Source organism: Streptomyces sp. NPDC096079, from assembly GCF_040303145.1.
Taxonomy (GTDB): Bacteria; Actinomycetota; Actinomycetes; order Streptomycetales; family Streptomycetaceae; genus Streptomyces.
In genome coordinates, this window is record NZ_JBEOST010000001.1 from 282482 (window position 1) to 394293 (window position 111812).

General features: G+C 72.8%; 110 protein-coding genes (2 of these 110 running past the window's edge). 50 read left to right on the plus strand and 60 right to left on the minus strand.

The features are described 5' to 3' along the window. A protein-coding gene (locus tag ABTY59_RS01310) for a thioredoxin domain-containing protein (RefSeq protein ID WP_352016838.1) crosses the window boundary here: on the minus strand, positions 1-21 show its 5' portion. 2001 nt of this gene lie to the left of the window's left edge; only the first 21 of its 2022 coding nucleotides appear in the window; the start codon lies at positions 19-21; its stop codon lies beyond the left edge, outside the window. A gap of 110 nt (positions 22-131) precedes the next feature. Here ABTY59_RS01310 and ABTY59_RS01315 point away from each other — a divergent pair, with 110 nt between their 5' ends. Then, complete coding sequence (locus ABTY59_RS01315) at positions 132-3413, plus strand: ATP-binding protein (protein ID WP_352016839.1); 3282 nt, start codon at positions 132-134, stop codon at positions 3411-3413. Positions 3414-3650: 237 nt separating this feature from the next. Here the strand turns inward: ABTY59_RS01315 and ABTY59_RS01320 are convergent, their stop codons facing one another. Both ABTY59_RS01320 and mca read right to left on the minus strand, forming a co-directional pair. Further along, entirely contained in the window at positions 3651-3896 is a 246-nt protein-coding gene (locus ABTY59_RS01320; protein WP_403536388.1) for a hypothetical protein, read from the minus strand. Continuing rightward, complete coding sequence (gene mca / locus ABTY59_RS01325) at positions 3889-4770, minus strand: mycothiol conjugate amidase Mca (RefSeq protein WP_352016841.1); 882 nt, start codon at positions 4768-4770, stop codon at positions 3889-3891. Before mca ends, ABTY59_RS01320 begins: the two co-directional genes overlap by 8 nt. A 98-nt stretch (positions 4771-4868) precedes the next feature. On the opposite strand from mca, the gene ABTY59_RS01330 reads away from it, so the two are divergent. From ABTY59_RS01330 to ABTY59_RS01345, 4 genes are all read left to right on the plus strand, one after another. After that, a complete protein-coding gene (locus ABTY59_RS01330; protein ID WP_352016842.1) occupies positions 4869-5270 on the plus strand; it encodes a DUF4307 domain-containing protein in 402 nt (133 codons plus the stop codon). Positions 5271-5460: 190 nt separating this feature from the next. Next, positions 5461-5958, plus strand: coding sequence for a transcription elongation factor GreA (gene greA / locus ABTY59_RS01335; RefSeq protein ID WP_352016843.1), 498 nt, complete (start codon positions 5461-5463; stop codon positions 5956-5958). A 108-nt stretch (positions 5959-6066) separates the two neighbouring features. Then, entirely contained in the window at positions 6067-8616 is a 2550-nt protein-coding gene (locus ABTY59_RS01340) for a serine/threonine-protein kinase (RefSeq protein WP_352016844.1), read from the plus strand. A 3-nt stretch (positions 8617-8619) separates the two neighbouring features. After that, positions 8620-10911: a serine/threonine-protein kinase gene (locus tag ABTY59_RS01345; protein ID WP_352016845.1), complete on the plus strand. Its 2292-nt coding sequence runs from the start codon at positions 8620-8622 to the stop codon at positions 10909-10911. A 12-nt stretch (positions 10912-10923) separates the two neighbouring features. Here ABTY59_RS01345 and ABTY59_RS01350 read toward each other — a convergent pair whose 3' ends face one another. Both ABTY59_RS01350 and ABTY59_RS01355 read right to left on the minus strand, forming a co-directional pair. Then, the gene (locus ABTY59_RS01350) at positions 10924-11778 is read right to left on the minus strand and encodes an ABC transporter permease (protein WP_352016846.1); all 855 of its coding nucleotides are present in this window, start codon (positions 11776-11778) and stop codon (positions 10924-10926) included. Further along, complete coding sequence (locus ABTY59_RS01355; protein WP_352016847.1) at positions 11775-12794, minus strand: ATP-binding cassette domain-containing protein; 1020 nt, start codon at positions 12792-12794, stop codon at positions 11775-11777. The genes ABTY59_RS01350 and ABTY59_RS01355 overlap by 4 nt, the downstream gene beginning before the upstream one ends. A gap of 318 nt (positions 12795-13112) precedes the next feature. On the opposite strand from ABTY59_RS01355, the gene ABTY59_RS01360 reads away from it, so the two are divergent. Further along, entirely contained in the window at positions 13113-13643 is a 531-nt protein-coding gene (locus ABTY59_RS01360; protein ID WP_352016848.1) for a helix-turn-helix domain-containing protein, read from the plus strand. Between the two features lie 94 nt (positions 13644-13737). On the opposite strand, the gene ilvA is transcribed toward ABTY59_RS01360, so the two are convergent. Then, positions 13738-14967 (minus strand): threonine ammonia-lyase, encoded by a 1230-nt coding sequence (gene ilvA, locus ABTY59_RS01365; protein ID WP_352016849.1) that lies wholly within the window; start codon positions 14965-14967, stop codon positions 13738-13740. Between the two features lie 149 nt (positions 14968-15116). Between ilvA and ABTY59_RS01370 the strand changes: the two genes are divergently transcribed. The 3 genes from ABTY59_RS01370 to ABTY59_RS01380 all read left to right on the plus strand — a co-directional run bounded on the left by ABTY59_RS01370 (position 15117) and on the right by ABTY59_RS01380 (position 16480). Then, complete coding sequence (locus ABTY59_RS01370) at positions 15117-15644, plus strand: MarR family winged helix-turn-helix transcriptional regulator (RefSeq protein ID WP_352016850.1); 528 nt, start codon at positions 15117-15119, stop codon at positions 15642-15644. Between the two features lie 31 nt (positions 15645-15675). Then, the gene (locus ABTY59_RS01375) at positions 15676-16146 is read left to right on the plus strand and encodes a sigma factor-like helix-turn-helix DNA-binding protein (RefSeq protein WP_352016851.1); all 471 of its coding nucleotides are present in this window, start codon (positions 15676-15678) and stop codon (positions 16144-16146) included. A gap of 82 nt (positions 16147-16228) precedes the next feature. Continuing rightward, the gene (locus ABTY59_RS01380; protein ID WP_352016852.1) at positions 16229-16480 is read left to right on the plus strand and encodes a hypothetical protein; all 252 of its coding nucleotides are present in this window, start codon (positions 16229-16231) and stop codon (positions 16478-16480) included. Between the two features lie 34 nt (positions 16481-16514). Here ABTY59_RS01380 and ABTY59_RS01385 read toward each other — a convergent pair whose 3' ends face one another. Further along, the gene (locus ABTY59_RS01385) at positions 16515-17669 is read right to left on the minus strand and encodes a cystathionine gamma-synthase (RefSeq protein ID WP_352016853.1); all 1155 of its coding nucleotides are present in this window, start codon (positions 17667-17669) and stop codon (positions 16515-16517) included. A gap of 72 nt (positions 17670-17741) precedes the next feature. On the opposite strand from ABTY59_RS01385, the gene ABTY59_RS01390 reads away from it, so the two are divergent. Both ABTY59_RS01390 and msrA read left to right on the plus strand, forming a co-directional pair. Further along, positions 17742-18851, plus strand: coding sequence for a hypothetical protein (locus tag ABTY59_RS01390; RefSeq protein WP_352016854.1), 1110 nt, complete (start codon positions 17742-17744; stop codon positions 18849-18851). 83 nt (positions 18852-18934) lie between these two features. Next, a complete protein-coding gene (gene msrA / locus ABTY59_RS01395) occupies positions 18935-19597 on the plus strand; it encodes a peptide-methionine (S)-S-oxide reductase MsrA (RefSeq protein WP_352016855.1) in 663 nt (220 codons plus the stop codon). A 4-nt stretch (positions 19598-19601) separates the two neighbouring features. Here the strand turns inward: msrA and ABTY59_RS01400 are convergent, their stop codons facing one another. Continuing rightward, positions 19602-19949, minus strand: coding sequence for a DUF1330 domain-containing protein (locus ABTY59_RS01400; RefSeq protein ID WP_352016856.1), 348 nt, complete (start codon positions 19947-19949; stop codon positions 19602-19604). A 71-nt stretch (positions 19950-20020) separates the two neighbouring features. Beyond that, positions 20021-21073, minus strand: a complete 1053-nt coding sequence (locus tag ABTY59_RS01405; protein ID WP_352016857.1) for an NAD(P)-dependent alcohol dehydrogenase — start codon at positions 21071-21073, stop codon at positions 20021-20023. A gap of 128 nt (positions 21074-21201) precedes the next feature. Here ABTY59_RS01405 and ABTY59_RS01410 point away from each other — a divergent pair, with 128 nt between their 5' ends. Beyond that, the gene (locus ABTY59_RS01410) at positions 21202-22068 is read left to right on the plus strand and encodes a helix-turn-helix domain-containing protein (RefSeq protein ID WP_352016858.1); all 867 of its coding nucleotides are present in this window, start codon (positions 21202-21204) and stop codon (positions 22066-22068) included. A 52-nt stretch (positions 22069-22120) separates the two neighbouring features. Here ABTY59_RS01410 and ABTY59_RS01415 read toward each other — a convergent pair whose 3' ends face one another. Both ABTY59_RS01415 and ABTY59_RS01420 read right to left on the minus strand, forming a co-directional pair. Then, positions 22121-23389, minus strand: coding sequence for a L,D-transpeptidase (locus ABTY59_RS01415; protein WP_352016859.1), 1269 nt, complete (start codon positions 23387-23389; stop codon positions 22121-22123). Positions 23390-23571: 182 nt separating this feature from the next. Further along, positions 23572-23910, minus strand: a complete 339-nt coding sequence (locus ABTY59_RS01420) for a hypothetical protein (RefSeq protein WP_352016860.1) — start codon at positions 23908-23910, stop codon at positions 23572-23574. Between the two features lie 111 nt (positions 23911-24021). On the opposite strand from ABTY59_RS01420, the gene ABTY59_RS01425 reads away from it, so the two are divergent. Next, positions 24022-24291 (plus strand): LPXTG cell wall anchor domain-containing protein, encoded by a 270-nt coding sequence (locus ABTY59_RS01425; protein WP_352016861.1) that lies wholly within the window; start codon positions 24022-24024, stop codon positions 24289-24291. A gap of 71 nt (positions 24292-24362) precedes the next feature. Here the strand turns inward: ABTY59_RS01425 and hutH are convergent, their stop codons facing one another. The 5 genes from hutH to ABTY59_RS01450 form a co-directional block, all read right to left on the minus strand. After that, on the minus strand, positions 24363-25904 hold the full coding sequence (gene hutH / locus ABTY59_RS01430; RefSeq protein ID WP_352017297.1) for a histidine ammonia-lyase: 1542 nt from the start codon (positions 25902-25904) through the stop codon (positions 24363-24365). A 144-nt stretch (positions 25905-26048) separates the two neighbouring features. Next, positions 26049-27326 carry a GGDEF domain-containing protein gene (locus ABTY59_RS01435; protein ID WP_352016862.1) on the minus strand — a complete coding sequence of 426 codons (1278 nt, stop codon included), beginning with the start codon at positions 27324-27326 and terminating at the stop codon, positions 26049-26051. Between the two features lie 87 nt (positions 27327-27413). Continuing rightward, entirely contained in the window at positions 27414-28202 is a 789-nt protein-coding gene (locus ABTY59_RS01440; protein WP_041130938.1) for an enoyl-CoA hydratase/isomerase family protein, read from the minus strand. 62 nt (positions 28203-28264) lie between these two features. Continuing rightward, positions 28265-29413: an adenylate/guanylate cyclase domain-containing protein gene (locus ABTY59_RS01445; protein WP_352016863.1), complete on the minus strand. Its 1149-nt coding sequence runs from the start codon at positions 29411-29413 to the stop codon at positions 28265-28267. Positions 29414-29574: 161 nt separating this feature from the next. Next, complete coding sequence (locus tag ABTY59_RS01450; RefSeq protein WP_352016864.1) at positions 29575-30420, minus strand: biotin--[acetyl-CoA-carboxylase] ligase; 846 nt, start codon at positions 30418-30420, stop codon at positions 29575-29577. 134 nt (positions 30421-30554) lie between these two features. Between ABTY59_RS01450 and ABTY59_RS01455 the strand changes: the two genes are divergently transcribed. Both ABTY59_RS01455 and ABTY59_RS01460 read left to right on the plus strand, forming a co-directional pair. Further along, positions 30555-32147: an acyl-CoA carboxylase subunit beta gene (locus ABTY59_RS01455; RefSeq protein ID WP_352016865.1), complete on the plus strand. Its 1593-nt coding sequence runs from the start codon at positions 30555-30557 to the stop codon at positions 32145-32147. A 26-nt stretch (positions 32148-32173) separates the two neighbouring features. Then, complete coding sequence (locus tag ABTY59_RS01460) at positions 32174-32386, plus strand: acyl-CoA carboxylase epsilon subunit (RefSeq protein ID WP_352016866.1); 213 nt, start codon at positions 32174-32176, stop codon at positions 32384-32386. A 146-nt stretch (positions 32387-32532) separates the two neighbouring features. Here ABTY59_RS01460 and ABTY59_RS01465 read toward each other — a convergent pair whose 3' ends face one another. Further along, positions 32533-33927 carry an MFS transporter gene (locus ABTY59_RS01465; protein ID WP_352016867.1) on the minus strand — a complete coding sequence of 465 codons (1395 nt, stop codon included), beginning with the start codon at positions 33925-33927 and terminating at the stop codon, positions 32533-32535. Between the two features lie 37 nt (positions 33928-33964). On the opposite strand from ABTY59_RS01465, the gene ABTY59_RS01470 reads away from it, so the two are divergent. From ABTY59_RS01470 to ABTY59_RS01480, 3 genes are all read left to right on the plus strand, one after another. Next, positions 33965-34633 (plus strand): TetR/AcrR family transcriptional regulator, encoded by a 669-nt coding sequence (locus tag ABTY59_RS01470; protein WP_403536419.1) that lies wholly within the window; start codon positions 33965-33967, stop codon positions 34631-34633. Positions 34634-34758: 125 nt separating this feature from the next. Continuing rightward, positions 34759-34887 (plus strand): morphogenic membrane protein MmpB, encoded by a 129-nt coding sequence (gene mmpB, locus ABTY59_RS01475; RefSeq protein ID WP_086822151.1) that lies wholly within the window; start codon positions 34759-34761, stop codon positions 34885-34887. 39 nt (positions 34888-34926) lie between these two features. Further along, a complete protein-coding gene (locus ABTY59_RS01480) occupies positions 34927-35532 on the plus strand; it encodes a nucleoside triphosphate pyrophosphatase (protein ID WP_190155095.1) in 606 nt (201 codons plus the stop codon). Between the two features lie 2 nt (positions 35533-35534). On the opposite strand, the gene ABTY59_RS01485 is transcribed toward ABTY59_RS01480, so the two are convergent. Then, on the minus strand, positions 35535-35957 hold the full coding sequence (locus ABTY59_RS01485; protein WP_352016869.1) for a hypothetical protein: 423 nt from the start codon (positions 35955-35957) through the stop codon (positions 35535-35537). A 373-nt stretch (positions 35958-36330) separates the two neighbouring features. Between ABTY59_RS01485 and ABTY59_RS01490 the strand changes: the two genes are divergently transcribed. Further along, positions 36331-38085 carry an acetyl/propionyl/methylcrotonyl-CoA carboxylase subunit alpha gene (locus tag ABTY59_RS01490; RefSeq protein ID WP_352016870.1) on the plus strand — a complete coding sequence of 585 codons (1755 nt, stop codon included), beginning with the start codon at positions 36331-36333 and terminating at the stop codon, positions 38083-38085. 75 nt (positions 38086-38160) lie between these two features. After that, a complete protein-coding gene (locus tag ABTY59_RS01495) occupies positions 38161-38706 on the plus strand; it encodes a TetR/AcrR family transcriptional regulator (RefSeq protein WP_352016871.1) in 546 nt (181 codons plus the stop codon). A 69-nt stretch (positions 38707-38775) separates the two neighbouring features. Here the strand turns inward: ABTY59_RS01495 and ABTY59_RS01500 are convergent, their stop codons facing one another. Together ABTY59_RS01500 and ABTY59_RS01505 are read right to left on the minus strand one after the other, a co-directional pair. Beyond that, positions 38776-39702 carry a DeoR/GlpR family DNA-binding transcription regulator gene (locus ABTY59_RS01500; protein ID WP_403536428.1) on the minus strand — a complete coding sequence of 309 codons (927 nt, stop codon included), beginning with the start codon at positions 39700-39702 and terminating at the stop codon, positions 38776-38778. A 406-nt stretch (positions 39703-40108) separates the two neighbouring features. Further along, positions 40109-41548 (minus strand): NAD(P)H-quinone dehydrogenase, encoded by a 1440-nt coding sequence (locus tag ABTY59_RS01505; protein ID WP_351190132.1) that lies wholly within the window; start codon positions 41546-41548, stop codon positions 40109-40111. Positions 41549-41754: 206 nt separating this feature from the next. Here ABTY59_RS01505 and ABTY59_RS01510 point away from each other — a divergent pair, with 206 nt between their 5' ends. The 3 genes from ABTY59_RS01510 to ABTY59_RS01520 all read left to right on the plus strand — a co-directional run bounded on the left by ABTY59_RS01510 (position 41755) and on the right by ABTY59_RS01520 (position 45174). Continuing rightward, the gene (locus ABTY59_RS01510) at positions 41755-42192 is read left to right on the plus strand and encodes a gamma-glutamylcyclotransferase family protein (RefSeq protein ID WP_352016873.1); all 438 of its coding nucleotides are present in this window, start codon (positions 41755-41757) and stop codon (positions 42190-42192) included. A gap of 200 nt (positions 42193-42392) precedes the next feature. Beyond that, positions 42393-43196 carry a purine-nucleoside phosphorylase gene (locus ABTY59_RS01515; protein ID WP_123455042.1) on the plus strand — a complete coding sequence of 268 codons (804 nt, stop codon included), beginning with the start codon at positions 42393-42395 and terminating at the stop codon, positions 43194-43196. Between the two features lie 325 nt (positions 43197-43521). Next, positions 43522-45174: a phospho-sugar mutase gene (locus ABTY59_RS01520; protein ID WP_352016874.1), complete on the plus strand. Its 1653-nt coding sequence runs from the start codon at positions 43522-43524 to the stop codon at positions 45172-45174. Positions 45175-45249: 75 nt separating this feature from the next. Here ABTY59_RS01520 and ABTY59_RS01525 read toward each other — a convergent pair whose 3' ends face one another. The 12 genes from ABTY59_RS01525 to ABTY59_RS01580 form a co-directional block, all read right to left on the minus strand. Continuing rightward, on the minus strand, positions 45250-46053 hold the full coding sequence (locus ABTY59_RS01525) for a phosphate ABC transporter ATP-binding protein (RefSeq protein ID WP_352017298.1): 804 nt from the start codon (positions 46051-46053) through the stop codon (positions 45250-45252). Between the two features lie 87 nt (positions 46054-46140). Then, a complete protein-coding gene (locus ABTY59_RS01530) occupies positions 46141-47016 on the minus strand; it encodes a class E sortase (RefSeq protein ID WP_352016875.1) in 876 nt (291 codons plus the stop codon). After that, a complete protein-coding gene (locus ABTY59_RS01535) occupies positions 47013-48224 on the minus strand; it encodes a hypothetical protein (RefSeq protein ID WP_352016876.1) in 1212 nt (403 codons plus the stop codon). Before ABTY59_RS01535 ends, ABTY59_RS01530 begins: the two co-directional genes overlap by 4 nt. Before the next feature lie 114 nt (positions 48225-48338). After that, positions 48339-49313 (minus strand): substrate-binding domain-containing protein, encoded by a 975-nt coding sequence (locus ABTY59_RS01540; RefSeq protein WP_352016877.1) that lies wholly within the window; start codon positions 49311-49313, stop codon positions 48339-48341. Between the two features lie 131 nt (positions 49314-49444). Next, positions 49445-52039, minus strand: coding sequence for a hypothetical protein (locus tag ABTY59_RS01545; protein ID WP_352016878.1), 2595 nt, complete (start codon positions 52037-52039; stop codon positions 49445-49447). Next, complete coding sequence (gene pstS / locus ABTY59_RS01550) at positions 52036-53823, minus strand: phosphate ABC transporter substrate-binding protein PstS (RefSeq protein ID WP_352016879.1); 1788 nt, start codon at positions 53821-53823, stop codon at positions 52036-52038. The genes ABTY59_RS01545 and pstS overlap by 4 nt, the downstream gene beginning before the upstream one ends. Next, positions 53820-55007, minus strand: coding sequence for a phosphate ABC transporter permease PstA (gene pstA, locus ABTY59_RS01555; RefSeq protein WP_352016880.1), 1188 nt, complete (start codon positions 55005-55007; stop codon positions 53820-53822). Before pstA ends, pstS begins: the two co-directional genes overlap by 4 nt. Before the next feature lie 13 nt (positions 55008-55020). Next, positions 55021-56061: a phosphate ABC transporter permease subunit PstC gene (gene pstC / locus ABTY59_RS01560; protein ID WP_352016881.1), complete on the minus strand. Its 1041-nt coding sequence runs from the start codon at positions 56059-56061 to the stop codon at positions 55021-55023. A 78-nt stretch (positions 56062-56139) separates the two neighbouring features. Continuing rightward, entirely contained in the window at positions 56140-56511 is a 372-nt protein-coding gene (locus ABTY59_RS01565; RefSeq protein WP_352016882.1) for a YegP family protein, read from the minus strand. Between the two features lie 136 nt (positions 56512-56647). Next, the gene (locus ABTY59_RS01570; RefSeq protein WP_352016883.1) at positions 56648-57340 is read right to left on the minus strand and encodes a PH domain-containing protein; all 693 of its coding nucleotides are present in this window, start codon (positions 57338-57340) and stop codon (positions 56648-56650) included. 35 nt (positions 57341-57375) lie between these two features. Further along, complete coding sequence (locus ABTY59_RS01575; RefSeq protein ID WP_352016884.1) at positions 57376-57993, minus strand: class F sortase; 618 nt, start codon at positions 57991-57993, stop codon at positions 57376-57378. A 137-nt stretch (positions 57994-58130) separates the two neighbouring features. After that, positions 58131-59435 carry a hypothetical protein gene (locus ABTY59_RS01580; RefSeq protein WP_352016885.1) on the minus strand — a complete coding sequence of 435 codons (1305 nt, stop codon included), beginning with the start codon at positions 59433-59435 and terminating at the stop codon, positions 58131-58133. Between the two features lie 251 nt (positions 59436-59686). Here ABTY59_RS01580 and deoC point away from each other — a divergent pair, with 251 nt between their 5' ends. Genes deoC through ABTY59_RS01595 form a run of 3 tightly spaced genes read left to right on the plus strand, consistent with a single transcriptional unit; the run spans position 59687 to position 62971 of the window. Continuing rightward, positions 59687-60646, plus strand: coding sequence for a deoxyribose-phosphate aldolase (gene deoC, locus ABTY59_RS01585; RefSeq protein ID WP_352016886.1), 960 nt, complete (start codon positions 59687-59689; stop codon positions 60644-60646). Positions 60647-60651: 5 nt separating this feature from the next. Next, positions 60652-62088 (plus strand): aldehyde dehydrogenase family protein, encoded by a 1437-nt coding sequence (locus tag ABTY59_RS01590; protein ID WP_352016887.1) that lies wholly within the window; start codon positions 60652-60654, stop codon positions 62086-62088. Further along, positions 62081-62971: an aldehyde dehydrogenase family protein gene (locus tag ABTY59_RS01595; protein WP_352016888.1), complete on the plus strand. Its 891-nt coding sequence runs from the start codon at positions 62081-62083 to the stop codon at positions 62969-62971. The genes ABTY59_RS01590 and ABTY59_RS01595 overlap by 8 nt, the downstream gene beginning before the upstream one ends. 46 nt (positions 62972-63017) lie before the next feature. Here ABTY59_RS01595 and ABTY59_RS01600 read toward each other — a convergent pair whose 3' ends face one another. Then, positions 63018-63752 (minus strand): TetR/AcrR family transcriptional regulator, encoded by a 735-nt coding sequence (locus tag ABTY59_RS01600; RefSeq protein ID WP_352016889.1) that lies wholly within the window; start codon positions 63750-63752, stop codon positions 63018-63020. Positions 63753-63865: 113 nt separating this feature from the next. On the opposite strand from ABTY59_RS01600, the gene ABTY59_RS01605 reads away from it, so the two are divergent. After that, positions 63866-64003 (plus strand): hypothetical protein, encoded by a 138-nt coding sequence (locus ABTY59_RS01605; protein WP_352016890.1) that lies wholly within the window; start codon positions 63866-63868, stop codon positions 64001-64003. Positions 64004-64005: 2 nt separating this feature from the next. After that, entirely contained in the window at positions 64006-65514 is a 1509-nt protein-coding gene (locus ABTY59_RS01610) for an MDR family MFS transporter (RefSeq protein ID WP_352016891.1), read from the plus strand. Here the strand turns inward: ABTY59_RS01610 and ABTY59_RS01615 are convergent. Next, entirely contained in the window at positions 65447-65845 is a 399-nt protein-coding gene (locus ABTY59_RS01615; RefSeq protein WP_352016892.1) for a hypothetical protein, read from the minus strand. The genes ABTY59_RS01610 and ABTY59_RS01615 overlap by 68 nt on opposite strands. Before the next feature lie 52 nt (positions 65846-65897). Here ABTY59_RS01615 and ABTY59_RS01620 point away from each other — a divergent pair, with 52 nt between their 5' ends. Continuing rightward, positions 65898-66593: a uridine kinase family protein gene (locus tag ABTY59_RS01620; protein WP_352016893.1), complete on the plus strand. Its 696-nt coding sequence runs from the start codon at positions 65898-65900 to the stop codon at positions 66591-66593. A gap of 159 nt (positions 66594-66752) precedes the next feature. Here the strand turns inward: ABTY59_RS01620 and ABTY59_RS01625 are convergent, their stop codons facing one another. Further along, positions 66753-67472, minus strand: a complete 720-nt coding sequence (locus tag ABTY59_RS01625; protein ID WP_352016894.1) for a SigE family RNA polymerase sigma factor — start codon at positions 67470-67472, stop codon at positions 66753-66755. A 180-nt stretch (positions 67473-67652) separates the two neighbouring features. Here ABTY59_RS01625 and afsQ1 point away from each other — a divergent pair, with 180 nt between their 5' ends. The 5 genes from afsQ1 (at position 67653) to ABTY59_RS01650 (ending at position 71399) form a co-directional block, all read left to right on the plus strand. Then, positions 67653-68330 (plus strand): two-component system response regulator AfsQ1, encoded by a 678-nt coding sequence (gene afsQ1 / locus ABTY59_RS01630; RefSeq protein WP_017239746.1) that lies wholly within the window; start codon positions 67653-67655, stop codon positions 68328-68330. Beyond that, entirely contained in the window at positions 68327-69859 is a 1533-nt protein-coding gene (locus tag ABTY59_RS01635) for an ATP-binding protein (protein ID WP_352016895.1), read from the plus strand. The genes afsQ1 and ABTY59_RS01635 overlap by 4 nt, the downstream gene beginning before the upstream one ends. After that, positions 69856-70464, plus strand: coding sequence for a hypothetical protein (locus ABTY59_RS01640; RefSeq protein ID WP_352016896.1), 609 nt, complete (start codon positions 69856-69858; stop codon positions 70462-70464). The genes ABTY59_RS01635 and ABTY59_RS01640 overlap by 4 nt, the downstream gene beginning before the upstream one ends. Before the next feature lie 82 nt (positions 70465-70546). Beyond that, positions 70547-71107, plus strand: coding sequence for a VanZ family protein (locus ABTY59_RS01645; RefSeq protein WP_352016897.1), 561 nt, complete (start codon positions 70547-70549; stop codon positions 71105-71107). 91 nt (positions 71108-71198) lie between these two features. After that, positions 71199-71399, plus strand: a complete 201-nt coding sequence (locus ABTY59_RS01650) for a PspC domain-containing protein (RefSeq protein WP_352016898.1) — start codon at positions 71199-71201, stop codon at positions 71397-71399. 74 nt (positions 71400-71473) lie between these two features. Here the strand turns inward: ABTY59_RS01650 and ABTY59_RS01655 are convergent, their stop codons facing one another. Both ABTY59_RS01655 and ABTY59_RS01660 read right to left on the minus strand, forming a co-directional pair. Continuing rightward, entirely contained in the window at positions 71474-71839 is a 366-nt protein-coding gene (locus tag ABTY59_RS01655; protein ID WP_352016899.1) for a hypothetical protein, read from the minus strand. Positions 71840-72012: 173 nt separating this feature from the next. Continuing rightward, positions 72013-73167, minus strand: a complete 1155-nt coding sequence (locus tag ABTY59_RS01660) for an adenosine deaminase (protein ID WP_352016900.1) — start codon at positions 73165-73167, stop codon at positions 72013-72015. A gap of 262 nt (positions 73168-73429) precedes the next feature. Here ABTY59_RS01660 and ABTY59_RS01665 point away from each other — a divergent pair, with 262 nt between their 5' ends. Continuing rightward, positions 73430-73801, plus strand: coding sequence for a hypothetical protein (locus tag ABTY59_RS01665; RefSeq protein ID WP_352016901.1), 372 nt, complete (start codon positions 73430-73432; stop codon positions 73799-73801). A gap of 224 nt (positions 73802-74025) precedes the next feature. Then, positions 74026-74814 (plus strand): alpha/beta fold hydrolase, encoded by a 789-nt coding sequence (locus tag ABTY59_RS01670; RefSeq protein ID WP_352016902.1) that lies wholly within the window; start codon positions 74026-74028, stop codon positions 74812-74814. Here ABTY59_RS01670 and ABTY59_RS01675 read toward each other — a convergent pair. After that, positions 74800-75771: a LysR family transcriptional regulator gene (locus ABTY59_RS01675; RefSeq protein WP_352016903.1), complete on the minus strand. Its 972-nt coding sequence runs from the start codon at positions 75769-75771 to the stop codon at positions 74800-74802. The two genes, ABTY59_RS01670 and ABTY59_RS01675, sit on opposite strands and share 15 nt — an antisense overlap. Before the next feature lie 62 nt (positions 75772-75833). On the opposite strand from ABTY59_RS01675, the gene ABTY59_RS01680 reads away from it, so the two are divergent. The 3 genes from ABTY59_RS01680 (at position 75834) to ABTY59_RS01690 (ending at position 78955) form a co-directional block, all read left to right on the plus strand. Further along, a complete protein-coding gene (locus ABTY59_RS01680; RefSeq protein WP_352016904.1) occupies positions 75834-77093 on the plus strand; it encodes an MFS transporter in 1260 nt (419 codons plus the stop codon). 98 nt (positions 77094-77191) lie between these two features. Next, positions 77192-77899 carry a L,D-transpeptidase family protein gene (locus ABTY59_RS01685; protein ID WP_352016905.1) on the plus strand — a complete coding sequence of 236 codons (708 nt, stop codon included), beginning with the start codon at positions 77192-77194 and terminating at the stop codon, positions 77897-77899. 84 nt (positions 77900-77983) lie between these two features. Then, positions 77984-78955, plus strand: a complete 972-nt coding sequence (locus tag ABTY59_RS01690) for a sigma-70 family RNA polymerase sigma factor (protein ID WP_352016906.1) — start codon at positions 77984-77986, stop codon at positions 78953-78955. Here ABTY59_RS01690 and ABTY59_RS01695 read toward each other — a convergent pair. Continuing rightward, the gene (locus ABTY59_RS01695; protein ID WP_352016907.1) at positions 78944-79219 is read right to left on the minus strand and encodes an STAS domain-containing protein; all 276 of its coding nucleotides are present in this window, start codon (positions 79217-79219) and stop codon (positions 78944-78946) included. The genes ABTY59_RS01690 and ABTY59_RS01695 overlap by 12 nt on opposite strands. 61 nt (positions 79220-79280) lie before the next feature. Between ABTY59_RS01695 and ABTY59_RS01700 the strand changes: the two genes are divergently transcribed. Continuing rightward, on the plus strand, positions 79281-79931 hold the full coding sequence (locus ABTY59_RS01700; protein ID WP_352016908.1) for an HAD family hydrolase: 651 nt from the start codon (positions 79281-79283) through the stop codon (positions 79929-79931). Here ABTY59_RS01700 and ABTY59_RS01705 read toward each other — a convergent pair. The 12 genes from ABTY59_RS01705 to ABTY59_RS01760 all read right to left on the minus strand — a co-directional run bounded on the left by ABTY59_RS01705 (position 79924) and on the right by ABTY59_RS01760 (position 93891). Then, positions 79924-80502 (minus strand): Uma2 family endonuclease, encoded by a 579-nt coding sequence (locus ABTY59_RS01705; RefSeq protein WP_352016909.1) that lies wholly within the window; start codon positions 80500-80502, stop codon positions 79924-79926. The two genes, ABTY59_RS01700 and ABTY59_RS01705, sit on opposite strands and share 8 nt — an antisense overlap. Positions 80503-80605: 103 nt before the next feature. After that, positions 80606-81883 carry a thymidine phosphorylase gene (locus ABTY59_RS01710; protein WP_352016910.1) on the minus strand — a complete coding sequence of 426 codons (1278 nt, stop codon included), beginning with the start codon at positions 81881-81883 and terminating at the stop codon, positions 80606-80608. Positions 81884-81965: 82 nt separating this feature from the next. Further along, positions 81966-82370 (minus strand): cytidine deaminase, encoded by a 405-nt coding sequence (locus ABTY59_RS01715; protein WP_352016911.1) that lies wholly within the window; start codon positions 82368-82370, stop codon positions 81966-81968. Next, on the minus strand, positions 82367-83629 hold the full coding sequence (locus tag ABTY59_RS01720; protein ID WP_352016912.1) for an ABC transporter permease: 1263 nt from the start codon (positions 83627-83629) through the stop codon (positions 82367-82369). Before ABTY59_RS01720 ends, ABTY59_RS01715 begins: the two co-directional genes overlap by 4 nt. Further along, positions 83626-84741: an ABC transporter permease gene (locus tag ABTY59_RS01725; protein WP_352016913.1), complete on the minus strand. Its 1116-nt coding sequence runs from the start codon at positions 84739-84741 to the stop codon at positions 83626-83628. The genes ABTY59_RS01720 and ABTY59_RS01725 overlap by 4 nt, the downstream gene beginning before the upstream one ends. Beyond that, a complete protein-coding gene (locus ABTY59_RS01730; protein ID WP_352016914.1) occupies positions 84738-86447 on the minus strand; it encodes an ABC transporter ATP-binding protein in 1710 nt (569 codons plus the stop codon). The genes ABTY59_RS01725 and ABTY59_RS01730 overlap by 4 nt, the downstream gene beginning before the upstream one ends. Positions 86448-86563: 116 nt before the next feature. Next, positions 86564-87628: a BMP family lipoprotein gene (locus tag ABTY59_RS01735; protein WP_352016915.1), complete on the minus strand. Its 1065-nt coding sequence runs from the start codon at positions 87626-87628 to the stop codon at positions 86564-86566. Positions 87629-87984: 356 nt separating this feature from the next. Beyond that, entirely contained in the window at positions 87985-89205 is a 1221-nt protein-coding gene (locus ABTY59_RS01740) for an amidohydrolase (RefSeq protein ID WP_352016916.1), read from the minus strand. A 116-nt stretch (positions 89206-89321) separates the two neighbouring features. Next, the gene (locus ABTY59_RS01745) at positions 89322-90503 is read right to left on the minus strand and encodes a hypothetical protein (protein ID WP_352016917.1); all 1182 of its coding nucleotides are present in this window, start codon (positions 90501-90503) and stop codon (positions 89322-89324) included. Beyond that, a complete protein-coding gene (locus tag ABTY59_RS01750; RefSeq protein ID WP_352016918.1) occupies positions 90500-91393 on the minus strand; it encodes an N-acetylneuraminate synthase family protein in 894 nt (297 codons plus the stop codon). Before ABTY59_RS01750 ends, ABTY59_RS01745 begins: the two co-directional genes overlap by 4 nt. Positions 91394-91402: 9 nt before the next feature. After that, a complete protein-coding gene (locus ABTY59_RS01755) occupies positions 91403-92602 on the minus strand; it encodes a cytidylyltransferase domain-containing protein (protein WP_352016919.1) in 1200 nt (399 codons plus the stop codon). Next, positions 92602-93891 carry a DUF6716 putative glycosyltransferase gene (locus ABTY59_RS01760; RefSeq protein ID WP_352016920.1) on the minus strand — a complete coding sequence of 430 codons (1290 nt, stop codon included), beginning with the start codon at positions 93889-93891 and terminating at the stop codon, positions 92602-92604. Before ABTY59_RS01760 ends, ABTY59_RS01755 begins: the two co-directional genes overlap by 1 nt. A 219-nt stretch (positions 93892-94110) precedes the next feature. Here ABTY59_RS01760 and ABTY59_RS01765 point away from each other — a divergent pair, with 219 nt between their 5' ends. Continuing rightward, entirely contained in the window at positions 94111-95136 is a 1026-nt protein-coding gene (locus ABTY59_RS01765) for a glycosyltransferase family 2 protein (protein WP_352016921.1), read from the plus strand. Further along, entirely contained in the window at positions 95133-96449 is a 1317-nt protein-coding gene (locus ABTY59_RS01770; RefSeq protein WP_352016922.1) for a polysialyltransferase family glycosyltransferase, read from the plus strand. The genes ABTY59_RS01765 and ABTY59_RS01770 overlap by 4 nt, the downstream gene beginning before the upstream one ends. Before the next feature lie 56 nt (positions 96450-96505). Here the strand turns inward: ABTY59_RS01770 and ABTY59_RS01775 are convergent, their stop codons facing one another. The 3 genes from ABTY59_RS01775 to ABTY59_RS01785 are packed head-to-tail and all read right to left on the minus strand — an operon-like array spanning position 96506 to position 99659. Next, positions 96506-97327: a MerR family transcriptional regulator gene (locus tag ABTY59_RS01775; RefSeq protein ID WP_352016924.1), complete on the minus strand. Its 822-nt coding sequence runs from the start codon at positions 97325-97327 to the stop codon at positions 96506-96508. Between the two features lie 37 nt (positions 97328-97364). After that, positions 97365-98018, minus strand: coding sequence for a leucine efflux protein LeuE (leuE, locus tag ABTY59_RS01780; RefSeq protein ID WP_352016925.1), 654 nt, complete (start codon positions 98016-98018; stop codon positions 97365-97367). A gap of 60 nt (positions 98019-98078) precedes the next feature. Further along, entirely contained in the window at positions 98079-99659 is a 1581-nt protein-coding gene (locus tag ABTY59_RS01785; protein ID WP_352016926.1) for an acyl-CoA mutase large subunit family protein, read from the minus strand. Positions 99660-99777: 118 nt separating this feature from the next. On the opposite strand from ABTY59_RS01785, the gene ABTY59_RS01790 reads away from it, so the two are divergent. Next, on the plus strand, positions 99778-100641 hold the full coding sequence (locus ABTY59_RS01790) for a L,D-transpeptidase family protein (protein WP_352016927.1): 864 nt from the start codon (positions 99778-99780) through the stop codon (positions 100639-100641). A 169-nt stretch (positions 100642-100810) separates the two neighbouring features. On the opposite strand, the gene ABTY59_RS01795 is transcribed toward ABTY59_RS01790, so the two are convergent. Together ABTY59_RS01795 and ABTY59_RS01800 are read right to left on the minus strand one after the other, a co-directional pair. Further along, positions 100811-101920, minus strand: a complete 1110-nt coding sequence (locus ABTY59_RS01795; protein ID WP_352016928.1) for a hypothetical protein — start codon at positions 101918-101920, stop codon at positions 100811-100813. Beyond that, a complete protein-coding gene (locus tag ABTY59_RS01800) occupies positions 101920-102609 on the minus strand; it encodes an RNA polymerase sigma factor (RefSeq protein WP_352016929.1) in 690 nt (229 codons plus the stop codon). The genes ABTY59_RS01795 and ABTY59_RS01800 overlap by 1 nt, the downstream gene beginning before the upstream one ends. Before the next feature lie 399 nt (positions 102610-103008). Here ABTY59_RS01800 and ABTY59_RS01805 point away from each other — a divergent pair, with 399 nt between their 5' ends. Beyond that, positions 103009-103749: a Clp protease N-terminal domain-containing protein gene (locus ABTY59_RS01805; protein WP_352016930.1), complete on the plus strand. Its 741-nt coding sequence runs from the start codon at positions 103009-103011 to the stop codon at positions 103747-103749. A 66-nt stretch (positions 103750-103815) separates the two neighbouring features. Here ABTY59_RS01805 and ABTY59_RS01810 read toward each other — a convergent pair whose 3' ends face one another. The 3 genes from ABTY59_RS01810 to ABTY59_RS01820 all read right to left on the minus strand — a co-directional run bounded on the left by ABTY59_RS01810 (position 103816) and on the right by ABTY59_RS01820 (position 106786). After that, complete coding sequence (locus tag ABTY59_RS01810) at positions 103816-104376, minus strand: hypothetical protein (RefSeq protein ID WP_352016931.1); 561 nt, start codon at positions 104374-104376, stop codon at positions 103816-103818. 66 nt (positions 104377-104442) lie between these two features. After that, positions 104443-105087: a DUF4328 domain-containing protein gene (locus ABTY59_RS01815; protein WP_352016932.1), complete on the minus strand. Its 645-nt coding sequence runs from the start codon at positions 105085-105087 to the stop codon at positions 104443-104445. A gap of 79 nt (positions 105088-105166) precedes the next feature. Continuing rightward, positions 105167-106786 (minus strand): beta-N-acetylhexosaminidase, encoded by a 1620-nt coding sequence (locus ABTY59_RS01820; RefSeq protein WP_352016933.1) that lies wholly within the window; start codon positions 106784-106786, stop codon positions 105167-105169. Between the two features lie 152 nt (positions 106787-106938). Between ABTY59_RS01820 and ABTY59_RS01825 the strand changes: the two genes are divergently transcribed. The 6 genes from ABTY59_RS01825 (at position 106939) to ABTY59_RS01850 (ending at position 111755) form a co-directional block, all read left to right on the plus strand. After that, positions 106939-107532: a 2-oxo-4-hydroxy-4-carboxy-5-ureidoimidazoline decarboxylase gene (locus tag ABTY59_RS01825; RefSeq protein ID WP_352016934.1), complete on the plus strand. Its 594-nt coding sequence runs from the start codon at positions 106939-106941 to the stop codon at positions 107530-107532. 192 nt (positions 107533-107724) lie between these two features. Then, the gene (gene sdhC, locus ABTY59_RS01830) at positions 107725-108105 is read left to right on the plus strand and encodes a succinate dehydrogenase, cytochrome b556 subunit (protein ID WP_015035721.1); all 381 of its coding nucleotides are present in this window, start codon (positions 107725-107727) and stop codon (positions 108103-108105) included. Between the two features lie 8 nt (positions 108106-108113). Beyond that, positions 108114-108593, plus strand: coding sequence for a succinate dehydrogenase hydrophobic membrane anchor subunit (locus ABTY59_RS01835; protein ID WP_329854277.1), 480 nt, complete (start codon positions 108114-108116; stop codon positions 108591-108593). A gap of 24 nt (positions 108594-108617) precedes the next feature. After that, positions 108618-110372, plus strand: a complete 1755-nt coding sequence (gene sdhA / locus ABTY59_RS01840) for a succinate dehydrogenase flavoprotein subunit (protein ID WP_352016935.1) — start codon at positions 108618-108620, stop codon at positions 110370-110372. Then, positions 110372-111130, plus strand: a complete 759-nt coding sequence (locus tag ABTY59_RS01845) for a succinate dehydrogenase iron-sulfur subunit (RefSeq protein WP_041130880.1) — start codon at positions 110372-110374, stop codon at positions 111128-111130. Before sdhA ends, ABTY59_RS01845 begins: the two co-directional genes overlap by 1 nt. An 82-nt stretch (positions 111131-111212) precedes the next feature. Then, positions 111213-111755 carry a hypothetical protein gene (locus ABTY59_RS01850; RefSeq protein WP_352016936.1) on the plus strand — a complete coding sequence of 181 codons (543 nt, stop codon included), beginning with the start codon at positions 111213-111215 and terminating at the stop codon, positions 111753-111755. Positions 111756-111770: 15 nt separating this feature from the next. Here the strand turns inward: ABTY59_RS01850 and ABTY59_RS01855 are convergent, their stop codons facing one another. Then, positions 111771-111812: the final stretch of a MarR family winged helix-turn-helix transcriptional regulator gene (locus ABTY59_RS01855; protein WP_352016937.1), read on the minus strand. The gene runs 495 nt beyond the window's last position; only the last 42 of its 537 coding nucleotides appear in the window; the start codon falls outside the window, past its right edge; its stop codon occupies positions 111771-111773.

Genomic DNA, 111812 nt, shown 5'->3' on the forward strand with positions numbered 1-111812 from the left:
ATGGGCCAGTCGGTTCGGCATGGCCCCATCCTGCCGCAGCGGTCTGCTCCTTTCTCCGCTCTCTCGCGCCGACGCGCACGACGCAGGACACTGGGCCGGATTCGTCGGGCACGCGCGGAGGGGGAACGCACATGCGGGAGAGTCACCGGGCCGAGGCCGAGCGGCTGTTGGAGCGGGCCGTGGCGGAGGAGGTACGGGCCTCCGGCGGCGGTCCCGCCGAGGCGGAGGCGCTGCTCGCGCGGGGCCGTGCCGGTCTCGCCGCGATGGCGGCGGGGGCGGGTGCGGAGTACGCGGCGTATCTGCGGGCGGTGGAGGGGGCCGGGGGCCCGCCCGTGGCGGACCGTTTCGGCGGGCCGGGGCTCGGGGGCCACGCCCTGGTCACGGGGGTGGCCGCGGTCGCCGCCTTCGGTGCGGACCTGGCACTCGGCACGGCGGCGGGAACGGCGCTCGGCGCGGGCGCGGCGGTCGCCGTGGCCGGGGCGGCGGCGACGGTGCTCCGCGCGACGACGGGGCAGCGGGCCGGTGGGTCCACGGGGTCTGGTGGGGCCACGGGGGCTGGTGGGGTTGCCGAGGCCGGTGGGGCTGTGGGGGCCGGTGGGGCTTTCGAGGTCGAGCGGCTGCGGACGGTGTGGCTCACGGCCTTCGACGTACGAGGGGTCCGGCCGTTCCTGGAACGGGAGCGGGGTGAGACCGAGGGCCCGGGCGAGGGGCTCGCCGGGGGCGATGGCCCGGCAGGCGTCGGGGGCCCGGGCGAGGGGCCGGGTGGCGGGATCGGGCTGCGGGGGGCCGACCGGAGTGCGGCCGCTCGGACGCGGGTCGTGCTCGCGCGGTCCTTCGGGCATCTGCCCGACCCCGGAGGGGTGTTCGCCGGGCGGCGCGAGGAGCTCGCCGCCATCGGACGCTGGGCGCGGGCCGGCGCCCGGCCGACCGTGGTGATGCTGCACGGCGCGCCCGGCTCGGGCCGGACCGCCCTCGCCGTGCGGGCCGCCCACGCGCTGCGCGACCGGTTCCGCGGGGCCTGCGTCGTGGACCTGCGGGGCGCCGCGACCGGCGAGCGGCCCGTGACGACCCGGGAGGCGCTGCTGCACCTGCTGAACCGGCTCGGCGCCCCGCGCGACCGGCTGCTGTTCCGCGAGGGCGCCTCGGCGGAGGAACAGGTCCGGCGGCTCTCCGAGTTGTACCGGCGCCAGCTGGCCGGGGTGCCCGTGGTGCTCGTCCTCGACGACGCCGCCGACGCCGCCCAGGTCCGGGCCCTGCTGCCGGAACGCTCCGGCAGCCTCGTCCTCGTGACCTGCCGGGAGCCGCTGGAGCTCGGCGGGGACGTACCGGCCGAGGTGCACGCGCTGCCGGTGGCCTCGCTCGACGCGGCGGGCGCCGAGGAGCTGCTGCGCGCGACGGCCGGGGCGCCCGACCCCGGGCCGTACGACGCCGAGGCCTTCGAGCGGATACGGGACCTGTGCGGCGGCCTGCCGCTGGCACTGCGGGTGGTGGGCTCCCTGCTCGGGCGGCGCTCCATGGACGAGGTGAGCCATGTCCTCGCCCGCCCGGGATGGGGCACCGATCCCGTCGAACGCGCCCTGTCCGTACGCTACTTCCTCGACTTCGACGAGGACGCCCGGCAGCTGCTGCGGCGGCTCGCGCTGGCCGGCCGGGCCTCGCTCGGCGCGGCGGCGGCCGCCGCGCTGCTCGGCGGGGGCGGGCCGGAGGCGGCCGCACGGCTGCGGGAGCTGTCCGGCGCGGGGCTGCTCGACCATGTGCGCGGGGAGCGCTACCGGCTGCACGACGCGGTGCGCGGCTTCGCGGCGGCCCGCCTCCTGGACGAGGAGGACGCGACGGAGATCGCGGCGGCGCAGGAGCGGCTCGTGCGGAACCACGCCGAGCTGGCCGACGCGGTGATCCGGATGATCGACGGGAAGATGTCGACGCGGGCCGACCGGTTCGACGGGCACGGCTTCGGCTCCCTGGAGGCGGCGCTCGGCTGGCTCGACGAGGAGTCCAGCTTCCTCACGGCGGCCCTGCGGCACGCGGAGGGCGTCGACCAGGAGACCGTCCTCGGGCTGCTCAGCGCGCTCTGCGACTACTGCCTGCTGCGCGGCGACCTCTACCGGCTCGGTGAGATCAACGAGCTGGCCGAGTCCGTCGGGCAGGGGCTGCTCACCCGCTCGGTGCGGTGGCGGACCGGCATCGCGGCCCGGCAGCTCGGCGAGCTCGACAAGGCGCGCGAGACGCTGACCTCGGTCGTCTCCCAGTACCAGGAGGCCCACCAGGACGCCGGCGCCGCGCTCGCACTCTGCTCGCTCGGGATCACCCTGCACCACCAGGGGCGGCCGGCGGAGGCCGCGGCGCGGCTGCGGGAGGCGCTCGCGCTCCAGGAGCCCGATTCGCTGGCCGCCGACCGGGGCTGGACGCTGCACGCGCTGGCCGCCGTGGAGCGGGACCGGGGCGATCTGGCCGAGGCGACGGCGCTGCTCGACCGGTCGCTGGCGCTGCACCGGGAGCACGAGTCGCTGCACGGCGAGGCGTGGGCGCACTTCCAGCTCGGTCAGGTGCTGCTGCTCCGGGGCGACGTGCCGGGCGCCGAGGGCGAGCTGCGGCACGCCCTGGAGACGTACGGGCGCGTCCACGACGGGCGCGGCGAGGCCTGGGCGCTGACCCAGCTGGCCCGGGCGCGGCTGGCCGGCGGGGAGGCGGAGCCGGCGGTGGAGGAGTTGCGCGGGGCGCTCGCCCGGCACCGGGAGCAGGAGGACGCGCGCGGCGAGGCGTGGACGCTGTACCACCTGGGGCAGGCCCTGGAGGAGCGGGGCGACCGGGACGAGGCTGTGCGGGAGCTGGGGCGGGCGCGGTCGATGTTCTCCCGGATGCGGGACCTGTACGGGCTCGCGTGCGCCCGGCACCAGCTGGGGCGGGTCACCCGGGACCAGCAGGGGGCGCGGGCGGGGAACCTGCGCAATTCGGGGTTCGCCCGGCAGCTGCTCGTGGACGCGCGGGCGGACTTCCGCCGGATCGGGGTCGCGCACGGGGAGGCCTGGGCCTGTCTGGAGCTGGCGGTCGTCGACGCCGGCAACGGGCGGGTCCCGCAGGCGCTGGCGCTGTGCGAGGAGGCGCGCGGGCTCTTCGACGGCTACGGCGACCGGCGGGGCGCGGACTGGGCCCGGCTGCTGCGGTGCGGGCTGCTGCCGCACGCGGCTCCGGGCGCCCCTGAGCCTGGGACGGCGTCGGCTCGGGAGGAGCTGGCGGCGCTGGTCGCGGACCGGCACCCGGCGCGCGACCCGAGGGTCGACGACTGCGCCGAGGCCCTGGGCGCGCTCCTGGGCCGGGGCATCGCCGCCACGGCCCCGTGGCAGGCCTGGGACCTGGGCCTCGTCCCGTCGCGGCGCGCCCGCGAGGTGCTGGGGGTGCCGGGGGCACGGTGACGCCGGGGGGTGCGGGGTTCCCGCGAGGAGCCGGGCCTGGTGACGCCGGGGGGTGCGGGGTTCCCGCGAGGAGCCGGGCACGGTGGGGCCCGGGGCCCCGGTGTCCCGCGAGCGCTTCGCCCAGGGGGCCGGAGGCGCTCCCGCGTGCCCGGGGGTGGTCCGTCCGACGTGGCCCTGGGGCGACGTGAGCCGCCCCCCGACCCGTACCTCTGGGGTGGGGGTCAGGGGGCGGTCGGGTCACTTGCCCGGGGTGGCGGCCTGCTTCGCCGGGGTGTCCGGGGTCGCCGACGGGTCGGGGGCCTCCTCGAAGGAGACCTTGCCCATGTGGCGGTTCATCGACTTCATCAGCAGCCAGACCGCGAGGGCCAGGGCCGCGAAGACGACGAAGCCGAGGAGGCCCGGGGTCACCTTGTTCTTGTCCAGCTCTTCGGCGGCGAAGGGGACAAGCTGGGTCAGTGCCAGGTGTGCGCTCATGTCAGGCATTGTCGCGGATGCCCGCGAAGAGATCTTCCTCGGGGAGGGAGGTCGGCACCAGCGCCTTGCTGAGCTCGTACTCCTCCGTCGGCCAGACCTCCTTCTGGATCTCCATGGGGACCCGGAACCAGCCGCCGTCGGGGTCGATCTGGGTGCGGTGGGCGATCAGCGCCTTGTCGCGGGTCTCGAAGAACTCGGCGCACGGCACGAACGTGGTCAGCGTCCGCTCCTTGCGCTCGAACTCCTTCCAGCGCTCCAGCCACTCCCCGTACGGCGACTCCAGGCCGCGGGCGAGCAGCGCCTCGTGCAGCGCGACGGTGCGGGGGCGGTTGAAGCCCTGGTTGTAGTAGAGCTTCAGCGGCTGCCAGACCGGGCCGAACTCGTCCTCCGGGTACTTCTCGGTGTCGGTCGCGCCGTCGAAGGCCACCATCGTGATCTTGTGGGTCATGATGTGGTCGGGGTGCGGGTACCCGCCGTTCTCGTCGTAGGTCGTGACGACCTGCGGACGGAAGGAGCGGATCTTGCGGACCAGCTCGCCGGCCGCCGTGTCCACGTCCTCCAGGGCGAAGCAGCCCTCGGGCAGCGGCGGCAGCGGGTCGCCCTCGGGCAGGCCCGAATCGACGAATCCCAGCCATTCCTGGGAGACGCCGAGGATCTCGCGGGCCTCGTCCATCTCCTTGCGGCGCACCTCGTGGATGTTCGCCTCGATGTAGGGGTCGCCCTGGAGCCTGGGGTTCAGGACCGAGCCGCGCTCGCCGCCCGTGCACGTCACCACCAGGACGTCCACCCCCTCGGACACGTACTTGGCCATCGTGGCCGCACCCTTGCTCGACTCGTCGTCGGGGTGGGCGTGAACGGCCATCAATCGCAGCTGCTCAGTCAAGACTCGATCCTCAGTGATTCGACGCGGAGGGTGGTCTCTATAGTGACGGAATCGGGGGAGTGAAAATTCCGCCACCCCCGGCTTCGAGAGGATCTCCCATGAGCGCGGTGCGAGAGCAGCTGCCCGAGGGGCGCTACGGGCGTTCCGCGGACGAGCGGGCCGACCGCAAGCTGCGGGTCGCCGGAGCCGTGCTCGGGGTCCTCTTCCTCGGTCTCATGGGCTGGTTCGGCTGGTACTACGTCGTCGACAACAAGATCAGCGCCGAGCTGATCAAGTTCGACGTGGTGAGCGCCGACGAGGTCCAGGTGCACCTGGAGGTCCGCAAGGACGAGGACGTGAAGGGCGTCTGCACGCTGCGCTCGCGCGCCGAGGACGGGGCCGAGGTGGCCCGCAAGGACGTCCGGATCGACGACGCAGCGACCCGGGTCGACCGCGTCTTCAGCGTCCGTACGACCGCCCGCGCGACGAGCGCCGAGCTGATCGGGTGTACGGCGCGGTAGCGGTGGGTAGGGACGGGGTGTCGAGTCCCGGCGAGTCACCACCGTGACCTGGGGAGACGCCATCCTGATGGTTTATGTCCTCCCGCTTTTCGCCACTCATTGTTAGGCTCGTGGTTTCGCCCGCCCGGGACAGCACCGCTTTCCCGTGTAGGGCGATGCTTTGTATTCCCAGTACCTACGAGGAGCACCCGTGACCCAGACCAGCGACAACGTCACCTGGCTCACCCAGGAGGCGTACGACAAGCTCAAGGAAGAGCTTGAGTACCTGTCTGGTCCCGCGCGTACCGAGATCGCCGCCAAGATCGCGGCGGCGCGCGAAGAGGGGGACCTGCGCGAGAACGGCGGGTACCACGCGGCCAAGGAGGAGCAGGGCAAGCAGGAGCTCCGGGTCCGCCAGCTCACCCAGCTGCTCCAGCACGCCAAGGTCGGCGAGTCGCCGGCGGACGACGGCGTCGTCGAGCCGGGCATGGTCGTCACGATCGCCTTCGACGGCGACGAGGACGACACCGTCACCTTCCTGCTCGCCTCCCGCGAGTACGCGAGCAGCGACATCGAGACGTACTCGCCGCAGTCGCCGCTCGGTGTCGGCGTCAACGGCAAGAAGGTCGGCGACGACGCCCAGTACGAGCTGCCGAACGGCAAGAAGGCCTCGGTGAAGATCCTCGAGGCCAAGCCGTACAACGGCTGAGCCGTATTCCTCGGACCGAAGGGCCGGCCCCCGTGGGGGCCGGCCCTTCGTGCTGCATGCACATGCAATGATGCGCGTCTGACGTCGCGTCACCAGGGGGAGGCCGAGGTGCTGGGACCGCTGCGCGAGGACGCACCGCGCCGGATAGGACCGTACGAGGTGCTGGCCCGGCTGGGGGCCGGCGGCATGGGCGAGGTGTTCCTCGCGCGGGACGCCGGGGACGGGCGCGGGGCCCCGGGCGGGCGCGGCGCGGGTGACGCCCCGAGTGGTGACGGCTCCTCCTCGGGCGGGCTCGGCCGCGGGGGCGGTGCCGGGGTCTTCGTCGCCGTGAAGACCGTGCGGCGGGACGTCGCCGGTGACCCCGCCTTCCGGGACCGCTTCCGGCGCGAGATCAGGGTCGCCGCGCTCGTCGACAGCGCCCACGCCGCCGCGCCCGTCGGTGGCGACGCCGACGCCGAGGTGCCCTGGCTGGCCACCGCGTACGTCCCCGGGCCCAGCCTCGCGCAGGCCGTGCGGCGCGCCGGCCCGCTGCCCGTCCCGGCCGTGCGGGCGCTCGGCGCGGACGTCGCGCGGGCCCTCGCCGACCTGCACGGGGCGGGGGTCCTGCACCGGGACCTCAAGCCCGGCAACGTGATGCTCGCCGTCGACGGGCCCCGGCTCATCGACTTCGGCATCGCGCGCAGCAGCACCGCGACCACCATGACCGCGACCGGCCTGATGGTCGGCACGCCCTCCTTCATGTCGCCCGAACACGTGGCGGGCGCCCGCCGGGTCACGGCCGCCTCGGACGTCTTCTGCCTCGGCTCGCTCCTCTGCTACGCGGCGACCGGCGAGGACCCCTTCGGCGACGGGCCCCTCGCGGCCGTCCTCTACCGGGTCTCGCAGGCCGAGGCCGACCTGACCCGGGTGCCGGAGGAACTGCGCGGGACCGTCGCCGCCTGCCTGGCCGTGGATCCGGCGGACCGGCCCACGCCCGAGGCGCTCGTCGGGCTGCTCGGGACCGGGGCCGCGAAGGTCTTCCCGTGGCCGGAGACGGTACGGGACCACATCGGCGAGTACGGCAGGGAGCTCGCCCAGCTCGTCGCGGCCGGCGGCCCGCTCCTGGAGGCGCCGCCCGCGCCCGGGGCGGCCGGGCCCGTGGTCACCCCGGCCGTGCCCGGCCTCCACTCCGTGCCCACGCTCGCACCGGTGTCCGCTCCCACCGTGCCCGCTTCCGCGGCGCCCGGGAAGCGGCGGCGGACGCTCGCCGCCGTCCTCGCGCTCGCGCTCGTGGCCGGCGGCGTCGGCACGTACCTCCTGTGGCCCGATCCGGCGCCGCCGCGGTCCCCCGCGAAGGCCGCCCCGCCCGCCGGGCCCCGGGTCCCGGGTGTGGACGACCGGGGCCCGGCCGACGCCTCGGGCTTCGTCGCGCAGAACGCCGCCCAGCGCCCCGCCGGCTGGAAGCCGTGGCGGGCGAAGCTGACCGCCCCCGCGTTCGGCTGCTCGGCCGGCGAGAAGGCGCTGGTCTGCCGGACGACGGACGGGCGGTACGAGGCGCTGGACCCGGCGAACGGGAAGCCGCTGTGGAGCGCGGACCTGGTGGCGGACCCCCGTGACGACATGAGCTTCATCGGTCCCACCGGCGGGATCTTCATCGCGGGCAGCACGAACGTCCCCGCCGTCCACGACTCCACGGTCGTGCTGCTCTCGGGTCAGCGCCTCCAGGCCCGTGACGCCCGCAGCGGCGCGGTGCGCTGGGAGAAGAGGAGCACGGCCGGCGCCGGGCTGCGGACCCAGCCGGTCGTCGGGGACGGCACGGTCTTCGTCCCGACCGGTGACGACAGCAGCGGCCGGATGACGGCCTTCGCGCTGGCGGACGGCCGGGAGCTGTGGACCAAGGCGCTCACCAACGCGGACCTCGCCCGGGGCGCGTTCCGCGACTTCGAGCCGGTCGCCTACGCGAACGGGCTCGTGTACGCGCTCAGCGACGGCGGCTTCGTCGCGCTCGACGCGAGGACCGGCCAGCAGCGCGGCCAGGTGCCCCCGGCGGCCAAGGGGTGCGACAGCCTCCTCGTCCAGGGCCGGTACGCCTACTGCGCGGGGCTCGACGCGACGAACGAGGACCCGCTCGTGCTCCACCGCCTGGACGCGACGACGCTCGCGGCGGTCGGCGGCCGCCCGCTTGCGGTCCCGGCGGAGGTGGCGAAGTCGGGCGCCTGGCCGACCGCCGTGTCCGCCCGGGCCGCCGTCGTCCTCGACCGGGGGGCCATGAGCTGGGCCGACTGGGGCACCACGGAGGCGCCCGCGGGCGCGTTCGTCCTCGACCCGGGCACCGGCGCGCTCCTCGGCCGCTACCCGCTTCCGTCGACCGGGACGGCCGGCGGGAAGCGGCAGCTCGTCTCCGACCCGCTGATCGCCGGGACGTCCCTGCTGTGGGCGGACTTCTCGTCGCTGCACCTGGTGCCGCTGGGCGCCGGCGGCAAGCCCGGCAAGGAGCGCGTGGTGCCGGTGCCGGGCGCTCCCGGGCCGCGCGCCGAGGACCCGTACGACCGTGTGGACAGCACCTATCTGGACCGGGAGATCCGGCCGCCGGTGGTGCTGCCGCTCGGCGGTGTCGCCCACGTCGTGTACGACACGGGCGTCGTCGCCTCCGTCGCGCTCCCCGGCGAGAAGGAGTAGGCCGTGCTGGAAGCCCTGCCTCCGGGACCTCCGCGGCTCCTCGGCCCCTACCGGCTGCTCGCCCGCCTCGGCGCGGGCGGCATGGGCGAGGTGCACCTCGCCTGCCGGGCGGACGCGCCGACGGCCGATCCGTACCGGATGGTCGCGGTGAAGACCGTACGGGAGGACCTGGAGGTCGACGGGGACTTCAGGACGCGGTTCCGGCGCGAGATCGCGGCGGCGCGGACCGTGGACGGGCCGGGCGTCGCGCGGCTGGTGGACGCGGACGCCGACGCGCCGGCGCCGTGGCTGGCGACCGAGTACGTCCCGGGGCCCTCGCTCGCGGAGGCGGTCGTGCGGTCCGGGGCGCTGCCCGTCGCCGCCGTCCGGGCCCTCGGGGTGGCCCTGGCGCGGGCGCTCGCGGACGTGCACGCGGTGAAGGTGCTGCACCGGGACCTCAAGCCGGCGAACGTGCTGCTCGCCGCCACCGGGCCGAAGCTGATCGACTTCGGCATCGCGCAGGCCTTCGAGGCGACCGCGCTGACCTCGACCGGTCTGGTGGTGGGGTCCCCCGGCTTCATGTCACCGGAGCACCTGGTGGGCAGCCGGGCCGTGGTGCCCGCCTCGGACGTGTTCTGTCTGGGCGCCGTGCTGGCGTTCGCGGCGAGCGGCCGGGGGCCGTTCCACGACGACGAGATGGCGGCCGTGATCTACCGGATCAGCCGCGCCGAGGCCGACCTCCACGGGGTCCCGGAGGAGCTGCGGCCGGTCGTGGAGCACTGCCTGCGGCTCGATCCGGCCGGGCGGCCGTCGGCGGTCGAGCTGTCCGGGCTGCTCGGCGGCGGGGACGCGCCCGAGGTGTTCCCGTGGCCCGGGCCGGTGCTGTCGCTGCTCGCGGAGTACGGGGCGGCGGCCCGGAGCGCCGGGGAGGCGGCGGGCTCCGGTGCGGGCGTGGCCGATCTGCCGACGCTCGGGCCGGCCGTGCCGTACTCCCCCACGGCGGTGGCGGACCGGCCGGTGCCTGCCGCGCCGCCGGTGGAGCGGCGCCGACGGCCGTGGGGGGCGGTGGTCGCGGGCGCGGTCGCGGTGGCCCTGGTGGCGACCGGCGGCGTGGTGCTCGCGAACCGGGACGACGGGCAGGGCGGTGCGGCGACGGGCGGGGTCGGGGGTCCGTCGGCGACCGGCCCCGGGGCGGGGACCGGCACGCCGCCGGTGGTCGCGCTGAGCCGGGTGGTCCAGCCGTACGGCGCGGCCGGGCGGTCCCATGACTTCGGCACGGCGGCGACGGACCCGGCCTACCGCCCGGCGGGCTGGTCGCCGTGGACGGCGAGGACCGACTGGCCGATCGGTGCCTGCGCGCTCTCGCCGAAGGTCCTCGTGTGCACGGGCTCGGGCGGTTCGGCGGTCGGGCTGAGCGCTTCGGACGGCCGGAAGCTGTGGACGGTGCCGGGCAGGCGCGAGACCTCGCCGGTCGGCCCGCAGTATCCGGCGGTGGCCGGCGACACGGTGTACCTGTCGGACGCCGACGGGGTCACCGCGCACGGACTCGCCGACGGGGCGGCGCGGGGCGTGATCCCCGTGCCGGACGGCGGCTGGGCGGTGAAGAGCACGGACCTGCTGGACGGGGTCCTGTACACCTCGTACTTCGGGCTGCGGGAGGACGGCACGGGACTCGTCACGGCCGTGCGGCTCAAGGACCGCGAACTGCTGTGGCGCACGCCGGTCCAGGGCGTCCCCGAGCAGGTGGTGGCGGTGGCCGGCCGGGTGCTCGTCCCGCTCGGCCTCGACCGGCCGCCGGTCGCGCTGGACGCGGCCACGGGAAGGGAGACGGCGCGGGCCACGGAGCCGTGCGGCTCCTTCACCGCGCACGAGGGGAGCGGGAGCGTGCTGTGCTGGGGCCGCGCCGACGGCTCGGTCGCCGTCCTCGACGCCCGGACCCTGAAGCCGCTGCACACGCTGGGCGCGCGGACGACCGACGCGCCCGCGGTGCGCGCGGACGGGCTCGTGGCCGTCCTCGACACCGCGGGGGCGCTGATCGTGTACGACGTGGCCGACGGCCGGGAGCGGTGGCGGTCCGGTTCCCTGTCCGCGGAGCGCGTGTACTTCGCGGGCGACCGGGTGCTGACGGTGAGCGACGGGCGCGTGCGGTCGTATCCGGCCGACGGTCCGGCGGACGAGCGGGACTACGAGGACTACGCGCCGAACATCCCGGACGGCGTCGAGTCCCCGGAGTCCCCGGCGGAGGGGATCGCCTCCGGAGGGGCGGCGTTCCTCGCCTTCCCCGAGGGCCTGGTGGTCTCCGCGTACCTGCCCTGAGGGCGCGTCCCCTCAGGCCGTCGCCGAGCGGTACTTGCGGACCGAGAGCGTCCGGAAGACCACGATGATCAGGATCGACCAGAGGAGCGAGGCCCACACCGGGTGCTGCATCGGCCAGGCGTCGGAGGTGGAGACGCCGGGGTTGCCGAACAGGACGCGGCAGGCCTGGACGGTCGCGCTGAAGGGGTTCCACTCGGCGATGGGCTGCAGCCAGGAGGGCAGGTTGCTGGAGTCCACGAACGCGTTAGAGATGAACGTGACGGGGAAGAGCCAGATCAGCCCGCCCGAGGTCGCCGCCTCGGGGGTGCGGACGGAGAGGCCGATCAGCGCGCCGATCCAGGAGAAGGCGTAGCCGAGGAGGAGCAGGAGGGCGAAGGCGCCGAGCGCCTTCGGGACGCCCTCGTGGATGCGCCAGCCGACGAGCAGGGCGACGATCGCCAGGACGACGAGGGTGAGTGTCGTCTGGACCAGGTCGGCGAGCGTCCGGCCGGTGAGGACCGCGCCGCGGGCCATGGGCAGGGAGCGGAAGCGGTCGATCAGCCCCTTGTGCATGTCGTCGGCGATGCCCGCGCCCGCTCCGGCGGTGGCGAAGGTGACGGTCTGGGCGAAGATGCCGGCCATCAGGAACTCGCGGTAGACCGTCGGCGAGGTGGAGTCGCCGATCTCCATCGAGCCGCCGAAGACATAGCTGAACAGCACCACGAACATGATCGGCTGGATCAGCCCGAAGATGATCATCTCCGGGATCCGCGACATCCTGATCAGGTTGCGGCGGGCGATCACGAGCGAGTCGCCGACGGACTGGGCGATCCCCCCGCGTGGACGCGGGACGTTCAGCCGGTCGCCGGCTTCCAGGGTGGTGGTCACTTCGCGGCCTCCTTCCGGCCCTTGCGGCCCTCGGCCGCCCGCGCGGACTCCTCCTCGTCCCGCTCGGCCGCGTGGCCGGTGAGGGAGATGAAGACGTCGTCGAGGGTCGGGCGGCGCAGGCCGATGTCGTCGATCTCCACGCCGACGGAGTCCAGGTCGCGGATGACCTCGGCGAGCAGCTTGGCGCCGCCCGCGACGGGGACGGTGAGCTTGCGGGTGTGCTGCTCGACGGACACCTCGCCGTTGCCGATCCCGGCGACGCCGTAGCGGGCGAGCACCCCACGGGCCTCGGTGATCATCTCCGGCTCGTGCACCACGACCTCGACGCGCTCGCCGCCGGTCTGGGCCTTCAGCTGGTCCGAGGTGCCGCGGGCGATGACCCTGCCGTGGTCGACGACGCAGATGTCATGGGCGAGGTGATCGGCCTCCTCCAGGTACTGCGTGGTCAGGAGCAGGGTCGTACCGCCGGCGACGAGTTCCTTGATGACCTCCCAGAGCTCCTGCCGGTTGCGCGGGTCGAGGCCCGTGGTCGGCTCGTCCATGAACATCACCGGCGGGGAGACGACCAGGGCCGCCGCGAGGTCGAGGCGGCGGCGCATGCCGCCGGAGTACGTCTTGGCGGGCCGGTCGGCGGCGTCGGCGAGGTGGAAGCGGTCGAGCAGCTCACCCGCGCGCGCCTTCGCGGCCTTCGCCCTCATCTGGTAGAGCTGGCCGACCATCTGGAGGTTCTCGCGGCCCGTGAGGTACTCGTCGACGGCCGCGAACTGGCCGGAGAGACCGATCGAGCGGCGGACCTCGTTGGGGTGCCTGAGGACGTCGATCCCGGCGACGACGGCCCGTCCGCTGTCGGGCTTGATGAGGGTCGTCAGGACGCGCACGGTGGTCGTCTTCCCCGCGCCGTTCGGGCCGAGCAGCCCCAGGACGGTGCCCTCCGGCACGTCGAGGTCGACCCCGTCCAGAGCTCGTACGTCGCCGAAGGTCTTCACCAGACCCTCGGCGTATATCGCGCCTGGCATGTTGGATTCTCCCAAGGAGATTCGGGCGTTTCCTACCGATCCTAGGAGTGCGGAGCGCCTCGCGCCCGGTGAATCCGTGACCTGGGTCACGGATTCACACGGGGACGTCCGCCGTCCCGTACGGCCCTTCGGCGACGCGAGGCGCCGGCGCAACTCCCCGGTCCGGCCGTCGCATGGTGGGCGCGGCGGGGAGCCGGAGCCGTCCCGGGTGTCCCGGGGGTGTCCCGGGACGGCCGTTGGCGGGCTGTTGGCGGGCTGTTGGTCCCGGGGCCGAAGCTGGGTCCCGGCAGGGAGCACGACGATGACGGGGAGCACGAGATGGCTGTCGGCGCACACGGCACGGACAAGGTCGGCGGGACGGGCGGGAGGGGGAAGGCCGAAGGGGCGCCGTGCTCCGGCTGCGCCGGGTGCCGGCCGACGACGCCCTGGGCCGAGCTGGCCGCCGAGATGCGCCGTATCAAGGGCGCCACCGAGCTGAGCTACGGCACGCTCGCACAGCGCACCCACTACAGCCGGTCCTCGTGGGAACGGTTCCTGAACCAGAAGCAGTTGCCGACCCGGGTCGCGGTCGAGGAGTTCGCCGCCGCCGCCGGGGCGGACCCGGCCCCCCTGCTGCTCCGCCTGGAGCGTTCGCTCGCCCACGAGACGGCCACCCGCGCGGCCGCCGCGGCCCACGACCGGGCGCGGGACGGGGCACCGCCGGCCGCGCCCGCGGCTCCCGCCCCCCGGCGGGAGTCCCGCCTGCCGGGCCTCGGCCGGCCCCTGGGCCTGCTCGCGGCGGGGGCCCTGGTCGGCGGCGGCGTGGTGACCGCGCTGAACCGGGCGGCCCGGATCCGCAAGGGCGCCTGAAGCGCCGGGGGCCGCGAGCAGGGGGGCAGGGAGAGCAGGCCGCGCGGACCCGTACCGGACCCGCCGCGGCCGGCCATCGCCGTACGCGCGGTCCTCAGCCCAGCACCGTGTACCCGGCCTCCCGCAGCGCGTCCGCCACCTCACGGCAGTGCTCGGGACCCTTCGTCTCCAGGTGCAGCTCGACCTCCGCCTCCGTCAGACCGAGACGCGGATCGGTCCGCACGTGGCTCACGTCCAGGACGTTCGCGTCGACCACCGTCAGGACCGCCAGCAGCGTCGCGAGCGCCCCCGGCCGGTCCGTGACGCGCAGCCGCAGGCTGAGATAGCGGCCCCCCGCGGCCATGCCGTGCCGCAGGATCCGCTGGAGCAGCAGCGGATCGACGTTCCCGCCGGACAGGACCGCCACCACCGGCCCCCGGTAGGACGCGGGGTCGGTGAGGAGGGCGGCCACCGGGCTCGCGCCCGCCGGTTCCACCACCAGCTTCGCCCGCTCCAGACAGAGCAGCAGCGCCGAGGAGAGGGCGTCCTCGGAGACCGTACGGACCTCGTCCACGTACTCCTGGATCAGGGCGAACGGCACGTCCCCGGGACGCCCGACCTTGATCCCGTCCGCCATCGTCACCGGCGAGTCGATCACCACCGGGTGCCCGGCGGCCAGCGAGGGCGGGTACGCGGCCGCACCCTCCGCCTGGACGCCGATGACCTTCACGTCCGGGCGCAGCGACTTCACCGCGAGCCCGATGCCGGCCGCGAGCCCGCCGCCGCCGATGCCGACGAGGACCGTGCGGACCTCGGGGCACTGCTCCAGGATCTCCAGGCCGACCGTGCCCTGCCCGGCGATGATGTCGGGGTGGTCGAAGGGGTGGATGAAGACCGCGCCGGTCTCGCGGGCGTACTCCTCCGCCGCCGCGAGCGTCTCGTCGACGACGTGGCCGTGCATCCGGACGTCCGCGCCGTAGTCGCGGGTCGCCGCGACCTTCGGCAGCGGGGCGCCGACCGGCATGAAGACGGTCGCGTGCACCCCGAGCAGTTTCGAGGCGAGCGCGACGCCCTGCGCGTGGTTCCCGGCGGAGGCCGCGACCACACCGGCCGCCTTCTCCTCGGGCCGCAGCCCGGAGATGCGGACGTACGCCCCGCGGAGCTTGAAGGAACCGGTCCGCTGGAGGTTCTCGCACTTGAGGTGGACCGGGGCTCCCACCAGCGAGGACAGATGACGGCTGCCCTCCATCGCCGTCGTCCTGGCCACCCCGGCCAGCATCTTCTGCGCCCCGCGCACATCGTCGAGCATCAGCCGGTGCAAGGGGTGTGGCGTACGGAAGCTCATGACAGCAAGTCTCGCAGCTCACGGCCCCCGTGGCCGCCCGGCGGGCAGGTGGCCGGGCGGGTTTGCGCAGCGCCGGTACGGACCGCCGCAGGTCCGCGTACTCTGTCCCCCACCGACCGACCACCCCCGCACGAGAGAGACCCACAGCCATGCCCAATTCTCAGGACATGACGACTGCGCTCGACCCCGGTCTCCTCGATGCCCTCCAGCACCAGGTGGCCGTCTTCGCCCGGCGCGCCGAGCAGACGCGCCTGGGCGGCACGGGCCAGCTGCGCAACTCCATGGACCGCGCGGCCTACCTGCTCCTCAACCGCCTGGACCAGGAAGGCCCGATGGGCGTGAAGGCGCTCGCCGCCGGCATGGGGATCGACTCCTCCACCGTGACCCGCCAGGTCGCCCCGCTCGTCGACACCGGCCTGGTGAAGCGGACCTCGCACCCCGAGGACGGGCGGGCCGTCGTCCTCCAGCTGTCGCCGCGCGGTCTCGCGCGTCTGGAGGAGGTCCGCTCCTCACGCCGTCAGCTGATGGCCGAGGTCACGGACGGCTGGACGCCGGACGAGCGGGAGTCCTTCTGCACCCTGCTCACCCGCTTCAACACCGCCCTGTCCGCCCGGCAGTCGGCGCACGCGGGCCATGCGCCGACCGGGACCGGGCCGGAGTCCGCGCAGACCTCTTGACCCCGCACCCGCGCTGTCCTCAGATGAGGAGGTGCGAGAGCAGCAGCGCGGACGGAGCGCCGAACGGGCCCACCGCACCCGGGAGTTCCAGGCGTTCGTGGCCGGGGCGGCCGGGCGGCTGCTGCACGCCGCGACGCTACTCACCGCCGAGACCCGCGCCCGCAACCCGTACGCGCAGGCCCTGCTGACCGCCGCCCTCGCGCACACGTACGCGGTGTGGGAGCGGCTGCGCGACGAGGACCCGTACGACCTCGCGCGGCGCGACCTCGCCGCCCGCTTCGCCCGTACGGCCTGGCGGCACCACGCGGGCCAGGGAGGGGTGCTCGCCGTCCTCACCCCGCAGGAACGGCTCGTCGTCGTCCTGCGGCTGTACGAGGGGGTGGCGGAGGAGCAGGTCGCGGCGCTGCTCGGCCTGTCGGAGGCGCGGGTGCGCGCCGTGTGCGCCCGCTCGGTCGCCACCCTGAGGGCCGCCGCCCGCGGCACCACCGGGGCCGCCGCGTGAGCCGGGGCGTACGACGGACCGCGACGGGACGGGGCGTACGACGGACCGCGACGGGCCGGGGCGTCAGACCGGGGGCCGCCGCGTGAGCCGGTACGAGGACAAGGAGGCGGCGGTGCGGCGGCTGCTCGACACCCCGCACCCGCCCGTTCCCGGCGACCTGGCGCTGCGGGCGGCCGAGCGCGGGACCCGGCTGCTCCGGCACGCCCGCCGGGTGCGGCGGGTGCTGTGGGCCCTGGGCGCGGTCGCCGTGCTCGCCTTCGTGGTGTGGGCGTCGGTGGCGCGTCCGTGGGAGGTCCCGCCGGCGGAGACGACCCCGCCGTTCGACGGCTGGTGACGGCCGGAGGACCCGGCCGCCACCAGGGGACCGTCTAGCCCAGCGCCTGACGGAGGTCGGCGAGCAGGTCGTCGACGTTCTCGATGCCCACCGAGATGCGGACCAGGTCGGCGGGGACCTCCAGGGCGGAGCCCGCGACCGAGGCGTGGGTCATCCGGCCCGGGTGCTCGATGAGGGACTCGACGCCGCCCAGGGACTCGCCGAGGGTGAAGAGCTGCGCACGGTTGCAGACCTCGACGGCCGCGTCCTCGCCGCCCTGCACGCGGAAGGAGATCATGCCGCCGAAGGAGCGCATCTGCTTGGCCGCGATCTCGTGCCCCGGGTGCTCCGGAAGACCCGGGTAGAGGACCTGGGTGACCTTCGGGTGCTGGGTGAGCATCTCGGCGATCTTCGTCGCGTTCTCGCTGTGGCGGTCCATGCGCACGGCGAGGGTCTTGATGCCGCGCAGCACGATCCACGAGTCGAAGGGACCGGCGACCGCGCCCATCGCGTTCTGGTGGTAGGCGAGTTCCTCGCCGAGCGCCTCGTCCGCGGTCACCAGGGCGCCGCCGACGACGTCCGAGTGGCCGCCCATGTACTTGGTGAGCGAGTGCACGACGACGTCCGCGCCGAGCGCCAGCGGCTGCTGGAGGTAGGGCGAGGCGAAGGTGTTGTCGACGACGAGCTTCACGCCGGCCTGGCGGGCGACGCCGGCGACGGCCTCGATGTCGGTGATGCCGAGGAGCGGGTTCGAGGGGGTCTCGACCCAGATCAGCTTCGTACGGTCGTTGACCGCGCCGCGCACCGACTCGATGTCGGAGGTGTTCGCGACGGAGAAGTCCACGCCCCAGCGCTGCACCACCTTGGCGAAGAGCCGGAAGGTGCCGCCGTAGGCGTCGTTCGGGATGACCACGTGGTCGCCGGGCACGAGGAGCGTGCGCAGCAGGCAGTCCTCGGCGGCGAGGCCCGAGGCGAAGGCGAGTCCGCGACGGCCGCCCTCCAGCGCCGCGAGGTTCTCCTCAAGGGCGGTACGGGTCGGGTTGGCGCTGCGGCTGTACTCGTAACCGCCGCGCAGCCCGCCCACGCCGTCCTGCTTGTAGGTGGACACCTGGTAGATGGGCGGGACGACCGCGCCGGTCAGCGGGTCGGCGGTGTTGCCCGCGTGGATCGCGCGGGTCTCGAAGCTCTGGTGGGAGTGCTGGTCGCTCATGGGTCAGGAGCGTAGTGCCGCGCGCCGCCCGCCGCTGAGTTCGTCTCACCGGGTGTCCTGGACAATGGACACATGGAGATTCTCTGGTTCCTGATCGCGCTCGGCCTGCTGTTCGGCGTCCTCGGTCCCTATGTGCTGCGCCGCCGGGGCGGCGGCGGGATCCGGCTGGCCGCGCCGGGGGCGCCGGACGCGGCGGACCCGGAGGCGTACGGCTTCGTACGGCAGGAGGACCAGGACGTCCGGCTGCCGGGCGCGGACGAGGAGCTCCTGCACGTCCTCGACGTCGTGCAGGCCACCCAGGACTGGAAGCCGGCCTCGCGGCTGCTCGCCGCGACCGGGGCGGACGGCGAGGTGCGCTGGCAGCGCGTCCAGGCCTTCGCCGGCGCGGCCTCCCTGGAGCTCCAGGAGCGTCCCGGGGTCGGCGGGGCGTGGCTGCGGACCTGGCGGGCGGAGGCGCCGAAGGACGCGGGCGGCGCGGCCGTGCACGCCGAGTTCCTGGTGCAGCAGGCCTGGCGGTCCTCGGCGACGGGCACGGACGACTTCCGGATCATCCTGGAGGAGGCGCTGAAGGTCACCGAGGAGGCGGCGCTGCTCGCCCCCGGCGACCCGGTCCCGTACATCACGCGGCTCGCCGTGGCGCGCGGACTCGGCTACGGCCACGAGGAGTTCGACCAGGTGTGGGCGAAGGTGATCGACCGCGCTCCGGAGCACATGGGGGCGCATCTGGCGGCGCTGCACTACTGGTGCGAGAAGTGGCACGGTTCCCGCGAGGAGGCCGACCACTTCGCGACGACGGCGGCGGCCCGCGCCCCGCGGGGTTCGCTGCTCGCCGCGCTGCCGCTGTTCGCGGTCTTCGAGCACGTGCCGGACGTGGTCCTGGTGCAGGACTTCTGGCGTACGGCGGTGGTGTCGAAGGCGGTGGACGGCGCTCTGTACGCGGTCCACTCGGCCCGTGCCGACGACCCGATGCTCGCGCACGTGCGCCATCTGCTCGTCTGGTTCCTGGTCCGCTCCGAGCGCTGGGCGGAGGCCATGCACCAGCTGGTCCGGGTCGACGGCCACGTGGGCGCGGTCCCGTGGACGCTGAGCGGCGACCCGGCGGCGGAGTACACGGTCTTCCGGAACCTGGCGGTCGCGGGCTACGAGGCGAACGGCGGCAACCCGGCGACCCTGCCGCGCTGACCACGACGGGGGTGGCGGGGCCGGGAATCCCTCCCGGCCCCGCCGCGTTGTGCCTGTCGCCGACCGTCGAGGAGAGATGCAGCATGTTCCTGTCCCGCACCCCCGTCCTCCCCACTCCCGAGCAGGCCCTTCCCGGCCGTTCCGAGCCGGAGTTCTCCGTGCCCGAGCGCCACACCGTCCTCGGCAACCCGCTCCTCGGCCCCTACCCGGAGGGCCTGGAGGTCGCCGACTTCGCACTGGGCTGTTTCTGGGGGGCCGAGCGCAAGTTCTGGCAGACCGAGGGCGTCTGGACGACCCTGGTGGGCTACCAGGGCGGCCACACCCCGAACCCGGCGTACGAGGAGGTCTGCTCCGGCCTGACCGGGCACACCGAGGTCGTCCGCGTCGTCTTCGACCCGGCGAAGGTCTCGTACGAGTCGCTCCTGAAGCTGTTCTGGGAGTCCCACGACCCGACGCAGGGCTTCCGCCAGGGCAATGACGTGGGCACCCAGTACCGCTCGGCGGTCTACACCCACTCCCCCGCCCAGGCCACGGCGGCCGAGGCGTCCCGCGAGGCCTATCAGAAGGTCCTGGCGGGCTCCGGCTACGGCGAGATCACCACCCACGTCCTGCCGGCCGACGGGACCCGCCCGTTCTACCCGGCGGAGCCGTACCACCAGCAGTACCTCGACAAGAACCCCGCGGGCTACTGCGGCATCGGCGGCACGGGCGTCTCCTGCCCGATCGGCGTGGCCGGCGCCGAGTAGGGCCTCAGCCCCGCGCGGCGCGCAGCGACGCCGCCGTCGCGCGGGGGTCGTAGCCCTCGGGGGTGCCCTCGACCAGGAGGACGTCGCCGGCCATGTGCCGGGTGCGGAGGGGGATCAGCGCCTGGTAGGGCTCGGAGTCGTACCAGGCGCGGGCCTTCTCGTACGACGGGAAGCCGATGATCACCACGGCGCCGGGCCAGGTGCCCTCACGGACCTCGCGGGCCGGGGCGCCGTGGACGAGGAAGCGCCCCCCGAAGGGGTCCAGGGTGTCCTGGATGCGCTCCATGTACGAGAAGACCTCCTCGTCGAGGACGGGCTTCGGGTGCAGGTTTCCGATGGCGTAAGCGGTCATGGGTCAAGCGTGCCGGGGCATGCCGTACGGGGTCGATTACCCCGGACGTCATGCCCCGGTCGCCGTGACGGTCAGATCGTCGACGTGTCGATGACGAAGCGGTAGCGGACGTCGCTCTTCACGACCCGCTCGTACGCCTCGTTGATCTGGTCCGCGCGGATCAGCTCGATCTCGGCGCCCAGGCCGTGCGCGGCGCAGAAGTCGAGCATCTCCTGGGTCTCGGCGATGCCGCCGATCATCGAGCCGGCCAGGGTCTTGCGGCCGCCGATGAGGGAGAAGAGGCCGACCTTGACGGGCTCCTCGGGGGCGCCGACGTTCACCAGGGCGCCGTCCGTCTTGACCAGGCTCAGATAGGCGTCGAAGTCGAGCGGCGCCGAGACGGTGGAGATCACCAGGTCGAAGGAGCCGGCGAGCGTGCTGAAGGTCTCCGGGTCGGAGGTCGCGTGGAAGTGGTCGGCGCCGAGCTTCAGGCCGTCCTCCCGCTTGCGCAGCGACTGGCTGAGGACCGTCACCTCGGCGCCCAGGGCGTGGGCGATCTTGACGCCCATGTGGCCGAGGCCGCCGAGGCCGACGATCGCGACCTTCTTGCCGGGGCCCGCCTGCCAGTGGGCGAGCGGAGAGTAGAGGGTGATGCCGGCGCAGAGCAGCGGGGCGGCCTCGTCGAGGCCGATGCCCTCGGGGATGCGCAGGGTGTAGTTCTCGTCGACGACGATGTGGGTGGAGTAGCCGCCGTAGGTCGGCTCGCCGTTCTTGTCGCGCGCGTTGTACGTGCCGGTCATGCCGTTCACGCAGTACTGCTCCAGGCCGCGCCGGCAGTACTCGCAGGTGCGGCAGGAGTCGACGAAGCAGCCGACGCCGACCCGGTCGCCGACCCGGAACCTCGTGACACCGGGACCGGTCTCGGCGACGATTCCGGCGATCTCGTGGCCGGGGACCATCGGGAAGATGCCCTCGCCCCAGCCGTCGGTGGCCTGGTGGATGTCGGAGTGGCAGATTCCGGCGTACTTGATCTCGATGAGGACGTCGTGCTCGCCGACGGCCCGGCGCGGCACGGTGGTGCGCTCCAGCGGGGCGTGGGCGGCGGGGGCGGCGTACGCGGGGACGGTGGTCGCGTTCGTGGTCATGCCACCAGGCTGCCGGAGTGCGGCGGAGCCACCCAGCCACCTGCTCTGCCTACGACCGGCGTGCCTACCACTGGCAGGGTCAGGAACGTCCGTCCGTCCGCGCGGCCCGGCGGCGATAATGGGGCGGTATGGACCTCAGTGCCGAACTCAGTGAATTCCTGCGCTCCCGGAGGGCCCGGCTGAAGCCCCAGGACGTGGGCCTGCCGGAGTTCGGGCGGCACCGGCGGGTGCCGGGGCTGCGCCGCGAGGAGCTGGCGCAGCTGGCCGGGGTGTCCGTGGCGTACTACACCCGGCTCGAACAGGGCAACGGGCGCAACGTGTCCATGGAGGTCCTCGACTCGATCGCGCGGGCGCTGCGGCTCAGCGAGGCGGAGCGGGCCCATCTGACGCATCTGGCGAAGCCGACGGTGAAGAAGCGGCAGCGGGCGGCGATCGCGCGTCCGCAGCGGGTGCGGCCGGGCCTCCAGCACCTCCTGGACGCGATGGACGGGACGCCTGCCTTCCTGCTGGGCCGCCGGGGCGACATCCTGGGCTGGAACCGGATGGCGAGGGCGCTGATGGGCGACTTCGCCGCCTGGGAGCCGGGCGACCGGAACATGGCCCGGATGATCTTCCTCGATGCGAACGCGCGCGATCTCTACGTCGACTGGGAGTGCAAGGCGACCGAGGTCGTGAGCGTGCTGCGGCTGTACGCGGGCTGCTACCCGGACGATCAGCAGCTGCTCGCGCTCGTGGGCGAGCTGTCGGTGCGCAGCGAGGAGTTCCGCTCCCTGTGGGCGGCGCACACGGTGACCGACAAGGGGCACGGGCAGAAGCGGCTGCGGCATCCGCTGGTGGGCGAGATGACCCTGTCGTACGAGTCCCTGAAGGTGGCCGGGGACGATCCCGATCTGATGCTCGTGACGTACCACGCGGAGCCGGGGACGCCCTCGGCGGACGCGCTGCGGCTGCTCGCCCAGTGGGGCGTGGACGAGTCCGTGGACGTACGGAAGTGACACGAGGGGCCCCTCCCGGCGCGGGAGGGGCCCCTCGGTGCACGTCCGTGGATCAGACGGCCGAGCCGGCCTTCCACTCCGACCAGCTCATGTTCCAGCCGTTGAGGCCGTTGTCCGGCTTGATCGTCTTGTCGTTGGAGTTCTTGACGATCACGACGTCGCCGATGAGCGAGTGGTCGAAGAGCCAGGCCGCCGTCTGGTTCGGGTCGCCGGCGCCCTTGACGTCGGCGAGGCCGACGCAGCCGTGGCTGGTGTTCACGCTGCCGAAGATCGACCGCGCGCCCCAGTAGTTGCCGTGGATGAAGGTGCCGGAGGTGGACAGGCGCATGGCGTGCGGCACGTCCTTGATGTCGTACTCGCCCTTGCCGTCGTCGTCGGTGAAGCCGACGGTGGCGCCGTTCATCCGGGTCTCCTTGAACTTCTCGGAGATCACCATCTGACCGTTGTAGGTGGTGTTGTCCGGGGAGCCGGCGGAGATCGGGATGGTCTTGATCGTCTTGCCGTCCTGCTGGACCGTCATGGTCTTGGTGGCGACGTCGACGGTGGAGACCTGGTTGCGGCCGATCGTGAACTTGACGGTCTTCTGCTGCACGCCGAAGACGCCGTCGGCGCCCTCGACGCCGTCGAGGTCCAGCTTCAGGGTGACGGTCGAGCCCTCGGTCCAGTACGCGTCGGGGCGGAAGTCGAGGCGGGTCGAGTTGAACCAGTGCCCGACGACCTCCTGGCCCGAGCTGGAGGTGACCGTGACGCCGCCCTGGACGGCCTTCCGGTCGGTGATCTCCTTGTTGAAGTTGATCGAGACCGGCATGCCGACGCCGACGGTCGAGCCGTCCTCCGGCGTGAAGTTGCCGATGAAGCTGTTGGCCTTCGAGACGGTGGTGAACGAGGCGTTCTCGTGGGCCTCCAGGCCCTCCGCGTCGGTGGCCGTGGCGGCGATCTTGTAGACCGTGGCGCGCTCGAGCTGCTCGCTGGGCTTCCAGCTCAGCCCGTCGGCCGCTATCTCGCCCTTGACCGCAGCGCCCTCGGCCGAGGTCATGGTGACCTGGGTGAGCTTGCCCTCGGCCACGGTGACCTTGGCGTCGTTGTTGATGGAGGCGTTCTGCGCGCCGTTCTTCGGCGAGATGGTGATCTGCGCCTTGGAGGTCTTCTGCGCGGCCGCCTCGTCGACCTGGGCCTGTGACTGCGGCGTCGCGGAACCGGAGGCGCTGCCGCCCTTGTCCCCGTCGTTGCACGCCGAGAGCACGAGTACGCCACCGAGCACCGCGGCCGCGGCCGCCAGGCTCCTGCGGCGCTTGCCGACCGTCATCACACGCTTCTCCATCGTCGCCGGTTCCCTGCCAACATCTTCTATGAACGCCCATGACACCCCGTCCGGTTCCGTGACCGGAGGGTTTGTGGGGAACACCACTGATCCACACGCGTGTGCGGGGCATCCGGTTCCCGGAGCCGCGTACGGGCCCCGGGACGGCGTCCCGGGGCCCGTACGACCGTGCGGGGCCCGCCTTACGGCTGGTCGTCGTCTTCCTCGGCACCATCTTCCTCGCCGAGGTCCCACTCCAGCGCATCGGGGTCGTAATCGATCTCCTCGCTGCTCCAGGAGGCCTGGACCATCTCGATCCCGGGGACGTCCCGGATCAGGTCGAAGGGCTCGACGAGGTAGGCGAGCGCCTCGGCGCTGTCCTCGCGCGCGGCCTCGCGCGCGTGCACCCGCTCCTCCTCGGGCATGAACTCGTCTCCGTCGATCCGGGCCTCGGCGGCCTCGGTCAGTTCGGCGGGTCCGTCGATCTCCAGGACGACATCGACGCGAAGGCGGACGTAACGGGTGCTCTCAGATGTGCTCATGGGTCGGAGCGTAGGGGGCCGGGGGCCCTCGGCTTTCCCGCGACCCGCTGTGTTCCGTAGCATCGGCGCACCGACCAATTCGCGGTTTCCGCAAGGGGGATCGAAATTTCCGTGTCCGCCGCCCGACGCCCACTGCTGACCGCCGCCGCCGCCGGGACGCTGCTGTGCGCCCTGTGGTTCGTGCCGTCCGCGAACGCCATCGACCAGGACGGCGGGACGAGGATCGGGGTGACCCGGGACGGGCCCCTGACGGACGACGGCCGCCTGCCCGGGACCGGGGGCCGGGACACCACGGCGTACCTCCTCAGCGGGACGGGTTTCCTCGGTGTCGGGGCGGGTTTCGTGGCGCTGGCGATGCGCCGCCGGGGCCGCGCCTTCTGACCTCCGTACGGACGCGGGAAGGGCCGCCCCGGATGCCGGGGCAGCCCTTTCCGTGCGCGTACGGCGCGTCGTTACGCCAGCGGACCGGTGACCGGCTCCACCGCCGCGACCAGCGCGCCCGCGCGCACGAACGCGTCGGCGGCGGCCAGGTCGGGGGCGAGGAAGCGGTCCGGGCCCGGGCCCTCGACGCCGGCCGCGCGCAGGGCCTCGATGGCGGCCTGCGAGGCGGGCGCCGGGGTCAGGCCCGCGCGGAGCTCGATGCCGCGGGTGGCGGCGTACAGCTCGACCGCGATGATCCGGTTGAGGTTGCCGACCGCGGTGCGCAGCTTGCGTGCGGCGGACCAGCCCATGGAGACGTGGTCCTCCTGCATCGCGGAGGACGGGATGGAGTCGGCGGAGGCCGGGACGGCGAGCCGCTTCATCTCGCTGACCAGGGCGGCCTGGGTGTACTGGGCGATCATCAGGCCCGAGTCGACGCCGGCGTCGTCCGCGAGGAACGGCGGGAGGCCGTGCGAGCGGTTCTTGTCGAGGAGCCGGTCGGTGCGGCGCTCGGCGATGGAGCCGAGGTCGGCGGCGGCGATCGCGAGGAAGTCGAGGACGTACGCGACGGGGGCGCCGTGGAAGTTGCCGTTGGAGGCGACGCGGCCGTCGGGCAGCACGACCGGGTTGTCGACGGCGGCGGCCAGTTCGCGCTCGGCGACCAGCCGGGCGTGGGCCAGGGTGTCGCGGCCCGCGCCGGCGACCTGCGGGGCGCAGCGCACCGAGTAGGCGTCCTGGACGCGGGGGGCCTCGCCGGCCTGGGCGTGGCCGGTGAGGCCGGAGCCCTTGAGCACGGCCAGCATGTTGGCGGCGGAGGCGGCCTGGCCGGGGTGCGGGCGGATGGCGTGCAGCTCGGGTTCGAGGACCTTCTCGGTGCCGAGGAGGGCTTCGAGGGAGAGCGCGGCGGTGATGTCGGCCGACTTGTAGAGGGTGTCGAGGTCGGCGAGGGCCATGACCAGCATGCCGAGCATGCCGTCGGTGCCGTTGAGGAGGGCGAGGCCCTCCTTCTCCTTGAGCTCGACGGGCGCGATGCCGGCGGCGGCGAGCAGCTCGCCGGCGGGCCTGACCTCGCCGTCGGGGCCTTCGGCGTCACCCTCGCCCATGAGCGCGAGGGCGCAGTGGGAGAGCGGGGCGAGGTCGCCGGAGCAGCCGAGGGAACCGTACTCGTGGACGACCGGGGTGATGCCGGCGTTGAGGACGTCGGCCATGGTCTGGGCGACCTCGGGGCGGACGCCGGTGTGCCCGGAGGCGACGGTCTTCAGCCGGAGGAACATCAGGGCGCGCACGACCTCGCGCTCGACGCGCGGGCCCATGCCGGCGGCGTGCGAGCGGACGATGTTGCGCTGGAGCTGGGCGCGGAGCTCGTGGCCGATGTGCCGGGTGGCGAGCGCGCCGAAGCCGGTGGAGACCCCGTAGACGGGCTCGGGCTTGGCGGCGAGCGCGTCGACGATGTTCCGGGCGGCGGCGAGGGCGTGCACGGCCTCGGTCGACAGCTCGACGCGGGCGCCGTGGCGGGCGACGTCGATGACGTCCTGCGGGGTCGTGCCGGACGTGCCGAGGACGACTGTCTGCATATCCATATTCAGCACCCTACGGACTGAAGACCTACATGTCACTAGTCGACTTCGTCACCGCCCCTCCAGGGGACGGACCCTTACGGGGCCAACCCTCGTCGACGACCCCCCGTCTGCGCCCGCCACCCACCCCGACGGCACCGCCTACCGGGAATCGTCCACCGGAGGGTCCCCCGGCGGAGGGCCCGTCGGGAAGGGGTGCGCCGACGGGGGACCCACAGGCGGCGCGCTCGCGTCCGGCGCGGGGCCCGGAGGTGGGGGGTTCGCCTCCGCGGGGGCCGGTGGCGCGGGGTCCCGGGTCAGCGGGCCCGTCGGCGGTGCGTCGCGGAAGCGGCGGCGGTCGCGGGCGCCCGGAGGGGCGTCGGCGAGGCGGATGACCGTGCCGTCGCGGCCCGCGACGACGGGCTTCGACGAGCGGTCGGCCTTGGCCTGGTACTGGGCGGCGTCGGCGAGCCGGAAGAGGCGCCGGGCCGACCTGAGCGGGCCGATGGGGTCGCCGGTGGACGCCACCCCGCAGGCCACGCCCTCGCCGAGCTCCAGCTCCGCCGCCCGCACGCACAGCTCCTCGGCCACCGCGACGACCTCGTCCGCCGTCGGGCCGACGGTGAGCAGGCAGAACTCGTCGCCGCCCAGGCGGGCCGCCAGCGCCCCGGGGAGCATGGCGCCGCAGCGGGAGAGCACCGAGCCGAAGCGTTCGAGGAGACGGTCGCCGACGGCGTGGCCGTGGGTGTCGTTGACGCGCTTGAGGCCGTTCAGGTCGCAGACCAGGAGGCTCACCACGGAGCCGTCCACCCGGTAGCGCTCGATGGCCTCGTCGAGGCGGGTGTCGACGGCCCGGCGGTTGGCCAGGCCGGTCAGGGGGTCGGTGAAGGCCAGCTTGCGGACCTCCTCAAGCCGCTCGGCCTGGGCGATGCCGGCGGCGACGACGGCCGCCAGAACGGTCGCGAAGTCGGCGTCCGCACGGGTGAAAGGTTTCTCCCCTGGTGGCCGGGCCACGTACAGCTCACCCCACGCGCGCCCGTGCAGCACGATCGGGGCGACCACGCAGCAGCCGCGCCCCCGCCGCCGCAGGCCGGCCACCCGGCCGGTCGGGACGGGGTCGTCGACCGTCTCGACCCAGGCATCCGGCTTCCCGCCGCCCGCCCACTGCTCGTGCAGGAACTCGGTGATCTCGGGGAACTGGTGCACCGGATACGTCTCCGAGTCCGGGAACTCCTCCTCGCCGACGGCCCGGTCCCCGGCGTTCACCAGGACCTTGAGCCGGCCGTGGTCCCGCTGCCAGACCGACAGGGCGGCGAAGCTCCCGTCGAGCCCCTCGCAGGCGCCGAGCGCCGCCGCCCGCCAGAACTCACGCGGAGTGTGCGCCGCCGCGATCCCCTGTGCCAGCGCCACCACGGCCCGCAGCCGCACATCCTCACCCATTCCTCCAGCTTAGGGAGGTTTGATCCGTTTTCCCCTCGGAGACGTCACCGTAAGTCACATATCGTGCAAATCGGGAGTAATCGGAGATCACTCTCCGGGCCAGTTCGGCTTCCGCTTCTCGTTGAAGGCCGCGACGCCCTCCGCCCGGTCGCCCGAGAAGGCCACCGAACGCCAGGCCGCGTCCTCGACCTCCAGGCCGGCGCGCAGGTCCAGGCCCTGACCGAGCCGCATCGCCTTCTTCGCGGCGCGCAGGCCCACCGGCGAGTTCGCCGCGATCCGGCCGGCGAGCTCCAGGGCCGCCGTGCGCGCGTCCTCCTCCAGGAGGTCGACGAGCCCGAGCTCACGGGCCTCGGCGGCCTCCACCCGGCGGGCCGTGAAGACCAGCTCGGCGGCGCGCGCCGCGCCCACCCGGCGCGGCAGCAGCTGCGTACCGCCGCCGCCGGGGATGACGCCCACGGAGACCTCGGGGAGGCCGACGACGGCGGTCGCGTCGGCCACGATGACGTCGCAGGCGAGCGCGAGCTCGAAGCCGCCGCCGAGGGCGAAGCCGTGCACGGCGGCGACGGTCGGCATGGGCAGCTCCAGGACGCCCGTGTAGCAGGCGCGGGCGGTCGGGCGCTGGCGGACGAGCTCGGCGTCGGTGAAGGAGTTGCGCTCCTTCAGGTCGGCGCCGACGCAGAAGGCGCGGTCGTTCGAGGAGGTCAGGACGGTGACGCGGACCTCGGGGTCGGCGGCGAGGGCGTCGCAGGCGGCCCCGATGGAGCGGGCCATCTCGGAGGAGACGGCGTTCATGGCCTTGGGCCGGTCGAGGACCAGCTCCGCGACGTGACCGTCCTTCCGGACCACCACGAACTCACCAAAGCGCTGCTCGGACATGACCGCACACCCTCCCGGTTCAGGCCTGTTAACGGCTGTTAACAGGCGTTCACCGGGAGATCCTAGGACGGGCGGCGGCTCAGGAGCCAGGGTTCGACGACTCCGAGCCCGCGGACCGGGCGCTGCCACATCGGCTGGAGCGCGAAGCGGTACGTGTCGGCCGCGCGGCCCTCCTTCTCCGCACGGGCCGCCTCCTCGGCCGCCGCCGCCTCCGAGGCGGGCGCCTCCCGCGTCCTGGTCAGCTCCTCCGCGAGCGCGCCGTCGACGAGGACGGCGTCCTTCGGGGCTATCGAGGTCAGCCGGCTGGCGAGGTTCACGGTGGTGCCGAAGACATCGCCCATCCGGGTCGTGACGGTGCCGAAGGCGATGCCGACGCGCAGCGCGGGCATCGTCTCGTCGTGGCTCAGGGTCTCGATGAGCCGGAGCGCGATCTCGGCGGCCGTGCCGGCGTCGTCGGCGCAGTACAGGACCTCGTCGCCGAGGGTCTTGATGAGCCGGCCGCCGTGCGCGGCGACCAGGTCGGCGCAGGTGGTCTCGAAGGCCTCGACGAGCTCGCCGAGCTCCTCCTCCTCCAGGCGGCGGGTCAGCCGGGTGAAGCCGACGAGGTCCGCGAAGCCCACGGCGAGCCGCCGGTCGACCATCTCCTCGTCGTCGGCGGCCTGGACGACCCGGCCGGTGGCGGCGGCGAGCTGCCGGCGCCACACGTAGATCAGGAACTCCTCCAGCTCGGGCAGGAGCAGCTCGACCAGCGGGTACGTGACCTCGGTGCGGGTCATGCCGGGCTCGGGCGGCTCGGTGAGGCCCTCCAGGAAGGAGTCGATCTGCCACTCGGCGAGGCGCGCGGTGGTCTGTCCGGTGGACCGGGCGACCTGCACGGCCATGGGCTCGCTGAGCAGCCCGGCCTCGACGAGGCCGGCGAGCCGCCGCAGGGCGAGGACGTCGGCCTCGGTGAGCGCCTTGGCCTGGCCGATGTCGGCGAAGCCCATGGCGCGCCAGAAGCGGGAGGCGAGCTCCATGGAGACGCCGGCGGTGCGCGCGGCCTGGAAGGGGGTGTAGCGGCGGTCGGCCCCGAGGATGAGCTGTTCGAGGCGGATGGCGAGGGGGTCGTGGCTGGGTTCGGCCGTGTGGTCGACCTCGTGGTGGGGGGTGGGGTACGTCGGCGGTCCGGCCGGCTCGGCGCCGTCGCCCGCGTTCGCGTCGTCGACGGTCACCGGCCGCCTCCTGCCCGTTCCCTGCCGCTGCCCACTTGTCCTGCCGATCTGTCGCCGTGGATCGCGCTCCACGATACGACAGGTGTGTGCTGGCTCACGCGCGATCGGCGGCCGCCCGTGCGGGCCCTCCGGGTGAACGGCCCGGAGGGCGCGGCACCGGGTCAGGTCCTGAGGTGGACGATGTCGCCCGCTCCGACCGCTTCCGTTCCGCCGCCCTCCGTGGCGACGACCAGGCGGCCGTCGCCGTCGAGGGCCACGGCCTCTCCTTCCAGCATGCGCTCACCGGGCAGCTCGGCGCGGACGCGGCGGCCGAGGGTGGCGCAGCCGGCCGCGTAGGCCGCCTGGAGGCCGGAGGCGGCCGGGTCGCCGTCGGCACGCGTCCAGTCGCCGTACCACTGGGCGAGGGAGCGCAGGACGGCCCGCAGGAGGGTGTCGCGGTCGGTGGAGACGGCACCGGCGAGGAGCAGGGAGCCGGCCGCCGGGACGGGCAGCTCGTCCTCGCGGAGGGTGACGTTGATGCCGAGGCCGACGACGATGCCGTCCTCTCCGGCCCGCTCGGCGAGGATGCCGCCGGTCTTGCGTTCCTCGCCCGCGACGGAAACCAGTACGTCGTTGGGCCACTTGAGGGAGGTGTCGACGCCGGCGGCCTTCGCGAGGCCGGTGGCGGCGGCGACACCGGTGAGCAGCGGCAGCCAGCCCCAGCGGTGGACGGGCACGTCCGGCTTGAGGAGCACGGAGAGGAAGAGGCCGGAGCGCGCGGGCGCGGTCCAGGTGCGGTCGAGCCGCCCGCGGCCCGTGGTCTGCTCCTCGGCGACGAGCACGGCGCCTTCGGGCAGTTCGTCGGCCCGGGCGGCGAGGTCGCTGTTGGTGGAGCCGGTGGTGGTGACCACGTCGAGCGAGGTCCAGAGTCCGTCGGGGAGGACGAGCGCACGGCGCAGCGCGGCGGCGTTCAGCGGAGGCCGGTCGAGGTCGGACCAGGGTCCGCCGGAGCCTTGAGAGGACGTCATGCAAGCCAGACTAGGTGTGGCAAAGACCGCAGTGCCGAACCGTATCGGCGTCGATACGCTACGGGTCAGTAGGCCAGCAGTAGCCCATTCGTAGTCAACGAACCCCCCGTGACCAGGCAGGGAGCCGCATCCCGATGTCCGAGCCGGCAGAGCAGTACGAGATCGACATTCACACGACCGCGGGCAAGATCGCGGACCTCAGGCGCCGTATCGACGAGGCCACGCACGCCGGCTCGGAGCGGGCCGTGGAGAAGCAGCACGCGAAGGGCAAGCTGACCGCGCGGGAGCGGATCGCCCTGCTCCTGGACGAGGGCTCGTTCGTGGAGCTGGACGAGCTGGCGCGCCACCGCTCGACGAACTTCGGGCTGGAGAAGAACCGGCCGTACGGCGACGGTGTCGTCACCGGCTACGGCACGGTGGACGGGCGTCCGGTCGCCGTGTTCTCGCAGGACTTCACCGTCTTCGGCGGCGCGCTGGGCGAGACGTACGGCCAGAAGATCATCAAGGTGATGGACTTCGCGCTGAAGACGGGCTGCCCCGTCATCGGCATCAACGACTCCGGCGGCGCCCGCATCCAGGAGGGGGTGAGCGCGCTCGGCATGTACGGCGAGATCTTCCGGCGGAACACGCACGCGTCGGGCGTCATCCCCCAGATCTCGCTGGTCGTGGGTCCCTGCGCGGGCGGTGCGGTGTACTCGCCCGCGATCACCGACTTCACGGTGATGGTGGACCAGACCTCGCACATGTTCATCACCGGTCCCGACGTCATCAAGACCGTCACCGGCGAGGACGTGGGCTTCGAGGAGCTGGGCGGCGCCCGCACGCACAACGCGACCTCGGGCGTGGCGCACCACATGGCGGGCGACGAGAAGGACGCGATCGAGTACGTCAAGTCCCTGCTCTCGTACCTTCCTTCGAACAATCTCTCGGAGCCGCCGGCCTTCCCGGAGGTCGCGGACACCGAGGTGACGGACGAGGACCGCGAGCTGGACGCGCTGATCCCGGACTCGGCGAACCAGCCGTACGACATGCACAAGGTCATCGAGCACGTCCTGGACGACGGCGAGTTCCTGGAGACGCAGGCGCTGTTCGCGCCGAACATCCTGACCGGCTTCGGCCGGGTCGAGGGCTTCCCCGTGGGTGTCGTCGCGAACCAGCCGATGCAGTTCGCGGGCTGCCTGGACATCGACGCGTCGGAGAAGGCCGCGCGGTTCGTGCGCACCTGTGACGCCTTCAACATCCCGGTGCTCACCTTCGTGGACGTGCCGGGCTTCCTGCCCGGCGTCGACCAGGAGTACGGCGGCATCATCCGGCGCGGCGCGAAGCTGATCTACGCGTACGCGGAGGCGACGGTCCCGCTGATCACCGTCATCACGCGGAAGGCGTTCGGCGGCGCGTACGACGTCATGGGCTCCAAGCACCTGGGCGCCGACCTGAACCTGGCGTGGCCGACGGCGCAGATCGCGGTCATGGGCGCGCAGGGCGCGGTGAACATCCTGCACCGGCGGACGATCGCCGAGGCGGAGGACCAGGAGACGGAGCGGGCGCGGCTCATGCAGGAGTACGAGGACGCGCTGCTCAACCCGTACATCGCGGCCGAGCGCGGTTACATCGACGGTGTGGTCCTGCCGTCGGACACGCGCCCGCAGATCGTGAAGGGCCTGCGTCAGCTGCGGACGAAGCGGGAATCCCTGCCTCCGAAGAAGCACGGCAACATCCCGCTCTAGCCCGTCCCGACCCTCAAGGAGCCGACATGATCAAGGTCGTACGAGGCAACCCGACTCCGGAGGAGTTGGCCGCCGCACTGGCGGTGGTCCAAGCCCGGGCCGCGGCCACGGCGGCGGCGTCCGCCGGTGCGGGCGGCCCGGTGGTGCCGGAGGGGTGGTCGGACCCGTCCCGCATCGCGCGCTCGGTGCGGCACCGGCCGGGCCCGCGGTCCTGGGCGCGGTCGTACTGGCCCGTGTAGTCGTCGCGGCGTGAGAGAGGCCGGACCCCGTGTGCGGGGGGTCCGGCCTTTCGCGTGCCCGGGCGCCGGTCGCGTACGGCGGGGAGGGCACCGGTCGCGTACGGCGGAGGAAGGCACCGGTCGCGTACGGCGGAGGAAGGCACCGGTCACGTGCGGCGGAGGAACACGCCCGCCAGTACGGCTCCGGCGGCGACGATCGCGGCGTTGACGAGGACCGCGAGGCCGATGCCGTCGAGGAGGACGGGCGCGGTGACGACGACGGCGCTCATGATCGGGGTGCCCATGGTGATGCCGACCTGCTGGGTCATGGTGGCGAGTCCGGTCGCCATGCCCTGCTCCGTGTCGGGGAGGCCCGAGGTGGCGGTGACCATGAAGCCGACGATGGCGAGCATGTTGCCGACGCCGCCGGCGAAGGTCGCGGCGAGCAGCAGCGCGAGGCCGGAGCGGTCGTCGCCGAGCCCGTACAGGGCGAGGGTGGCGAGGGCCTGGAGGAGGCCGCCGGCGACGAGGGCGGCGCGGGCGCCGAAGCGGCCGATGAAGCGGGAGGCGGTCACGCCGCCGAGGACCGTGCCGGCGCCGAGGACGCCGAAGGAGAGTCCGGCGGCGAGCGGGGAGAAGCCGAGGACGTCCTGGAGGTAGAGGGTCATCAGGAAGACCAGGGAGGTCTCGGTGACGAAGGCGACGAGCCCGGCGAGGTTGCCCCAGACGACGGTGCGGCGCTTGAGGACGTGGATCGGGACGAGCGGGGAGGCGGCCCGGCGTTCGACGAGGACGAAGGCGGCGAGGAGCGCCGCTCCGACGGCGAGGGCGGTGAGTGCGGTGGGATCGGTCCAGCCGTGCTCGCCGGTGACGGTGAGGCCGTAGACGAGGGCGAGGAGTCCGCCGGTGACGGTGATCGCGCCGGGCACGTCGAGGCGGGGCCGGACGGCCGGGCGGCTCTCCTTGAGGACGGCGGGGGCGACGAGGAGCACGGCGAGGGCGACGGGCACGTTGACGAAGAAGGCCCAGCGCCAGGAGAGCAGGTCGGTGAGGACGCCGCCGAGGATCGCGCCGGTGGTGAAGCCCGCGGACATGAGGGCGCCGTTCAGGCCGAGCGCCCTGGCCCGCAGGGGGCCCTCGGGGAAGGACGAGGTGAGCAGGGCGAGTCCCGCGGGGGTGACGGCGGCGGTGGCGAGGCCCTGGGCGACCCGGGCGGCCATGAGCGTCTCGGGGCCGGTGGCGAGGCCTCCGGCGAGCGAGGAGGCGCCGAGGAGGGCCATGCCGCCGAGGAAGAGGCGGCGGCGGCCGACGAGGTCGGCGACGCGCCCGAGGAGCAGGGTGAATCCCGCGGCGGCGAGGGCGAAGGCGGTGGCGATCCACTGGAGCCCGCCGAGGCCGAAGCCGAGTCCTTGGCCGATGACGGGCAGGGCGACGTTCAGGATCGAGAAGTCGACGGCCAGCATGAACTGGGCGAGGAGGAGGACGACGAGGACGAGCCGCATCCGGCCGGTCATCCGGGCTTCGGCGGGGGCGGTGGGGGCGGGGAGATCCAGGGCAACCATGCGAACGACCCCTTAATGGGAGAATGGTTCCGTTAAGATGTCCCGTACCGTAGCAGAGTGGCAGGCGTTAATGGAACAGGAGACCCGTTTGACTGAGAGCCGGCCGGCCTCGCCCGGCACCATGCGCCCCGGCGGCCGCACCGCCAAGGTCCGCAGGGCGGTCCTCGACGCCACCCTGGACGCCCTCGCCGACACCGGCTTCCACGCCCTGAACATGGACCGGATCGCCGCGAGCGCGGGCGTCGGCAAGACCACCGTGTACCGCCGCTGGGGCTCCCCCGTCGGCCTGGTCACCGACCTCCTGCACGACATGGCGGAGCAGTCGCTGCCCGCCTCCGACACCGGCAGCCTCGCGGGCGACCTGCGGGCCAACGCCGAACTCGTCCGGGCCACCCTCGTGGACCCGCGGATGGGCGCGGTCTTCCGCGCGGTCATCGCCGCGGCGGCCTGCGACGAGGAGTGCGCCCTCGCCCTCGCCGGCTTCTACCGGACCCGGCTCGCCGAATGGGCCCCGGTCGTCGTCCGCGGCGCGGAGCGCGGCGAGATCCCGGCGGGCACGGACCCCGTCGAGCTCCTGCGCGCCGTCTCCGCGCCGCTCTACTACCGCTTCGCGGTCACCCGCGAGGAGCTCGACGGCGCCGTCGCGGAACGCGCGGTGACGGCGGCTCTGGTGGCGGCGCGGGACGGGGTGTTCGTACGGGAGTGAGGCCGCGGTCCGCCCGGACCTGAGCCTCCCGGGACGTGCCCCCTCCGCGAATGGTCCTTCCGCACAGGTGCGCCTGAGTATCCGTACTCAGGCGCACCGGCCGCCCCGGCAGCAGGATCGGGACCATGCTGTGGTCGGACCCGGAGAACAAGCCGCCGAAGTTCCTCCGCGAGATGCAGGCGCTGATCAGTCGTACGGGTGTGCTGCTCGCCGTGGCCGCGGTCCTGGCCGTACTCCTGACCGGCACGCGCTGAAGGGCACCGGCGGCGGACCGACCCGATTACGCTGCCCCCATGACTGCTGATCCGCGCCGTGTCGTGCTCGCCTCCGCCTCCCCCGCCCGGCTCGGTCTGCTCCGGCAGGCCGGACTCGCCCCCGAGGTGATCGTGAGCGGCGTCGACGAGGACAAGGTCCACGCCCCGACCCCGGCCGAGCTGGCGCTCGCCCTCGCGGAGGCGAAGGCCGCCCATGTCGCCGCCCGGCCCGAGGCGTTCGGCGCGCTCGTGATCGGCTGCGACTCGGTCCTGGAGCTCGACAAGCAGGCCCTGGGGAAGCCGGCCGACGCCGAGGAGGCCACCGCCCGCTGGAAGGCCATGCGGGGCAGGGTCGGCATCCTGCAGACCGGCCACTGCGTGTACGACACGGCCGCCAAGCGCTTCGAGTCGGCGACGGCCTCCACGGTGGTCCGCTTCGGCGAGCCGACGGACGAGGAGATCGCCGCCTACGTGGCGAGCGGCGAACCGCTCCACGTGGCGGGCGCGTTCACCCTGGACGGCCGCTCGGCGCCGTTCATCGACGGCATCGACGGCGACCCGGGCAATGTGATCGGCCTGTCCCTGCCGCTGCTGCGCCGGCTCCTGCGCAAGCTGGACGTCGAGATCACCGACCTCTGGGCCTGAGGTCAGGCGGCGGCCGGCCCCTCGGCCGCCGCGTCCTCCTTGCCGTAGACCACCAGGGTGAGGACGACGAGTCCGAGGACGGCCACCAGGAAGGCGAAGGCGGTCCAGCCGAGCAGGGCGACGGCGACGGCGCCGAGGACGCCGTGGACGATCGCGCAGCCGATGAGGAGGGCCCGGCCGAAGCGGCCCGGACGGCGGTCGCGGAGCCCCGCGACGAGGGCGACCAGGGCGCACACCAGGAGGGCGATGCCGGAGGCGATGCCGAGTCCCCAGGTGCCGGCGACCATCGCGTCGGGGTCCATGCCGTCGAGGGACATCGACTGGGCTTCCAGGAATCCCGCCATCACGGCGTTGATCGCGACGATGCCGGGCGCTTCGAGGAAGAGCACCGCGGCCGTCACGAGCGCTATCGGTCTGCGGGCCACCTCGGCCACCCCCTGGAATCGCCGGTTACCGCCAGTACGTTCGACAGCGCGAAGGCTACTGGCCGGTAAACCCCCGGACAAGAGTTCACGCACGGCGGGACACGACGGACACGGAGGCAAAGAATCGACGAGCCATTCGTAGGGACTCCACAAAGAAACCCGAATGGCCCCTGGTCCCACGAACAGAGACCTGCGCCACACCTCGGAGCTACTGTGCCGTAAAGGAACCCTGCGTACCGTGGTGCGACAAGGGAATTCACGACCCGAGCGGGCCCGGGGTCACGCTCCGTGTGGGCAAGCTCACCACTGGGGACGGGTCGAAAGGCCGTGTCGGCAGTCCCTAAACTCAGCTTGTTTCAAGGAGGGAGCCATCGTGCGCAAGGTGCTCATCGCCAACCGTGGCGAAATCGCTGTCCGTGTGGCCCGGGCGTGCCGGGACGCCGGCATCGGCAGCGTGGCCGTGTACGCCGATCCGGATCGGGATGCCCTGCATGTCCGGGCGGCTGACGAGGCGTTCGCTCTGGGCGGTGACACCCCGGCCACCAGTTACCTGGACATGGCCAAGGTGCTGCAGGCCGCGAAGGACTCGGGCGCGGACGCCGTCCACCCCGGCTACGGATTCCTTTCCGAGAACGCGGAGTTCGCCCAGGCCGTCCTGGACGCGGGCCTGACGTGGATCGGCCCGCCGCCGCAGGCCATCCGGGACCTCGGCGACAAGGTCGCCGCCCGGCACATCGCGCAGCGCGCCGGCGCCCCGCTGGTCGCCGGCACGCCGGACCCGGTCTCGGGCGCCGAAGAGGTCGTGGCCTTCGCCCAGGAGCACGGCCTGCCGATCGCGATCAAGGCCGCCTTCGGCGGTGGCGGTCGCGGCCTGAAGGTCGCCCGCACCCTCGAAGAGGTCCCCGAGCTGTACGACTCCGCCGTCCGTGAGGCCGTCGCGGCCTTCGGCCGGGGCGAGTGCTTCGTCGAGCGCTACCTCGACAAGCCCCGCCACGTCGAGACCCAGTGCCTCGCCGACACCCACGGCAACGTGGTCGTCGTCTCGACCCGTGACTGCTCGCTCCAGCGCCGCCACCAGAAGCTCGTCGAGGAGGCCCCGGCGCCGTTCCTGACGGACGCGCAGAACGCCGAGCTGTACGCGGCGTCGAAGGCGATCCTGAAGGAGGCCGGCTACGTCGGCGCCGGCACGGTCGAGTTCCTCGTCGGCACGGACGGCACGATCTCCTTCCTGGAGGTCAACACCCGACTCCAGGTCGAGCACCCGGTGACCGAGGAGGTCGCGGGCATCGACCTGGTCCGTGAGATGTTCCGGATCGCCGACGGCGAGGAGCTCGGCTACGACGACCCGGCCATAAGGGGTCACTCCTTCGAGTTCCGCATCAACGGCGAGGACCCGGGCCGCAACTTCCTCCCGGCCCCCGGCACGGTCACCCTGTTCCAGGCGCCGACCGGCCCCGGTGTCCGCCTCGACGCGGGCGTCGAGTCCGGCTCGGTGATCGGCCCGGCCTGGGACTCGCTCCTGGCCAAGCTGATCGTCACCGGTGCCACCCGCGAGCAGGCCCTGCAGCGCGCGGCCCGCGCGCTCGCCGAGTTCAAGGTCGAGGGCATGGCCACGGCCATCCCGTTCCACCAGGCCGTCGTCGTCGACCCCGACTTCACCGCCGACCCGTTCCGGGTCCACACGCGGTGGATCGAGACGGAGTTCGTCAACGAGATCAAGCCCTTCGCCCCCGCCGGCGCGGACACGGACGAGGACGAGGCGGGCCGCGAGACGATCGTCGTCGAGGTCGGCGGCAAGCGCCTTGAGGTCTCCCTGCCGTCCTCCCTCGGCATGACGCTGGCGCGCACGGGCCTGGCGGCCGGTGCGAAGCCCAAGCGTCGCGCGGCGAAGAAGTCCGGTCCGACCGCCTCGGGCGACACCCTCGCGTCCCCGATGCAGGGCACGATCGTGAAGGTCGCGGTCGAGGAGGGCCAGGAAGTCAAGGAGGGCGACCTGATCGTCGTCCTGGAGGCCATGAAGATGGAGCAGCCGCTGAACGCCCACCGTTCCGGCACCGTCAAGGGCCTGTCCGCCGAGGTCGGCGCCTCCGTCACCTCCGGTGCCACCATCTGCGACATCAAGGACTGACGCCGCAAGCAGTACGGTACGAAGGGCCCGCAGGCAGCCGCCTGCGGGCCCTTCGTCGAGGGGACCGTTCCGCCCATGCGTGCCGACGCCCGCCGCAACCACGAGCGACTGCTCATCGAAGCCCGCGCCGCCTTCGCGGCCCAGGGCGCGGACGCGCCCCTCGAAGAGGTCGCGCGGCGCGCGGGCGTGGGGATCGGCACGCTCTACCGCCACTTCCCCACCCGCGCCGACCTGTTGAACGCGGTCTTCCAGGAGGCGCTGGCCGAACTGCTCGACCGCTCGCGGGAGCTGGCCGAGGCGGACGATCCCTGCCGGGCGCTCGTGGAGTGGCTGCGGGCCCTGATCGCGCACGCCGGCGAGTACCGGGGGCTCGCGCACGCGCTGATGTCGGCCTCGTACGACCGGAGTTCGGCCCTGGCGCGGTGCAGCGTCCCGCTGCGCGCGGCGGGCGAGCGGCTGCTCGAATCGGCCCGGAAGGCGGGGCAGGTGCGCGCCGACGTGTCGATCGGCGACCTGATGCAGCTGACCAACGCGATCGCGCTGGCGGCCGAGCAGTGCCCGGAGGACGCGGAGCTGGCGGACCGGCTGCTCGCGCTGACGGTGCGGGGACTGAAGGACTGAGGTCGTACGGGAAGCGGCGTGGGACCCCTGGGGGAGGGTCCCTCGGGTACTGCGGCCGTCGGGGCGGCGTCAGCGGCGGCGCATGTCCGCGACCCGGGCCGTGCGCTCCAGCGTCTCGGCGGCCATGCCGCCGCCCGGTCCCCGGAACTGACCGGCCGCCATCCGCCCGCGCTGGACGGGGAGCGGCACGTCACGGCGGGGGCGGGCGCCCGGGGGGAGCTGCTCACCGCCGGCGGGGCCGGTGGCCGTGCCCGTGCCGGCGACGGCGATCTGCACGCCCTGGTCGGCGAGGGCCTGGAGCTCGGTGGCGGCGCGCTCGTCGTGGGCCGGGGGCTCGTCGGTCACCAGCCGGGTGATGACGTCCGTCGGCACCGTCTGGAACATGGTGTCGGAGCCCAGCTTGGTGTGGTCGGCGAGGACCACGACCTCGGCCGCCGCCTGGACGAGCGCCCGGTCCACGCTCGCGGAGAGCATGTTGGACGTGGACAGGCCGCGCTCGGCGGTCAGGCCGCTCCCGGAGAGGAAGGCCCGGGAGACCCGGAGCCCCTGGAGCGACTGCTCGGCCCCGCTGCCCACGAGCGCGTAGTTGGAGCCGCGCAGGGTGCCGCCGGTCATGACGACCTCGACCCGGTTGGCGTGGGCGAGGGCCTGGGCGACAAGCAGGGAGTTGGTGACGACGGTGAGTCCGGGCACGCGGGCGAGCCGGCGGGCCAGCTCCTGCGTGGTCGTCCCGGCGCCGACGACGATGGCCTCGCCCTCTTCGACGAGGCTCGCGGCGACGTCGGCGATGGCCGTCTTCTCCGCTGTGGCGAGATGGGATTTCTGCGGGAAGCCGGATTCTCGCGTGAATCCACCCGGCAGCACCGCACCGCCGTGACGGCGGTCGAGGAGTCCTTCTGCCTCCAGGGCCCGTACGTCTCTCCGTACGGTCACTTCAGAGGTCTGGACGACGCGGGCGAGCTCGCGGAGCGACACGGCCCCATTGGCTCGCACCATTTCGAGGATCAACTGGCGACGTTCTGCAGCGAACACGAAACTGACAGTAACGTGACCGGCCGATAGTTTTCAGCAGTATGCGCCGAATTGCAGAAGATGCGCACAGACGGGGCCTCCAAGTGGTATGGGAGACCTCTTCGTTGATCGTTCTATGCCCCGCCTTGCCGGGGGTTGTCCGAGTCGGCGAACCGTTCCCGCAGGCGGGACCCCGCCCGCACCCGGACGCCACACCCTGCCCGCCGCCTTTCGGGTGTGCCACTGCCGTGCGCGTCCGCGACCGAGCGCGACCGGACGAGGTAAGCGGTGAAAGCATTTGCGACGCCTTTGCCCTTCCGGCCCGGGAAGGACGGCGGGGCCGGGGGTGAGGGACCGTGCAGTCCCTCGCCCCCGGCCCCGGCGCGTCGGCTCAGGCCTCGCCCGTCGCCTTCCGGGTGTGCAGCTGGCGCGCCACTTCCGCGATCGAGCCCGACAGGGAGGGGTACACGGTGAACGCGTTGGCGATCTGCTCGACCGTCAGGTTGTTGTCGACCGCGATCGAGATCGGGTGGATCAGTTCGCTGGCCTTCGGGGCGACGACGCAGCCGCCGACCACGATGCCGGTGCCCGGACGGCAGAAGATCTTCACGAAGCCGTCCCGGATGCCCTGCATCTTCGCGCGGGGGTTGCGCAGCAGCGGCAGCTTGACGACCTTGGCGTCGATCTTGCCCGCGTCCACGTCGGCCTGGGTGTAGCCGACGGTGGCGATCTCCGGGTCGGTGAAGACGTTCGAGGAGACGGTCTTCAGGTTGAGCGGGGCCACCGCGTCGCCGAGGAAGTGGTACATCGCGATCCGGCCCTGCATGGCGGCGACCGAGGCGAGCGCGAAGACGCCCGTGACGTCGCCGGCCGCGTACACGCCGGGGGCGCTCGTGCGGGAGACCTTGTCGGTCCAGATGTGACCGGAGTCCTTCAGCCGGACACCCGCCTCCTCCAGACCCATTCCGGCCGAGTTCGGGATCGCGCCGACGGCCATCAGGCAGTGCGTGCCGGAGATGACCCGGCCGTCCGCGAGGGTGACCTCGACGCGGTCGCCGACCCGCTTGGCCGACTCGGCGCGGGAGCGGGCCATGACGTTCATGCCGCGGCGCCGGAAGACGTCCTCCAGGACGGCGGCGGCGTCCGGGTCCTCGCCCGGGAGGACGCGGTCGCGGGAGGAGACGAGGGTGACCCGGGAGCCGAGCGCCTGGTAGGCGCCGGCGAACTCGGCGCCGGTGACGCCGGAGCCGACCACGATGAGCTCCTCGGGAAGCTCCTTGAGGTCGTAGACCTGGGTCCAGTTCAGGATGCGCTCGCCGTCCGGCTTGGCGTCGGGCACCTCGCGCGGGTGGGCGCCGGTCGCGATCAGCACCGCGTCGGCGGTCAGCGTCTCCTCGGTGCCGTCGGCGGCGGTGACGACCACCTGGCGGGAGCCGTCCACGGCCTGCCGGCCGGAGAGCCGGCCGCGGCCGCGCAGGACACGGGCGCCGGCCCGGGTCACGGAGGCGGTGATGTCGTGGGACTGGGCGAGCGCGAGGCGCTTCACCCGTCGGTTCACCTTGCCGAGGTCCACGCCGACGACACGGGCGGCCTGCTCGATGTGCGGGGTGTCGTCCGCGACGATGATGCCCAGCTCCTCGTAGGAGGAGTCGAAGGTGGTCATCACCTCGGCGGTGGCGATCAGGGTCTTCGAGGGAACGCAGTCGGTCAGGACGGACGCGCCGCCGAGGCCGTCGCAGTCGACGACGGTCACCTCCGCGCCGAGTTGGGCGCCCACCAGGGCCGCCTCGTATCCGCCGGGTCCGCCGCCGATGATCACGATCCGGGTCACTGGGATCTACGCCTCGCGCTCTCGTTCTGCCGGGGGGTCCCCCCGCTGGGATGCAGTGCGTACGCCATTGTCCCGCACGCTTCAAGTGCGTACCCCATTCTCCCGCACGCCCGGCACTGCCTCGCGCCGGGGGCTCCGATGCCGCCCGGACGGCCCCCACCCCGTCCTTCGCCGGACACCCCGCCCCCTCCCGTACCCTCGGTCCCATGTCGCTCTACGCCGCTTTCGCCGGCAACCTCGACGCGCGGCTGATGAGCCGCCGCGCACCGCACTCCCCGCTGCGCGGCACCGGCTGGCTGAACGGCTGGCGTCTGACCTTCGGCGGAGAGCAGATGGGCTGGGAGGGAGCGCTGGCCACCATCGTGGAGGCCCCCCGGTCGCAGGTCTTCGTGGCGCTGTACGACATCGCGCCGATGGACGAGGACTCCATGGACCGCTGGGAGGGCGTCGGGCTCGACATCTACCGGCGGATGCGGGTGCGGGTGCACACCCTGGACGGCGAGGAGGCGGCCTGGGTGTACGTCCTCAACGCGTACGAGGGCGGGCTGCCGTCCGCGCGGTACCTGGGCGAGGTCGCCGACGCGGCCGAGTCGGCGGGCGCGCCGCACGACTACGTGATGGAGTTGCGGAAGCGCCCCTGCTGACCGGGCGGCCACGGTCGGCCCCGCCGGGTTGATCCGACCGGGTGGCCGGAACCCCCCGTTCGTCGGAAACGACAAGACAACGATCGCATGTCCGTCAGCATCGTCATCTACGCGCGTAGGCAATCTCCGGCTACGCTGCTTCGCGTAACAAATCCGTCCGGGGCTCCCCTCGGACCCCCCTCCCCGAGGCGAGAGAGTCAGTGAACGCAACTGCCACCCCGTACGAGGCCGCCGAGGCCGCTGCCGCACGTCTTCGCGAGCTGACCGGCGTCGAGAACCACGACGTCGCCCTGGTCATGGGCTCCGGCTGGGCCCCGGCCGTCGACGCCCTCGGCGCCCCCGAGGCCGAGTTCCCGGTGACCGAGCTCCCCGGCTTCCCGCCGCCGGCCGTCGAGGGCCACGGCGGCAAGGTCCGCTCGTACAAGATCGGTGAGAAGCGCGCGCTGGTCTTCCTCGGCCGCACCCACTTCTACGAGGGCCGGGGCGTCGCCTCCGTCGCCCACGGCGTCCGCACCGCCGTCGCCGCCGGCTGCAAGACCGTCGTCCTGACCAACGGCTGCGGCGGCCTCCGCGAGGGCATGCGCCCCGGCCAGCCGGTCCTGATCAGCGACCACATCAACCTGACGGCGGCCTCCCCGATCGTCGGCGCGAACTTCGTCGACCTCACCGACCTGTACTCGCCGCGTCTGCGCGCGCTGTGCAAGGAGGTCGACGAGACGCTGGAGGAGGGCGTGTACGTCCAGTTCCCCGGCCCGCACTACGAGACCCCGGCCGAGATCAACATGGTCCGCGTCCTGGGCGGCGACCTGGTCGGCATGTCCACCGTCCTGGAGGCCATCGCGGCCCGCGAGGCCGGCGCCGAGGTCCTCGGCATCTCGCTCGTCACCAACCTGGCGGCGGGGCTCTCGGGCGAGCCGCTGAACCACGAGGAGGTGCTCCAGGCGGGGCGCGACTCGGCGGCGCGGATGGGTGAGCTGCTGACGCGGGTCCTGGACCGGATCTGACCTCTCCCCCACCCCGCCCCTTCCCGTAACCGGGGCGCTGCCCCGGACCCCGGTCCGCGGGGGCCGGACGGCTGAAGCATCCGGGGCTCCGCCCCGGACCCCGTGCCCTCAAACGCCGGCGGGGCTGGATCTTCCGCCCGCTGGGCGGAAACTCAGCCCGCCCGGCGTTTGAGGGCACGGCCGTCAGGCCGTACGGGGGCCTGGGGGCTTGCCCCCAGTTCGGGAAGGGGCGGGGTGGGGAAAGGCTCCGCGCAGCGGTCCACCCCCACCGGCCCGCCCCGCCCGCCCCGCCGCCCACCCGGCCCGTACCACCGAAAGGCACACCGTGACGCAGGACGACCTCCTCACCCGAGCCCGGACCTGGCTCGCCGAGGACCCCGACCCGGAGACCCGCGAGGAGCTCTCGCGGCTGATCGAGGCCGGTGCCACCGACGAGCTCGCCGCCCGTTTCGGCGGCACGCTCCAGTTCGGCACCGCCGGTCTCCGCGGCGAGATCGGCGCCGGGCCGATGCGGATGAACCGCTCGGTCGTCATCCGCGCCGCCGCGGGCCTGGCCGCGTACCTCAAGGCGAAGGGCCAGGACGGCGGTCTCGTCGTCATCGGCTACGACGCCCGCTACAAGTCCGAGGACTTCGCCCGCGACACCGCCGCCGTGATGACCGGCGCCGGGCTGCGCGCCGCGCTGCTCCCCCGCCCGCTGCCGACGCCCGTCCTCGCGTACGCCATAAGGCATCTGGGCGCCGTCGCCGGCGTCGAGGTGACCGCGAGCCACAACCCGCCGCGGGACAACGGCTACAAGGTCTATCTGGGCGACGGCTCGCAGATCGTGCCCCCGGCCGACGCGGAGATCGCCGCCGAGATCGACGCCATCCGGTCGCTGCACGACGTGCCCCGGCCCGAGAGCGGCTGGGAGACCCTCGGGGACGAGGTCCTGGCGGCCTACCTGGAGCGTACGGACGCCGTCCTGACCCCCGGCTCCCCCCGGACCGCGCGGACCGTCTACACGGCCATGCACGGCGTCGGCAAGGACGTCCTGACGGCCGCGTTCGCCCGGGCCGGCTTCCCGCCGCCCGCGCTCGTCGCCGAGCAGGCCGACCCGGACCCGGCCTTCCCGACGGTCGCCTTCCCGAACCCGGAGGAGCCGGGCGCCATGGACCTGGCCTTCGAGGCCGCCCGCGCCGTGGACCCCGACCTCGTCATCGCGAACGACCCGGACGCGGACCGCTGCGCCGTCGCCGTTCCGGACGCGGACGTCGAGGGCGGCTGGCGGATGCTCCGCGGCGACGAGGTGGGCGCGCTGCTCGCCGCGCACCTGGTGCACAAGGGCGCCACCGGCGTGTTCGCCGAGTCGATCGTGTCCTCCTCGCTGCTCGGCCGGATCGCCGAGGCGGCGGGCGTCGGCTACGAGGAGACCCTGACCGGCTTCAAGTGGATCGCCCGCGTCGACGGCCTGCGGTACGGATACGAGGAGGCGCTCGGCTACTGCGTCGACCCGGAGGGCGTCCGCGACAAGGACGGCATCACGGCGGCGCTGCTCGTCACCGAGCTGGCCTCGGTGCTCAAGGAGCAGGGCCGGACGCTCTCCGACCTGCTCGACGACCTCGCCGTGGCGCACGGTCTGCACGCCACGGACCAGCTGTCGGTGCGGGTGGAGGACCTCGGGATCATCGCGAACGCGATGGCGGCGCTGCGCGAGCGCCCGCCGGTCTCCCTCGCCGGTCTGACGGTCGTCTCGGCCGAGGACCTGACGAAGGGCACCGAGTCGCTGCCGCCGACGGACGGGCTGCGCTACCACCTGGAGGGCGCGTACAAGGCCCGGGTGATCGTCCGCCCCTCCGGCACCGAGCCCAAGCTCAAGTGCTACCTGGAGGTCGTGGTCCCGGTCGGCGACGGGAGCGAGCTGGTGACGGCCCGCGCGACCGGCGCGGAGCTGCTCGCCGCGATCAAGCGCGACCTGGCCGAGGCGGCCGGGCTCTGACACACCGCGCCCGAGGGCCCGTACGGAGGGGATTCCGTGCGGGCCCTCGCCCGTACGCGTGAACTCCGGGCCCGTTCAGCCGAAGCGGCCGTTGACGTAGTCGGCGGTGCGCGGGTCGGCCGGCGAGCCGAACATCCGCTCGGTCGGCCCGTGTTCGACGATCACGCCGGGGGTGCCCTGCTCGGCGAGGAAGAAGGCGCACGAGTCGGAGACGCGGGCCGCCTGCTGCATGTTGTGGGTGACGATCACGACGGTGACCTCCGCCTTCAGTTCGGCGATGGTCTCCTCGACGCGCCGCGTGGAGGTGGGGTCGAGCGCCGAGCAGGGCTCGTCCATGAGCAGGACGCGGGGGCGGACGGCGAGCGAGCGGGCGATGCACAGGCGCTGCTGCTGGCCGCCGGAGAGGGCGCCGCCGGGCTGTCGCAGCCGGTCCTTGACCTCGCGCCAGAGCCCCGCCTTGGTGAGGCACTCCTCGACCAGGTCGTCCTTGGCCTCGCGGCCGGCCCTGATGCCGCCGAGCTTGAGGCCGGCGAGGACGTTCTCGTACAGGGACATGGCGGGGAACGGGTTGGGCTTCTGGAAGACCATGCCGATCTCGCGGCGGGCGTGGGTGATCCGGCGGCCCCGGTCGTAGATGTCGGAGCCGTCGAGGAGGACCCGGCCGGCCAGGGAGGCGGTGCCGGTGAGTTCGTGCATCCGGTTGAGGATGCGCAGGAACGTCGACTTGCCGCAGCCCGAGGGGCCGATGAGGGCGGTGACCTCGCGGGCGGGCATCGCGAGCGAGACCCGGTCGAGGACCTTGCGGTCGCCGAACCAGGCGGAGACGGCCTCGGCTTCGAGCGCGGCGGCCCGGGAGGGCGGCGGCGCCTGGGGAGGCACGGGCGGCAGGGTGACGGTGTCGGCGAGATCGGTCACGGGGTGACTTCCTTGCGGTCGGCGGCCTTCGGGAGGGTGACTCCCGTGCGGTCAGAGCAGGTTCGGGAGGAGCCGGGTCAGCTGGCCCGACACCAGGACGCCCAGGGCGACCAGGACCGGCACCGCCGTGACCCAGGTCTGGCGGGTGCCCCAGCGGCGCCGGCCGGCGACGGTGAGCAGGGCGGCGGCGAGCAGCCCCTGGACGCCGAGGAGGATCCCGGGCCAGACGTCGGTCTCCCCGGCGAGCGGCTCCTCGGCGGCGGTGATCCAGCCGGCCTTCAGCGGACGCGGCGGGCTGGGTCGGGCGGTGCCGAGCAGGGTGGCGTCGACCCGGACGACGTCCTGGGGGGTGTACGCGCCGCCGCTCGCGGTCAGCAGGGTGAGCCGGCCCTCGCCGGGGGCGAGGCCGGCGGGCAGGGGGTCGCCGGGGCGGCGGACGGCCGTCACCTCGTACACGGCCTCGCCCTGGCCGGTGGTGATCTCGACGCGGGCGCCGGCCGGGAGCCGGTGCACGTCGAGGAACGGGCTGCCGTAGCCCCACTGGCGGCCCATGATCACGCTGGCCCCGGGCTGGCCGGGCAGCGCCGTGTCCCGGCGGTGTCCCGGGCCCGACATGAGGACCCCGGAGGTGGTGCCCTCGGCGACGACCTCGCGCAGTCCGAGCGCGGGGATGCGGAGCAGGGCGACGGGGGCGCCGAGGGCGACGGGCTTCCCGTCGTAGGTGGTCTGGCCCACGGGGGCGGTGCCGAGGGCGAGTTGCTCGCGCAGGTCGTCGTAGGCGGTGGACTGGTCGCGGGCGTGCTGGAGGTGGCCGACGACCGTGAGGTTGGCGGCGAAGCCGATGAGGAGGGCGGCGAGGACGGACAGGGCCGCCCCGGCCAGGGCGAGCCCGGCTCGGGGGGCGGCGGGGGCCGGTGCGGTGGTCACGGACGGCGGGCCTTGCGGCGGCGGGTCTGGAGGACGGCCGCCGCGCCGAGGAGGCAGAGGGCGAGGGAGCCGAGTGCGGCGGAGGCTGCGGTGGAGCCGGTGGCGGCGAGGCTGCCGGAGCCGCCGTTCGTGGTGGTGCCGGTGGAGCCGCCGGACGTACCGCCGGTGCCGGAGTCGCCGCCGGTGCCGGAGTCGCCGCCGGTGGAGGCGGTCGGGCTGGGCGTCGCCGAGTCGTCGGGCCCGTCGGTCGGCTCGTCGGTCGGTCCGTCCGTGGGGTCGTCGGTCGGTTCGCCGGTGGGCTCGTCGGTCGGGCTGCCGGTGGGGGTCGGGGTGCCGCTGGGAGTGCCGGTCGGGGTCGGCGTCGGGGTGCCGGTCGGCGTGGGGGTGACGGCGGGGCCCGCGTAGAAGGCGGCTAGCTGCGAGGAGGCCGTGTAGGCGGCCGGGTCGGCGGGGGTGTACTGCGCGAGGACGGGGAACTCGGCGTTGAGGGTGTCGTGCATGGTGGCGCCGATGTCCGCCTTGCCGTTCACCAGTTCCTTGGTGCCGAGCTCGACGATCTCCTCCTCGACGAGCGTCATGAAGGTGACGGTGCCGGTGGCGGTGGCCGGCTGGACCTCGGCGGTGATCGTGAAGGGGCGGCCGACGGGCGGGCTCGCGCTGTCGGCGGTGACGTTCAGGTTGGTCGCCTGCTGGGCGATGGCGGCCCAATGGTCGCCGGTGACCTCGATCATCTGGGAGAAGTACGCGGCGCGTGCCTCGCTGTCGGCGGTCTCGCAGGAGAGCCGCAGTTCGTACCGGCCGTCGAGGGGACCGGCGGGCACGAGTTCGCGCAGCCGGTCCTGGAGGGTGGCGTAGCCGGTGCCGGAGCCGGCGAGCGGACCGGAGATCGGGGTGGTGCCGAGCGGCCCGCCGGGGACGACCTCGGCGATGGGCGCGCCGAGCGTCGGGTCGCCGGGGTTGACGAGGACGAGGACGCCCTTGACGTACGGCGTGTCGGGCGCTGCGGGCGCGGGGCAGGCCGCCGAGGCGGTGACGGCCGTCGGGCCGGCGGCGACGGTGCCGGAGGCGGGGGTGAGGGTGAGGGTGCCGTGCCGGGTGGCGGCGCCGGCGGGCGTGGACAGGGCGAGGACGATCGCCAGGGTGCCGCAGAGGAGGGCGAGCGCCGTGAGCAGCGCCACGGGTGATCTGAGCGGGGTGACGGGGTTCATGGGACGGGTTCCTCCGGGGCGGATGGCGGGTCGGTGAGGGGCTGGGCGGGGTACGCCGGGGGGCCGGGCACCACGGGGGTGCCCGGCCGGTGTGCGGTCAGGAGGGGCGGGTGGTCAGCGCTCGCCCTTGACGGTCGTGGCGCCGCAGGCGGTGCCGAGGGTGCCGAAGCCGTAGTTGGCGATGGTGGTACCGGCGGCGCAGACCTTGGAGGAGGAGCCGACGAAGGTCGACGAGATCGTCGCGTTGGTCAGCTTGGCCGTCGGGACGACGTTGTAGACGTCACGGGTGAAGGGGAAGGACAGGTTGAGCGTCTTGTCGGCGTTGCGGGGCGCGACGGCACCGACGGAGCCGAGGACGGCGGCACCGCGGCGGTCGGTGACGACGGCCTTCTCCTGCGCCGTGTACTGGGCGACGGAGTACGGGGCGATGTCGCCGGCGCTGTCGAGGACGGTGCCGTCGTTCTCCTGGACGCCCTGCTGGACGCAGGCGCCCGGGGCGGTGACGCCGATGGAGGCCAGGAAGAACTGGCGGGTGCCGGAGTTGCTCTGCGGCAGGATCGGGGTGAGCGCCACGCCGTTGAGGGAGGTCGTGGTGCACTCGTAGATCGCCTTGAGCTGCGCGGTCGTGAGGTCGGACGGCAGGGCGCTGTCGGAGCGCTTCACCCAGGACACCGCGTCCTTGGCGAAGGGGATCCAGGTCAGGTCCGTGGTGCTGGAGTCGACCGGGCCGCGCGAGGAGCGGGCGAAGTCGAGGCAGCCGGAGTTGGTGTCCACGGCGTTGCGCAGGGCGTCGATGCCGGCCGAGGAGCCGTTCGGGCGGTTGATGACACAGCCGGTCGCCTTGGTCTTGATCGTGGCGGTGCCGGTGGCGTCCCAGGAGGCGATGATCTTCTGGCCGAGGGCGTTGACGACGACGTTGCCGAGGCCGTTCACGACGTCCTGGGTCGTGTCGGAGCCGACACCGGCGAGCGTGCGGTACTGGGTGACCGGGTTGGGGTCGGCCTGCGCGGCGGGGGCGAGGGCGACACCGAGACCGAGGGCGGCCACACCGAGGGCGGCACCGATACGAGCGCGGGACTTGACGTTCACTTCTGATCTCCTCCGCGAAAACGGATGTCATGGAATGGACGCACAAGCAGAATCCGGATTCTTTATCCGGCCGGTCCGTCGACCGGCCGGGAACAACAATTCCGTACGGGCCGCGGGGGCGACCACCACGTTCAGCCGCTCTTCAGGTTACGAATTCCTGTCCTAGGTGAATCCGAGGGAATTCGGCGGCGGCCGGCGATTCCGAGGGCGGTGGGTCCCGCGAGGGCCGCGAGGCCGCCGGCGACCAGGACGGCGAGCAGCACCCAGCGGATGGCGCCGAGGACCTGGGAGGGGGTGGTGCCGGTGCCGGCCGGCTGCCCGGCGAGCGGACCGCCGTTCCCGCCGCCCGCGCCGGAGGCCGAGGCCGGGCCGGCGGGCGGCGGGGAGGCGTCCGCACCGGCGCCCGCGCCCCCGCCCGTACCGCCGCTCGCGGCTCCGCCGGATCCGGCGTCCGCTCCGCCGGTGCCCGCACCGCCGGAGCCCGTGGCGGCTCCGGAGCCGGAGTCCGTCCCCGCTCCCGCCGTCCCCGCTCCGCCGTCGGATCCGCCCGTGCCGGGCCCGGCCGGCCCCCCGCGCTCCAGGCGGTCGGCCGCGGCGGCGGCCTGGGCCTTCAGCTTCGGGGGCAGCGGCGCGTAGCCGTAGGGCAGCTCACCGGGGGCGGTGCCCTGGCGCTGGCCGGGCCCGGCCGCGTACCGCAGCACGCGCGCGTAGTCCTTGCGGGCGTCCGCGGGGAGCGTGGTGGATGCGGCGGCGTAGGTGACCGTCGTGAGCGGGTAGGCGCCGTCCCTGGCGCGGGCCGGGTCGGCGGCGAGGACCCCGGGGACGGCGGAGTCCCGGAACTGTTCGACCGCCTTGAGCAGGGACGAGGTGCCCGGCCGCACGTAGGCGCCGTCGGCGTTCCGCAGGGCCGCGATCTGGAGCTGGTAGCGGGACGCGGACGCGGTGTCGGTGATGCCGTAGGCGTGCCGCTGGCCGATCAGGACGTCCCGGCCGACGAGCTTCGGCCCGTTGGTGACGTTGTCGTGCTGGGCCTGGTCCTTCGCGTTGTTCGTGCCCCGCCGGACCCAGCGGGCGGCGTCGTGCATGTCGAGCGCGTAGGGCGAGCGGTCGGTCAGGCCGTACTTGATGGTCCTGTCGTTCGAGACGAGTTCCGTCTCCGTGGGGTCCGCCTTCATGAATTCGTCGGCGCCCTGCGAGGCGAGCCGGAGGTCCCTGAAGTACGGATTGACGTGCATCCCCCAGGGGTCGTTCTTTCCGTCCAGGAACTCCCGGGCCTCACGGTCGGCGCGAAGGTAGTTCCAGACGATCCGCGCACTGTCGGAGCGGTCTGCGGCGAGCAGAATTCCGCCGGGATAGACCTGGGGCGCCTGCGGCGCACGCCGGAATTCCGGATTCAGCTCCAGGAATTCCGGGTCGCGGACGATGGATTCCGGATTTCCTTTCAGGTGGTCCGGTACGGGGGCGGTGTCGGTGAGGTACCGGACGTCGTAGGGGTACGAGGCGGTGAGCAGCTTCGCGAGGAGGCGGGGGCTCAGTTTCAGGTCCTCGACGAGTCCGATGCCGCCGGCCTCCCAGAAGAAGCCCACGGTGAGGCCGTTGACGGCGACGGGCGCGTGGACGATGCCGGCCTGCTCGCCGCCCTCGACGGGCGCGACGGTGAAGGCGAGGCCGGGCGAGGTGGAGGTCGGGTTGAGCAGCCCGCCGCGGGCCAGGTCCTCGCCGCGCTGGGTGAAGGTGAAGCGGGTGGTGCCGTCGGCGCAGAGCGCCGACTGCCAGGACGTGACGGCGTCGGTGACGAGTTCCGAGCCGGTCATGCGGCGTTCGGCCTTGTCCGTGGGGCAGGGCTCCCGGACCGGCAGGAAGTCCAGCGGGAAGACGATCCTCTGGTTCCAGTTGGTGGTGGAGAACGGCGAGGTGTTGGGCCGGTGGTTGTTGCCGGTGGAGCCGTCGGGTTCGTGGGAGCCGCGGGGCACCACGACGAGCCAGCAGCCGCGGCCCTTCGCCCGGGCGCCGCTGCCGAGGGGGTCGCCGCAGCCGAGGTGCGGGGCCTCCCGGGTGGTCTGGAGGTTGAAGGCGGCCTCGCCGGTGCCGTCGGGCTGGGTGGCGACGAAGAACTCCTCGTTCGTGTCGCCGGAGCTGAAGTAGGTCCAGTCGGTGACCTTCTTCGTCGGCGGCCCCGACACGGGCGTGAAGGGGACGAAGGGGCTGGTCAGCTGCCCGGGGACGTCCGGGTCGGGGATCAGCTCGTCGTACTCCCGCTCCAGCGGGTCGGTGCCGACGACGAGTTCCCGCCGGGCGATGTGGGTGCCGAAGTTGCCGCCGCTGGTGATCCCGGCGCCGAACTGGCACTGCTCCCGCTTCGGTCCGGCCGGGTCGTCGCCCCAGCACTGCATGATCTGGAGGTAGTCGGTGTTGTAGCTCTCGGTCGGCTTCCCGCCCTTCCAGGTGACCCGCAGTCCCTGCGCGCGCAGGTTCCTCGTCTGGTGGACGGTCACTTCGAGGCCGGAGAAGTCGTCGTACGGTCCTTTGGTGCCGCGCTTGGTGACGGCCGAGCTCCCGCTGTCGGCGGCCACCGCCTCGGGGCCCCGGGCGGGCGGGAGCAGCGCGAGCAGGACGGCGGCGAGCAGGGCGCCGACCCCGGCCGCCCGGCGCGGCGGGGCGGTCCGGGTGCGCCGCGCGGCCTTCCTGCCGGGGACCGGGCCGGTCCGTGGGGTCGTCGGGTTCATCGGGTGCCTCCGGTGCGCTCGGCGCGGGCGGCGAGGGCGCGGCCGACGAGCGGGGGCCCGACGACGGTCGCGAGGAGCAGGAGGGCCGAGAGAGCCATGAGGAGGCCGCGCAGTCCGCCTCCCGTGTCGGCGGCGAGGGTGACGGGGGTGCCGACGACCCCGGGGGCGCCGGAGTCCTGGCCGCCGCCCTGGCCACCGGCGGCACCGGCGCCGCCGGACGCGTCGCCGGCGAGCACCTCTCCGGTGTCGGGGTCGACGGCCCCGCCGCCGGTCGCGGTGCCGGAGGACGCCGTGCCGCCGCCTGCGGCGGCGCCGGACGCGGAGGCGGAGCCCTGGCCGGCCGCGGCGGAGCCCGTACCGCCGTTCGCGGTGGATCCGCCGGAGGCGCCGGAACCGGTCGCGGAGCCGTTCGCCGCACCGCCCCCGTTCGCCGGTCCGCCGGTGGAGCCGGAGGCCGAACCGCCCTGGTTCACCTGGGTGCTGGTGCCGCGCGCGCCGCCCGTGCCGTCGGCGCACTGGGTCGCTCCGCGCCGGTCGCAGTCCTTGGGCATGGGGGCGTTCCTGGCGAGGGTGTTGGTGCCGTCGGCCGAGAAGGTGGGGTTGCGGCAGTCCGAGAGGTCGACGGCGCCGGTGGGCGCCCCGGGTATCCGGCGGACCTGGTCGAAGCCTGCCTGGACGAGGTTCCTCGGCAGGGGCGAGTAGCCGAGTTCCTCGGCCTGCTGCTGGCCCTCGCAGAGGAAGTAGCGGGCGAAGGTGCCGAGCGAGCGGCCCTTGTCCTCGGTGTGCGGGGCGCTCGTGCTGGTGGGGACGACCATGTAGCTGTAGCTGGAGAGCGGGTAGCTGCGCCGGTCGGTGGAGCGGTAGACGCCGTCGAGGATCTGCGTGAGGTAGTCGGTGGAGTTCCGGTCCTCGTTGATCCGGGCCCGCAGCAGGGCGACGGCGACGCTGGAGGCGGTCGGTTCGACGTAGTAGCCGGCGGAGTTGAGGATCTTGGCGACGGGGAAGTGGGCGTTGATCGCGTACGAGTACTCGACGTAGGTGATGGCGCCCTCGCCCTGCGGCTGCCGGACGTGCGCGGAGACGCCGAGCGAGCCCGACTTGGCGACGGTGGTGGTGCCGGGCACGACGGGGAAGTACGAGGTCATCCCGCAGGGTGTCTGGCGGCCCGCGCGGCGGCAGTAGTCGTTCCAGACGGCGCCGTGCTCCTTGGCGAGCCAGGTGGTGAACTGGGCGGTGGTGCCCGAGCCGTCCGAGCGCACGACGGGGACGATGCGCCGGGCGGGGAGCGTCAGGCCGGGGTTGTCGGCCTTGATCTCGGGCGCGTTCCACATGGTCAGCTGCCCGGTGAAGACCTTCGCGAGGACGGGCCCGGAGAGCCGCAGGTTGGTGACCTGGCGGCCGCCGATGCGCAGGTTGTACATGAAGGAGGTGCCGCCCGCGACGATCGGCATGTACGCGTAGCCGCGGCTCGGCGGGACGTCGGTGGCGTTGCCGTCCCTGAGTCCGTACGGGATCTCGGTGACGGCGAAGTCGACGGTGCCGTTCTTGAACTGCTCGCGGCCCTGCGAGGAGCCGTTGGCGTTGAAGTTGACCGTGAGGCCGACGTTGGCGCCGATGTTGCGGCGCCACTGCTCGACGGCGTTGGAGCTCCAGGTGGAGCCGGAGCCGGTGATCTTGGTGTATCCGGCGGCCTGCGCGGCGGGCGGACCGGCGAGGAGGGCGAGCAGCGCGCACAGGACGGCGGCGAGCCCCAGGAGGGTGCGGGTGACGGACACGGGTCTCACGGCGTACTCCCGGAAGGTGCGGACTGGCGGGCGGCATCGCGCCGGGACGCCTCGGCCCTGCGACGCTCCTGGCGCTTCGTCAGCTGCCCGGGTCCGCGCCCGCCCACGATCCGGGCGAGGACGAAGAGGAGCAGGACGAGCACCATCAGGACGGCGGCGGTGCCGAAACCGCGGGCGATCATGTTCGGTTCGGGGGATTTGACGAGCTCGAAGGTGGCGAGCGGCAGGGAGACCTGGGCGCCGGAGGTCGGCAGGGCGTTCAGCTCGGCGGTGAAGCCCGCGGTCAGCAGCACCGGCGAGGTCTCCCCCACGCCGCGCGCGGTGCCGAGGATGACGGCCGTGGTCAGCCCGGAGCGCGCGGTCGGCAGGACGACGTGCCAGACCGTGCGCCAGCGCGAGGAGCCCATGGCGTACGAGGCCTCCCGCAGCGTGCCGGGGACGAGCCGGATGACGACGTCGGCGGCGCGGATGATGATCGGCAGCATCATCACGGAGAGCGCGAGCGAGGCGGCGAGGCCGGAGCGCTCCATGCCCAGGCCCAGGATGACCGTCGCGTAGACGAACAGGCCCGCGACGATCGAGGGCAGCGCGGTCATCGCCTCGACGACGGTGCGGACCAGGCGCGCGAAGGGCCCCGGCACCTCGGTGAGGAAGACCGCGCAGACGATCCCGGCGGGCACGGTCAGCGCGAGCGCGATGCCGACCTGTTCGAGGGTGCCGACGACGGCGTGCAGGATGCCGCCGACGTCGAGGGGTTCGAGGGGGCCCGCGAGGCTCATGTCCTCGGTGAAGAAGTTGAGGTGGACGAGCGCCTCGCGGCCCTCCCAGAGGGTGAAGGCGACGACGAAGACGAGGACGGCGAGGAGCACGAGCCCCAGGGTGCGGACGACGACGCCGGCGATCCGGTCGCGGACGGCGGGCCCGTCCTCGTCGAAGGAGACGAGCAGCGCGTAGAGCCCGAGGAAGAGGACGTACGCGACGAGGACGAAGCCGACGGCGCCGCTGAAGGGCAGCAGCCGGGCGAAGAGCAGCCAGGTGAGGGCGAGGGAGGCGGCCGCGGCGCCCAGCACCGCGTACAGGTCGGAGGCGCTCAGGGTGCCGGTGGCGCGCCGCCGTTCCGGGCCGGGCGGTGGGGCCTGCTCGGCGGGCGGTCGCAGCGCCGGCCGCTCCGGGGCGATGGTCATGTGGTTTCCCCTGTTACGCGTCGCTGGCGGCGCCGGAGCGGCTGCGGGCGACGATGGACGAGGCGGCGAAGTTGACGATCAGGGTCATGACGAAGAGGGCGAAGCCGGCCGCCATGAGCGCGGACATGCCGAAGGGGGTGGCCTCGCCGTAGCGCAGGGCGATGAGGGAGGACACCGAGCTGGTGCCGGTCTGCAGGACGTGCCACTGGACGGTGAAGACCTGCGAGATGACCATGTAGACGGCGATGGTCTCGCCGAGCGCGCGGCCGAGGCCGAGCATGGTGCCGCCGATCATGCCGCCCTTGCCGAAGGGCAGGACGACGCTGCGGATCATGCCCCAGCGGGTCGCGCCCAGCGCGTAGGCGCCCTCGCGTTCACCGGCCGGCGCCTGGGAGAAGACCTCGCGCATGATCGAGCAGATGATCGGCGCGACCATCATGGCGACGACGAGCCCGGCGACGAAGGTCGACGAGGTGTAGACGGTGGGCGGCGCGAGCGGGTCGTCCGGGTCGGCGCCGTCGACGCGGAGGAACGGGATCCAGCCGAGGTACGTGGCGATCCAGCGGGCGATCGGGAGGATCGACTCCTCCAGCCAGAAGACGCCCCAGAGGCCGTAGACGACGGAGGGCACGGCGGCCATGAGGTCGACGGTGGAGATCAGGGTGCGGCGCAGCCGGGGCGGGGCGTACTCGGAGATGTAGAGCGCGGCGCCGGTGGCGAGCGGGACGGCCACCGTGATCGCGACGAGGGCGATGAGGACGGTGCCGAGGAGGACGGCGGCGATGCCGAAGCGGCCGGCGTCGGGCTCCCAGGTCTCGGTGCTGAGGAAGGAGGGTCCGGCGCGGTCGAGTGCCTGCCAGGCGCGGTGGAGCAGGAAGCCGCCGACGAGGAGCATGACCGCGAGGACGAGGCCGCCGCCGGCGCGGGCGACGGTGCGGAAGACCCGGTCGGGCAGGCCGCGGTCGGCGTGGAGCCGCCTCGGCGCGTCGGCGGGCCGCTGGTCCACCGGTCTGCCCGGCGGCGGGTCGAGGGTCTCGGTCGTCTCGGTCGTCACGGGAAGGACACAAGTCCGGCCCGGTTGACTCGTCCGCGACGCGACGTGAACGAGGGGCGTGCGCGGGGCAACTTCCGTTCACCGTAAGACAGTCGAAGCCCATCTGGGACCTTCGACGGCGATCAGGGCCCGGAAGCGGTCATAGGCGGTGCGGCAGGTGGAGTGGCGCTCGTAGGACCGCCCGGACAGGGCGGCGGTGCGCCCTTCGGCGTCGCGCAGGAGCCACACCCAGCCGTTGCCGCCGGCGGTGTGCTGGACCCCGCCGGTCATGGCCGCGTGCCCCGCGCACAGCGCGGCGAAGGCCGCGCGGCAGTCGGCGTGGTCGTCGTGGCAGCCCCCCGACCGCGCGACGACCCTTCCGTTCTGGGCGACGAGTCGCCATCCGTACCGTCCGTCGGCCCCCACGTCGACCAGACAACGCGTCCCGGACACACCGGTTCCCTTGGTCATCGCCCCCACCCCCACAGTCTCGGCAGGGGCAATCTAAGGAGACGGACGTGACAGTTGGGCGTTAAACGATGTGCGGGGTCGCACGCTTCACCGGGCCGTTGCCCCTAGGACATCCGGCCCGGAAGCGGGCGGCGGCTCAGCCCGTCGCGAGCAGGATCACGAGCAGCAGCAGCCCGGCCACCGCGGGGCCGACGATCTCGTACGCCCACCGCACCCGCGGCTCGCCCTGCGCGCCCGGGTCCCCGGCGTGCAGCTCGGCGAGGTCGCGCAGGTCGGCGACGGTCTTGTCGCTGGGCGCGATGCGGGAGGCGGTGTCCCGTACGTCGGCGGTGACGGAGGTACGGCCGTGCGGATCGTCCTGGGAGGCGCGGGCGGCCTGGCGGGCGGCCTTCTTCCGCTGGCGCAGCGAGACGGGGATCGCCCACAGCTGGTACTTGGCGCCGTCCTGGGTGAAGACCTCGCTGGAGTAGCCGGCGCGGACGTCGGCGACCGCGGCCCAGGGCAGCGTGATCGACCGGAACGGGTTGCGGATGCGGAGCCGCTCCCCGTTGGCGTACACGGCCGGCCGGATCGTGAAGGCGACGATCAGCGGGACGGCGAGGACGAGGCCCGCGAGCGCGAGCCAGGGGGTGCGGCCCTCGCCCCTGATCATCGCGTCCCCGGCGAACAGGGCCGCGAGGAGCAGCAGGAAGACCCCGCCCGCGACGCCGAGGGGCGACCGGTAGACCTTGTCGGCGGTGGCGGGCGCGGCGGGCGGCTGCTCGGGTGCGGGGGTCGACTCGTGGCTCGGCTCGTGGCTGGGCTCGGGGGTCGGCTCGGGGGTCGTCATGCCGCCGATTGTGCCTCAGCGGCCGGGTGCGGGCCTCAGGCGGCCCGCGCGGCCACGAGATCCGCGTACACGATGATGTTGTCGGGCCGGTGGCCGTCGGTCAGCTCCCCGCCGCAGGTGACGAGGCGCAGCTCCGGGCGGGTGGTGTTCCCGTACACCTTGACCGTCGGGAAGGCGTCCTTGTCGACCTGTTCCAGCTCCCTGACCCGGAAGACGGCGGTGGTGCCGTCGGCGCGGGTCACGGTGATCTCGTCGCCGACCCGGACCCGGGAGACGTTCTTGAGGACGGCGGGCCCCCGGACGGTGTCGAAGTGGCCGATGAGGACGGCGGGGCCGGTCTCGCCGGGCGTGACGCCCTTGTCGTACCAGCCGATGCGGTCGGCGTCCCCGACCGAGGGCACCTCGACGGTGCCGTCGGCGTTGAGGCCCAGGTCCAGGACCGGGCCGGCGTCGACCCCGGCGGCGGGCACCCGGACCCGCACCGGCAGGGACCGCGCGAGCGGCTTCACGGGCGCGGCAGCCGTCTTCGGGGCGGGGGCGGCGTCCCGCGCGATGTGGGCGGGCGGGGTGGGGGACGGGGTCTCGCCTCCGGCGGAGCACCCGGTGAGCGCGAGGAGCGCGGCGGCGAGGAGGAGGGCGGGGCGACGGCTCACGGGACGGCTCCGGACGGGACGGGGTGGGGCCGGCCGCCGCGTGGAGGCGGCGACCGGCCCGGGGTGGGGTGATTCCTGCTCGGGTCGGAGCGGGAGGAGGGGTGGTACGGGATCAGAGGCGGAGCTGCCGTACCGGATCAGGCGCGGGAGCCGGCCCGGCGGCGCAGGACGACGAAGCCGAGGCCCGCGGCGGCGAGCGAGGCCGCCCCGGCACCGGCGGCGATCAGCGCGGTCGAGTCGCCCTCGGCGCCGAACTCGGCGCCGGCCGCGACACCGCCCTGCGGGACGACGGAGGTCTGGCCGCCGTTGTGCACGGTGACGCCGGTGGCCGGGGTGGTGACGGACGGCGCCGGGGTGGGCTCGGCACCCTTCTCGCAACCCTTGGGGAGGCGCGGGAAGGCGGTCCACTGGTACGGCGTGTCGCCGCCCTGGGTGCGCTGGCCGACCTGCGGGGTGGTGGTGTTCGCTCCCTTGATCATGAGGCCGGCGCCGGTGTCGCCGGGGTGCGCGCGGTCGACGGTGACGATCGGCTTGCCGGCCTCGTCCTTGAGGACGGCCTTCGGGCCCTTCTCCAGGTCGTTGGTGAGGGTGACGGTGAGGAGCGCGAAGACCGAGGGGATGTCCTGCTGGACGGTGCACTTGCCGACGGTGACGACGGGGCCGGGGGTGGGCTTGGTGCCGCCGGGGACGAGCTCCGGGGCAGCCTGCTTCGACGAGCCCGGGATGTAGGCGGCGAATCCGCCGCCCTGCTCCAGGACGACGACGGCCTTGCCGTACGTCCACACGGAGCGGAAGCCGGTCACGTAGGTGTAGCCGCGGCCCTTGCCGTTCTCGATCAGCTGGAGTCCGAAGCGGCCGTCCTTCTCGGCGAGCTGGAGGACGGTGCCGTCGGCGAGGCGGTAGACGCCCGGCGTGGCGCCGGGGACGTAGTTGCGCTGCCAGTTGTAGGTGGTGCCGTCCGGGTTGAGGACGAAGAACTCGCCGTTGTCGTTGCCGGCGACGGAGCGGGTGATCGCCTCCAGGACGCCGACCGGGTTGCCCTGGTGGAAGAGCTCGGCGCGGTGGTTCTGGTCCTTGACCTTGTAGATCTTGGCGATCGTGCCGCCGATCAGGGTCTCGGTCCGGACGAGGGTGCCCTTCGCCGCGTCCGCCGCCGTGTCGGAGGGCTTGTCGGCTGCCTTTCCGGTCGGCTCGACGACGGGCTTGACCGTGGTGGCCGGCTCGGCCGCTCCGGCGGTGCCGGCGGCCGGCGTGACCGTGACGACGGGCTTGACCGAGTCGGACTCGCCGCCGGGCTTGACCACCGTTCCGGTGGTACCGGCCGGCTTCACCGCCGCCGGGCCGTCGGCGGCGAACGCGGCACCGACGGCGAGGGCCGGGGTGGTGAGCGCGACACCCGCGACGAGGGCGGTGGCGACGGCGGTGCGAAGGGCGGTGCGCATAACGACTCCTGTGATTCAGGTAGGTGGCTGGGGTGAGTCGCATGCCGCTTTTTCTCGGTCCGACTGATCCGGTGAGGTCTGGCTGGCTGCTGAGAAAGAATCTAATGATCTTGTATGTGGGAGCCGTCCGCTCCATGTCACGGGCGTGTGACAGGAGTCACCACGCCGTCGGACCCCCTGTGACCTCGGGCTCCATGAAGGGGCACCCCTGTACAGGTCGCTACGCGCGTAGATATGCTCGACTGGTGACCATGCCCACCACTGCATCCGCAGCATCCGCATTCGCCGACGTGACCACGTCCGACAGTGCGCTGCGCCGCTTCCTCCACGGGCTGCCCGGCGTCGACGCCGTCGGCCTGGAGGCGCGCGCCGCGTCCCTCGGCACCCGCTCGATCAAGACCACGGCCAAGGCCTACGCCATCGACCTGGCCATCTCGATGATCGACCTGACGACGCTCGAAGGCGCGGACACCCCGGGCAAGGTCCGGGCGCTCGCCGCCAAGGCCGTCAACCCCGATCCGACCGACCGCACGACCCCGAAGACCGCCGCCGTCTGCGTCTACCCCGACATGGTGGCCACCGCCAAGGCCGCCGTCGCGGGCTCGGGCGTCAAGGTCGCCTCGGTCGCCACCGCCTTCCCGGCCGGGCGCGCCGCGCTCCCCGTGAAGCTGGCCGACACCGCCGACGCCATCGCCGCCGGCGCCGACGAGATCGACATGGTCATCGACCGTGGCGCCTTCCTCGCGGGCCGGTACCTGGAGGTCTTCGAGCAGATCGCCGCGATCAAGGCGGAGTGCGGCGACCGCGCCCGCCTCAAGGTGATCTTCGAGACCGGCGAGCTGTCCACGTACGACAACATCCGCCGCGCCTCCTGGCTCGGCATGATGGCCGGCGCGGACTTCATCAAGACCTCGACCGGCAAGGTCGCGGTCAACGCCACCCCGGCGAACACCCTCCTCATGCTGGAGGCCGTGCGCGACTTCCGCGCGCAGACCGGTGTGCAGATCGGCGTGAAGCCGGCCGGTGGCATCCGCAACACCAAGGAAGCGATCAAGTTCCTGGTTCTCGTGAACGAGACCGTGGGCGAGGACTGGCTGGACAACCACTGGTTCCGCTTCGGCGCTTCCAGCCTGCTCAACGACCTGCTGATGCAGCGCCAGAAGCTGGCGACCGGCCGTTACTCCGGCCCCGATTACGTGACGGTGGACTGATCAACATGGCATCTGCATTCGAGTACGCACCGGCACCGGAGTCGCGCTCGGTCGTCGACATCGCGCCGAACTACGGCCTGTTCATCGACGGCGAGTTCACCGACGCCGCCGACGGCAAGGTCTTCAAGACCGTCTCCCCCTCCACCGAGGAGGTCCTGTCCGAGATCGCCCAGGCGGGCGTCGAGGACGTCGACCGCGCGGTGAAGGCGGCGCGCAAGGCCTTCGAGAAGTGGTCCGCGCTGCCCGGCTCCGAGCGCGCCAAGTACCTCTTCCGCATCGCCCGGATCATCCAGGAGCGCAGCCGCGAGCTGGCCGTCCTGGAGACCCTGGACAACGGCAAGCCGATCAAGGAGACCCGCGACGCGGACCTCCCCCTGGTCGCCGCGCACTTCTTCTACTACGCGGGCTGGGCCGACAAGCTCGACCACGCGGGCTACGGCGCGAACCCGCGCCCGCTGGGCGTGGCCGGCCAGGTCATCCCGTGGAACTTCCCGCTGCTCATGCTGGCGTGGAAGATCGCCCCGGCGCTCGCGACCGGCAACACGGTCGTCCTGAAGCCGGCCGAGACGACCCCGCTGACCGCCCTGTTCTTCGCGGACATCTGCCGCCAGGCCGGGCTGCCGAAGGGCGTCGTCAACATCCTTCCCGGATACGGGGAGACGGGCGCCGCGCTGGTCGCGCACCCGGACGTGAACAAGGTCGCCTTCACCGGCTCGACCGCCGTCGGCAAGGCCATCGCGCGCTCGATCGCCGGCACCGACAAGAAGGTGACCCTGGAGCTGGGCGGCAAGGGCGCCAACATCGTCTTCGACGACGCGCCCATCGACCAGGCCGTCGAGGGCATCGTCAACGGCATCTTCTTCAACCAGGGCCAGGTCTGCTGCGCGGGCTCGCGCCTCCTGGTCCAGGAGTCGATCCAGGACGAGCTGCTCGACGCCCTGAAGCGCCGTCTGAGCACCCTGCGCCTGGGCGACCCGCTCGACAAGAACACCGACATCGGCGCCATCAACTCCTCGGAGCAGCTGGCCCGCATCAGCTCGCTGGTCGAGCAGGGCGAGGCGGAGGGCGCCGAGCGCTGGACCGCCGCGTGCGAGATCCCGTCGGCCGGCTACTGGTTCGCCCCGACGCTCTTCACGGGCGTGACGCAGGCGCACCGCATCGCCCGCGACGAGATCTTCGGCCCGGTCCTGTCGGTGCTGTCCTTCCGTACGCCCGACGAGGCGGTCGCGAAGGCCAACAACAGCCAGTACGGCCTGTCGGCGGGCATCTGGACGGAGAAGGGCTCCCGCATCCTCGCGGTCGCCAACAAGCTCCGGGCCGGTGTCGTCTGGGCCAACACGTTCAACAAGTTCGACCCGACCTCGCCGTTCGGCGGCTACAAGGAGTCGGGCTTCGGCCGCGAGGGCGGCCGCCACGGTCTGGAGGCCTACCTCGATGTCTGATGTGACGCGCCTCAGTGTCTTCAAGACCTACAAGCTGTACGTCGGGGGCAAGTTCCCCCGCTCCGAGAGCGGCCGGGTGTACGAGGTGACGGACTCCAAGGGCAAGTGGCTGGCCAACGCCCCGCTCTCCTCCCGCAAGGACGCCCGTGACGCGGTCGTCGCCGCCCGCAAGGCCTTCGGCGGCTGGGCGGGCGCGACCGCGTACAACCGCGGCCAGATCCTCTACCGCGTCGCCGAGATGCTGGAGGGCCGCCGGGACCAGTTCGTCCGCGAGGTCGCGGACGCGGAGGGCCTGTCGAAGTCGAAGGCGGCCGTGGTCGTCGACGCCGCGATCGACCGCTGGGTCTGGTACGCGGGCTGGACCGACAAGATCGCCCAGGTCGTGGGCGGGGCGAACCCGGTCGCGGGCCCGTACTTCAACCTGTCGACCCCGGAGCCGACGGGCGTCGTGACGGTCGTGGCGCCGCAGGACTCGTCCTTCCTGGGCCTGGTCTCGGTGATCGCCCCGGTGATCGCGACGGGCAACACGGCCGTCGTGATCGCCTCGGAGAAGGCGCCGCTCCCCGCCCTCTCCCTGGGCGAGGTCCTGGCGACCTCCGACCTCCCGGGCGGTGTCGTCAACATCCTCTCCGGCAAGGCCTCCGAGATGGGCCCGCACCTCGCGGCCCACCAGGACGTCAACGCGATCGACCTCACGGGCGCGGCGGGCGATCTCGCCCGCGACCTGGAGATCGCGGCCGCGGACAACCTCAAGCGCGTCCTGCGCCCCCGTACCGAGGACTTCGCCGAGTCCCCGGGCACGGACCGCATGACGGCGTTCCTGGAGACGAAGACGGTCTGGCACCCGACGGGTTCGCTGGGCGCGAGCGGCTCCTCGTACTAGAAGTCCCCCTGACGAACGGCCCCCGGGTGTGCCCGGGGGCCGTTCGTCACGCGCCGCCGCGTTCGATCAGGCCCGCGACCCCGTCGAGGACGCAGTCGAGCCCCGTCCGGAACATCCACGCCGCGTCGTCCTTGCGGGCCGCGCCCAGCGCGTACGTCCGGTAGGTCGGGTAGCGGCCGGTGCCGAGCAGGTACGACATCTGCGGGGCGAGTCCCCGGCGTGTCTCGTCGGCGTTCTCCCAGCCCTGCTCCCTCATGTACTGGGCGATGGCGACCTCCGACTGCACGGCTCCGTGCACATAGGAGGCGACGGCCCGGAACGCGGCCATCATCGTGTCGACGTCGAGGCCCAGGCCGTCGAGTGCGGCCAGCTGGCGCTCGGCGGCGGCCATCCGGTTCGGGGTGAGGGCGAAGAGCGGCGTCGGCAGTTGGGCGAGCCAGGGGTGGCGCAGCATCCCGTCGCGGGTGCGGTGCGCGTAGGTCCGCAGGGTCTCCCGCCAGCCCTCGGCGGCCTCCGGGGGTTCCAGCTCGGCGGACACCCGGTCGACCATGAGGGCCCACAGCTCGTCCTTGCCGTCGACGTGCCGGTAGGCGGCCATGGGCGCGACACCCAGCTCGGCGGCGACCTTCCGCATGGTGACGGCGGCGAATCCCTCGCGGTCCGCGATCCCGATCGCGGCCTCGGCGATCCGGCCCGGGGTGAGGGAGGCCCTGGGCGTCGCCGCGGGCCGATCGAGCCGTTCCCACAGCGAGACGCCGTCCGTCCCGTCCTTCTTCGCCACTCCGGCCTCCTTGTGTCGCGTACAGCGTATGCCCCGTGGACGCCGTACACATCGACGTGTACGTTGTACACCGTTCGGCGTACGCCGTACACATCACCGTTCCAGGGGGAACCATGAGCACTCCGCTCCGCCTCGCCGCCATTGCCCTCCTGCGGGCCGCGCCCCCGCGCCCGGCCGCCGCCGACGTCTTCGCCGTCGTGACGCCCGAGTACAACCACAGCGCCCGCACCAACAAGCCGTGCACGGACTGATCATGACGCTCCCTCAGACGACCCGCGTCCCCTACGCGGGCATCACCGGACTCATGCTCGGCATCGTCCTCGGCACCCTCGACGGCACGATCGTCGGCACCGCGCTCCCCACCGTCGCCGGCGAACTCGGCGGTCTCGACCGGCTGTCATGGGTGGTCATCGCCTACCTCCTCACCGCCGCCGTCACCACGCCCCTCTGGGGCAAGGCCGGCGACCTGTACGGACGCAAGGGCGCCTACCTCTCCGCCGTCGCCGTCTTCCTCGCCGGCTCCGTCCTCTCCGGCCTCGCCCAGGGCATGGACCAGCTCATCGCCTTCCGCGCCCTCCAGGGCGTCGGCGCCGGAGGCCTGATGGTCGGCGCCTTCGCCCTGATCGGCACCGTCGTCTCCCCCCGGGACAGCCCGCGGGTCCAGGCGATCACCGGCGCGATGCTCCCGGCCGCCTTCGCCGGCGGCCCGCTGCTCGGCGGACTGCTCACCGACCACCTGAACTGGCGCTGGGCCTTCTACGTCAACGTGCCCGTCGGCATCGCCGCGCTGCTGCTCGTCTCCCTCGGGCTGCGCGTGCGGACCCCGCGCGTCCGCGCCCGCGTGGACGTGGCCGGAGCCCTGCTCCTCACCCTCGGCATCCTCGCCCTGACCCTGCTCGCGACCTGGGGCGGAACACGGTACGCGTGGACCTCGCCGGGGATCCTCGCCCTGGCCGCGACCGCCGCGGCCGCGCTCGCCCTCTTCGTCAGGACCGAGCGGCGCGCCGAGGAGCCGGTGATCCCGCCCCGGCTGTTCCGCAGCCGGAACTTCACCCTGGCGCAGATCCTCAGCCTGCTGGTGGGCGCGGGCATGCTCGCCGCGATGAACTACCTGCCGCAGTACTTCCAGTTCGTCCACGGCCGGTCGTCGACGGCGAGCGGCCTGCTCCTGCTGCCGCTGATGCTCGGCATGGTCGCCGTCCAGCTCGCCACGGGCCGCCTGATCGCCCGCGACGGCCGCTACCGGATCTACCCGGTCCTGGGCGGCGGCCTCATGACCGCGGGCGCCCTCGCCCTGCTCCTGCTCGACGGGGACACCCCGACGGCCACCGCGTCCGCACTCGGGGTGGTCCTGGGCGCCGGCATGGGCTTCCTCATGCAGTCGACGCTGCTCATCACGATGTACAGCGCCCCGCCCCGGGACATGGGCGCGGCGAGCGGCACCGTCACGCTCGTCCGCACCCTCGGCGGCTCCCTGGGCGTCGCGACCCTCGGCGCCGTCTTCACCGCGCGCCTCGCGGGGACCGACCCGAACCTGACCCCGCCCCAGGCCGCGCGCCTGCCGGAGCCGGTACGGGAGGGCCTGCGGGCGGCGGTGACGAGCGGGGTGCACGGGGTGCTGCTCGGCACGGCCGCGCTCGGCGCCCTGACGTTCGCCGTGGCCTGGCTCGTACGGGAGGTCCCGCTGGGGGCCGCTACGGAAGCAGCCCCCGCGTCAGCGGACCGGCCACCGGCAGATCGGCCACTGCCCCGCCCTTCGTGACGTGGTCGGTGACCAGGTTCGTGCCGACCGGCTTGAAGTCGGCGACCTGGGTCCCGAGGCCGTTGTCGAGCGGGTCGACGCCGGTGTTGGCCAGCGGGTCGAGCTGGAGCCGGGTCAGCGGGCCCACCCCCTGGGTGACACCGGACAGCGCGCCCGCCCCGGCCGCGCCGGCGTCCGTCCTGCTCAACGAGTCGACGGGCAGCGGCAGCGGGGCGGCCGCCTGCGCCCCGGCACCCGCCCCGAACACCGCGGCGCCCGCCGCCGTGACGGTGAGACCGGCCTTGAGCAGGGCACTGCGGCGGGGGGTCCGGGGCTCTGCGTGACGCGCCATGGAGATCCTTCCAGGGGGTGAGCGGACGGGCACCGACAGTAGTCGAGGTGTGATGCTCGATACCAACGGCCTTCCTCGGTGGTCCCCTGGACGGGGGAATGCCTCACACTGGTGTTCCGTGAGTTCCCTACCGATCCCGACCCGGGTCGTCCTGCTCGCGGGCCCCTCCGGCTCCGGCAAGTCGTCCCTCGCCGCCGTCACCGGCCTCCCGGTCCTCCGCCTCGACGACTTCTACAAGGAGGCCGACGACCCGTCCCTCCCGTTCGTCGACGGCTCCGCGGACATCGACTGGGACTCCCCACGGTCCTGGGACGCGGACGGCGCCGTCGCCGCGATCGTCGACCTCTGCCGTACGGGACGGACCGACGTCCCCGTGTACGACATCGCCACCAGCTCCGTCGTGGGCCGTGAGCCGCTCGACATCGCCCGGACCCCGCTCTTCGTGGCGGAGGGCATCTTCGCGGCCGAGATCGTGACCCGCTGCCGCGAGCTGGACGTCCTCGCGGACGCGCTGTGCCTGCGCGGACGGCCTTCCACGACCTTCCGCCGGCGGCTCCTGCGCGACCTGCGCGAGGGCCGCAAGTCCGTGCCCATGCTGCTGCGCCGCGGCTGGCGCCTGATGCGCAGCGAACGCGCGATCGTCGCCCGGCAGACCGCCCTGGGCGCCCACCCCTGCGCGAAGCCCGAGGCGCTGGGCCGCCTGGCGGCAGCGGCGGCGGGCCGCCACCGCACGCCGGCGGCGGGCTAGGACCTCCGCCCGGACAGCACGAAGCGGGCCGTACGAGACCCCCCGGACTCGTACGACCCGCTTCGCTCTTCCCGTACCCCCGTACGGTCCCCCGTGTTTCCCCCGTACCCCCGCGGCCCCGTTTCCCCCGTGGCCCCGGGAGGTGCGTCCCCCCGGCCTTCAGGCCACCAGCTCGCCGAAGGACTCCTCCTCGTCACGGCCGAAGCTCAGCACCTCGTCCTCGCGCAGTCGCCGCAGCGAGCGCCAGATGCTCGACTTCACCGTGCCGACACTGATGTCCAGGATCTCCGCGATCTCCGGATCGGTACGGCCCTCGTAGTAGCGCAGCACCAGCATCGTGCGCTGGAGCTCGGGCAGCCGGGCCAGGGCCTGCCACAGGACCGCGCGCAGCTCGGTGCCCCGCATCGCGTCCGTCTCGCCGACCGTCTCCGGCAGCTCCTCGGTCGGGTACTCGTTGAGCTTGCGGCGCCGCCAGGCGCTGATGTGCAGGTTGGTCATGGTGCGACGCAGGTAGCCGCCCACGGCCGCCTTGTCGCTGATCCGGTCCCAGGCGCGGTACGTGGAGAACAGCGCGCTCTGGAGCAGGTCCTCGGCCTCGAAACGGTCACCGGTGAGGTGGTAGGCGGTGGCGTACAGGGAGGCACGACGCTCCTGCACGTAAGCCGTGAACTCGGCTTCCGAGCAGGTGCGCTCCCCCGTGACCTCCCCGTACGCCGCTCCCCCGTCAGCAATGGCCACCATGTACGGCGCCTTGCGCTGACGCCCGACGCTGCGAACGCACCCCCGCCCGTTCACACCGCCGGACTTCTCCGTGCTCCGCACGACGTCGTGGAGACGCGTGACAACTGCGCTTGAGGTGGTGCTGTGCAGTGCGTTCATCTCGCGCCCCCCGTCGGTTGGAGTGTGTTTCGGTCCGTGTGCCAAGAAGCTTGCCCGCCGGACTTCATGGCGTTGTCCGCCGACTGTCACAGCCGTGTCACAGGGAACGGAACGGAAGCGAGTCCATAGCGAGTCCGCCGACGGTCGAACTCCGACGGCCTCATGGGCCAGAATGACCGGGTGCCTTTTCTGCTGCTGATCGAGGACGACGACGCCATCCGCACGGCCCTCGAACTCTCCCTGTCCCGGCAGGGCCACCGGGTGGCCACCGCCGCGACGGGTGAGGACGGACTCCAGCTGCTGCGTGAGCAGCGGCCGGACCTGGTCGTGCTCGACGTCATGCTGCCCGGCATCGACGGTTTCGAGGTCTGCCGGCGGATCCGGCGGACCGACCAGCTGCCGATCATCCTGCTGACCGCGCGCAGCGACGACATCGACGTCGTCGTCGGCCTTGAGTCCGGCGCCGACGACTACGTGGTCAAGCCCGTCCAGGGGCGGGTCCTGGACGCCCGCATCCGGGCCGTGCTGCGGCGCGGGGAGCGCGAGTCCACGGACTCGGCGACGTACGGCTCGCTGGTCATCGACCGTTCCGCGATGACGGTCACCAAGAACGGCGAGGACCTCCAGCTCACCCCGACCGAGCTGCGGCTGCTCCTGGAGCTGAGCCGGCGGCCCGGACAGGCGCTGTCCCGGCAGCAGTTGCTGCGGCTCGTGTGGGAGCACGACTACCTGGGCGACTCGCGGCTCGTGGACGCCTGTGTGCAGCGGCTGCGCGCCAAGGTGGAGGACGTGCCGTCCTCGCCGACGCTGATCCGCACCGTCCGCGGGGTCGGCTACCGGCTGGACGTCCCTGCGTGAGCAAGGGGATCTACGCACGGCTGCGGCTCTCGAGCCTGCGGCTCCGGCTCGTCGTCGTCTTCGCCCTGGTCGCGCTCACCGCGGCCGTCGCCGCCTCCGGCATCGCGTACTGGCTGAACCGCGAGGCGGTGCTGACCCGTACCCAGGACGGGGCGCTCAACGACTTCCGGCAGGAGATGCAGAACCGGGCGGCCACGCTGCCGCTCCGGCCCACCCAGGACGACCTGCGGCGGACCGCCGAGCAGATGGCGAGCGGCAGCGCCGCCCAGTACCAGGTGCTGCTGCTCGGCGAGCGGGCCGCGGGCAAGCCGATCGTGGGCGCCTCGGACCCGGACGACTTCACGCTGGCCGACGTGCCGCGCCCGCTCCAGGAAGCCGTGGACACGAAGCGGGCGGTGACGGAGGGCAATCCGTACGCGTACCACCTGTTCTGGCAGCGCACGGAGCGGAACGGGACGCCGTACCTGGTCGGCGGGACGCGCATCGACGGCGGGGGCCCCGCCGGGTACATGTTCAAGTCGCTGGCCGCGGAGAAGGCCGATCTGAACTCGCTCGCCTGGTCGTTGGGGATCGCCACCGCGCTCGCGGTGGCCGGCTCGGTGCTGCTCGCGCAGGTCGCGGCGACGACCGTGCTGCGCCCGGTGCACCGGCTCGGCGAGGCGGCCCGGCAGCTCGGCGAGGGCAAGCTCGACACCCGGCTGCGGGTCACCGGCGCCGACGAACTGGCCGACCTCACGCGTACGTTCAACAGCGCGGCCGAGTCGCTGCAGAAGAAGGTCGCGGACATGAGCGCGCGGGAGGAGTCCTCCCGGCGGTTCGTTGCCGACATGTCGCACGAGCTGCGCACCCCGCTGACCGCCCTGACGGCCGTCACCGAGGTCCTGGAGGACGAGCAGGACTCCCTGGACCCGATGATCGCCCCGGCGGTGGCGCTCGTGGTGAGCGAGACCCGGCGCCTCAACGACCTGGTGGAGAACCTGATGGAGGTGACCCGCTTCGACGCGGGCACCGCACGGCTCGTCCTGGACGAGGTGGACATCGCGGACCAGATCACCGCGTGCATCGACGCCCGGGCCTGGCTGGACGCGGTCGACCTCGACGCGGAGCGCGGGATCGTGGCGCCGCTCGACCCGCGCCGCCTCGACGTGATCCTGGCGAACCTGATCGGGAACGCGCTGAAGCACGGCGGCTCTCCGGTGCGGGTCTCGGTCCGTACGGACGAGGAGGAGCTGGTCATCGCGGTACGGGACCACGGTCCCGGCATCCCCGAAGAGGTGCTGCCGCACGTGTTCGACCGCTTCTACAAGGCGAGCGCGTCCCGGCCCCGGTCCGACGGCAGCGGGCTCGGCCTGTCGATCGCCATGGAGAACGCGCTGATCCACGGCGGTTCGATCACGGCGTCGAACTCGGTCGGCGAGGACGGAACGGTCGACGGCGCGGTGTTCGTGCTGCGACTGCCCCTGGACGCCTCGGGGATCACCCGCGAGGTGCAGACCCGCAGCAGCCAGGGCGAGGTGGAGGAAGCGTGAGGCGTCGTGTCCCTGTCCTGGCGGCGGCCGCGCTCGCCGCGCTCGTCACCGGCTGCGGGATCCGCACCACGTCGGTCCCCGTCGACGCGGGCGCGGCCCCGTCCCGGGTCCCGTGCAGCGTGACCGAGGACGGTACGTCCGAGGCGGCGCCGCAGGGCGTGCCGGTCCGGGTGTTCCTGGTGTGCGGCTCGCAGCTGGAGGCGGTGGACCGCCGGTCGCCGCTGCCCGAGGAGAAGGCGGGGGGCGATCCGGTGCGGACGGCCGGGGGGCTGCTCGCGCAGCTGCTCGACGAGCCCTCGGAGGCCGAGCGGCAGGCCGGATTCACGACCGAGGTGCGCGGGCCGCTGACCGTCGGCGGCGGGCACGCCGGCGACCCGGCCGGCACGCTGCGGCTGAGCCGCCAGCCGGAGGACCTCGCGCCGACGGCCCTCTCGCAGCTCGTCTGCACCTTCGCGGAGAGCTCGGCGGGCGCGGGCGGGCACACGGTGCTGCTGGGCGGCCCGGGCAAGTACCCCCCGAAGCGGTACCGCTGCTCGTCGGACCTCCGCGAGCGCCCGGACACCGCACCACCGACGGCCCCGGCCCCGGCCCCGTCACCCGGCTGACGCCGCGCGCCGGCCGCCGCCCGTCACCCACGCGTGCGCGGGCGGCGGAACCGATTCCGGTGGTGGGGGCGTCTTGGGGGGCGTGCAGCGTCAAGGTTCGGGCGGCCAGGCCGCCGTGGTCGTCCGCGTGGCGGGGTTCGTCCTCCTCGCCGCGCATCTGCTGCTCGTCGCCTGGGTCAGCCTGCGCCCACGTGACGTCGCCTGGGTGACGGCCCCGAACACCGTCCCGCTGCACGGCCTGCAGGCCGACCTCGCGCTCGGTGGGGTCGAGGCGGCCCGGCTGATCGGCGAGGGCCTGCTGCTCCTGGCCCCGCTCGGGGTGCTGCTCCCGATGGCCGACGGACGGCTCCACGTCTCCGGGTGGGCGTCCCTGACCCGTACGACCGCCGCGGGCGCGCTCGTGTCGCTGGCCGTGGAGCTGCTCCAGACCGCCGTGCCGGGCCAGGTCGTGGACGTGGACTCGGTCCTCCTGAACACGACGGGGGTCGCGCTGGCGCACCTCCTGGTGGTCCCGGCCGGCCGGACCCGGCTGCGCCGCAGGTGGGAGGCGCGGCAGGCGGCGGACGAGGGGTCCGCCCTCCTGCGGGACGAGACGTCTCAGGGTGCGACCCCGACGATTACCAGGGTCCCGATCGCCCCGTAGACCGATGCTTCGTCCCCGTTCGCGACGGCAGTATGGAGGCATCGGAAGCCCCCAGGAGCGGCTTCCGGACCGAACTCCGAAGGAGCCCACCATGGCCGCACTGACCCGCCCCCGTGACGGACGCGTGCTCGGCGGAGTGTGCGCGGCGCTGGCCCGGCGCTTCGGCACCTCCGCGACGACGATGCGTCTGATCTTCCTGGTCTCGTGCCTGCTGCCCGGACCGCAGTTCCTGATCTACCTGGGGCTGTGGATCTTCCTGCCGGCGGAGAAGACCACGCGCTCGGCCTGGTAGCCGAGGGCGCCCGCGCCGAAGGGGCGCGCACCCGGGGATCCGGGTGCGCGCCCCTTCGGCGTGTGCGGGCCTGGTCAGCCGAGCGGCAGCCCGTTCAGCGGCAGGCCGCCGAGGAGCCCGCCGAGCGGGGTGGCGCCGAGGCCGCCGGCCGCGGCGTCGAGCGGGAGGCTCTGGGTGGCCTGTCCCGCGGCGGCGGGCAGGGTCTTCACGCCCTGGTCGAGGCCCTGTCCGAGGGCGCCCTGCCCGGCACCGAGGGACTCGCCGGCGCCGTCCGGGAGCGTGGTGAGGCCCTCGCCCACCGGGAGGGCCGAGGTCACCGTGCCCAGCGCGTCGGCGTCGAGCGGCAGGGCGGGCGCGGCGGTGGCCGCGCCGGCACCGGCGGCGACGAAAGCGGCACCGAGAGCGGCGACACCGAGCTTCTTGGCGGCAGACTGCTTCATCAGAAAATCTTCCTTGGGGAATCCGGGGGCTTCGGGGAAAGCCGGGAGGGGAAATCCTGGGAATGGAGAGCGGCTCTGCAACCTAACCAGCGAACGTCGCCTCCGCAAACACCGAAAAGCGGCCGGGTGTCGCATCGACCCGGCCGCTCCCGTCCCCTGCGCGGGGGTGTTTCTCAGCCCTCCGTACGGGAAGACTCGCTGGTCGTGGCGGTCTGCTGGAACAGCCATTCGGACCTGAGCTCGGCATAGCCGGGCTTGATCACCTCGTTGATCATGGCCAGTCGTTCATCGAAAGGAATGAACGCTGATTTCATCGCATTGACCGTGAACCACTGCATGTCGTCGAGCGTGTAATCGAATGCATCGGTCAGCAGCTCGAATTCCCGGCTCATGCTCGTGCCGCTCATGAGGCGGTTGTCGGTGTTGACCGTGGCCCGGAAGTGGAGCGTGCGCAGGAGACCGATGGGGTGCTCCGCGAAGGAGGCGGCGGCGCCCGTCTGGAGGTTGGAGGAGGGGCACATCTCCAGCGGGATCCGCTTGTCGCGGACGTAGGCCGCCAGGCGGCCGAGGCGGACCGAGCCGTCGTCGGCGACCTCGATGTCGTCGATGATCCGGACGCCGTGGCCGAGCCGGTCGGCGCCGCACCACTGGAGCGCCTGCCAGATCGAGGGCAGCCCGAAGGCCTCGCCCGCGTGGATCGTGAAGTGGTTGTTCTCCCGCTTGAGGTACTCGAAGGCGTCGAGGTGGCGGGTGGGCGGGTAGCCGGCCTCGGCGCCGGCGATGTCGAAGCCGACGACGCCGGAGTCCCGGTAGCGGTTGGCGAGTTCGGCGATCTCCAGGGCGCGGGCGGCGTGCCGCATGGCGGTCAGCAGGGCGCCGACCCTGATCCGGTGGCCGGCCGCCCTGGCCCGCCGTTCACCCTCGCGGAAGCCCTCATTGACGGCCTCCACGACCTCTTCGAGGGTGAGACCGCCCTCCAGGTGCTGCTCGGGGGCGTAGCGCACCTCGGCGTAGACGACCCCGTCCTCGGCGAGGTCGACGGCGCACTCGGCGGCGACGCGGAAGAGGGCGTCCCTGGTCTGCATGACGGCGCAGGTGTGCGCGAAGGTCTCCAGGTACCGCTCCAGGGAGCCGGAGTCGGCGGCTTCGCGGAACCAGATGCCGAGCTTGTCGGGCTCCGTCTCGGGGAGCTGCCCGTAGCCCTGCTCCCGGGCGAGTTCGATGATCGTGCCGGGGCGCAGTCCGCCGTCGAGGTGGTCGTGGAGCAGCACCTTCGGGGCACGGCGGATCTGGTCCGCGGTGGGGACGTTGGGGGTCTGGCTCGTCATTTCCGCACTCTAGCCCCTACGCGCGTAGAGCGCGCCCCTCGGCACGGTGTCCGTGCCTCGGGTCTTCCGGGGCGGCGGATTTCCGGACGCCGCGTCAGAAGCCGGCCGGAGGTGGCGAACGCGTTCAGACCTTCGCGTATACGACTTTTTGGGCTGTTGAGACGACACCGCGTTCCCCGGCTGCGCCGGGGCCGTCCGCTCGCGGTTACGTGGGGCGATCACGGCGGGAGCCGAAACCCGCCGGACCAAGAAGGGACGCCGCATGCGCTACCTCCGTGGACTGCTCGTCGCACTCTCCGCGGGCGCTCTGACGCTCGGCATGGCCGGCACCTCGCAGGCCGACACCGGCACATCGAACCAGATCACCGACCACAGCTGCCAGGGCGGCACGTTCGGCTCCTGCACCCAGGAGCTGAGCTACGCCCCGGAGCTCCTCGGGGACGTCTCGCTCACCGGCCCGCTCCTCGGCCCGGCGGGGCTCCTCGGGCCGGCCGGGCTCCTCGGCCCGTCCGGACTCCTCGGCCGGATCGGCACCACCGAGACCACCACCGCCCAGGGCGCGACCGCGGCCCAGAGCACCGCCGGCACGACGGCGGCCGCCGCCCCGACCACCCTGCCCGCCCCCACCCGGTAACATCCGCCCGGCCCGGGCGGGCGTCCGTCGCCCGGGCGGGCGTCCGTCGCCCGGGCGGGCGTCCGTCGCCCGGGCGGGCGTCCGTCGCCCGGGCCGACGCGGCCCGGGCGACGGGCACCCGCACCGACCGAATTCCGGCCGAACTGCCCTGCCCCGCCGGACGATACGTAACAGAGACCGCGCGTACGACTGGCGTACACCTCTGCTTCTGAGACTGTTCTGCCATGGCGCACTTCGCACTCGTGGGGCCGCCCGAAACCCGGCGACCCCGGCTCGGACGGCCCGTCAGTTCCCGGTCGGCGGTCGCGGCGGTGGGCGGTGTCGTGCTGCTCCTGCCGGACGGCGAGCCGGTGTCGGCGCGGCGGGCCTCCGCGCGGGCGCACGCCGCGATGCTGCCGCTGGCGCGCGAGCTGGTCCGCGCGGGCCGGTCCGAGGGGCTCGCCGCGCACGTGGTGCGCTACCGGGCGCGAGGCTGGAACGGCGCGGACGCGGACCTCGTCGCGGACGCGTCCTGGGCGGTCGCGGAGGCCGTCCGGCGCTACGGCGACGTCCCGGTGTGCCTCCTGGGGCACGGCATGGGAGCCCGCGCCGCGCTGCGGACGGCCGGGCACCCGGCGGTCGCGGCGGTGCTGGCGCTGGCGCCCTGGCTGCCCGAGGACGACGTGGCGGCGGAGCCCGAGCCGGTGCGGCAGCTGATGGGACGCAGGGTGCTGCTCGTGCACGGCACGAACGACGCGCGGACGGACCCGGAGCTGTCGTTCCGGTTCGCCGAGCGGGCGAAGAAGGCCAACCGGGACACCTGCCGCTTCGAGGTCCACTCGGACGGCCACGCGTTGCGCCAGTACGCGGCGGAGGTCCGGGCCCTCGCCGGGAACTTCGTGCTCGGCGCCCTGTTCTCCCGGCCGGTCGCCCGCCCCGTCACCGACGCCATGGCGGCGCCCCCGCCGCTCGGCCTGAGGATGCCGCTGGCGGCGGGCTTCGGGGCGGCGAGGAGCGGGTCACGCCGGCGGTGAGGGCTCCTTCGGGAGCAGGTGGCCGCGCCTGCCGAGCAGGAACTTCTTGAAGGCGGCCACCGGGGCCGTGTCCGGGTGGCCGTCGAGCCAGGCGACGCCGATCTCGCGGACGGCGCGCGGCGCGGTGACGGTGAGTTCCACGACGCCGGGGCGGGGGACGGCGGGCGGCGGCAGCAGGGCGACGCCGAGCCCGGCGGCGACGAGCCCGCGCAGGGTCTCGGCCTCCTCGCCCTCGAAGGCGACCCGGGGCTTGAAGCCGGCCTCCGCGCACAGGTCGTCGGTGATGCGGCGGAGCCCGTACCCCGGCTCCAGGGTCACGAAGGTCTCCTCCGCCGCCTCGGCGAGCCGCACCCGCTTGCGGCCCGCGAGCCGGTGGTCGTCGGGGACGACGAGCCGCAGCCGCTGCTCGTCGAGGCGCCGGGCCACCAGGTCGGGGGCGTCCGGGACCGGGGAGGTCAGGCAGAGGTCGAGGTCGCCGGCCCGCAGCCGCTCGATCATGGCCTCGCCGTAGTTCTGGACGAGGGTGAAGCGGATCCTCGGGTGGTCGACGCGGAAGGCGCGGATGAGGCCCGGGACGGTCTCGGAGCCCATCGTGTGGAGGAAGCCGAAGGCGACGCGGCCCGCCGTCGGGTCGGCGTCGGCCCGTACGGTGTCGGCGGCCCGTTCCACCTCGGCGAGGGCCCGCTCGGCAGCGGTGAGGAAGCGGCGGCCCGCCGGGGTGAGGGAGACGGTGCGGCCGCGCCGGGCGAAGAGGGTGACGCCGAGGTCCTGTTCGAGCCGGACGATCGCCCGCGAGAGCGTCGACTGCGGCACGCCCATCTCGGCCGCGGCCCGGGTCACGTGCTCGTGCCGGGCGACGGCGGCGAAGTACGCGAGCCGCGGCGCGAGCAGCGGCCCCATGTCTTCTTCGTAACTGTTCGGTGACAGGCGGGGCTGTGACCTGTACTCATGCACCATGGGAACGATTACAGCAGTTCCGTGCATTGGACGCATGAAACAGACCGTCCTACGTTCGTGACATGCCTTCCGCCAGTACCAAGGCGGCCGCCACCACCGCGTCCGCCGACACCCGCCTCTCCCCCGGTGCCCCCGGCTACCGCCGGATGAGCCTCGCGCTCTTCGCCGCAGGACTGGCCACCTTCGCCCTCCTCTACTCCACGCAGGCCCTCCTCCCGGCCATCTCGGCCGAGTTCGGCGCCACCGCCTCCGCCGCCTCCTGGACGGTCTCCGCCGCGACCGGCGCCCTCGCCCTCTGCGTCCTGCCGCTCAGCGCCCTCTCGGAGCGCTTCGGGCGGCGCGCCATGATGACGGCCTCCCTCTCGATCGCGGTCGCCGTGGGGCTCCTGGTTCCGCTCGCCCCGAACCTGGAGTCCCTGATCGCGCTCCGCGCGGTCCAGGGCGCCGCGCTCGCCGGTCTGCCGGCCTCGGCGATGGCGTACCTCGCGGAGGAGGTACGGCCCCGGGCCCTGGTCGCCGCGATCGGCCTGTTCGTGGCGGGCAACTCGATCGGCGGCATGAGCGGCCGGCTGGTGACCGGCTGGGTGGCGCAGATGTGGGGCTGGCGGGCGGGACTGGCCGCCGTCGGCCTGACCTCCCTGGTCTGCGTGCTCGCCTTCCGGGCGCTGCTGCCGAAGGCCCGGCACTTCGCGCCCGGCACGCTGAACCCGAGGGCGCTGGCCCGGACCGTGCGCGGTCACCTGGCCGATCCGCTGCTCATGCGGCTGTACGTGATCGGCGCGCTGTTCATGACGGTCTTCGGCGCCGTGTACACGGTGATCGGCTACCGCCTGGTGGAGGCGCCGTTCTCGCTGCCGCAGGGGGTGATCGGCTCGATCTTCCTGATCTACCTGGTGGGCACGGTCTCCTCGGCGGCGGCCGGGAAGCTCGTCGGACGTCTCGGCCGGCGCGGCGCGCTCTACCTCGCGGTGTCCACGACGGCGGCGGGCCTGCTCTTCTCGCTGTCGGACTCCCTGGCCCTCGTCCTCGTGGGCCTGGTCCTGATCACCGCCGGTTTCTTCGCGGGTCACGCGGTCGCGTCGTCCTCGGTGAGCCGCACGGCGACGACGGGCCGCGCGCAGGCCTCGGCGCTGTACCAGTCCGCGTACTACCTGGGCAGCAGCGCGGGCGGCACGCTCGGCGCGATGGCCTTCCACGCGGGCGGCTGGGCGGGCACGGTCGTGATCGGCCTGGTCGCGGTCCTCGGGGTCGTCTCGGTCACGCTGTACGGCTCGCACAGCGCCCGCGTCGCGGCGCGGCGCCCGCATCCGGCCACGGCCTAGTGCTGTGGCCGGGAGCGCGAGGTTCCCCTTCTGGGCTGCAACCGTCACACTCCCCCGTACGTCCTCAAGCACAGGGACCCAAGGGGGAGTTGACGATCATGAACAGAGTCGCTCGACACATAGGCAGAAGGGCGGGCATCGCCGCCGGGATCACGTCGCTCGTGGTGCCGTTGACGATCGCGCTCGGTACGGCTCCGGCGCAGGCCGCGTCCTGCAACGTGACGACGGGGCCGTACCAGAAGCAGGTGGAGAAGTTCCTCGGACGGCCGGTCGACGGGCGCCAGTCGCTCGCCGACTGCCAGGCCGTCCAGGCCTTCCAGCGCAAGCACGGCATCACCCCGGCCGTGGGGTACGCCGGGCCGCTGACCTGGCGCACCATGAACACGATGCTCCAGCAGCGGGCGGCCGGGACCAACCCGAACAAGGACCGCAAGTGTCCGACGAGCAAGGGCCGGATCGCCTGCGTCGACCTGACCCGCCAGCTGACCTGGATCCAGGACGGCTCGCGTCTGAAGTACGGGCCGGTGCCGGTCCGTACGGGCAAGGACGGCACCGAGACCCGTACCGGCCTCAAGAAGATCTACTGGCGGAACATCAACCACTGGTCGACGCTGTACCACGTCTCCATGCCGTACTCGCAGTTCTTCGACGGCGGGCAGGCCTTCCACTCGACGACCAAGTCCATGTGGAACCCGCCGGGCTCGGGCGGCTGCGTCAACATGACGTCGAAGGACGCCAAGGCGTACTGGGGCCTGCTGAAGAACGGGGACGACGTCTTCGTCTACGGACGCAAGCCGGGAACCTGACCCCCGCTGTCAGTCCGCTGCGGTAGCTTCCCTCTCACCGGCACCGAACGGGTGCCGGTGAGGGGTGAGTGGGGTGTGGACCCGATGAGCGACACGGCGACCGCGACGACCGACGAGCTGGACAAGTACCGCAGGGAGCTGACCGGTTACTGCTACCGGATGCTCGGTTCCTCCTTCGAGGCGGAGGACGCGGTGCAGGACACCATGGTCCGCGCCTGGAAGGCCATCGGCTCCTTCGAGGGCCGCTCCTCGCTGCGGTCCTGGCTGTACCGGATCGCCACCAACGTCTGCCTGGACGCGCTGAACGCGGGGAACAGGAGAGCGCGGCCCATGGACCTGACCGGGCCGACGCCCGTCGCGCAGGCGCAGCTCGTCAAGCAGCCGGAGATCACCTGGCTGGAGCCGGTCCCCGACGGGCGGGTACTGCCCTCGGCCGGCGACCCGGCGGAGACGGCCGTCTCCCGCGAGACCGTGCGGCTCGCGTTCGTGGCCGCGCTCCAGCACCTGCCGCCCAAGCAGCGGGCCGTGCTCATCCTGCGGGAGGTGCTCGCCTGGAAGGCGAGCGAGGTCGCCGAGCTCCTCGACACCTCCGTCGCCTCGGTCAACAGCGCCCTCCAGCGGGCCCGCGCGACCCTCGCCGAGCAGGCGCCGGCCGCCTCCGACCCGGCGAACCCGCTGGACGAGGAGCAGCAGGCGCTCCTGGAGCGCTACGTCGCCGCCTTCGAGGGGTACGACATGAAGGCGCTGACGGCGCTCCTCCACGAGGACGCGACGATGTCCATGCCGCCGTACGACCTGTGGCTGCGGGGTCACGACGACATCGTGGGCTGGATGCTGGGCGTCGGCGACGTCTGCCGGGGTTCGAAGCTGGTCCCGACCGTGGCGAACGGCTCGCCGGCCTTCGCGCACTACCACCCGGACCCGGAGGGCGGCTTCAGCCCCTGGGCGCTGATCGTCCTGGAGCTGCGGGACGGCAAGGTCGGCGGGATGGACTTCTTCCTGGACACCGCGCGCTGGTTCCCGCTGTTCGACCTTCCGGCCCGGCTAGAGGCCTAGGGTCTCGGCGACGCCGGTCAGGAGGAGCAGGGCCCGCAGCTCGGGCCCCGCTCCCTCGAAGCGGATCCGGTGGCCGCGTCGCCCGGCGGCGAGCTTCAGCCGGGCGAGGGCGTCGACGGCGGCGAGGTCGGCGCCCCCGAGCGCGCCGACCTCGCAGACGACCTCACCGGGCGGTGCGGCGCCGAGCCGGGCGCAGAGCCGGTTCACCTCGTCCCGGCTGGGGCGGGCGGGCAGGGTCATGACGAGGGGCTGACTGGTGTCCACGTTCCGTACGACCGTCCGGGTGCCCGGAACTCATCGGGGGTCACCCCCTAGGCTCGCGATCATGACTGTTGAGCCTGTCGAACTGGTGATCTTCGACTGTGACGGCGTGCTGGTGGACAGCGAGCGGATCTACTGCCGGGTAGACCGGGAGGTGTTCGCCTCGCTCGGTGCTGAGTTCACCGAGGCCGAAATGGCCGAGCTCTTCGTGGGGTCCTCGCACGAGATGCTCACCACGATCGTGGAGGAGCGGCGGGGCCGCCCCCTCGAACCGGGCTGGGAGGCGCCCTTCCGGCAGCGGTACGAGGACGCCCTGGACGCGGAGCTGACGGCCGTCGAGGGCGTCGCCGACGTCCTGGACGCCCTGTCCGTCCCGTACTGCCTCGCCTCCAACGGCAGCCACACCAGCATCCGCAGGAACCTGAGCCGCACCGGGCTGCTCGGCCGCTTCGAGGGTCGGGCGTTCAGCGCCCGGGACGTCGACCGCGGCAAGCCCGCCCCGGACCTCTTCCTGCACGCGGCGGCCACGCTCGGAGTCCGGCCGGAGCGCTGCGCGGTCGTCGAGGACAGTCCGTACGGAGTCCAGGCGGCCCGCGCGGCCGGCATGCGGGCCTTCGGCTACTGCGGGGGGCTGACGCGGGCGGACCGGCTGGCGGGGGCGCGGACGGTGGTCTTCGACGACATGCGCGAACTGCCGGGACTACTGCTCACGTGACGGGGAACTCGGTGGTGTCGAGGGTGAGGTCGAAGGGGGCGGGGAGGTGGATCGGCTCGCCGAAGGGGACGGCGCCGAGGACGCGGTAGACGCCGTCGGAGGGCTCTCCGTAGAGCGTGATCGTCGGCCCGCCCGGGACCCAGCGATCGACCAGGAGGTAGAGGGGCACGCCGGCTGTCGCGTATCCCGCGGCCTTGGCGATGCGGTCGTGGTTCGCGTTCGACTGCGAAGTGATCTCCACCACGAGCTCCGCTTCCGCGGCCGGGATGAAATGACCGGACCCCATCAGAGCCGCCCTGGGAGCCACCAACAGGTCGGGGATGTACATCCCCGACCGCGCCGGGATGGCGACGGCCTGCGTCTGGTAGATGCCCCGGTCATCCGGAATCACCCGGTACAGCCTGCGCTGGATGTCCTCCGCAATGCTGTTGTGCTGGTTGGCGGGTGACGGTGCCACGGTGATGATCCCCTCGATGATCTCCACCTTGCAGCCCTCGGGCCAGTCCATCTCGTGCCAGAGGCGGACGACATCGTCCCAGCCCTGCCCGGCCTCGGTGGCGAGTGCGCTCATGGTGTGCTCCTCAGTCGGTCGTCACCGATCCCAGCATGCCGAACGGGGCCGGTGGGGGTCCACCGGCCCCGTTCGCCCGAAGGTGTCAGAGGAATATGCTGCGCTATGCGATGCGGTCCAGCACGATCGGGTTCGCCGTGAAGGACGTGCCCTCCGGGGCGATGTCCCACGAGTCGTTCAGGGACTTCAGGGCGTAGTCGAACTTCTCCGGGGTGTCCGTGTGGAGGGTCAGCAGCGGCTGGCCCGCGGTCACCGTGTCGCCCGGCTTCGCGTGGAGCTCGACGCCCGCGCCCGCCTGCACCGGGTCCTCCTTGCGGGCGCGGCCCGCACCCAGACGCCAGGCGGCGATGCCGATGTCGTACGCGTCGAGGCGGGTGAGGACGCCCGTCGACGGAGCCGTGACGACGTGCTGCTCCCGCGCGACCGGCAGGGCCGCGTCCGGGTCGCCGCCCTGCGCCGCGATCATCCGGCGCCAGACGTCCATCGCCGAGCCGTCCGCGAGGGCCTTCGCCGGGTCGGCGTCCTTGATGCCGGCCGCGGCCAGCATCTCGGCCGCCAGGGCGACCGTCAGGTCGACGACGTCCTTCGGGCCGCCGCCGGCGAGGACCTCGACGGACTCGCGGACCTCCAGGGCGTTGCCCGCGGTGAGGCCGAGCGGGGTCGACATGTCGGTGAGGAGCGCGACGGTCTTCACGCCGCTGTCGGTGCCGAGACCGACCATCGTCCGCGCCAGCTCCCGCGCGTCCTCGATGTTCTTCATGAAGGCGCCGGTGCCGACCTTGACGTCCAGGACCAGGGAGCCGGTGCCCTCGGCGATCTTCTTCGACATGATCGAGGAGGCGATGAGCGGGATCGCCTCGACCGTGCCGGTGACGTCGCGGAGCGCGTAGAGCTTCTTGTCCGCCGGGGCCAGGCCGTCGCCCGCCGCGCAGATGACCGCGCCCGTGGTGTCGAGGACGTCCAGCATCTCCTCGTTGGACAGCAGCGCGCGCCAGCCGGGGATGGACTCCAGCTTGTCGAGCGTGCCGCCGGTGTGGCCGAGGCCGCGGCCGGAGAGCTGCGGCACGGCCGCGCCGCAGGCGGCGACGAGCGGCGCGAGCGGGAGGGTGATCTTGTCGCCGACGCCGCCGGTGGAGTGCTTGTCGGCGGTCGGACGGGAGAGGGCGTCGAAGTTCATGCGCTCGCCGGACGCGATCATCGCGGCGGTCCAGCGGGCGATCTCCGCGCGGTTCATGCCGTTCAGCAGGATGGCCATGGCCAGGGCGGACATCTGCTCGTCGGCGACCACGCCGCGGGTGTAGGCGTCGATGACCCAGTCGATCTGCTCCGGGCTCAGCTCGCCCTTGTCCCGCTTGGTGCGGATGACGGAGATGACGTCCATGGTGGTGCCTCTTTCTACGCGCATAGAGGGGGAGGAAAGGAGAGCGACCCTCCCATCGTGCAGGAAGGGCCGCTCCGAGGTGCTACGTGGCGAGGTGGCCGGGCCCGAAGGCCTGCGGGAGCATCTCCGCCAGGGTCAGGAACCCGGCCGGGGTCTCCAGGACGAGCTCGGGCCCCCCGAACTCGTACAGCAGCTGCCGGCACCGCCCGCACGGGACCAGGGACTCGCCCCGGCCGTCCACGCACACGAAGTGCGTGAGCCGGCCGCCCCCGGTGGCCCGGAGCTGGGAGACCAGCCCGCACTCGGCGCACAGGCTGAGGCCGTAGGAGGCGTTCTCCACGTTGCAGCCGGAGACCACCCGCCCGTCCTCGACCAGGGCCGCCGCGCCGACCGGGAAGCCCGAGTACGGGGCGTACGCGCGGGACATCGCCTCGCGGGCGGTCTCCCGGAGCAGGTCCCAGTCGGGCTCCTGAGGGGCGGGCGTCACTTGCCCTGGCCCTTCCGGTAGGGCAGGCCGTCCGCCTTCGGCATCCGCAGGCGCTGCGCCGAGAGGGCGAGCACGAGCAGGGTGGTGATGTACGGGGCGGCGTCGACGAACTGGCTCGGGACCTCGTCGGTGAGGACGTACCAGAGGAAGAAGCCCACGGCGAAGATCGCGCCGATGGCCGCCACGACCCACTTCTTGCGGTACATCTGCCACAGCGCGGCGATCACCAGGAGCAGCGCGACGAGCAGCAGCAGCGCGTGGACGTTCTCGGCGCCGCCGCGCAGCTTGAGGCTGTCGGTGAAGCCGAAGAGGCCGGCACCCATCGCCATGCCGCCGGGCATCCAGTTGCCGAAGATCATCGCGGCGAGACCGATGTAGCCGCGGCCGCCGGTCTGGCCCTCCTGGTAGATGCCGGTGGAGACGATCGCCAGGAACGCGCCGCCGAGGCCGGCGAGACCGCCGGAGACGGCGACGGCGATGTACTTGTACTTGTAGACGTTGACGCCCAGGGACTCGGCCGCGACCGGGTTCTCACCGCAGGAGCGCAGCCGCAGGCCGAAGGCCGTGCGCCAGAGCACCCACCAGGTGGCCGGGATCAGCAGGATCGCGACGACCGTCAGCAGCGACAGGTTGGTGACCAGGCCGCCGAGGATGCCGGCGATGTCCGAGATCAGGAACCAGTGCTTCTGCTGGAGGTCCATCAGCCAGTCCGAGAGCCCGGGAATGGTGATGTCGGTGATCGCGTCGATGCGCGGGGACTGCTTGGAGGAGCCGCCCTCGGCCTCGGCGAACGTGAAGTTCGACAGGTACTGGGTGAAGCCGACCGCGAGGATGTTGATCGCCACACCGGAGACGATGTGGTTCACGTTGAACGTGACGGTGATGATCGCGTGCAGCAGACCGCCCAGCGCGCCGCCGAGGATGCCGACGACGACACCCGTCCAGGGGCCCCACTGGTATCCGGCCCAGGCACCGAACCAGGTGCCGAGGATCATCATGCCTTCGAGACCGATGTTGACGACGCCCGCCCGCTCGGACCACAGACCGCCGAGTCCGGCCATGCCGATCGGCACGGCGAGCTGGAGCGCGCCGGAGACCTGTCCGACGGAGGTGAGGTCGTTCGCGCCGGAGATCACGCGGACGAGCGAGAAGAGGACGAGGCCCGCCGCGACGATCAGCAGGATCCAGGGCCAGGTCAGCTTGCGGCGCGCGGGCTTCATGGGCGCGGCGCTCGGCTTGGCAACGGTGCCGGTGCTCATGCCGTCACCTCCTTGTCGGTCTTGATGGCGCCGCCGGCGGCGAGCTGCTCGCCGACCTTCTGCTGCTGGCGACGGAGGCCGTAACGGCGGACGAGCTCGTAGGAGACGACCACGGCGATCACGATGATGCCCTGCATGATCTGGGTGATCTCCTTCGGGTAACCCTCGATGTCGAGCGTCGAGGACGCCTTGTCGAGGAACGCGAAGAGCAGGGCGGCGAAGAAGATGCCGACCGGGTGGTTCCGCCCGAGGAGGGCGATGGCGATGGCGGTGAAGCCGACGCCGACCGGGAAGTCGAGGCTGTACGTGTGGGTCTCGCCGAGCAGCGTCGGCATGCCCGAGAGGCCGGCGAGGGCGCCGGAGATCAGCATCGCGCTGAGGATCATCTTCTTGGCGTCGACGCCGCTGGCCTGGGCCGCGGACTCGCTCTCGCCGGTGGCGCGCAGGTCGAAGCCGTAGCGGGTGCGGTTGAGGACGAACCAGTAGACGACGCCGAGCGCGAGCGCGACGAAGGTGAAGCCGTAGATCTGGCCGCCGTCGCCCATGTCGACGCCGGGGAACCAGCCGGACTCGGCGATCTCACCGGTGGTCAGGTTGTTCGAGCCGGGAGGCTGGACGCCGAAGTTCTTCGGCAGCAGCAGCCAGGCCACCAGCGAGGTGGTGATGGCGTTCAGCATGATCGTGGAGACGACCTCGGAGACGCCCCGGGTGGTCTTCAGGATGCCCGCGATGCCGGCCCAGAAGGCACCGGTCACCATCGCGACGATCACGATCAGCAGGATGTGCAGCGGCCCCGGGAGGTCGACCGAGGCGCCGACCACGGCCGAGATCATCGCGGCGAGGCGGTACTGGCCGTCGACGCCGATGTTGAAGAGGTTCATCCGGAAGCCGATGGCCACCGCCAGCGCCGCCAGGTAGTAGATCCCGGTCTGGTTGACGATGAGCACCTGGGTGTCGGAGAACCCGGCGTTGTCGATCATCAGCTGGATCGGCTCGATCGGGTCGAGGCCCGTCGCGAGCAGCACCAGGACGGTGAGCACGAACGAGGTGACCAGCGCGAGCACGGGACCGGCGGCCCCGATGAGCAGCTTGTCCTTGTCGATCTTCATCATCGGGCGTCACCGTCTTCGGACTGCTCGGTGCCTTCGAGGGAGCCGGTGGCCGCGCCGGTCATGGCGGAGCCCAGCTCCTCGGGCGTGATGGTGGCGGGGTCGGCGTCGGCGACCAGCTTGCCGCGGTACATGACCCGGAGGGTGTCGGACAGGCCGATCAGCTCGTCGAGGTCGGCGGAGATCAGCAGCACCGCGAGGCCCTCGCGGCGGGCGTCCCGGATCGCGTCCCAGATCTGCGCCTGCGCGCCGACGTCCACACCACGGGTGGGGTGGGCGGCGATCAGGAACTTGGGGGCGTGGCTCATCTCGCGGCCGACGATCAGCTTCTGCTGGTTGCCGCCGGACAGGGAGGCCGCGGTGACGTCGATGCCCGGGGTACGGACGTCGTACTCGCGCACGATCCGCTCGGTGTCCTTGCGGGCGGCCTTGGGGTCGAGGATGCCGCGCTTGGAGTTGGGCGCCTCGGAGACGTGGCCGAGGATCCGGTTCTCCCAGAGCGGGGCCTCCAGGAGCAGGCCGTGGCGGTGGCGGTCCTCGGGGATGTAGCCGATGCCGCCCTCGCGGCGCTTGCGCACCGGGACCTTGGAGATGTCCTGGCCGTCGAGCGTGATGACGCCCGCGTCGGGGCTCGCCATGCCCATCAGGGCCTCGATGAGCTCGGTCTGGCCGTTGCCCTCGACGCCCGCGATGCCCAGGATCTCGCCCTTGTGGATGGTGAGCGAGATGTCGTCGAGGAGCTTGCGGCCCTCGCCGACCTCCTGCAGGCCGACCGCGCCGGACGGGTCCGGCGGGGCGGCGGTGGTGAGGGGGGCGGTCGCGGCGGCGCCGGCCTCCGTCAGGGTCAGGCCTTCGACCTGGAGCATCGGGATGTCCGTGACCGTCGACTCGCGGGTCTCCGGCGAGGGCAGCTCGCTGCCGACCATCAGCTCGGCGAGCTGCTTGGTGGTGGCGGTCTTCGGGTCGGCGGTGCCGACGGTGGTGCCGCGGCGGATGACGGTGATGTCGTCCGCGACCTTCAGGACCTCGCCCAGCTTGTGCGAGATGAAGATGACGGTCAGGCCCTCGGACTTGAGCTCGCGCAGGTTGTCGAAGAGCGCGTCGACCTCCTGCGGGACGAGGACGGCGGTCGGCTCGTCGAGGATGAGGATCTTGGCGCCGCGGTAGAGGACCTTGAGGATCTCCACGCGCTGGCGCTCGGCGACGCCGAGGTCCTCGACGAGCACGTCCGGGCGGACCCCGAGACCGTACGCGTCGGAGATCTCCTTGATCTTCTTCCGGGCCTTGGCCCCGATGCCGTAGAGCTTCTCGCCGCCGAGGACGACGTTCTCCAGGACGGTGAGGTTGTCGGCGAGCATGAAGTGCTGGTGCACCATGCCGATGCCGCGCGCGATGGCGTCACCGGGGCTGGAGAAGGTGACCTGTTCGCCGTCGACGGCGATCGTGCCCTCGTCCGGCTTCTGCATGCCGTAGAGGATCTTCATGAGGGTCGACTTGCCGGCACCGTTCTCGCCGATGAGGGCGTGCACGGTGCCCTTGCGGACCGTGATGGCGATGTCCTTGTTGGCGACGACGCCGGGGAATCGCTTGGTGATGCCGTGCAGTTCTACGGCAGGGGGGCTGGACGCGTTGATGACGCACTCTCCTTGGCCGGAAGGAGTGGGAGCGGGAGGGCAGGGCGGGGCGAAGTTATCGTGCCAGGGAGACATCTACACGCGTAGCGCTGCCGAAAAATGAAAACCCGTACGGGAATGGGCCCGGCGCCCGGCGTCCGGTGGGGGTGCCACCGGACGCCGGGCCCGGGCTCAGGTCGTGACCTGCTGCCTTACGGAGCGGTCTTGACCGTGATCTTGCCGTCGATGATGTCCTTCTTCGCCTTCTCCACGGCGGCGGTGACGTCGGTCATCTTGACGTACGCCGGGTTGGAGTCGGCCAGGCCGACGCCGTCGGTGGCGAGGCCGTAGCGGATCTCACCGGTCTGCGGCTTGCCGTCCTTGACGGACTTGATGACGTTGAAGACGGAGTCCGAGACGTCCTTGGTGACCGAGGTCAGGATGTGGTCCTTGTACGAGGCCAGACCCGCCTGGTTGTACTGGTCGGAGTCGACGCCGATGGCCCACACGCCCGCGGTCGCGGCGGCCTCGATCGCGCCGGAACCGGCCAGACCGGCGGCGGCGTAGATCACGTCGGCGCCCTTGTCGATCTGGCCCTGGGCGGCGGCCTTGCCGAGGTCGGGCTTGGAGAAGCCGTCGAAGTTCGGCGGCTGGGTCAGGTACTGGACGAGCACCTTCGTCTTGGGGTTGGTGTCCTTGACGCCCTGCGCGAAGCCCGCCTCGAACTTCTTGATCAGCGGGACCTCGACGCCGCCGATGAAGCCGACCGTGCCGGACTTCGACGCCTTGGCGGCGGCGACGCCGGCCAGGTAGGAGCCCTGCTCCTCGTTGAAGACGAGGTTGGCGATGTTCGGACCGGTCACCGAGGTGTCGTCGATGAGGCCGAAGGTGGTCTTCGGGTAGGCCTTGGCGACCTTCTCGATGGCCGGGGCGTAGGCGAAGCCGACGCCGATGACCGGGTTGTTGCCCGAGCGGGCCAGCGAGGTGAGGCGGGCGACCTTGTCGGCGTCGCTCTCGCCGGCCGACGGCTCGGCCTCGGCGCCCTTGACGTCGAGCTCGTCCTCGGCCTTCTTCAGACCGGCGTAGGCGGCGTCGTTGAACGACTGGTCGCCGCGGCCGCCGATGTCGTACGCGATGGCCGCCTTGACGGCCTTCGAGCCCGAGGTCGAGCTGGAGCTCGAACCGCCGTCGCTCGACGACTTGCCACACGCGGTGGCGGAGAGCGCGAGCGCCGCAGCGGCGATGCCCACGGTCGTGATCCTGGTGATCCGGCGCAAGAGGAGGGTCCCTTCAAGACTGACCGAAAGCGCCTCTTCCGGCGCTGGTTTCGCGGCGATCGTAACGCGCGTAGATGTCAGTTAAAGACCCGTTCATGAGTCGTTATCGGATCGTCGCGAACCGGCCAGCCGAGGCGACCGGGGGCGTTCGGCCCGGTACCGCCGGTTATACATCCCGGTCGGGGCAGGGGGTAGACCGGGGAACGGGGACACGCCGGTCCGTGGGCCGGGTGGGCGAGTGTGCCGTCCGGCCGGACCGCAATGCTCCGGGCGTGGCGTTGATCACCGCCGGGGCGTGGGATTGATCACCGCGCGGCGAGGCCCCCGGACCTGCCGGGGGCCGGGCGTGGCGGGCGTCAGGGCCTCGGTGCGGCGTCGAGCAGGGCCGCGGCCGTGAAGAGTTCCACGCCGGCCTCGATGCACCGCTCGTCCACGTCGAAGTCGCCGGCGTGCAGGTCCCGGACCCGGGTGTCGCCGGGGGTGCGGACGCCGAGGCGGGCCATGGCGCCGGGGACGTGCTCCAGGTACCAGGAGAAGTCCTCGCCGCCGAGGCTCTGCTCGGTGTCCTCGATCGCGTGGGGGCCCCGGCGGGCCGCCATGGCGTCGTGCAGCAGTTCGGTGATGGCCGGGTCGTTGACGACCGGGGGGACGCCGCGGACGTAGGTGACGGTCGACTTGGCCCGGTGCAGGGTGGCGATCTCGTCGATGGCCGCGTGGACCAGGTCGGGCGCGTCCCGCCAGGTCGGCAGGTCGAGGCAGCGGACGGTGCCGGAGAGCGCGGCGTGCTGCGGGATGACGTTGGGGGCGTGGCCGGACTCGATGCGGCCCCAGGTGACCGAGAGGCCCGAGCGGGCGTCGACGCGGCGGGCGAGGACGGCGGGGACGTCGATGGCGACCCGTGCGGCGGCGGTGACCAGGTCGGTGGTGAGGTGCGGGCGGGCGGTGTGGCCGCCCGGGCCGTCGAGGGTGACCTCGAGACGGTCGCAGGCGGAGGTGATGGGGCCGACCCGGAGCCCGATCTTCCCGGCGTCGACGCGGGGGTCGCAGTGGACGGCGATGATCCGGCCGACGCCGTCCAGGACCCCGGCCTCGACGGCGTCGGCGGCGCCGCCGGGCAGGACCTCCTCGGCGGGCTGGAAAATCAGCCGCACCGCGTGCGGCAGCAGGCCGCGACGGTCGAGGTCGGCGAGGACGAGTCCGGCGCCGAGGACGGTGGTGGTGTGGACGTCGTGTCCGCAGGCGTGGGCGCGGTTGGCCACGGTGGAGCGGTAGGCGACGGTCTTCACGTCGGGGATGGGCAGCGCGTCGAGGTCGGCACGGAGCGCGAGCATGGCCCGGCCCGGGTCCCGGGTGCCGATGTCACAGATGAGTCCGGTGCCTGCCGGAAGGACCCTCGGCGCGAGGCCGGCCGCCTCCAGGCGGGCCTTGAGCGCGGCGGTCGTACGGAACTCCTGGTTCCCGAGCTCGGGGTGCATGTGCAAGTCCCTGCGGAAGGCGACGAGTTCGGCGCGCAGGGAGTCGGACAGCGTTCCGGGCAGGGTGACGGAGCCTGGCTCACGGGACTTCAACTGGTTCACCCTTTGAAGGGTAGGCCCGTCGAGAGGTCAACTGCCCGTTGATCACGAGAATTTCAGCCCCTTAGGGGAAAGAATCTCGGTTTCACAGGTATGAAGCTCACTCCTTGTGGGTACGCTCAGCCGAATTCGAGCCGCTCGGCCGGGGAGGACACCCGGGCGGTCAGCCGGTCGACCTCGTGGGCGGCGGTGCCCGCCACCCCGGACAGGAAGCCCTGGGCGCGGGGCGAGGCGGTAGCCCGCAGCCACTCGGGCGCTATCTCGATGACGGCGACCTTCACCCCGGTGCCGGCGAGGGCCAGGGGCAGGGTGTGCACGACCGTGGACGGGAAGCTGACGACCGTACGGCCGATGGGGCCGCGCCGGGCGATCAGTTCCAGGGGCAGTTCGGGCCGGACGACCTGGAGGCCCGTCTCGACCGCGATCCGGTGCAGCTTCTCGGCGCTCTCCCTGCGGTGCGCGAAGTAGCGGGTGGCGCCGTGGGCGCGGGCGAGCTCGCTCACCACGCGCGCGTAGTGGTCGGCGTCGACGACGCCCGTCTCGACGAGCGAGGTGCCGACCAGGTCGGCGCCGCCGGTGAGCAGCGGCGGCCCGAAGGTGTCGCGGGTCCAGGCGTACGCGTTCTCGGTGACGGTGACGCCGGGCGGGGCCTCCACGGGCAGCGAGGTGAAGATCTCGACCGTACGGCCCCGGGTCGGGGCAAGCTTGCGCCGGGCGAGGCTGGTGACGGGGGCGAGGACCAGCTCACGGGGGCCCAGGCTGCCCTTGCGGTGCCAGCGCACCAGGCGTTCGCCGCGGCCCAGCTGGGCCGCGAACTCCATGGTCGCGGTGCCGTCGTCGACGACCGTCAGGTGCCGGGGCGCGAACAGGGTCAGGAGGAGCTGGACGTACCGGGAGAACGGGTCACCGATGATCACCCGCTCCGCGGAGCGCAGCGGCCGGGCGAGCGAGCGCAGGGTGCGGACCAGCGCGCCCCGGCCGCTGCGGGCCTCCTGCCAGCGGACGGTGAGGCCCTGGTCGCGGGCCAGCTGGGCCATCCGGCGCAGCTGGCCCCGCGACATGGGGTCGGTCGGCGAGAGGACGACGACCGTCAGGGCGCCCGCCGGGTCACCGGTCGGCGGGGCCGCGCTCGCGGGCGCCGTCGGGACCGGGAGCCCGGGCCCGGCAAGAGCGCCGTCCGCCGTGTCCGCCGCTTCCGCCCCGGCCGGACGGCTCTCCACGACGCGGTTCCGCGTGTGCGCCCACTCCAGGACGTTCAGAAGCTGGACCGGGCTCTCGACGAACGCCAGCTGCCCGGTCATGCGGCGTCGGTGCCCTGGACCCGGCGGAGCTTCTTCATCGGGCCGAGCTCCGACTCGTAGACCTTCTTCACGCCGTCGCCGAGCGCGGTCTCGATGGTGCGGATGTCGCGGACGAGGCGCTGGAGGCCCTGCGGCTCGACGGAGGCGGCCTGGTCGGAGCCCCACATGGCGCGGTCGAGGGTGATGTGGCGCTCGACGAACGTGGCGCCGAGGGCGACGGCGGCGAGCGTGGTCTGGAGGCCGGTCTCGTGGCCGGAGTAGCCGATCGGGACGTTCGGGTACTCCTCCTGGAGCGTCTGGATGACGCGCAGGTTGAGCTCCTCGGCCTTGGCCGGGTAGGTCGAGGTGGCGTGGCACAGGAGGATGTTGTCGCTGCCCAGGACCTCGACCGCGTGGCGGATCTGCTTCGGCGTCGACATGCCCGTGGAGAGGATCACCGTGCGGCCGGTGGCGCGCAGCTCGCGCAGCAGCTCGTCGTCGGTGAGGGAGGCGGAGGCCACCTTGTGGGCGGGGACGTCGAACTTCTCCAGGAAGGCGACGGCCTCGGTGTCCCACGGGGAGGCGAACCAGTCGATCCCCTTCTCCTTGCAGTACTCGTCGATCTTGCGGTACTCGTCCTCGCCGAACTCCACGCGGTGGCGGTAGTCGATGTAGGTCATCCGGCCCCAGGGGGTGTCGCGCTCGATGTCCCACTGGTCGCGCGGGGTGCAGATCTCCGGGGTGCGCTTCTGGAACTTGACGGCGTCACAGCCGGCCTCGGCGGCCACGTCGATCAGCTTGAAGGCGTTGTCGAGGTCGCCGTTGTGGTTGATGCCGATCTCGCCGCAGACGTAGACGGAGTGGCCCGGGCCGGCGGTCTTGGTGCCGAAGGTGCGCAGACGGGTGCTCATGGTGGTTCCTTACGGGTTGGGGGTGTTCAGCTCGGGTCCGAGGAGCCAGGCGGCGATCTCGCGGATCGCTCCGGAGCCGCCCGGGGTGACGGTGACCGCGCGGGCGGCGGCCCGCACGGAGTCGTGGGCGCTGCTCACCGCGACGGGCCAGCCGACGAGGTGGAAGCAGGGCAGGTCGTTGACGTCGTTGCCGGCGTAGAGGACGCGCTGCGGGTCGATGCCCTCGGCCTCGCACCACTCCTTGAGGGCGCGGTCCTTGCGGTCGATGCCGTGCAGGACGGGGATCTTCAGCTTGCGGGCGCGGGCGGCGACCACGGCGTTCTGCTCGGTGGAGAGGATGAGGACGGGCAGTCCGGCGCGGCGCAGGGCCGCGATGCCGAGGCCGTCGCCGCGGTGCGCGGAGACGAACTCGCGCCCCTCGGCGTCGAGGTGGACCCGGTCGTCGGTCTGGGTGCCGTCGAAGTCGAGGACGACGGCGTCGACGTCGGCGAAGCCGGGCGTGACGGGCTCGTCGAGGAGCGGCGCGAGCGCCTTGGCGCGGGCGAGGTCGTGCGGGTCGTCGATCTCCAGGACCCGGGCGGGGTCGGTGACGACGAGGGCGGTGCGGCCGAAGAAGCGGTGCCCGTGGGTACGGAAGCCGGCCGCGTCCATCGCGTACACGGCGCCGGTCTCCAGGTACTCGGGCTCCCGGTCCTGGCGGCGCGGGCGGTACGCCTTGTCGTGGTTGACGCCGGTCGCGCCCGTCGCGCTGTCCTGGGGGTCGCGCCAGAGGAAGCCGTGGGACGGGGCCGCGGTGAAGGCGGTGTCGGCGGCGCCCGAGGTGATCCGCTCGGCGGTCTCGGCGACCTCGGCGGAGGTGAGGAAGGGGCTGGTGCACTGGACCAGGAGGACCACGTCGGCCGGGCGGCCGTGGGTGGCCTCGAAGGCGTCCATCGCGTGCAGGACGGCGGCCTCGCTGGTGGCCGTGTCGCCCGCGATCTCGGCGGGCCGCCGGACGGCCTCGGCGCCCGCGGTGCGGGCCGCCTGGGCGATGGTGGCGTCGTCGGTGGAGACCACGACGTGGGTGACGGTGCGGGCGCCGAGGCAGGCGTGGACGGCGCGGGAGACCAGCGGGACGCCGGCCACCGGGGCGAGGTTCTTGGCGGGCACGCCCTTCGAGCCGCCCCGGGCGGGGATGACGGCGAGGACGGTCGGCACGGTCGGGGTCATCACAGTTCTCCCAGGCGGCGGATGACGGGGGCGACGCGCTGCACGCCGTGGCGGTACGCGCCCCGCGCGGCCTCCCGGACGACCCGGCGCAGCCCGCTCTCGCGGGGCTCGGGCGCGGTGACGTCCAGGCGGTGGCGGGCGAGGATCCCCGGCAGGTAGCCGGGGGCCGTCTCCGCGGTGTAGTAGGGGCTGATCGGGGGCAGGGCGGGGAGCGCGAGGAGCTCCGCGACCCGCTCCCGGGCGGCGTCGAAGGCCGCCTCGTACGGGCTGTCGGAGGCGACGCCCTGGCGGGCGAGCCAGGTCTCGTCGGGTGCCGGCGCGTCCCTCATGTCGAGCCGGTCGAAGGAGGCCAGCAGGCCGGAGCCGACGAAGTGGTGGTTGCCGAGCGCCTCGCGGACCCCGAGGTCGGTGAGGATCGCGGTGGGGATCCGGCGGTGCAGCGCTTCGAGGGCGGCCGTGGAGGAGACGGTGACGAGGAGGTCGGTGCGGTCGAGCACCTCGCCCATGTGCCCGTACACGAGCCGGAAGTTGGCCGGCGGGTCGAGGTCGCGCACCAGCTTCTGGAAGGGGAACTCCTCCAGGTGCGTGGTGTGTTCGCCCGGCTTGGAGCGGAGCTTGAGGAGGACCTCGCGGTCCGGGTGCAGCCGGGCGTGGTCGACCAACCGCCGCAGCACGTAGGCACGTTCGGCCCGGGAGGCGGGCACGGAGGGCTGTGCGGCGAAGACCAGGGTGTCGCGGCCCGCCTCGGGGGCGTGCGGGGCGCCGCCGAGGAAGGGCAGCGCCGCCTCGACGACCGATCCGGCTCCGGCGCCCACGCCCTCGTACACGGCGCGGAAACGCTCGGCGTCGTGGCGCGAGTTGGCGAGGACCACGTCGGCGCCGTGGCGCAGCAGGAGCCCGTCGGTCAGCTTCTCGTAGACGACGCCGACGTAGCCGGTGACGATCACCGGGCGCCGGTCGAGGGCGAGGTCGGCCAGGCCCTGGAGGACGGCGCGGACGGTGCCGCCGACCAGGGCGAGCACGAGGACGTCGTATCCCTCGCCGCGCGCCTCCGCGTCCCGTATCGCGCGCAGGAACTCCGCGCCCGTCACCTCGCGCGGGGTGGCCGTGGACACCCCGGTCTCGGCGAGCTGGCGCGCGGTGGGCGTGGCCCGTCCGCGCAGGACGAATCCGGTGGGTTCGGCGCTCGCCGTGGTGATGCGGCGCGCGGTGAGGGCGCCCCATTTCCACCGGGTGTCGGAATCGGCGAGTACGGCGACCCGTACCGCTTCACTGCTGCTTGCTGGCACGTCGAGGACGCTAGAAGGGCATTCCGCTTTTCGGCCCAACTGGGCCACAACAAACGGTGAACAGAGCCTCTCCGACCGTTGAAGCGGGTCGATATCCGGACGTGCGGAGGCCGGTTTTCCCCGCGGGTAAAGGTGGTTAATCGGCCCGCCGCTTGGTGTTCACCGAAAGGCTGCCCGGCGGTCGGCGGTAATGCCGGGGCGGCACCTAGCGTCGGCCGCGTGGTCAAGCTCTCCGTCGTCGTGCCGTTCTACAACGTGCAGACATACGCCCCCGACACCCTCACGAGCCTGCGGGCCAACGCCCGCGAGGACTTCGAGTTCCTCCTCGTCGACGACTGCTCGTCCGACGGGACTCCCGAGATCCTCGAACGGGCCGCGCGCGAGCTCCCGGGTGCCGTCCTGATCAGGCACGAGCACAACGAGGGCCTCGCCACGGCCCGGAACACCGGCCTCGACGCCGCCCGCGGCGAGTACATCGCGTTCCTCGACGGGGACGACTGGCTCGCCCCCGGCTACTACGACCGGCTCGTCGCCGCGGCCGAGGAGCTGCGCTGCGACTTCCTGCGCACCGACCACGTGACGGTCACCGGCCGCAACCGCGCCGTGCGCCGGGCCCCCGTCCCCCGGCGCGGCGAGGTGCTGCGGCCGCGGGACGCGATCCTGCCGGCGCACCGGACGACCTCGGTCGACTACCCGTACGCCTGGGCCGGGATCTACCACCGGCGGCTCCTCGACCGGGGGCTGCTGCACTTCCCGCACGGCCTGCGGACGGCCGAGGACCGGCCCTGGATCTGGAAACTCCATCGCGAGGCGGAATCGTTCGCCGCGATCGGGGAACTCGGCGTGTTCTACCGGCGAGGGGTGGCGACCTCGCTCACCCAGATCGGTGATGTGCGGCAATTGGATTTCATCCGCGCATTCGATCAGGTGATCGAGGAAACGGCGCGGGACGCGGATGCCGATCTTCTTCTCCCGAAAGCCGTCCGCACCTATTGCGCGGTGATTTCCCACCACATCGGTTCCATCGAGAAGTTCGAACCCGAAGTGGCACGCCTGCTCAAGGCGATGAGCGCGGGCGCGCTGCGGCGGATGCCGCAGGACGTCCTCGACGAGGCCCTGGCGGCGATGGGCGGGGACCGCGCGACGACCCTGCGGCGCCTGCGCCGGCGCCGCCCCGCACCACCGCCGGCGGCCCCGGACGCCGGGGCGGGCGCGGGCACCGGGTCGACGGAGGTGGCCGCGTGAGCACCCGCCGGACCACCCAGATCTTCTGCGCCTCCACGCTCTACGGAGCGGTGACGCTCGCCGCCGCGCTCGACAGCGGCTGCTTCGGCACCGCCGACCGCCGGATCCTCCTCGTCACCAACAACGCGGCCGTGCCGGAGACGACCCCCGCCCTCGACGAGGCCGAGGGCTTCGAGCGACTGCGCGGCCGCTTCGACGCGGTGCTGTCCTGGAACGAGACGATCTCCCCGCTCCACCCGGCCGGCTGGACCCCGCGCCCGAGCGACCTCCCGCTGCTCCAGCGCCACCTCCGCAGGCTCTGGGACCTCGGCGAGGACCGCGTCGAACTCGCCCTGGAATCCCTCCAGGTGACGCCCGCGCTCGCCATCGCCCAGCTGCTTCCCGAGGCACCGATCACGGTGTACGCGGACGGGCTGATGAGCTACGGACCGACCCGCAACAAGATCGACCCGCTGATCGGCGGGCGCGTGGCCCGCCTGCTCCACCTGGACCTGGTCCCCGGGCTCGCGCCGCTGCTGCTCGCCGAGTTCGGGGCGGCGCCCGAGCCGGTGCCGACGGAGGCCTTCACGAAGGTCGTCGAGGAGCTGTCGGGACCGGCCGCCGGTGCCGCCGAGGAGGGTCCCGCGCTGCTCCTCGGCCAGTACCTCGCCGCGCTCGACCTGCTGACCGCGGCCGAGGAGGAGGAGCTGCACCTGCGGATGGTCCGGGGCGCGATCGCCCGCGGCCACCGGCGGCTCGTCTTCAAGCCGCACCCGACGGCCCCGGACTCCTGGACGCGGACGCTCGTGGAGACGGCGGCGGGACTGGGCGCCGAGCTGACCGTCGAGGACCGGCCGGTCCTCGCCGAGGCGCTCTACCGCGAGCTGCGGCCGGCGCTGGTCGTCGGCTGCTTCTCGACGGCGCTGCTCACGGCGGCCGCCTTCTACGGGCTGCCGGTCGCCCGGGTCGGCACGCGCCCCCTCCTGGAGCGGCTCACCCCGTTCCAGAACAGCAACCGCATCCCGCTCACCGTCGTCGACGCGGTCGTCCCGCCCCTGGAGGACGAGGCCGCCGGTGCCGCGATCGGTACGGAGGAGCTGAACGACCTGGTCGCGGCGGTCGGCTTCGCGATGCAGCCGAAGATCCGCCCGGAGCTGCGGGAGCCCGCCGTACGGCACCTGTCGGGACCGCTGGCCGAGCACACCCGGCACCACTTCACCCGGCGCCGCCTCACCGTCCTCGGCCTGCCGGGCGGCCTGCCGATCCCCCGCCACCCGAAGGTCCGCCGCCTGGCGCGCCGCGCGCTGCGACTGCGCAAGGCGCTCCGGAAGTAGCGGACGACGCAGCGGGCCCGGGAAACCCGTGCGGGGGTTCCCGGGCCCGTGGGGCGTCAGGAGCGGACGATCGGCTCCTGGATCTCGGTCACCCAGCCGGCGGGGTCCTCCGGGCACTCCAGGTACAGCTCACGGGCGTAGCCCGTCGACCGGTGGCCGTTGGTGTCGATCCAGGCCGCCAGGGTCTGCACGGTCGGCAGGATCTCGTCCATCGAACCGCGGTGGACGATGGTGGCCGCCTCCTCGATGCCGGGAAGGACGTGCACCTCGACGCCCTCCGCCGCGGCGCCCTCGGGGACGGTCGTGGCGGCGTGCACCCGGACCGAGCCGTCCCCCTGGCCCGCGTCCTCGTAGTACGCGACGGCCGGGCCGAAGCCGGTGACTCCCGCGGCCTCCAGACGGCCGCACAGCTCCTCGTACAGCGGTCCGATCACCGGGGTGATGTCCTCGGGGCCGTAGCTCGCGGCGACCGCGCTCAGCTCGGCGACCCGGACCGGGGGGACCTTCTTGACGACGACGTCCTGCGTGGACATGCGTCCCTCGCTCTCGATGGCGTGGAGCCTCGCACCGACCTGGGCGAGCCGGGCCCGCGCCGCCTCCAGGGCGGCCTCCAGCTCGGCCTGGCGCAGGCGCAGCATCCCCCGCAGCTCCTCCGCGCCGATCTCGTCCCGGAGGATGGCCCCCACCTGGTCGAGGGTGAAGCCGAGGTCCTTGAGCGCGATGACGCGGTGGAGCGTGGCGAGCTGGTCCGCCGAGTAGAAGCGGTAGCCGCTGTGCGGGTCGACGCGGGCCGGGCGCAGCAGTCCGATGGCGTCGTAGTGGCGCAGCATCCGGACCGACACCCGCCCGTGCCGGGCGAAGTCTCCGATGGTGAACATGACGCCCCCTACGGAACGGCCTCACACGGTGTGAGGGTCAAGCACCGGCCGTGGAGAGCTTCACGGCGAAGCCGAGGAAGAGGGCGCCGGCGGCGGTGGTGGCGCCCGCGGAGAGGCGCCTGCGGCGGCGGAAGGCGGCGGCGAGGCGGGTGCCGCCGAAGATCAGGGTCGTCAGGTAGAGGAAGCTGCCGAGCTGGAGCAGGGTGCCGAGGACCAGGAAGGACACGGCCGGGTAGGCGTAGGACGGGTCCACGAACTGCACGAAGAAGGAGATCAGGAAGAGGATCGCCTTCGGGTTGAAGAGGCTGATGATCAGTGCCCGGCGGTACGGGTGCTCGGACGGCCCGGCGTCCGGCTCGGCCGCGGTCTCGGCGGGGGTCTCGTGCCGGGTGCGCCACATGGCCAGGGCGGCCCGGAGCATCCCGATCGCCATCCAGGTCAGATAGCCCGCGCCCGCGTACTTCACGATCATGAAGAGGAGCGGGGTGGTCTGGAGCAGCGAGGCGGCGCCGAGCGCGGCGAGCGTCATCAGGACGGCGTCGCCGGTGAACACCCCGGCGGCGGCCTGGTATCCGGTCCGGGTGCCCTTGCGGGCGGCGACGGACAGCACGTAGAGCGAGTTCGGCCCCGGGAGGAGGATGATGAGGACGAGCCCGGCGAGATAGGTCGGCAGATCGGTGACACCCAGCATGAAGCGGAGTGTCGCACACCGGTACGACATTCCGCTTTAAGTTTCAACAGGCGGAAGGGGTCAGAACGCGTCGGTCGGGACGTACGTGCCCCAGACGGCGCGCAGGGCGTCGCAGACCTCTCCGACGGTGGCCCGCGCCCTGAGCGCCTCCTTCATCGGGGGGAGGACGTTCTCCGTGCCCTCCGCCGCCTTCCGCAGCCCGGCGAGCCCCGCCTCCACGGCCGGACGGTCGCGCTCGGCGCGCAGCCTCGCGAGCCGCTCGGCCTGCCGGGCCTCGATCGCGGGGTCGACGCGCAGCGGCTCGTAGGGCTCCTCGACGTCCATCCGGTAGCGGTTGACGCCGACCACGACCCGCGCGCCGGAGTCCGTCTCCCGCGCGATCCGGTAGGCGGACCGCTCGATCTCGTCCTTCTGGAAGCCCCGCTCGATGGCGGCGACCGCACCGCCCATCTCCTCGACCCGGCCCATCAGCTCCAGGGCCGCGGCCTCGACGTCGTCGGTCATCCTCTCGACGACGTACGAGCCGGCGAACGGGTCGACGGTCGCGGTCACGTCCGTCTCGTACGCGAGGACCTGCTGGGTGCGCAGGGCGAGGCGCGCGGACTTGTCCGTCGGCAGGGCGATGGCCTCGTCGAAGGAGTTGGTGTGCAGCGACTGGGTGCCGCCGAGGACGGCCGCCAGGCCCTGCACGGCGACCCTGACGAGGTTGACCTCGGGCTGCTGGGCGGTGAGCTGGACGCCGGCGGTCTGGGTGTGGAAGCGGAGCATCAGCGACTTGGGGTTCTCCGCGCCGAACTCCTCCCTCATCACCCGCGCCCAGATCCGGCGGGCCGCCCGGAACTTGGCCACCTCCTCCAGGATCGTCGTCCGCGCCACGAAGAAGAACGAGAGGCGCGGCGCGAAGTCGTCGACGTCCATGCCGGCGGCGACGGCCGTCCGGACGTACTCGATGCCGTCGGCGAGGGTGAACGCGATCTCCTGCGCGGGCGAGGCACCGGCCTCGGCCATGTGGTAGCCGGAGATCGAGATGCTGTTCCACTTCGGGATCTCGGCCCGGCAGTACCGGAAGGTGTCGGCGATCAGCCGCAGCGAGGGCTTCGGCGGGAAGATGTACGTGCCGCGGGCGATGTACTCCTTGAGCACGTCGTTCTGGATCGTGCCGGTCAGCCGGTCAGCCGGGACGCCCTGCTCCTCGGCGACGAGCTGGTAGAGCAGGAGGAGGAGGGCGGCGGGGGCGTTGATGGTCATCGACGTGGAGACCTCGCCCAGCGGGATCCCGTCGAAGAGGACGCGCATGTCGTCGATCGAGTCGACGGCGACGCCGACCTTGCCGACCTCGCCGTGCGCGATCGGTGCGTCGGAGTCGTGGCCCATCTGGGTCGGCAGGTCGAAGGCGACCGAGAGGCCCGTGGTGCCGTTGGCGATGAGCTGCTTGTAGCGGGCGTTGGACTCGGCGGCGGTGCCGAAGCCCGCGTACTGCCGCATGGTCCAGGGCCGCCCGGTGTACATCGAGGGGTACACGCCACGCGTGAAGGGGTACGCGCCCGGCTCGCCCAGCTTCTCGGTGGGATCCCATCCGTCCAGGGCGCCCGGCCCGTAGACCGGTTCGATGGGCAGCCCCGACTCCGACTCGCGCGCCATGCGTGTGCCTCCCGGTAGACCTGTTCCTCCCAGGATGCGCGGTCGGTGCCCGGGGTGCGCAACCACACGCGCGCGGAAAGCATCCCTAGGTACACACGACGCACCTCGGGGGGCAATCATGAAGCGGTCTTCGGCCGTCATACGCAGAGTGGTCCTGGCAGCGGCGGCGGTGGCGCTCGCCGCCGGCTGCACGCCGGACGCGTCCGGATCCGGTCCGGCCACGGGGGGTACGAGCACGGCACCCGCGCCGAGCTCGGCCGCGCCGACCGACGCCCCGACCTCGGACGGCAAGCCGCCGTCCCCCTCCGCCACGACGCCGACGGGCACGCCCTCCACCGGGACGGCCGCGCCGAAGCCCCTCCTGGGCGACGGGGACGAGAACGAACAGGTGCGCGAGCTCCAGGCGCGACTGCGGCAGCTGGACTTCTTCGACCGCGCGCCCACCGGTTTCTACGGGACGATGACGGCGGGCGCGGTCAAGAAGTTCCAGGCGCGCCGGGGACTCCCGGAGACCGGCTCGGTCGACGCGGCGACCTGGCAGCAGCTGCTCTCCGCGAGCCGGACGCCGACCGCCGACGAGCTGAAGCCGTCGACGACGAACAAGCTGGACACCCCGGACCCGCGGTGCCTGACCGGGCGGGTGCTGTGCATCAGCAAGGAGAGCCGGACCCTCGCCTGGATGATCGACGGCAAGGTCGTCTCGTCGATGGACGTCCGCTTCGGCTCCGAGAACACGCCGACCCGTGAGGGCCTGTTCACGGTGGAGTGGAAGGCGAAGGACTGGACGTCGACGATCTACCACACCCCCATGCCGTACGCGATGTTCTTCAGCCGCGGCCAGGCGGTGCACTACTCGGCGGACTTCGCGGCGCGCGGTTACGACGGGGCCTCGCACGGCTGCGTCAACGTCCGGGACCGGGCCAAGCTCTCGGAGCTCTTCGACCAGGTGAAGCCCGGCGACAAGGTGGTCGTCCACTGGTAGTCCCCCGTGGTGGTGGACCACCGGGAGGAAGAAGGGGCGCGGGTGGGACCGGGGGAACGTGTCCCACCCGCGCCGGGTGCGCGGAGCCGTAGGTACGGGGGGAACCCCGGCTCTCTGCGCTGCCGATGACCAGTCGGCATTTCTTACTGCGCCGACGGGCCGAGAAGTGTTACACCCCGAGCGGAACGCGCGCCTCGGCGGTGATTCCCCCGGGCAGCGCGACGGTGATCGCGGCCTGGAGACGGGCGTCGGGGAGGATGCTCCCGGCCCGGCTGCCGGTGCCGCCCCCGGAGGACCGGCCGCCCTTGCCGTCGCCCGTGGAGCCGTCCTTCGATCCGCCGTCGGACCCGCCGGTGCCCTCGGAGTCGCCCTTGCCGTCGTCTTTGGAGCCGTCTCCGGACCCGTCCCGGCCGTCGTCCTTCGGGGTTCCGGCGTCACCGGAGAGGATCCGGTCGCAGTAGCGGCTCAGCGTCTCGCCGGAGCGCAGGGTGTTCGTGAGCTGTCGTCGGCCGCCGGCGTCGAGCTTGCCCGTGCGGTACTGCCGACAGGCCTTGAGGAGCTTCTCACGGAGGGCGGCGGCGCCGGTGCCGTCCGGGCCCGAGGTCGTCCTGCCCGGTTCCGGGGCGGCCGTCCGCGGGGTGGCCGTGCCGCGCCCGTCCGGGGCGCGGGGGGTGGGTGCGGTGGACCCGGAGTCGGCCGAGGGGGACGGGCCGGGCGTGGAGCCGCCGTCGCCCGGTTCCGTCGGGGGTGCCTCGGGGTCCCGGCGTATGCCGGGCTCCTTCGAGACGAGCGGGTCCGCCGTCTCCCCCGCCGAGACCGAGCTGGCGGGCGCCGGGCCGACCAGCGGCAGCACGCCCGTGCCGGCGGCGACGGCGACGCCGCCGACCGTGACGGCGGCGACCGCGGCGGCCAGTCCGTAGCGCAGGGAGCGTCCCCAGCGGCGGGCCGGGACGGCGGCGGGCGCGAGCCGCACCCGGCCGAGGTCGGCGACGGCGGTGCGGCCGCCGGGGACGGGAGCGGCGGCGGGCGCGGCGAGGGGCGCCGCGGCGGTCGCGGCGCGTTCGGCGGTGGCCTTGCGGAAGGCGGCGAGCGCCGCGGCCTCACCCGGGAGCTCGCTGCCGTCGGCCGACGGGGCGGCGGGGGTACGGGCCGTGCCGAGGGCCTGGGCGAGGCGCTCGGCCTGGTGGCGGGCATGGTCGTCGACGGCCTCGACCGGCTCGCCCCGGAGCAGCCGCTCCGCGGCCTCCTGATCGAGCCACTGGTACCGCTCGTCGGCCATCACATGTCCTTCTGCGTACGCGGACGTGATTGCGTCACACCGCTGGGAGCCACGGCCCCCGGTGTGCGGCCGCGTTGCGGAGGGACACCGTCCAGGGGGACGACGGTTCCGCCGGTGCCGTCCGGCCCGTCGTGCCCGCCGTCGGCCCCGAGGAGTTCGGCGAGCTTCTTGAGCCCCCGGTGTGCGGCGGTGCGCACGGCTCCGGGGCGTTTGCCCAGGGTGTCGGCGGCGCTCTTGGCGTCGAGGCCGACGACGACGCGCAGGACGACGGCCTCGGCCTGGTCCTGGGGGAGCTGGGCGATCAGGTGCATGGTGTCGCCGGTGGCGAGGGCCTCCAGGGCCTCGCCCGCCGTGTCGGAGTCGGCGGGCTTGTCGGTGAGTTCGGTCTCGTCGGCGCCGACGGCGGGCCTGCGGCCGCGCATCCGCATGTGGTCGAGGGCGCGGTTGCGGGCGATCCGGGCGGCCCAGCCGCGGAACCGGTCGGCGTCGCCGTCGAAGCGGTCCAGGTCACGGGCTATCTGGAGCCAGGACTCGGAGGCGACGTCCTCGGCGTCCGCGTCGCCGACCAGCGTGCGTATGTAGCCGAGCAGCCGGGGTTGCACGGCGCGATACACAGTACGGAAGGCGTTCTCGTCCCCGTCCTGCGCAGCGAGCACCGCGGCCGTCAGCTCCGCGTCGTCCCCCAGCACTCCCCAAACCCTGTTCGTCGGTGACGTGGTCGCGCCCGCGTGATCGCGGCTGGTCACCACCGCCACGCTGCCTCGCGCACCTGCACGCTACGTCGTGTCGCGGCGTCACGTCCACGCGGTCCGGGGTCTTTGTACAACTTGCAACCTTCGGGCGGCCGCGCGGGTGTGACAGAAACCGCACCCGTGGCGCTGATAGGAGTACGGAGCCGTGCTGCGGCTCCGTGGATGACGACCGGGGCCTCTCCTGTGGGGGGTGGCGGCCCCGGTCGTCTCCCTTTTCCCCTCACTCCCCCCTGTTTCTCACCCGTTCGCGCGATCCCGCGTCTCCAGGGGTGGATTCCACCCTTCGAGTGTCAACCGACCGTTGACAGCAGACCACTGTCAACCTAGGGTTGCCTCATGACGAATCCAGTCGGTGCACCGATCCCCGTCCGTCTCGACGAACTCATCGAAGCCATCAAGAAGGTCCATCCGGACGCCCTGGAGCAGCTCTCCGGCGCGGTCATCGCGGCGGACCACCTCGGCGACGTCGCCGACCACCTCATCGGCCACTTCGTGGACCAGGCGCGACGCTCCGGCGCCTCCTGGACCGACATCGGGCGCAGCATGGGCGTCACCCGCCAGGCGGCCCAGAAGCGCTTCGTGCCCAAGGGCCCCGACGACGCCCAGATGGACCCGAACGCGGGATTCAGCCGCTTCACCCCGCGCGCCCGCAAGGTGGTCGTCGCCTCGCAGGAGGAGGCCAGGGCGGCCGAGCACGCCGAGATCGTGCCCGGTCACCTCGCCCTCGGCCTGCTCGCCGACCCCGAGTCGCTCGCCATGCGGTGGCTGACCGGGCACGGCGTAACGGAGGCGGCGGTGCGCGAGGCGGTGGCCCCGACGCTGCCGTCGCGGGCCGAGACGATCCCGGCACTGATCCCGTTCGACGCGGACTCCAAGAAGGTCCTGGAGCTGACGTTCCGCGAGGCCCTGCGCCTCGGCCACAACTACGTCGGCACCGAGCACATCCTGCTGGCCCTCCTGGAGCAGGAGGACGGACGGGGCGTGCTGAGCGGGCTCGGCCTGGACAAGGCCACGACGGAGCGGGAGATCGCGGAGGCGGTCGCCGCGGTCGTGATCGAGGCGCCCGCGTCCGAGTAGAGCGGCCGGCGGGGGAGCCCCGCCGGCCGGGCCGGAGTCGTGCGAGCCCGATCGGCGAGGCGCCCCTCAGGCCGTGCGGGCGCGGCGGGAGACGACCGCGCGCAGCACCCGCCCGCCTTCGACGGAGAGCTCTCGCGCCCGGCGCAGTCCGGTCGGGCCGTGGGCGACGGTTTCGAGGACGGCCTGCTGACGGCGCAGCTCCCCGGCGAGCAGCGGGCCCGCGCCGTCGGCGTCCCCGGCCCGGCAGCGCTCGACGAGGCCGTCGGGCAGCTCGCCCGCGTCGTACCGTCCGTGCAGGGCGAGCGCCGCGACGGAGCAGTCGTCGGCCCAGACGCGCAGGGCGTCGGCGGTCCAGTCGGCCGGGGCCTGGGCGAGCATCGCGCGGACGGCCGCGCCGTCCCCCGCACCGTCGGGGTCGAGTGCGACGCGGGCCTTGGCGACGGCCTCGCCCCAGGCGTCCCCGTCCCCCCGCGCGACGGCCGCCCACACGGGGCGGAGGGCGTCGGCGCCGTCGGGGGCGAGCAGCGGCAGACAGCGGTCGAGGCAGGCGAGTCCGGCCGCGGCCAGCCCTCGCGCGTCGGCCCCGTCGATCAGTTCCAGCAGGCTCCGGCCGTTCCCCGACGTCATGGACGCCTCCTCGCCACCCGATGCGGACGCAGTACTTCTCCTACTGCGCCGAGGGGCGCTTTTTCGTCACTGCGCGGCCGGAATCATGCCAGTGGCCTTGGCGTGCTGCATAGAGGTCAGACGGCGGACGAAGAGGATCGCGAGGACGGCGGCGACGACGTTGACGGAGTAGCTCGCAAGGGCCCATGCGGCGGCGCTGTCCCAGGCCTCCGGCGTGTCGGCCCCCTTGGACATCTGCGTGGCGGCCCTTTCCATGACCCAGTCGAGGATCCAGAAGACCCACCACGCGTTCAGGAGCGTCAGCTCCCGGGTGCCGTCGGCGGCATACGGCTGCCAGCGGCTCGCCCGCCAGATGTCGACGGCGATCACCCGTGGGATCCAGAGGTTGCCGATCGGTACGAACCAGCCGCCGATGGCCCAGCCGGGCTTCCGTCCCTGCAGGTCGGCGGCCCAGACCTCGGCGTTGTGCCGCAGCCGGTGGAACCAGACGACGAAGATGACGGCGGTCGCCACGAAGACGAGGAACTGCAGGCGGTAGGCCGGGTTCAGGTCGACCGACCCGAACTCGGCCGGATCGAAGGTGTAGGGCATCGCGTCGGCCATCAGCCAGCGGGCCTCGACCAGACCGAGCAGGACGTCGAAGAAGATGTTGCCGGCCAGCAGGGCCACGACGGCCTTCGCGAGACCGTTCGGATTCTTGAGCGTGAGCAATTGGTTCCCCCCAGGAACACGCGGCGTTCGCCGCCGGGGGAACGTACGCGATCCGGACCGATCGCGTCCACGACAAAAATCAGCGCACCTTCGCCGCCAGCGCCTTGAACTGCTCCCAGGTCAGCGTCGGTTTCGCCGGGTCCCAGAGCTTCTGCGCGAGGGCCGCGAGCGGCAGCCGGATGCCGTCCGCCACCTGCGCCTGCGTCTGGGCCCTCGGCAGGTCGCCCCAGACCGCGAAGCGGGCGCCCAGGATCTGGGGGTCGTACCGCGCCGGCACGGGGGTGGTGCCGCGCACCACGAGCGGCGTCCACTGCTCGTAGATCCGGCGGCCGGTGGGGTACGTGAAGTCGTTGGGCTGGCCGAGGACGTAGTACAGGTACTCGTCGTTGAGGTTGACCAGCTTCCGGCCCGCACTCAGGTACGAGACGGGCTGCCGGGCCCCGATCTCCTTGCCCGTCCAGTACTCGACCTCCAGGTCCTTCGCGGCGCTCACCACGCCGCCCGTGAAGAAGCCGTCGTTCCACGCCTTGAGGGTCTTCCCGGTGGGCCGCACGACGGCCGCGCGGTCGTTGAGCCAGCCGGTGGCGAGGTCCTGGACGCGGCCGGACGGCCCGTACTTCGCGCGCGCGGCCGCCGCCAGCTTCGGGTAGCTCGCCTCGGGGTTCTTGGACATGAGGGCGACGTACTCGTCGGCGCCGAGGTGCCAGTACGCCCCGGGGAAGAGCCCGGTGTACTCGCGCAGCAGGTCGTCGACGATCCGGGCCGCGGCGGGATCCGCGATGTCCACGGCCCCGCGCGGGGTCCGGCCGCTCGCGCTCACGAGCTGGAGGCCGGGGTGGGCGGCGATGACCGCGCCGAGGTGTCCCGGCGAGTCGATCTCGGGGACGACCGTGACGTGCCGGCTCGCCGCGAGGGCGAGGATCCGGCGGACCTCGGCCTTGGTGAGGTGCTGCGCCGACACGACCTCGGGGTGGCTCTCGGACTCGATCCGGAAGCCCTGGTCGTCGGAGAAGTGCAGGCCGAGCTGGTTGAGCTTGAGGTCGCCCATCTCCCGGATGCGGTCCTCCAGCCAGGCCGCGGTGAAGGGCTTCCGGGCGATGTCGACGTTGAGCCCGCGCTGCGGCTTCGCCGGCCGGTCGGTGACCGTGCCCTCGGGCATCGCCCCGGTGGCCTTCACCGACTGCTTGAGCGTGCGGGTGCCGTAGAAGACCCCGGCCTCGTCGGGACCGGCGATCCGGACGCGGTCGCCCTTGACGGTCAGCGTGTACGACTCGGGGGCGCCGGTCCCGCCCAGGGCCAGTTCGACGTCCCCGGGTCCGGCCGCGGCGGCGCCCCGGTAGGGGATGCCGAGTTCCCCGGCGATCAGCCGCCCCTCGTCGGCGAGGGCCTCGCTGTGCGCGGCGAGGACGACCCCGCCGGTGGACGCGGGCTTCCAGCCGGGGCCGCGGGCGGGCTCGTGGGCGCGGACGGAGGGGACCGTGCGGGGTGCCGTGGAGAGGGGGTAGCTCTTCGTGGGCGTCGGTGTCGGCGTGGGCGTCGGGCTGGGCGGCGCGGCGCTCGTGGGCGCGCTGCTCGCGGAGGCGCCGGAGGAGGACGGACCTGACGGAGAACCGTTCGAGCAGGCCGCCACGGTGGCCAGTGCCACCGCGGCCGCCAGGAGGGCGGGGCCTCGGCGAGGCCCCCGGACGGAGTACCGCATCACACGGAATCCTCCCGCACGGACGGCGGTCCGACCAATCGGGGGAACGTCGGCCCGACCGGAACCCGGTCGTCCATCACACGTTCCGAAACTCTCCCTTCCGGGTGAAATTCGCGCATCCGTCGGACACTTCCCTCGTCCCGTCGATAACGTTGAGTCACGCCCACCCCACCCGTCCCGGAGTACCGGAGCCCACGCTGACCAGCGACACCCATGCCCCCTGCCGGAAGCCGGGCTCCACGGACACGCCTGCCATACCTGCCCAGCAGGGCACCGCCCGGCACCTCTCGGGGCTCGTCCGCTTCAACGCCGCACCGGCCCGGGCCGCGGAGGCGCTCCTGCTCGACTGCTGCGCGAGCCGCCGCTGGGCCGAGCGATTGGGCGCGCACCGCCCGTACCCGACGCTCGACGCGCTGCTCGCCGCCGCGGACGAGGCCTCCTACGACCTGTCGCGGGCCGATCTCGACGAGGCGCTCGCCGCCGAGTCCGCCGCCATCCCGCACCCCGACGCCCCGCCGGCGGCCCTCATGGCACTGGGCGCGGCCCACGCCGCGTACGAGAGCCGCTTCGGGCACGCCTTCGTGATCAGCCTGGACGGCGTCCGGCACGACGAGCGGCTCGACCGGGTACTGGCCGGCATCCGGTCACGTCTCGGCAACGAACCGGAGGAGGAGCGTGTGGTGGCCGCCGACGAACTGCGCCGGCTCGCCCGCGCCCGCCTCACCTTCGGCGTCACCACGCCGTGAATTCGCCCGGAACGCGGCGATTCGGTCTCGTGCGATAGTCCGTCCGTGCCTGTTTGATCACACTGACGGACCCCGCGCGAGCGAACCGACAAGTCGTCGCTACGATGACCGGGGCCGGTGGACCGTACCCGGCCGGGTCAGACCGACAGAGAAGCCGGCCGACCCCGATCCCCGCTCCCGGAGGGTTTTTCCGTGCCGGCTGGAACGCTGTACCGCGGCCGGGAAGGAATGTGGTCCTGGGTGGCTCATCGAGTCACCGGCGTCCTCATCTTCTTCTTCCTGTTCGTACACGTGCTGGACACCGCTCTCGTCCGCGTCTCCCCCGAGGCGTACGACGAGGTCGTCGCGACCTACAAGACGCCGATCGTCGCTCTTCTGGAGTACGGCCTGGTCGCCGCCATCCTCTTCCACGCGCTGAACGGCCTCCGGGTCATCGCCGTGGACTTCTGGTCCAAGGGCCCGCGCTACCAGAAGCAGATGCTCTGGACCGTCGTGGGCATCTGGGTCGTGCTGATGGCGGGCTCCCTGTACCCCGTCCTCGGCCACGCCGCACGTGAACTGTTCGGGAGCTGACGCCACTCATGTCTGCTGACACGACCTCCGCAGCGATCGGCCCCGTCGAGGGCGGCGCGCACTACGACGTGGACAACCCCGCGCCGTACATCGAGGCCCCCCGCAAGCGCACGGGCAAGACCCCGCGCGCGACCCGCGGCAACTTCGAGATGGCCGCGTGGCTCTTCATGCGCCTCTCGGGCGTGGTCCTCGTCGTCCTGGTCCTCGGCCACCTGCTGATCCAGCTCTTCCTGGACGGCGGCGTCTCCAAGGTCGGCTTCGCGTTCGTCGCCGGCCGCTGGGCGTCCCCGTTCTGGCAGGTCTGGGACCTGCTGATGCTCTGGCTCGCCATGCTGCACGGCGCCAACGGCCTCCGTACGGTCATCAACGACTACGCGGAGCGGGCCAACACGCGCCTGTGGCTCAAGGGCCTGCTGTACACCGCCACGGTGTTCACCATCCTTCTGGGCACGCTGGTGATCTTCACCTTCGACCCGAACATCCGCTAGGCACGGGGCTGAGGTAATCCACTCATGAAGATCCACAAGTACGACACCGTCATCGTCGGCGCCGGCGGCGCCGGCATGCGCGCCGCCATCGAGTCGACGAAGCGCAGCCGCACCGCCGTGCTGACGAAGCTCTACCCCACCCGCTCCCACACGGGCGCCGCGCAGGGCGGCATGGCCGCCGCGCTGGCGAACGTGGAGGAGGACAACTGGGAGTGGCACACCTTCGACACGGTCAAGGGCGGTGACTACCTGGTCGACCAGGACGCCGCCGAGATCCTGGCGAAGGAGGCCATCGACGCCGTCCTCGACCTGGAGAAGATGGGCCTGCCGTTCAACCGCACCCCGAACGGCACCATCGACCAGCGCCGCTTCGGCGGTCACTCCCGCAACCACGGCGAGGCCCCGGTCCGCCGGTCCTGCTACGCCGCGGACCGCACCGGCCACATGATCCTCCAGACGCTGTACCAGAACTGCGTCAAGGAGGGCGTGGAGTTCTTCAACGAGTTCTACGTCCTCGACCAGCTGATCACCGAGGTCGACGGGGTCAAGCACTCCGCGGGCGTCGTCGCCTACGAGCTGGCCACCGGCGAGATCCACATCTTCCAGGCCAAGGCCGTCATCTACGCCTCCGGCGGCACCGGCAAGTTCTTCAAGGTGACCTCCAACGCGCACACCCTGACCGGTGACGGCCAGGCCGCCTGCTACCGCCGCGGTCTGCCCCTGGAGGACATGGAGTTCTTCCAGTTCCACCCGACGGGCATCTGGCGCATGGGCATCCTGCTGACGGAGGGCGCCCGCGGTGAGGGCGGCATCCTCCGCAACAAGGACGGCGAGCGCTTCATGGAGAAGTACGCGCCGGTCATGAAGGACCTCGCGTCCCGTGACGTCGTCTCCCGCTCCATCTACACGGAGATCCGCGAGGGCCGCGGCTGCGGTCCCGAGGGCGACCACGTCTACCTGGACCTGACGCACCTCCCGCCGGAGCAGCTGGACGCCAAGCTGCCCGACATCACCGAGTTCGCGCGCACGTACCTCGGCATCGAGCCCTACACGGACCCGATCCCGATCCAGCCCACCGCGCACTACGCCATGGGCGGCATCCCGACGAACGTCGAGGGTGAGGTCCTGTCGGACAACACCACCGTCGTCCCGGGCCTGTACGCGGCCGGCGAGGTCGCCTGTGTCTCCGTGCACGGCGCCAACCGCCTCGGCACCAACTCGCTGCTGGACATCAACGTCTTCGGCAAGCGTTCGGGCATCGCCGCGGCCGAGTACTCCGCCAAGAGCGACTTCGTCGAGCTTCCGGAGAACCCGGAGTCCATGGTCGTCGCGCAGATCGAGAAGCTGCGCAACTCCACGGGCAACGAGCGGGTCGCCGACCTGCGCCGTGAGCTCCAGGAGACGATGGACGCCAACGTGATGGTGTTCCGCACGGAGCAGACCATCAAGACGGCGGTCGAGAAGATCGCCGAGCTGCGCGAGCGCTACGAGAACGTGTCCATCCAGGACAAGGGCAAGCGCTTCAACACGGACCTCCTGGAGGCCATCGAGCTGGGCAACCTGCTCGAACTGGCCGAGGTCATGGCCGTCTCGGCCCTGGCGCGCAAGGAGTCCCGCGGTGGTCACTACCGCGAGGACTACCCGAACCGCGACGACGTCAACTTCATGCGCCACACCATGGCGTACCGCGAGGTCGGCGAGGACGGCTCCGAGACCGTCCGTCTCGACTACAAGCCGGTCGTGACGACCCGCTACCAGCCGATGGAGCGTAAGTACTGATGGCTACCCCCGTACTGGACAAGGTCGAGGCGGAGTCCGCCGCCTCCCCGTACATCACGGTCACCATGCGGATCCGCCGCTTCAACCCCGAGGTGTCGGACGCAGCGGTCTGGGAGGACTTCCAGATCGAGATCGACCCGAAGGAGCGCGTGCTCGACGCCCTTCACAAGATCAAGTGGGACGTCGACGGCACGCTGACCTTCCGTCGCTCCTGCGCGCACGGCATCTGCGGCTCGGACGCGATGCGGATCAACGGCAAGAACAGGCTCGCCTGCAAGACGCTGATCAAGGACATCAACCCCGAGAAGCCGATCACGGTCGAGGCCATCAAGGGCCTGACGGTGCTCAAGGACCTCGTGGTCGACATGGAGCCGTTCTTCCAGGCGTACCGGGACGTCATGCCGTTCCTCGTCACCAAGGGGAACGAGCCGACCCGCGAGCGTCTGCAGTCCGCCGAGGACCGCGAGCGCTTCGACGACACCACCAAGTGCATCCTGTGCGCCGCGTGCACGTCGTCCTGCCCGGTCTTCTGGAACGACGGCCAGTACTTCGGTCCGGCCGCGATCGTCAACGCGCACCGCTTCATCTTCGACTCGCGTGACGAGGCGGGCGAGCAGCGCCTGGAGATCCTGAACGACAAGGACGGCGTGTGGCGCTGCCGCACGACGTTCAACTGCACGGACGCGTGCCCGCGTGGCATCGAGGTCACGAAGGCCATCCAGGAAGTCAAGCGCGCGCTCATCACGCGCCGCTTCTGACCGCCGGGTTCGGTGCTTCGGCCCGCTTCTGTACGCTGCGGCGTGCAGGAGCGGGCTTTTTCTTTCTGGAGAGCGGGGACTGATGAGCGAGCCGAACCCTTACGCGGACGGTGAGTACAAGTGGGGGCCCGGGCAGCAGGGCGGGGCGGCCGGGGGGCCGGCGTACGGCTACCCGCAGGACGCGACGCCCGGATACGGGTACCCGCAGTCGCCGCCGTCCTACCAGCCGACCCTGCCGGGTGGCGTGCCGGTGCCGCCGCAGCACGCGCCGGCCGGCGGCGGGGCGCCGGTGCTGAGCCTCGGTGACATCACCGTGGTCGGCGACCAGATCATCACGCCGGCCGGCGCCATGCCGCTCAAGGGCGCGGTGTGGAACGCGATGGACATGTCGCGGACCGAGGAGAAGATGCCGACGGTCGCGATCGTGCTCGCGGTCGTCTTCTTCATCTTCTGCCTGCTCGGCCTGCTGTTCCTGCTGATGAAGGAGAAGAGCACGACCGGCTTCATCCAGGTCACGGTGACCAGCGGCGGCCGCCACCACTCGACGATGATCCCGGCGACGGGCCCGGACACCATCCACTGGGTGATGGGTCAGCTCAACTACGCGCGCTCGCTGAGCATGTGACGGCCGGCGCGTCCGTCACGCGTGCCAGGACGGGGTGGGGCCGCCGGACTCCGCCTC

Excerpts from the sequence above, each read along its gene's own strand:
- msrA (WP_352016855.1), top strand. The coding sequence starts at position 18,935 with ATGTTCCTGTCCCGCACCCCCGTCCTCCCCACTCCCGAGCAGGCCCTT.
- ABTY59_RS01420 (WP_352016860.1), bottom strand. The coding sequence starts at position 23,910 with ATGAGCACATCTGAGAGCACCCGTTACGTCCGCCTTCGCGTCGATGTC.
- ABTY59_RS01590 (WP_352016887.1), top strand. The coding sequence starts at position 60,652 with ATGGCATCTGCATTCGAGTACGCACCGGCACCGGAGTCGCGCTCGGTC.
- ABTY59_RS01315 (WP_352016839.1), top strand. The coding sequence starts at position 132 with ATGCGGGAGAGTCACCGGGCCGAGGCCGAGCGGCTGTTGGAGCGGGCC.
- ABTY59_RS01330 (WP_352016842.1), top strand. The coding sequence starts at position 4,869 with ATGAGCGCGGTGCGAGAGCAGCTGCCCGAGGGGCGCTACGGGCGTTCC.
- ABTY59_RS01455 (WP_352016865.1), top strand. The coding sequence starts at position 30,555 with ATGTCCGAGCCGGCAGAGCAGTACGAGATCGACATTCACACGACCGCG.
- mmpB (WP_086822151.1), top strand. The coding sequence starts at position 34,759 with ATGCTGTGGTCGGACCCGGAGAACAAGCCGCCGAAGTTCCTCCGCGAG.
- ABTY59_RS01810 (WP_352016931.1), bottom strand. The coding sequence starts at position 104,376 with ATGACGTCGGGGAACGGCCGGAGCCTGCTGGAACTGATCGACGGGGCC.
- ABTY59_RS01680 (WP_352016904.1), top strand. The coding sequence starts at position 75,834 with ATGCCTTCCGCCAGTACCAAGGCGGCCGCCACCACCGCGTCCGCCGAC.
- ABTY59_RS01500 (WP_403536428.1), bottom strand. The coding sequence starts at position 39,702 with ATGGTGCGAGCCAATGGGGCCGTGTCGCTCCGCGAGCTCGCCCGCGTC.
- ABTY59_RS01730 (WP_352016914.1), bottom strand. The coding sequence starts at position 86,447 with ATGTCTCCCTGGCACGATAACTTCGCCCCGCCCTGCCCTCCCGCTCCC.
- ABTY59_RS01415 (WP_352016859.1), bottom strand. The coding sequence starts at position 23,389 with ATGGAGAAGCGTGTGATGACGGTCGGCAAGCGCCGCAGGAGCCTGGCG.
- ABTY59_RS01410 (WP_352016858.1), top strand. The coding sequence starts at position 21,202 with ATGGACCTCAGTGCCGAACTCAGTGAATTCCTGCGCTCCCGGAGGGCC.
- ABTY59_RS01545 (WP_352016878.1), bottom strand. The coding sequence starts at position 52,039 with ATGAACCCGACGACCCCACGGACCGGCCCGGTCCCCGGCAGGAAGGCC.
- ABTY59_RS01655 (WP_352016899.1), bottom strand. The coding sequence starts at position 71,839 with ATGAAGCAGTCTGCCGCCAAGAAGCTCGGTGTCGCCGCTCTCGGTGCC.
- ABTY59_RS01615 (WP_352016892.1), bottom strand. The coding sequence starts at position 65,845 with ATGGCGCGTCACGCAGAGCCCCGGACCCCCCGCCGCAGTGCCCTGCTC.
- ilvA (WP_352016849.1), bottom strand. The coding sequence starts at position 14,967 with ATGAGCTTCCGTACGCCACACCCCTTGCACCGGCTGATGCTCGACGAT.
- pstA (WP_352016880.1), bottom strand. The coding sequence starts at position 55,007 with ATGACCATCGCCCCGGAGCGGCCGGCGCTGCGACCGCCCGCCGAGCAG.
- ABTY59_RS01610 (WP_352016891.1), top strand. The coding sequence starts at position 64,006 with ATGACGCTCCCTCAGACGACCCGCGTCCCCTACGCGGGCATCACCGGA.
- ABTY59_RS01725 (WP_352016913.1), bottom strand. The coding sequence starts at position 84,741 with ATGATGAAGATCGACAAGGACAAGCTGCTCATCGGGGCCGCCGGTCCC.
- ABTY59_RS01755 (WP_352016919.1), bottom strand. The coding sequence starts at position 92,602 with ATGACCCCGACCGTGCCGACCGTCCTCGCCGTCATCCCCGCCCGGGGC.
- ABTY59_RS01625 (WP_352016894.1), bottom strand. The coding sequence starts at position 67,472 with ATGAACGCACTGCACAGCACCACCTCAAGCGCAGTTGTCACGCGTCTC.
- ABTY59_RS01710 (WP_352016910.1), bottom strand. The coding sequence starts at position 81,883 with ATGGACGTCATCTCCGTCATCCGCACCAAGCGGGACAAGGGCGAGCTG.
- deoC (WP_352016886.1), top strand. The coding sequence starts at position 59,687 with ATGCCCACCACTGCATCCGCAGCATCCGCATTCGCCGACGTGACCACG.
- ABTY59_RS01605 (WP_352016890.1), top strand. The coding sequence starts at position 63,866 with ATGAGCACTCCGCTCCGCCTCGCCGCCATTGCCCTCCTGCGGGCCGCG.
- ABTY59_RS01450 (WP_352016864.1), bottom strand. The coding sequence starts at position 30,420 with ATGACGTCCTCTCAAGGCTCCGGCGGACCCTGGTCCGACCTCGACCGG.
- ABTY59_RS01700 (WP_352016908.1), top strand. The coding sequence starts at position 79,281 with ATGACTGTTGAGCCTGTCGAACTGGTGATCTTCGACTGTGACGGCGTG.
- ABTY59_RS01495 (WP_352016871.1), top strand. The coding sequence starts at position 38,161 with ATGCGTGCCGACGCCCGCCGCAACCACGAGCGACTGCTCATCGAAGCC.
- ABTY59_RS01360 (WP_352016848.1), top strand. The coding sequence starts at position 13,113 with ATGGCTGTCGGCGCACACGGCACGGACAAGGTCGGCGGGACGGGCGGG.
- ABTY59_RS01440 (WP_041130938.1), bottom strand. The coding sequence starts at position 28,202 with ATGTCCGAGCAGCGCTTTGGTGAGTTCGTGGTGGTCCGGAAGGACGGT.
- ABTY59_RS01745 (WP_352016917.1), bottom strand. The coding sequence starts at position 90,503 with ATGACCGGGCAGCTGGCGTTCGTCGAGAGCCCGGTCCAGCTTCTGAAC.
- leuE (WP_352016925.1), bottom strand. The coding sequence starts at position 98,018 with ATGCTGGGTGTCACCGATCTGCCGACCTATCTCGCCGGGCTCGTCCTC.
- ABTY59_RS01750 (WP_352016918.1), bottom strand. The coding sequence starts at position 91,393 with ATGAGCACCCGTCTGCGCACCTTCGGCACCAAGACCGCCGGCCCGGGC.
- ABTY59_RS01460 (WP_352016866.1), top strand. The coding sequence starts at position 32,174 with ATGATCAAGGTCGTACGAGGCAACCCGACTCCGGAGGAGTTGGCCGCC.
- ABTY59_RS01580 (WP_352016885.1), bottom strand. The coding sequence starts at position 59,435 with ATGCGCACCGCCCTTCGCACCGCCGTCGCCACCGCCCTCGTCGCGGGT.
- ABTY59_RS01705 (WP_352016909.1), bottom strand. The coding sequence starts at position 80,502 with ATGAGCGCACTCGCCACCGAGGCCGGGCAGGGCTGGGACGATGTCGTC.
- ABTY59_RS01535 (WP_352016876.1), bottom strand. The coding sequence starts at position 48,224 with ATGAACCCCGTCACCCCGCTCAGATCACCCGTGGCGCTGCTCACGGCG.
- ABTY59_RS01835 (WP_329854277.1), top strand. The coding sequence starts at position 108,114 with ATGTCTGCTGACACGACCTCCGCAGCGATCGGCCCCGTCGAGGGCGGC.
- ABTY59_RS01620 (WP_352016893.1), top strand. The coding sequence starts at position 65,898 with ATGCTCGATACCAACGGCCTTCCTCGGTGGTCCCCTGGACGGGGGAAT.
- ABTY59_RS01650 (WP_352016898.1), top strand. The coding sequence starts at position 71,199 with ATGGCCGCACTGACCCGCCCCCGTGACGGACGCGTGCTCGGCGGAGTG.
- ABTY59_RS01790 (WP_352016927.1), top strand. The coding sequence starts at position 99,778 with ATGAAGCGGTCTTCGGCCGTCATACGCAGAGTGGTCCTGGCAGCGGCG.
- ABTY59_RS01850 (WP_352016936.1), top strand. The coding sequence starts at position 111,213 with ATGAGCGAGCCGAACCCTTACGCGGACGGTGAGTACAAGTGGGGGCCC.
- ABTY59_RS01370 (WP_352016850.1), top strand. The coding sequence starts at position 15,117 with ATGCCCAATTCTCAGGACATGACGACTGCGCTCGACCCCGGTCTCCTC.
- ABTY59_RS01685 (WP_352016905.1), top strand. The coding sequence starts at position 77,192 with ATGAACAGAGTCGCTCGACACATAGGCAGAAGGGCGGGCATCGCCGCC.
- ABTY59_RS01570 (WP_352016883.1), bottom strand. The coding sequence starts at position 57,340 with ATGACGACCCCCGAGCCGACCCCCGAGCCCAGCCACGAGCCGAGCCAC.
- ABTY59_RS01690 (WP_352016906.1), top strand. The coding sequence starts at position 77,984 with ATGAGCGACACGGCGACCGCGACGACCGACGAGCTGGACAAGTACCGC.
- sdhA (WP_352016935.1), top strand. The coding sequence starts at position 108,618 with ATGAAGATCCACAAGTACGACACCGTCATCGTCGGCGCCGGCGGCGCC.
- ABTY59_RS01665 (WP_352016901.1), top strand. The coding sequence starts at position 73,430 with ATGCGCTACCTCCGTGGACTGCTCGTCGCACTCTCCGCGGGCGCTCTG.
- ABTY59_RS01670 (WP_352016902.1), top strand. The coding sequence starts at position 74,026 with ATGGCGCACTTCGCACTCGTGGGGCCGCCCGAAACCCGGCGACCCCGG.
- ABTY59_RS01675 (WP_352016903.1), bottom strand. The coding sequence starts at position 75,771 with ATGGTGCATGAGTACAGGTCACAGCCCCGCCTGTCACCGAACAGTTAC.
- ABTY59_RS01385 (WP_352016853.1), bottom strand. The coding sequence starts at position 17,669 with ATGAGCGACCAGCACTCCCACCAGAGCTTCGAGACCCGCGCGATCCAC.
- ABTY59_RS01660 (WP_352016900.1), bottom strand. The coding sequence starts at position 73,167 with ATGACGAGCCAGACCCCCAACGTCCCCACCGCGGACCAGATCCGCCGT.
- ABTY59_RS01400 (WP_352016856.1), bottom strand. The coding sequence starts at position 19,949 with ATGACCGCTTACGCCATCGGAAACCTGCACCCGAAGCCCGTCCTCGAC.
- ABTY59_RS01820 (WP_352016933.1), bottom strand. The coding sequence starts at position 106,786 with ATGCGGTACTCCGTCCGGGGGCCTCGCCGAGGCCCCGCCCTCCTGGCG.
- ABTY59_RS01355 (WP_352016847.1), bottom strand. The coding sequence starts at position 12,794 with ATGCCAGGCGCGATATACGCCGAGGGTCTGGTGAAGACCTTCGGCGAC.
- ABTY59_RS01720 (WP_352016912.1), bottom strand. The coding sequence starts at position 83,629 with ATGAGCACCGGCACCGTTGCCAAGCCGAGCGCCGCGCCCATGAAGCCC.
- ABTY59_RS01470 (WP_403536419.1), top strand. The coding sequence starts at position 33,965 with ATGTCCCGTACCGTAGCAGAGTGGCAGGCGTTAATGGAACAGGAGACC.
- ABTY59_RS01775 (WP_352016924.1), bottom strand. The coding sequence starts at position 97,327 with ATGTTCACCATCGGAGACTTCGCCCGGCACGGGCGGGTGTCGGTCCGG.
- ABTY59_RS01480 (WP_190155095.1), top strand. The coding sequence starts at position 34,927 with ATGACTGCTGATCCGCGCCGTGTCGTGCTCGCCTCCGCCTCCCCCGCC.
- ABTY59_RS01405 (WP_352016857.1), bottom strand. The coding sequence starts at position 21,073 with ATGACCACGAACGCGACCACCGTCCCCGCGTACGCCGCCCCCGCCGCC.
- ABTY59_RS01465 (WP_352016867.1), bottom strand. The coding sequence starts at position 33,927 with ATGGTTGCCCTGGATCTCCCCGCCCCCACCGCCCCCGCCGAAGCCCGG.
- ABTY59_RS01435 (WP_352016862.1), bottom strand. The coding sequence starts at position 27,326 with ATGGGTGAGGATGTGCGGCTGCGGGCCGTGGTGGCGCTGGCACAGGGG.
- ABTY59_RS01795 (WP_352016928.1), bottom strand. The coding sequence starts at position 101,920 with ATGGCCGACGAGCGGTACCAGTGGCTCGATCAGGAGGCCGCGGAGCGG.
- ABTY59_RS01390 (WP_352016854.1), top strand. The coding sequence starts at position 17,742 with ATGGAGATTCTCTGGTTCCTGATCGCGCTCGGCCTGCTGTTCGGCGTC.
- ABTY59_RS01510 (WP_352016873.1), top strand. The coding sequence starts at position 41,755 with ATGTCGCTCTACGCCGCTTTCGCCGGCAACCTCGACGCGCGGCTGATG.
- hutH (WP_352017297.1), bottom strand. The coding sequence starts at position 25,904 with ATGCAGACAGTCGTCCTCGGCACGTCCGGCACGACCCCGCAGGACGTC.
- ABTY59_RS01845 (WP_041130880.1), top strand. The coding sequence starts at position 110,372 with ATGGCTACCCCCGTACTGGACAAGGTCGAGGCGGAGTCCGCCGCCTCC.
- ABTY59_RS01595 (WP_352016888.1), top strand. The coding sequence starts at position 62,081 with ATGTCTGATGTGACGCGCCTCAGTGTCTTCAAGACCTACAAGCTGTAC.
- ABTY59_RS01805 (WP_352016930.1), top strand. The coding sequence starts at position 103,009 with ATGACGAATCCAGTCGGTGCACCGATCCCCGTCCGTCTCGACGAACTC.
- ABTY59_RS01565 (WP_352016882.1), bottom strand. The coding sequence starts at position 56,511 with ATGACCAAGGGAACCGGTGTGTCCGGGACGCGTTGTCTGGTCGACGTG.
- ABTY59_RS01785 (WP_352016926.1), bottom strand. The coding sequence starts at position 99,659 with ATGGCGCGCGAGTCGGAGTCGGGGCTGCCCATCGAACCGGTCTACGGG.
- ABTY59_RS01320 (WP_403536388.1), bottom strand. The coding sequence starts at position 3,896 with ATGCCTGACATGAGCGCACACCTGGCACTGACCCAGCTTGTCCCCTTC.